This is a genomic window from Noviherbaspirillum phoenicis (genome assembly GCF_047237965.1).
GTDB lineage: Bacteria > Pseudomonadota > Gammaproteobacteria > Burkholderiales > Burkholderiaceae_D > Noviherbaspirillum_A.
Map to the genome: position 1 here is coordinate 451,696 of NZ_JBDFLX010000002.1, position 114,505 is coordinate 566,200.

Genomic DNA, 114,505 nt, shown 5'->3' on the forward strand with positions numbered 1-114,505 from the left:
GGGATGGCAGGCCGAGCGCCTGCGTCACCTGTTCCAGCAGGCCGTACTGCGGCGTGTAGAAGAACAGCCATATGTTGGCGACCGCGATCATCGGCAGTACGGTCGGGGTGAAATAGGCCATGCGCAGCAGGCCGCGGCCAGGGACGCGGTCGTTGATCCAGAGCGCCATCATGATGGCCAGCGCGATCGACGCCGGTATGGTGCCGAGCGCGAACCAGAGGTTGTTCTTCAGCGCGCGCCAGAAAACCGGATCGTCGACGGCCAGCGCGTAATTCTCCAGGCCCACGAACACCGCCGGGTTGGAGGCCTTGGCGGTGGAAAAGAAGCTGTGCCAGATCGTCGCCACCGCGGGGTAGTGGGTGAAGCCGACCAGGAGCACCATGGCCGGCATCAGCAGTAGCCACGGCGTGAGGGAGGAATGGGTTTTGTGCATGGTGGCCTTGTTGGCAATACGGTTGCAGGCCGCCGGCGCCGCATGCGCAGCGCCGGCGGCAATGCCCATCAGCGGCGCCAGGCGCGCAGGATGCGGTCCGATTCGCGCTGCGCATCCTTGAGCGCCGCCTCCGGCTGCTTGGTGCCCGACAGCGCCGCCTGCAGGTTGTCGTTCAGGGACTTGGTCACGCGCTGGTTGTCATGGGTGGACAGTTCGGCGACGCTGTACTGCAGCTGGTCGCGCGCCACGCCGGCGGCGGGCACTTCCTGCAGATACTTCTTCATGTCTGCGGTTTCCCAGGCATCCGGACGGGTGGCGACATAGCCGGTGGCGATGCTCCATTGCGCCGCGCGCTGCGGTTCGCTGGCCCAGCGGATGAATTTCATCGCGGCCTTTTGCTGCTCCGGCGAGGTCTTGCTGAAGACGTAGAAGTTGCCGCCGCCGGTCGGGCTGCCGCGGCGCTTGGACGCCGGCAGCATCGCCACGCCGAACGGGAAGCTGGCATTGGTGCGCAGGTTGGTCAGGTTGCCGGTCGTGGTCCAGATCATGGCCGCTTTCTGTTCCAGGAAGTCCTTGGGCGTGGTGCCCCACTCGATCACGCCCGATGGCATCGCCTTGTGCTTGGCCGACAGGTCGACCCAGTAGCGCAGCGCCTCGACCGCGCCGGGCTTGTCGAAATAGGTCTGGGTGCCGGCATTGTTCATCAGCTCGGTGTCGTTGGGCGTGGTCATGCCCTGGAAGATCCAGTAGGTAAAGCCGGTCGAGGGAATCTTGATGCCCCATTGCGATACGTTGCCGCTGGCGTCGGCCTTGGTCAGCTTCTTGGCATAGTCCGCGGTTTCGGCCCAGGTGGCGGGCGCCTTTTCCGGGTCCAGACCGGCTTCCTTGAACAGCTTCTTGTTCCAGAACATGACGATGGTGGAACGCTGGAAGGGAATGCCCCAGGTCTTGCCGCCGGTCTGGCTGTTCTGCATGAAGGCCGGGTAGAAGCCGCTGATCCATTTCTGGTCTTCCGCTCCCGAGGCCAGGCTGTCGATGGGCACGATCGCGTTTTCGTCTATCAGCGTAAACAGGTCGGTCGACAGCAGCACCGCCAGCGTCGGCGGTGTGCCGCCCTTGTGCGCCGTCAGCGCCTTGACCAGGCTTTCCTGATAGGTGCCGGCATAGATCGCCTTGACCTTCACGTCCGGATTCTGCTTCTCGAAATCGGCCGCCATCGCATCGATAGTCTTGGTCACCGGTCCGCCCACCGCGACCGGGTAATACAGGGTGATCTCGACCGGATCGGCTGCCAGCGCGCAACTGCTGCCCAGGCCGGCCGCGGCCAGCAGCGCCACAGTGCTTGCATACTTCAGTATGGTTCTCCGCATGATGCTCTCCTTGGTTGACGACATGTGAGGCAGGCCGTGGCGCTCAGGCCGGGTGGCACCGCAATCCGCTTTCGCGATCGAAAAAATACTGGTGACGGGTTTCCCAGTCGAGCGCGATGCGGTCGCCGGCGGCAAGCGAGAGCTGCCCCGGCACCCGCACCAGCAGCGGGGCTGCGCCGATCCGCGCGCCGACGATGGTGTCGGCGCCGAAGTATTCGATGGACTCGACGATGGCCGGAATGCCGCGTTCCACCAGCGCGATATGTTCCGGCCGCACGCCCAGCTGCAGCGGCCGGCCGCCGTGCGGCAGGATGGCGCGGCCTTCGCTGCCCTCGATGACCATGCCGGCCGCGCTCTCGGCCAGCGGCAGGATGTTCATCGGCGGCGTGCCGATGAAGCGCGCCGCGAACACCGACGCCGGTTCGGCATACAGTTCGGCCGGCGCCGCGTTCTGCTCTATGCTGCCGTTGCGCAGCAGGATGACCTGGTCCGCCATGCTCATGGCTTCGGTCTGGTCGTGCGTCACGTAGATCATCGTGATACCCAGCTGCTGCTGCAGGGCGCGGATCTCGCGCCGCATTTCCTGGCGCAGCTGCGCATCGAGATTGGACAGCGGCTCGTCCATCAGGCAGACCGGGGTTTCGGCAATCAAGGCGCGTCCGAGCGCGACCCGCTGCTGCTGGCCGCCCGACAGCTGGCCGGGACGGCGCGTCAGCAGCGCATCGAGGCCCAGGATGCCCGAGACCCGCTTCAGCCTGGCTTCGAAATCCCGGGCAGGCTCCTTGCGGACCTTGACGCCAAACAGGATGTTCTCCCGAACGCTCAGATGCGGAAACAGCGCATAGGACTGGAACACCATCGATATCTTGCGCTGCGCCGGCGGCAGCCGGGTGACGTCGCGTCCGCCTATCTCGATCTTGCCGGCGCTGGCGCTGTCGAGTCCGGCGATCAGCCTCAGCGTGGTCGACTTGCCGCAGCCGGACGGGCCCAGCAGCACGGTGAAGTCGCCCGACTTCACCTCGAAATTGATATCGCGGACGGCGTGTACCTCGCCCCATTGTTTTGTGATGCCTTGCAGCGAAATTGCGGCCATGTCATGGTCCCTGTTCTTGCAAGGCGCCGCCGGCCCGGTAGGGCTGTGCCGATGGACCGCGATGCCTGCCGCAGTCGCGCTGTCTCCACACCTTGTTTTTCTTTTGCACAAATGCTCACTCGCCGTGAACGTTTGCACAATATCGGAAATGGTTCGTGAAGACAAGTCCGCGGCGAACCGCCGCACTGTCGCGCTGCAATGGCTTGCCCGGGTCTGCCAGGCTTGTCGGGGGATGGCAGCACGCTTCGATCCGCTTCACCCGGTTTCCCATTTCCCCTTGTCACCGTTGATTGAAAACAGGGTTGCCAGAGTTAATTCTTTTATGCTGGAAAGGCGCAAGCCCTTGCTTGCGCAATGACATTCAATAAAAACCAAGGAGACAAAATGAGATTGCGAATTTCCAGCATGGCTGTCGCAAGCACCGTGATGACGCTTGCCGCATGCGGCGGCAGCGATAACGATAATTCGGTCCCGACGGCGGCAGCTAGGGTCGAGGCCGACCGGTGCGCGGTCCTGACACAGTCGGCGTTGCCCGAATCGTCCACGGTCATCTCGGCGACTTACAACGCACAGCCGGTCAGCGTGGGCAGCACGAACGTCACGGTGCCGTTCTGCCGCATCGTCGCTGCTTCCAGGCCCACGGCCGACTCCAACATCGGCTTCGAAGTGTGGATGCCGCCGGCCAGCGCGTGGAACGGCAAGTTCCAGGGCGTGGGCTCCGGGTCGTCGGCCGGCTCGATCGGCACAGCGGCGATGCTGGTGGCGCTGCGCGACGGGTATGCCGTGATGGCGACCGACAATGGGCATGTGACCAATGCCAGCCGACCCAACGGCGCGGCCGAGCAGACCTGGGCGCTCGGCCATCCGGAAAAAATGATCGACTTCGCGTATCGCGCCCAGCACGTGAGCACGGTGGCGGCCAAGGCGGTCACACAGCGCTACTACGACCAGGCGCCCAGCCAGTCCTACTTCGTCGGCTGCTCGCAGGGCGGGCACCACGCGCTGATGGAAGCGTCTCGCTTCCCGGACGACTACGATGGCATCGTCGCCGGCGCCCCCGCCTGGCAGTGGGCCAACCTGATGGTAGCCGAGCTCTGGAACAGCTTCCCCAACCTGCAGACGCCGGGCGCCATCACCGCGGCCAAGATGACCTTGCTCAACAATGCGGTGCTGCAGTCATGCGATGCGCTCGACGGCGTGACGGACGGCGTCATCGACGATCCGCGCAAGTGCAACTTCGACCCGGCGGTGCTGCAATGCACCGGCGCCGACGCTGCCAATTGCCTCACGCCGGCGCAGGTTGGCGCGGCCAACCGCATCTACGGCGGCGCGCGCAAGTCCAACGGACAGCAAATCTTCCCGGCCTATACCCGCGGCAGCGAACTGGGCTGGACCTCGCTGTACACGGGCGCCACGCCTGGCGGAAGCGGCTGGGACTTTTTCCCTTACTCGGTATTCCAGGACCCTACCTTTAACAACGCGACCTTTAATTTCGACACCGACACCGATCGCGCCTTCAATACCCTGGTATCCGGCCAGACCATCGCTTCGGTCTATAACGCCACGCCCAACCTGAGCGCCTTCCGTGCGCGCGGCGGCAAGCTGATCATGTACCACGGCTGGGCCGATCAGCAGATCACGCCGCTGAGCAGTCTCGACTATTACCAGCAGGTCCAGGCCGCGCAAGGCGAAGCGGGCACGAACGGCTTTCTCAAGCTGTACATGCTGCCTGGCATAGGGCATTGCTCCGGCGGCCCGGGCGTCGCCAATATCGGCGGCAGCACCGGCGCCGCGTCCTTGCCGGATGCCGAGCACGACGTGGTGCGGGCGCTGGACCGCTGGGTGGTGCAGGGCGCCGCGCCAGCCACCCTGATAGGCACGCGTCTGGCCAACGGCACCGCCAACCGCACCCGTCCGCTGTGCCCGTATCCCCAAGTGGCGAAATATAAAGGCAGCGGCAGCCTGGACGAAGCGGCCAGCTTCGCCTGCGCCAATCCCTGAGTCAGGCTGAAGCAGGGCGCATGAAGCAAGGGCCAGGAAAACCTGGCCCTTGCCGCTGTCTGCGGTCGTGGACAGACACCTGATCATCGTCGTGTGACGACCCGTGCCGGCGTTACGGGACAAATTGTCGCCGCACTGTCGCAATGGGCGAAACCTGGAGCGCCCATGCTTGCAAGCCGACGCCTGCAGCCTTTGCCCCGTCGCCGGGCACTGGCGGCGTCATCACCTGCCAATCCCATCCATTCCCCGAAGCCATTTCCGTTCGAACCCTGCGCCTCATGCCGCCGGACTGCCTTTGCATCAGTCTATCTCTGGTTTATGCACACGACCAAAAACAGGCAATGCAATTTCCGGTGGAATGACGCTTTGTAAGCGCTCACCTTACAGAAGGATGAGGCCGGACGAACGCCTTCGCAGAAAAGGGGAAGCAGGCGATTGTGCGCATATCGAGAACAGGCGTCTCGCATAAACCGACTGTTTTATATCCTGCACGCAGGACGTCTTTCTTTTCGGCCGCCAATCCGGCGCTTATGATGCATTAATGCCAGGCAGTCATTAACAGCCGGAAATTCATGCATTCCCTTCAAGAACCCTATTTCACCAATATTTAGAAATTGCGCTAAACTTGCATTTAGTCAAAATTGGTCAGAGCAAACTGACGGATCGTTTCAGGTGTGTTGTAAAAAATGAAACAAGTCGAGGTCTTCGTGCTTTCGTTCCAGAGTAACTGAATCATGCTGACTTCTGGTTTTTTTAATAAGCCGACCTGTCGTAGTCCGTCTTTTATTTTCTATTTTGCAGCGCCACGGAATGATGAATCATTTGGATAGTCGGAAAGCAAATCGAGACAACAACTTCAATTTTCTAAGGCTGGTCCTGGCGCTGCTGGTGATACTGTCGCATTCTCCGCAATTAATCGACGGCGATGAAAGCCGAGAGCCTTTGACCATGCTGGTCGGGTTTACCTCCCTGGGTAAATTGGCAGTAGAGTGTTTCTTTCTGCTCAGTGGCTATCTCATCGTTCAAAGCTGGGTACAGTCGCCGCATATCTGGAGTTTCCTGAAAAAGCGCATTCTCCGGATCTATCCCGGATTTATCGTTGCATCGTTTATTTGCGCATTCGTGGTCGGCCCCCTAGGTGCTCAACCGGAACAATATTTCAAGGCCTTCTGGTATGGGGGCTTCGTAAAATCGGTAGTTTTTCTCAATATTCCCGAGGTGCCTGCTGTTTTTGAAGGTCAGCCGTATCCGAGCGTCAATGGTTCAATGTGGTCGATTTCTCTGGAATTTACTTGTTACCTTTTTGTGCTTGTCCTGGGCAGCCTCGGAATCTTTCGCAGGAAGAGGCTTTGGCTTTTCCTGGCCACAGGACTGTATGCGGTGGTTTTATACTCAACGTTGGGATTGTCATCGCCCTATTTTTCATTGGAAGATCCGTTATTCAGGCTCGGAACATTCTTCTTGACGGGAGGGTGTTTTTTTCTTTACCGGGACTCCGTTAACTATAAGCATTCGTGGGCGCTCGTTTGCGCTTTGATCATCTTTCTATGTGTCCTCGTGGCGAAAATCCATTATCTGATTTTTGCGGCGGCAGGAGCTTATTTGTTATTCTACTTAGCCTTCACGCCGATCAGTTTCCTGAAGCGATTCAAGAAGGTGCCAGACGTTTCCTACGGTGTGTACTTGTATGGATGGCCGATTCAAAAGCTGATTCTGTGGTATTTTCCGGCAACCACGCCTACGGTGTTGTTCATTGTGTCGGCACTGATGAGCTTGTTGCTGGGTGCAGCAAGCTGGTACGCAGTGGAAAAACCCTTCATCAAACTTAAGTCTTTTCAGCTTGCAAGGCAAATCTTCTCTTCTGGCGTCCAGACTAAATTGTGACCCGACACCGGCGAGGTATATGCATCGCGGTGAATTAAACTGGACTAAATGCCGATATTTGACGACGCCGAATTTGATAATGTAATTTTCCCGAAGTAAATCGCGTCGGACAGAGTCTGAATTCTCAACTCTGAATCGATCTACCGCCTTCCATCACCAGTTTGAATAGCCCGGAAAGGGCCACAGCAACACATCCTGGGTATTCGGGAAAAGCCGTAAAGCGGCAGTAAAAAACAGAAAGCCCGCGTCAAGCGGGCTTTTTCCATGGCATGGAGGTTTAAGCGTTCTTGCTCTTTGCCTTGCGACGCGCGATGGCGAAACCGAACAGCCCCAGGCCGAGCAGGGCGACGGTAGCCGGCTCCGGCACTTCGCCGCCGGTGCCAGGACCGGAGCCGTCCACGGGCTTGGTGGTGGTGCCGGAGAAGAAGGAGCTGGGGCTCGCCATGCCCTGAACGTGGACTGCAGCATTGAAGATGTCCGAATCCACGAAGGTAAAGCTGCCTGCAGACAAATTCGTACCGAACAGCTTGTATTCCGAAGAAGCACCGGCCGCCAGCTGGCCTGGATTACTGGTTTGGAAATTGAACACAAGGTCAAAATTGCCACCGTTGGCGCCGCCGAAGTTCTTGTAACCGTCGATGTCGACAGTACCCGCCTTCGCGCCGCTCACCCAGGCGGTGCTGGAAATCGTTGGCTTTGTAGAGGTGCCGCTGCCAATGTTGAAGGCCCAGTCATTCACGTATGCGCCTGCATCTACCTTCAGGCCGGGCATTACGCTCATTACCAGGTCGACATAGCTGGTCGTCTTGCCGTTAACGGTCTGGCTAGCGTCGGTGAAGGTCGCCGTGCCAAAGACGCTCGTATCTTTCAGCGGCGTACCGTTGTAAATCCCGGTGTTGGAAAAGTAGTAAGTGATCACCGCGGCGTTCGCGGCGGCAGGAGCAACGGATGCGATTGCAAGGGCGAGCGCTGCTGCGATTTTGGACTTGTTCATTTGGATATTCCTGAGAAAATTGATTTCAGTTTATCCATAGCAATATTTATACCAAGAAACAAATTCCTTTGATAAACAACGGGTTACAAAAATGGGGTTACAAAATGCCAACAGCAGTGTAAAAATTTCCGACAAGTAACTTTGCATGTGGCGTACTGCGGCCCTGCGAGATGGCAATTGAACTTCTCGCCGCCTGACAGCATGTTTCCTTGAAATGCGCCAGCCATGGTGCGGTCACCAGTTCCACGCAGATCGCGTAGATCGCGCGACGGTGGCAAGAGCGTTCCGCAGAGTGCCGGTTGGACGAAATCAGCCGACTCGGATGCGTTGCCGCCTGCCGCCAGCAATCGCCGCGTTTCCGGCATCGTATTCATCGGGCGGACGCTGCCCGGAGCACGGGCAGCGTCCGGGCTTATCGCCTTACTTTCGTTGCGCGTCGAACGATTTTTTCAACTGCGCTGCCGCGAACTTCTCGGCATCCATCGCTTTCGGCACGACCGCTCCCATGCCAAAGAATTCATGCGTCACCCCTTTGTATTCCTTATAGGTGACCTTCACGCCATCCTTTTTCAGGCGGTCTGCATACGCCTTGCCTTCGGACAGGAGCGGGTCGATTTCGGCCGCTATGACGGTCGCGGAAGGCAGGCCTTTCAGCGTTGCCGCCTTCATCGGCAAGGCGTAAGGATTGCTGGCGTCTTCCGGCTTCGCCGAATAGTGCTTGAAGAACCATTCCATCATGGGCTTGTTCAGCGGTTTGGCCGCCTCATTGCGCTTGTACGATGCATTGGTCATGTCGTTATTGACGACCGGGTAGACGAGCAACTGATGCACGGGGATGGTCTCTTTCTTGTCCCGTGCCATCATCGAAACGACGGTCGCCAGGTTGCCGCCTGCGCTTTCGCCGCCGACAGCTACCTTGCCAGGGTCGCCATTGATTTCCTTGGCATTCTTCAGCGCCCAGGTATAGGCCGCGTAGGCATCGTTTGCGGCAGCAGGAAACTTGTGTTCCGGCGCCTGGTGGTAATCCACCGCCACCATGATCGCATTTGCCATCTTGGCCAGTGCGCGCGGCGAGGCATCGTAGGTCTTCGTGTCGGCGATGACAAAACCGCCGCCATGGTAGTAGACCATGACAGGGAAGGGGCCCTTACCCTCAGGCGTATAGACATGAATCGGGATATCGCCAATCGGCCCGGGTACGGTCATGTCCTTGACTGTCACGCCAGGTTCGGGGTCGGTGCTTCTTCCCATCTCCTGCAAAACCTTTTTCACAGCGTCCGCCGGCGTGGGCTGCTTGCGTGCTTCTTCCGGCGTCAGGGTTTCAATCGGCTTGCCACCCAGAGATGCCAGCGCGTCGAGGACCTTTTGCATGCTTGCGTCGGCCTTCGGTGGTTTCTGCGCTTCGCGTGCCTGGGCAAAACCAGCGGCGACCGCAAATGAAATGGCGGCAAGGATAAGAGTGTTTTTTTTCATATTGTTTTTCCAGTTGATGAACCGTTGTGCGAAATATGTCTGATACCTGACATATCTGTTAGAAGTCCCCGGCAGGTGGAGTTCGCAAACTCACGGCCAATGAAACCTTTTCGTCAACTTTTATTGACTACAGACAAGCGACAGGATTTGGCGCAAAGGCAATGAATCGCTGTGCAAACGGACGCAAGGTTGACCCGGCGGATAGGGGTCATTGATCGACAAGGCATCGCCACCACAACGCGGAATGCTGGGTGAATTAATCGACCATTCAAAAATGACCTCGTCGGTACTAAAAGCTCATAATTCACCTTATGTAAAATGAAAACACCGGTCCATATGCCCTGTCGTGCGGCCTGATCGTATATCTGTTTTGTTGTCCCGCCCTGCGCGTACCCATGCTGTTTAAAAACTTGCCAGTCAGGCGAGCACGTCTGGCTCAATAAACAGGTCATGCATTAACGATGAGTTTAACGGGCAATGAAAGTATTTAACAGCCATGACTGATCTACTTTAAGCACGTTGGTTTCATCTCCGGCTCAACAACTTCCTGCACTGCATCACAGCCCCTATAAATTTCCGAATCGCAATGCGCTATTCCGGTTGAATTTAAGAAATATTTCCAACGTGAAATATTGAAAAATCTTCGTGACGCAATGTTTATAAAAAAATATTGATTTGTTGCCATATTTTCTCTATGCATGTTGCCTCAAGTGAAATATTATGTGTTCCGACGGCAATCTTGCCGGTGTGCCACAACTGCTGCCAAACTAGGAACGAGGCCAATAATGACTCCAGCCAACCCACAGCCAGCAACAACTTCTGAGAAGCGGAATTTTAAATTTGACATGCTCCCCATGAAGTCGGAGTCATTGCCTTTCACGATCCGCGTGGTCAGTAATGCGGGCGATCTTGAGAAAGCTGTGCGGATCCGGCATGCGGCTTACATGCGGCATGTGCCGGCCTTCGCACAGGCACTGAAAATGCCGGAACGGTCGGACTCCGAGCAGGGAGTGGTAGTCCTGCTTGCCGAGTCGAAGTTCGATGGATCGCCGATCGGCACGATGCGCATCCAGACCAATGAATTCAATCCGTTAACCATGGAGCAGTCCGTCACCCTGCCCCGCTCCCTGGCCAGCCAGCGTCTTGCGGAAGCCACCCGCCTCGGCGTGACGCAGGAGCGTGTTGGCCGCATGGTAACCACCGCGCTCTTCAAGGCATTCTTCCTGTATTGCCAGAAACAGCGGGTCGACTGGATGGTCATCACTGCGCGCTCGCCGGTGGACCGCCATTATGACCGCCTGATGTTCAAGGATGTGGACCCGGAGATCGGATACATCCCTTTCAAGCACGTCGGAAACATGCCCCACCGCGTGATGTCCTTCGAAGTGGGCGCCGCGCACGACCTCTGGCTGGCTGCGCAGCACCCCTTGTTCAATTTTGTTTTCCGGACCTACCATGCCGACATTGATGTCAGTGCGGCTACCGTTTATGAATCGAGAATCCCGCAAACTGCAGTAACCGCAGATGCGGCGATGATGATTGCCTAAAATTCATTCCAGCCATTTACTTCGATAGTCAATTAAGTTACCCTGTGGAAATCTTTGATACGACCGAATAGTCGTGCGACGTTTCTGTGCCACCGGGAACAATAAAAAATGACTATTTCCGCGATAACACAGCAGGCAGGCAAGGCATTCGCGCGCCTGCGACTCGATTTCCTGCTGTACTCTCTTTCAGCCTATGCACTGCCCGCCACGATAGCCATGCTGTCGCTGGTCGCAGTGCTTTTCTGGGAATCGCACTATTCCACAACGGTTGCCCACCAGCTGCCCTTCCATATCGTCGAGCAGACCACGGACGACTTGGCGCTGGAGCAGGCCGCGCAGCTGGCGAGCCAGCAGCCAACCCGTCATTATCACGATACCCGGCTGTCGGAGCAGCCTTTCTGGCTGAGTTTCGAAGTCCGGCCCAACTTCGACGGCACGGACGTCGCCATTGAATTTCCGTCCCGGCACAGCACCAGCATCAGCTGTTGGGACGCGCAGTCGTGGTCGCAGCTGGGAAGCGCCAGCCGTAGCGAGGTAAGCGGTGAAATGGCGGCGGTAAGAGCGGGCTTCATGCTGACCCTGGGGCAGATCACCGCCCCGAAGAAAGTGCTTTGCAAGCAGGAATTCACCGGGCCTGCCAGGCTCGACGTCGCTCAATGGTCCGCGCCAGAACTGCGCCAGGCGGCGCGCGCCTTCGAACGTTATTCCGGTCTCCTGGACGGTGGCTTGCTCGTTCTGGCGATGTTCGTCGTCGTCACTGCGATCATCAATCGCGAAAGCACCTATCTGCTTTTCGCTGCATGGCTGCTGATGAATCTGCGCATGGCGGCATTGTCTTCGGGCTGGGACGTCCAATGGCTGGGGCATACTATTCCGCTGGAATGGATGACGCGCGGCCGCTCGCTCAGCCTGGCCTTCTATTACGTGCTGACGTTTACGCTGTTCCGCACATTGTTCAGGGATGAACTGAACAAGCTGGGACACTCCCGCCTTCTCAAGATCACCGAACTGATGTGCGTGCCGCTGTTGATGGGCGGCGCACTCCTGCCCTACAAGACCTTTCTGCCCATGCTGTGGACCTTCACCGCATTCGGCACCGTGGTACTGGTATTTTTCCTGTCCCGTATCCTCGTGTTCCGCATCACGCCGGTTGCGATCTGGTACACCGCCTCCCTGTCGATCACGCTCATCTCCAGCCTCTATGAAGTAATCTCGGCAGCGGCCGGGCTCAAGGGCCTGATAGGGACCGTCAATTTCGTAACTGCCTCCTTGTCCTCCAGCCTCCTGGCCGCGCTGGCAATTGCGGCGCAGTTGCGCATGAAACACCAGCAATGGGTAGAAGCGCAGACGGAACTCCGGGAGACGTATGAGGCGATGCCGATCGGCCTGTTCACCCTGGACCTGACCGGAAAATTCATCGCTGCCAACCCGGCTTTTCGCAACATGCTGGGCGTGCAGGAAATCAGGCTGGAACAGGACAGCTGGGGTACCTACTTCGACAAGGGGGCATGGCCCAGCCTTCATCGCATGGTTACCAACAACCATAATGGCGATCTTGAATTCGGCTGCAATGGCGCAGCCTCCGGGGAGCGCAAGCGTTTTCTCGTGAAGGCGACTTTGACACGGGGCAAGATCGACGGCTCGCTTCAGGACATTACCGCCCGAGCCAAGGCAACCGAAGAATTGCAGTTCATGGCCAACAACGATCCCCTGACCAAGGTGCTGAACCGGCGCGGCATCGACGCGCTGATCGAGACCGCCTTGCAGGAAACCACGACTGCAGCGCCGACCATGCTGGCCTATCTCGATCTTGACCGGTTCAAGCTCATTAACGACCTGTATGGCCACGCCGCGGGCGACGAAGTCCTCAAGCAGGTATGCGACCGCATCAAGGCCATGCTGACCGGCGAGCAGAAGGTAGGCCGCGTCGGCGGCGACGAATTTGTCATCGTGTTCCCGAACACGCCGGTCGCCGTGGCCGTCTGGGTTTGCCGCGGACTGGTCGACAGTCTGGGTACGGGACCGTATCACCTGGGCGACAAGGCGTTTCAGGTCCGCGGGTCCATCGGGCTGATCGAGGTCGACCCGGGAACCAAGATCAAGGATGCCATCTCGACCGCCGATCGCGCCTGCCGCGAAGCAAAGGCCGGTGGCAACGGCCTGGTCGTGTACGAAAAGAACGCGAAGGCATTCCGCGAACGCGAAGCCGAACTGAACCTGGTGGAAAAGATTTCAAGTGCGGGTGCGCCGGAAGGGCTGTTCCTCGAAATGCAGCCGGTGATGTCACTCAAGAGTCCGCACGAGTCGCTCAATTTCGAAGTGCTGCTTCGGATGCGGGACCAGGACGGCAGCGTCATACCCGCTGGCCGCATCATTCCCGCTGCTGAAAGCAGTGGACGCATCGGCATGATAGACAGGTGGGTGCTTGCCACCACCCTGGAATGGGTCGGACTTCACCACAAGGAACTGACGCGCACCCAGTTCGTCTGCATGAATCTGAGCGGCGCTTCGCTTAATGACGAGCGTTTCGTGCTGGATGCCTTCGACATGCTGGAAAGGAACCGCCACGCGGCCAGCCTTCTTTGCCTGGAGATCACGGAAAGCGTCGCCCTGCACGACCTGGAAAATACCCGGCGCTTCATCGACCGTGTACGCAGCTACGGTGTGAAAATCGCCCTCGATGACTTCGGCGCAGGCTACACATCATTCTCGTACCTGAAGGATCTCCCGGCTGATGTGCTGAAAATCGATGGCAGCTTCATCGTTAACATGAATGCGCATCCGGCGAACATCGCCATCGTGGAAGCCATCGTTAACCTCGCCGGCAACCTGGGCATGAAGACCATCGCCGAGTGGGCGGAGGACAACGCCACCGTGCAGACGCTGGTTGAAATCGGCGTCGATTACGTACAGGGTTACGCAGTGGCCCGGCCGCAGCCGGCGGCCAGCATCCTCGCGGCGGAGTCTTCGGCAAGCTTCATCGAGGATAGCGAACTGAAGAGTTATGCAAGAACGCTGAGCATGCTGACCGATACGCCGATGCCCTTGCCGACGGGGATCACGCTGATCTCTTCGGACGGCATGCTGATTTCGAAGTAGACCGCAGCGCAGCGCAGCTGCGGCTCGGGTATCCCCCCGCTTTTCCGGCGCTCCCTGGTTTGGCCGTGTGCCTGTCTGGCGCGCAGGTATATGGTTTCCTCCCTGCGCCGGCATAAAACAAGCCATTAAATATCATGGTCGTTCACGACCCTTCATTCCCGCCGGCTCAAACAGATGCCGAACGCGGAATACGCTGGGCGTAGGGGTTTCTGTATACAGGATGAGTCTTAACAAATACCATGTAGCTTCCTCTGTCGACAAAAGGCGCTTGCGGCCTTCCTGGTTTTCCATGACAAACCGATCTTATTTGCTCCGTGACGCCATCGAGGACCTGATCGCAACCGGCCAGTTTCGTCCGGGAGATCCTTTGGATGAAACCGAGCTGGCAAAACGATTCAATGTGTCGCGCACGCCAATCCGGGAGGCGCTGATCCAGTTGGCGTCGATGGGCCTCGTGACGATCAGGCCGCGACGCGGAGCGATCGTCGCCACCGCGGCGCCGGAGCAGCTGGTGGAAATGTTCGACGTGATGGCGGAACTGGAAGCCATGTGCGGCAGACTTGCCGCGCGCCGCATGTCCGCTGCGGACCACGGCGCCCTGAAGTCAGCCCATGAAGCTTGCCGGGAAGCGTGCCTGGCAGGAGACGCAGACGCCTACTATTACAAGAACGAAGCGTTTCACGATGCGATCTACGCGGGAAGCCATAACAACTTTCTCGCGGAACAGGCGCGCGCTCTGCACCGGCGGCTGCGGCCATATCGTCGCCTGCAACTGCGGGTGCGCAATCGCCTTCCCACTTCATTCGAGGAGCATGAGCAGGTAGTCAATGCGATCCTGGCCGGCGACGGTGAACGGACTGCCAGGCTGCTGCGCCAGCATGTGCTGGTTCAGGGCCAGCGCTTCGCCGACCTCATCGCCTCCCTGTCGCAGCTCGGAACACGCGCCGCCTGAAATTGCCACGCCTTGAAAAAGGCCCGCCTTACCGTCCCCGACGCGGCACGCCTGCTTGCGGCCCGCCGCGCCCGATGCGTTTTTGCACCTGCTTCCACAGGAAGCTGGCTACAGCCAGCATGATCATTTTTCGCATGACAGTGCTCCGTTGACTTGAATAGGAAGCGTTTATTCTTGCACCGTCGAGATGGCCGCTGGCCGGCTGCGTTGCATGGATGACGTTTCGCGCAAACAAGGGCTGGCCAGCTGCGGAAAATGCCTGGCCAGTTTGCTCAGACCACATCCTGGTAGCTCAGCACGATGCGCCGGTACCGCGTCATGCTGTTAATGTCCAGCAATCCCAGCCAGCGCGCGACTTCTTCCTCGCTCTTTCCCTTGCGCAGCTGACGCAAGGCAAAGGTATGACGAAGCTTGAACAGGCCGCCGGCATCCTTGCCGATCTTTGCCGATTCAAGCACATCTCGGCTGGCCTCGAAGCAACGGGTGTGCGACCACTGCGTGCCATTCATGGTCGACGGAAAAACGTAATTGCCGGGTATCGCCTGCTGGGCACGAATGCGCAACCAGAATGCAAGCTGACGCCCGGCCCAGTCTGCCACAGGCGTTTCCCGTGCCGGCGAATTGCCATTGCCTTCAACCGACAGCTTCCACGGCACGCCTGCCCGGCGGCCGCCGGTTGTGATCACGCCGTCCAGTTTCAGGCTGCGTATATCGCCCGGCGCCAGGCCTGCGCCAAGCATCAACGCCACCGCGGTCCGGTCGCGCACCGTCTTCCACGTCATTTTTTCCTTGGATTCGGGCTGGGGAGCCCGCGTCAAATAAGCGATCAGGACGCGGGCCTGCATTTCGTCGAGATAGTCTGGCGGCGGATCCTTGTCTGCGGCCTCGGCATATTTGTACTCGGGCCTTTCCCTGAGCAGGGCTGCCGCATGGTTGACCTGAACGCCGTCGACCCGTGCCTGATGCTGGCTCACGCGCTGGATCAGCATCAGGTAGCGATTCGCATAACGCGCGGAAAGATAGCCGCCGCGGGTGGTTTGGCGTGGCTGCTCGGGATCCGGCCCCGTACCGCGGATAGCCAGAAAGGTCTCTAGATCCGTTACCGTCAGGTCAGCCAGCAGCATTTGCCTCTCGGCGCAAAACTTTGCGAAAGCCTGCCACATCTCGCGATAAACATTGATCGACTCCTCCGATAAGGCGCGCTCGCTCTTGGCGCGCGATCGGGATGTCTGTCGATCGGCGAGCCAGGACTCGAAACTCTGGTTTAACGCCTCTTCAGTCTGGCCAGAATCGATATCGAAAAGCGTCAGGTTCTTTGTCATTCGGGATCCTCCTTAAAAATGGCCTTAACCAGGCAGCCCTCGTGAACCAACATAATAACCGAATTAACGCCAAACGCAGTTGGATCCTCGCGGATGGGAAGATGGATGTTGGAACATTACCCGTTTGAGGAACAGAACGGACCAACCTTATTTGTTCAAAACAATTCCTCTTAGAAACGAACGCAAAAGCACAGCTATCAGAACCAGCCTTTAGAACTCGCGAAGGATAGGATTGTTGGAACGGTTTGGCGTTAGTACGGAATTTCCCGTTGTGGGTGTTAGCCTGCGGCGGTGCGTTCGTGGGAAGGCTAGGCACCTGCCTGCGGCCTGCCTGGATTTTCAAAGGAATTTTTATGACGAGCATTTTTCAAATCTCGTCTCGAAGGGAACGAGCCAATCCGCTCTCCTCTTGATTGGAAAACGCTGCTGCCTGTTTGCTGCGGCTAATTCGGTTACCTTCAGACCGCGTTCGGCCTTGGCTGCCGGTGTGTGGCGTTAATGATCGCCGTCGGCATGACGCGTCGTTCGTGTTTGGCTTGTTCAGGGACCGGGGATCCTTCATTCCTTTAACGCCACACCAAAGGACTTCTAAGCGCGCGTTAAGCGCTCGGCCTGAAATATTCCCCGAGGAATACCGTCGAACTCCTGTCTCGTTTCATTTCCTTTCGCTTTCAATCAACAGCGGTCAGCGACCAGTCCCGATGCATGTAGTCAGGCTGTCATCTTCCGTCAAAGACATCCTTTGACCCGGGTTGCCGCGTTTCATGGTTTGTCCGAACGAGCAAGCCGAAGGCGGCTGCTGCCCCGCCCGGTCTCTCGTTAATTTCCCCTGTCGGCGCAGCAACGCCGCTTAGCTGTCCCGCGAGGCACTTCCGGGTAATAATGTCGGTCTTTTCCTCTTCAGAAATATCCATGCCTGCCACCGTGCATGCATCGCAGCTATGCAAATCGAAACAATTCGCCAACGCCTGAGGACACTGGGCGCCCTGCCCTTGCACGAGCAGCGGGTGCTGCGTGACTGGCTGCAGGTCAGGCCGCATGATCAGGGGCGTCGGCGTCCTGCCGATTTCCTTCCCAAAACCCTGCGTGATGCCTTGCCCGATATCGATGCCGATCTGCATGCTCTCGTCCGCCTGGTCTCCAGCCATGCTGCCGAGGGTGACGCGGCACGGCTGCTGGTTGGGCTGGGCGATGGCCAGATGGTGGAAAGCGTGTTGCTGCCGCGTGGCGGCGTATGCGTGTCCAGCCAGGTTGGCTGCGCAGTGGGCTGCCAGTTCTGCATGACGGGGCGCGGCGGGCTGGTACGCCAGGTGACCAGCGGCGAGATCGTCGCGCAAGTCGTGCTGGCGCGTTCCATCAGGCCAGTGAAGAAGGTCGTGTTCATGGGGATGGGAGAGCCGGCGCATAACCTGGACAACGTGCTGGAGGCGATCGACCTCCTGGGCACCGAAGGTGACATCGGCCACAAGAACCTGGTGTTTTCCACGGTGGGCGATATCCGTGCCTTCGAGCGCCTGGCCGCGAGCACGGTCAAGCCGGCGCTGGCGCTTTCGCTGCACACCACCCGGCCCGACCTGCGTGCAACCTTGCTGCCGAAGGCGCCGCGCATCGACCCGGTCGATCTGGTTGCCCTTGGCGAGGACTATGCGCGGCAGACGCATTATCCGGTGCAGTACCAATGGACGCTGATGGAAGGCGTGAACGACGGACAGGATGAACTTGACGGCATCGTTGCGCTGCTGAAGGGCAAATACGCTGTCCTCAACATGATTCCCTACAACACGGTGCCGGGCCTGCCGTTTGTACGGCCGAACTGGGAACGTTCAAGAGAGATCGCGCGCATGCTTCATCAACGCGGCATCCTGACCAAACTGCGTGACTCCGCCGGCCAGGACGTGGACGGCGGATGCGGCCAGCTGCGGGCACGTGCCGCCGCGCCGTCCAGGAAAACCATTCCGCTGCGGCAGGAAGGCCAAGTGCCGGCGTGCGGCAACGCCGCACGCTGAACCCGGTCACGCCTCTGCGGCAACTTCAGGCCGGATCGACAGGCGCCGGCGCGACGCCGCCCTGCTCGATTGCTTCGCCGGCAAGCAGGCAGATGTCCTCGCGATAACGCGCCGCCACCAGCTGTACGCCAAGCGGCGAGCTGCCATGCATGCCGGTGCAGACGCTCAATGCAGGCAGCCCGAGGAAGGGCAAGCCGATCTGGGTCATCTGCGCCGCCCATACCCGTGCATAGGCGGCGTCGCCTTGCAGGTCGAGCTGATCCGGAAAAGGCAGCTCCGCCGAAACCGGCAGCAGTAGCAGCGGGTATTCCACCAGGAACTGCTGCCACTGGCGCAGCAGAGTAGCCCGGCGGGTCAGCGTCCGGGAGAAACCTGCCAGGTCGAGCTCGAGGGCGCGGGCCTTGTGTCCGGCCAGCGCTGCCAGCGCGCCGGGATCGTTTTCCCGGATGGCAGCAGCCTCCATGGCCGCATAGCCGTCGCCCAGCCACAGCGTGATCTGCAGGTCCGCCGCCTCCTTCAGCGGCGGCAACTGGTCGATCTCGTCCACGCGCCAGCCGCGTTCGCGCAGCCGCCGGGCAGCGTCCTGCAGGGCGGACTCGACTTCCGGCGCCACCTGCAGCCCGTCCGGCCGCACGCAGAGCGCCGCCACCTTCGGCAATGCCGGGCCTTCCAGCGGCACTGGCACCCACCACGGATCGCGTGGATCGGGCGCGGACATCGCGGCAAGGCCCAGCCGCAGATCCTGGATGGTGCGTCCTATCGGTCCGGACACCGCCGTAAGCTGCGCGCCGATCGCCCGTTCGGGTGACGATGCGTTGTATGCAGGCACGCGGCCCAGGGTCGGGCGCAGGCCATGCACGCCGCAGGCATAGGCCGGGTAGCGGATCGAGCCGGCGATGTCGGTGCCATGGGCCAGATGCCCTATGCCGCTGGCCACGGCCGATGCCGCGCCGCCGGAAGAGCCGCCGGGCGTCAGAAGCGGGTTGCGCGGATTGCGGGTGGTGCCGTGCAGCTGGTTGCTGGTGAACCAGCGGTAGCTGAATGCGGGCGTGTTGGTCCGTCCCAGGATCACGGCGCCCGCCTTGCGCAGATTGTCGACGACCGGGCTGTTGCTTGCCGCGATCAGGTCGCGCTGCAGGGTCACGCCGTTGGTGGTGGCATGGCCGGCCTGGTCGATGTTGACCTTGACCGTCATGGGAACGCCGGCCAGGATGCCCGGGTCTTCGCCGCGCGCAAGCGCCGCATCGACGGCATCGGCCTGGGCCAATACCTCTTCCGGGCGGCAGTCGACGACGGCATTGATCGTCGGGTTCACCGCGGTCAGCCGGTCCAGCGCCGACTGCGCCGCTTCCCGCGCCGAGAGTTGCCCTGCCTTGATGCGGTCAGCCAGTTCCGCCGCCGACAGGCGCCATGTTTCCGTCATGTCTCCTCCTTGTTATTGGCGGGCGGCCTGCCTGATGGCTGCCGCCCGCGTGTTGGGGTGTGGAGAATTATGCCTGCATTCGACCGGCGGCCGGGTGATCTGCGTCACACGCCTCAGGTCGTCAGGCTGTTCTCCGGCCTGCGCCCGTCAAGCGCGTCGGCCAGGCTGGCCAGCACCATCTCGCCCATGGCAGTGCGGCTCTCGATGGTGGCGCTGGCGCGGTGGGCCTGCAGCACGACCTGCTCCATGCCGCGCAGCGCGGCCGGCACATGTGGCTCATCGACGAAGACGTCCAGCCCGGCGCCGGCGATCACGCCGGACTGCAGCGCCTGCACCAGATCGGGTTCATTCACCAGCCTGCCACGTGCGACGTTGACGAGATAGCCGCCGCTGCCGAGGGCCTGCAGTATCTGCGCGTCGACGATGCCCTCGGCCTTGTCCGCGGCCGCGCACAGCACCAGCATGTCGCTGCCTTCGGCCAGCTGCTTCAGTTCGCCGACGAATTGCCATGGCAGGCCGTCGATAGCCGCCAGGTCGGTATAGGCGATCGCGCAGCCGAACGCGGCGGCGCGGGTTGCCACGGCGCGGCCGACGCGGCCCATGCCGACGATGCCGACCCGCATGCCGCTCAGGCGCCGCGCCAGCGGGATCGCACCCGGCTGTGGATGCTGCACCCACAGGCCGTCGCGCACGAAGCGGTCGACCGTGCAGAGGTTTCGGCATACCGCCAGCATCAGGCCCAGCGCCATGTCGGCCACGTCCTCGGTCAGCGCGCCGAAGGTGCCGGTGACCGGGATGCCGCGTTCCCGCGCATGGGCCAGATCGACCGCATCGGTGCCGACGCCATTGACCGCCACGACCTCCAGCGCCGGCAGCTGCGCCATCAGCGCCCTGCCGATGCCGGTATGGCCGCCGGTGATCACGCCGCGGATGCGCGGGCCGATTTCACGGATGTAGGCGTCCTTGTCGTCCTGCTCGTAGTAGCGGCGCATGGTGTAGAGGGCGTCGAGCCTGTCGTTGATCGACGGGACCAGGATAGGGTTGAGCTGCAGGATTTCGGGTTTCATTGTTGTCCTTGCTTGTTGCTTGTGTAGTCAGTATTAAGGGCAGCGCCGGCCTTGCCGGGCCTGACTTTCATTCGGCCTCGATGCCCGCCGTCCGGATGATCCTGCCCCAGCGTTCCAGTTCGGCGGCCTGGAACTGCTTCAGCTCTTCCGGCGACGAGGTGAACACCTCCATGCCGTTCTGGAAAACGAAGCGCTTCACCGCGTCCGACTGCATCGCCTTCTGCATCAACTCGTTCAGGGTTTTCACCACCGGCTCGGGCGTGTTGGCCGGCGCATACAGCGCATTCCAGTAGCTGATCTGGTAATTCGGCAGGCCGGTTTCATTCAGGGTCGGCAGGTCGGGCACCAGCGGCGAACGCTGCAGGCTGGTCACGCCAAGCGCATTGAGGCGGCCGGAGCGCACCTGCGGCAGGCTGGTGGTCAGGTCCACGATCATCATGTCGATCTGGCCGCCGACCAGGTCAAGCACCGCATTCGGATTGGCCTTGTAGGGCACGTGGGTCATGCGCACGCCCGTCATCTGCTGGAACAGTTCGCCGGCGACCCGGGCGGAAGAACTGCCCGAGCCGAAAGTCAGCTTGCCCGGCTCTTTCTTCGCCAGCGCGATGAAGTCGGATACGGTTTTCGCCTTCACGCTCGGATGGGTGACCATCAGCAGGTAACCCTTGACCAGCGCGCCGACCGGGGTGAAGTCCCGCACCGGGTCGTAGGTCAGCTTCCGGAACAGGAACGGGTTGGCGGCCTGGGTGGTGTTGGTGGTCATGAATACCGTGTGGCCGTCCGGCGCCGCGCGCGCCACTGCCTGCGCCGCGATGCCGCCGCTGCCGCCGGGCTTGTTTTCCACGATCACGGGCTGCTTCGTCGCCGCCGTGACTTCCTGCGCGACCGCCCTTGCCAGGCCGTCGGTGGTGCTGCCCGGACTGGAGCCCACGACGATGGTGATGGCCCGTGACGGGAAACCCTGCGCCCAGGCCGCGCCTGACGCGCCGGGACCAACACAGGCAAGCGCAATCAACGACGCACCGGCGGCATTCCAGTTCTTCATGCTTGATCCTTCAGGATGATTGGTCGTGACTGGCCAAGCTGGCCAGCAGGAGACATGGCGCGCTGTGCGCCATCCGCTTGCGCTGGCCGTGACGCCGGGCGCAGCGGGATGGAGGGCATTGTAGAAAGGGGATTACGTTTAGTCTAAGCTAGATGCTGTATCGATTAATCCAGAAACTGTATAAATGTTCGAACTCTTCCAGTTGCGCTGCTTCGTTGCCCTTGCCGAGGAACTGCATTTCGGCCGCGCCGCCGCGCGCCTGTTCATGACGCAGCCGCCGTTGAGCCGCCAGATCCAGCTGCTGGAGCATGTCGTTGGCGTGCGCCTGCTGGAGCGGTCGACACGCTCGGTTGCGCTGACCACCGCCGGGCAGAGCTTTTACCTGAATGCGCGCCAGTTGCTGCGGCAGGCCGACCAGGCCGCCATCGAGGCGCGCCGCATCGACCGCGGCCAGGCGGGCCGGGTGATCTTCGGCTTCACCGCGGTGGCCGGGTATGAATTGATTCCCGACCTGGTTGCCGCAGCGCGCATGGCGCTGCCGGAAATCGACATCGTGCTGAAGGAGATGGTGTCGCTGGAGCAGGCCGCGGCGCTGTCCTCCAACCTGATCGACCTGGGTTTTACGCGCCCCCTGAGCGCCCAATCGCCTTTCTCAAAGGCGCTGCTGCTGTCGGAGCCGCTGCTGCTGGCGGTGCATGGCGCGCATCCGCTGGCGGGCAAGACCGGCATCGAGCCGGCAGACCTGCGCAGCGAGCCGCTGATCATGCATTCGCCGGACGAGGGGAAATACTTCTACAACCTGATCACGGCCCTGCTCACCGCCGCCGGCATCGATCCGCCGCATGCGCAATACCTGGAACAGAACCACACCATCCTGTCGATGGTGCGCAAGAGCCTGGGCGTGGCCATCGTGCCGGCCTCGGCCGGTCACCTGCAGTTTCCCGACGTCGTGTTGAAGCCGCTCTGGGACAGCCCGATCCGGGCCGAGATCTACCTGGCATGGCGGGCCGACAGCCATAACCCGGCGCTAGAAACGGTGCGCCACTTCGCGCTGGCGCACTGCGGCCAGCGCGCGTGACGCGGGCGCCGGGGCCGTTCAGGTAAAACGCCTGGCGCGCAGGCGCCGCAATACCAGCACCACCAGCACTGCGCTGGCCGAGCCGGCCAACAGCGGCGACGCGCCGATGACCTGGCAAAGCCCGTCCAGCGCCTCGACGCTGGCCTGCTCCAGGTAGCCGACCAGGTCGGCGACATGGGCGGCCGAGATGGCCTGGGCATCGTCCGGGCTCACCCGCAGCTCGCTGGCGCCGTTGCGCAGCCAGATGCGGGCGAACGCGCCATCGGCCAGCGCGAACAATGACAGCAGGCCGAGCGGCCGCAGCAGCGGTTCCAGCAGCCGGCTTTTCTCGGCCGGCGGCGCATCCGCATACAGGCGCGCCACCAGTTCAGGCACCGGCTGCGCCGCCAGGTCCCGTGGCGCATCGCCGATTGGTGTGTGGGATGACATCGATTGCTTCGTCATGCTCGCATCCTCCTGTTGTTATCGGCCGCCGGACGACGGCGGCCCTTCTGCCTGCCAGGACACCATTCTCCCCGCCGATTGTCACGCCAATGTGTCGGGAATGTATCCGGCATGCCTGCAGGGATTTCCTTTGTATGCTAATATTTCGCATACAAACTAATTTTTCTTGCGGATTTTAAAATGGAAAGTTTCGACCAGGAACTGATGCGCCTCACGATGGCCCTGACCGCGGTGTCGCGCAGCTACAAGGCAGTGGCCGACCAGGTTGCCTCCGGCTTCGGGCTGTCGCAGGCAACCGCCTGGCCCGTGGTGATGATCGCCAGGCTGGGCGACGGCGTGCGTCCCGGCGCGCTGGCCGAGGCGCTGGGCCTGGAGCCGTCGTCGCTGGTGCGGGTGATCGACCAGCTGATCGCATCCGGCCTGGTCGAACGGCGCGAGGATGAGAGCGACCGCCGCGCCCGCACCCTGCACCTGACCGAACGCGGCCGCGATTGCGCGGCCCGGCTGGAACAGGCGCTGGTGCCGTTCCGGCGCACGCTGTTCGACGGCATACCGCGCGAGGACATCGCCGTCTGCGCCAGCGTGCTGAGTCGCCTGGATGCGGCGATCGCCGACTATGAAGACGCCGCCGGGAGACGGCGGGCATCGTGAAGTGGCCCAGCCGTACCGAGCTGCTGTTCTCGGTCAAGTCCTTCACCGCCGCGATGCTGGCGCTTTATCTCGCGATGTCGATCGGCCTGCCGCGTCCGTTCTGGGCGATGCTGACCGCCTACGTGGTGTCGAATCCGCTGTCGGGCGCGGTGCGCTCGAAGGCGGCGTACCGGGTCGGCGGCACCTTGCTCGGCTCGATGGCGACGGTGCTGCTGGTGCCGCGCCTGTCGAACGCGCCGGAACTGCTGGCGCTGGCCCTGGCGCTCTGGGTTGGCGGCTGCCTGTATATCTCGCTGCACGACCGCACGCCGCGTTCCTATGTCTTCATGCTGGCCGGCTATACCGCTGCCCTGATCGGTTTTCCCGCGGTGGGCGCACCGGACACCGTGTTCGACGTGGCGCTGGCGCGGGTCGAGGAAATCACGCTGGGCATCGTCTGCGCCACCGTGATCCATAGCGTGGTGCTGCCGCAGAGCATGGCGCCGGCGCTGCTGGCGCGGCTGGACCGGGCGCTGGGAGATGCCCGGCGCTGGCTGCGCGATGCGCTCGGCGCCGGCAGCAATGCGCGCGAGCGGCGCAGCCTGGCGGGCGACATCACCGAACTGCGGCTGATGGCGACCCACCTGCCGTTCGACACCTCGAACCTGCGCTGGACCGGCAACACCATCCATGCGCTGCAGGACAGGCTGGCGCTGATGATGCCGCTGCTGGCCGGCATCGAGGACAGGCTGCATGCGCTGCGCGGTGCCGATGCCGAAGCGGCGTCGCGCTGGCAGGACCTGCTCTCGCGCATCGTCGCCTGGAACGAGGCCGGCGCCGGCGCAAGCGAGGGCGAGGGCGCACCCGGGCGGCTGCATGCCGACATCGACGCGCTGCGTCCGGCGCTGACCGCAAGCTCCGGCTGGACCGACCTGCTGCAGGTCAACCTGGCCGGCCGCCTGCATGCGCTGCTGCGGCTGTGCACGGAATGCGCGAACCTGCGCGTGGCGCTCGACGACAGCCTGCACGGCAGGCAGCCGGCGATGCCGCGGGTGGCGGGATCTCGGCCGCGGGTGCTGCACCGCGATTCCGGCATGGCGCTGCTGTCGGCGGCGGCCGCGGTGATCGCCATCCTGGCGTGCTGCGCCTTCTGGATCCTGACCGCCTGGCCGGCCGGCGCAGCGGCGGCCATGATGGCGGCCGTGTTCTGCTGCTTCTTCGCCACGCAGGACGACCCGGTGCCGGGCATACGGCTGTTCTTCAACTACACGCTGGCGTCGATTCCGGTGTCGGCGGTGTACCTGCTGCTGGTGATGCCGGCGGTGCACAGCTTCGAGATGCTGATGCTGGCGGTGGCGCCCTGCTTCCTGCTGCTGGGCATCTACGTGGCGCGGCCCGCCACTACCGGCGCGGCGATGGCGATGCTGTTCGGCGTGGCCGGCATGCTCAGCATGCAGGACACCGGCGCCATGGACCTGGTGTCCTTCATCAACAGCATGCTGGCGCAGCTGGCCGGCATTGGCGCCGCCGCGGTGTTTACGCGGCTGCTGCGCTCGGTCAGCGCCGACTGGACCGCGCGCCGGCTTCTGCGCGCCGGCTGGCGCGAACTGGCCAGCCTGGCGGGCGAGCGCCGCGTGCCGTCGGTGGAAGCGGTATCGGCGCGGATGGTGGACCGGATCGGCATGCTCACGCCACGGCTGGCGATGGCGGCGTCGCGCGGCCAGCACGACCCCGCCAGCCTGGACGCGCTGCATGCGTTCGGCGACCTGCGCATTGGCCTCAATATCGCGCAGTTGCGGCGCCTGGCGCCGCAACTGCGGCAACAGCAGGCGGCGCTGGCGCGGCTGCTGCAGGACCTGGCCAGCCATTTCCGCGCCGGCCCGCAGCAAGGCGCCGGGTCCGCGCTGCTGCGGCAACTGGATGCAACCCTGGCCGCTGTCTGCGCCGCTGCCGGCAGCGCGGACGCCGCCCGGCAGGACGCGGCGGCTGCGCTGGTGGGCATACGGCGCGGCCTGTTTCCCGACGCCGCCGGCTACCTGGCCGGCGCGGCGGAACCACGCAACCGGATCACGGAGAAGGAACAATGACAGGCGAAGTCAGCCTTTACGGCATTTACATTCCATCGCTGCTCTTGATGGCGCTGCTGGCGCTGGTGGTGTCGCGCAGCCTGTCGTGGCTGCTCGCGCGCGCCGGCTTTTACCGGCTGGTATGGCATCCGGCGCTGTTCGACCTGGCGATGTTCATCGTCGTGCTGGGTGCGCTGTGCCGTTTTTTAACGCTTTGAAGTCGAGGTCGATATGCAATTTTCTCTTTCAGGCATGAGCCGCGTGCTGGTGACCCTGGTCGCGGTGGGCGCGGCGGTGGCGGCCGGCGCCGGCTTGTGGCAACGCTACGAAGTCCAGCCCTGGACCCGCGATGGCCGCATCAAGGCCAACGTGATCCAGGTCGCGCCCGACGTCACCGGGCAGGTCACGCGCATGCTGGTGCATGACAACCAGCAGGTCGCCAGGGGCGAAACCCTGTTCGAGATCGATCGCGCCCGCTTCGAACTGGCGCTGCGCCAGGCCGAAGCCTCGCTGCAGGCGCAGCGCACCGCGCTGGACCAGGCCGAGAACGAGGCGCGCCGCAACCGCCAGCTCGGCAACCTGGTGTCCCAGGAAAACCGCGAACAGGGCCAGGCGAGGGTCAACCAGCTGCGCGCAGCGGTCGACCAGGCGCTGGTGGCGCGCGACGTGGCCCGGCTCAACCTCGACCGCACCCGGGTGGCGGCCAGCAGCGACGGCATCGTCACCAATCTCGACCTGCAGGCCGGCGCCTATGTCAGCGCCGGACATCCGGTGCTGGCGCTGGTGGACCGCAATTCCTTCTACGCGGAAGGCTATTTCGAGGAGACCAAGCTGCCCGGCATCAGCCTGGGCGACGCGGTCAGCGTGTCGCTGATGGGCACGAAGCAGCAGCTCGCCGGCCACGTCGACAGCTTCGCCCAGGGCATCGCCGACCGCGACCGCAACACCGCCGGCAACCTGCTGCCGAACGTGAACCCGACCTTCAACTGGGTGCGGCTGGCGCAGCGCATCCCGGTGCGCATCGCGCTCGACCGCGTGCCCGACGGCGTGCGGCTGGTGTCGGGGCAGACCGTGACGGTGGAAGTGCATCATCGCCAGGACACCCGGGTGGCTGCGCGATGAAGACCGCATTGCCGGGCCGCCTGGCCGCCGCCTCCATGCTCGTCCTGCTCGCCGCCTGCGGCACGGTCGGACCCGACTACCGGGTGCCGGAGCAGGCCGCAGTCAACAAGCCGTCCGCCGCCGCGTCCTTTGCCGGCGCCGCCGAGCCGGCCTACAGCGTCGCGCCGCTGCCGCCGCGCTGGTGGCGGCTGTATCGCGACCCGGCGCTGGACCGTCTGGTCGAACAGGCGCTGGCCGCCAACACCGACTTGCGGGTGGCCTCTGCCAACCTGCGGCGCGCCCGGGCGCTGGAACAGGAAGTGGGCGCCGCCGGCCGGCCCGCGCTTGGCGTCAGCGCCGCGCCGGCCTATGGCCGGCCGTCGGCCGCGGCGCGCGGCCTGCCGGAAGCGCTGCCGGATGCCGCTTCCTATGACGCCGGCGTCTCGGTGTCCTACCAGGTCGACCTGTTCGGCAAGATCGCCCGCGCCATCGAGGCGGCCGACGCCGACAGCGGCGCGGCAGCCGCCGCCTACGACCTGGCGCGCATCAACGTCGCCGCCGGCACGGTGCGCGCCTATGCCGATGCCTGCGCCTCCGCCGCCCAGCTCCAGGTGGCAAGGCGCTCGCTCGGGCTGCAGCAGGACTTCCTCGACCTGACCGCGCAGCGCATTGCCGCCGGCCGCGGCACCGCGCTCGACGCCAGCCGCGCCCAGGCCCAGGCCGAGCAGTTGCGCGCGGCATTGCCGCCGCTGCAGGCGGCGCAGCGCGGCGCGCTGCTGCGCCTGGCCGCGCTGCTGGGCGGCACGCCGGACAAGTTGCCCGACAGCGCCGAGCGCTGCACCGCCCCGCCACGCCTGGCCTTCCCGGTGCCGGTGGGCGACGGCGCGGCGCTGCTGCGGCGTCGGCCCGACATCCGACAGGCCGAACGCGGCCTGGCCTCCGCCAGCGCGCGCATCGGCGTCGCCACCGCCGACCTGTATCCCAGCATCACGCTGGGCCTGTCGGCCGGCAGCACCGGCGCGCTGGCCGGCTTCGGCGCCGGCAATGCCCTGCGCTGGAGCCTGGGGCCGCTGATTTCCTGGTCGCTGCCGGTCAACGGCGCGGCGCGCAGCCGCATCGCCCAGGCCGAGGCGTCCAACGAGGCGGCGCTGGCGCGCTTCGATGGCACGGTGCTCAATGCGCTGCGCGAGGTTGAAACGTCACTGACAGTCTATGCACGCGAGCTGGACCGCAATGCGGCGCTGAAAGCGGCGCGCGAGCAGAGCGCGCTGGCGGCCAGCCAGGCCAGCGAACTCTATCGTTACGGCCGCACCGATTTCCTGACCACGCTGGACACCCAGCGCTCGCTGGCCTCGGCCGAAAGCGCGCTCACGGCCAGCGACGCCCAGCTGGCAAGCGACCAGGTGGCATTGTTCCTGGCGCTGGGCGGCGGTTGGGAAAGCGCCGAGCCCCGGGCCGCGGCGGATTCAATCAATTTCACTGAAACAAGGAAGTAGCATCATGCAAAGTCATCCAGCCGGCAGCGCGCTGCCGGGCAATCCCCCTCCCGCCAATTCCCGTGGCACGGTGCTGTTTGCCAGCCTGATCGGCACCACCATCGAATTCTTCGACTTCTACATCTACGCCACCGCCGCGGTGCTGGTGTTTCCGAAGCTGTTCTTTCCGCCCGGCGACGCCACGGCCGCCACGCTGCAGTCGCTGGCCACGTTTGCCATCGCCTTCTTCGCCCGCCCGGTGGGCTCGGCCGTATTCGGCCACTACGGCGACCGCATTGGCCGCAAGGCCACGCTGGTGGCGGCGCTGCTGACGATGGGCGTCTCCACGGTGGTGATCGGCCTGCTACCCACGTATGCCAGCATCGGCGCGACCGCGCCGATGCTGCTGGCCTTGTGCCGCTTCGGCCAGGGCCTGGGGCTGGGCGGGGAATGGGGCGGCGCGGTGCTGCTGGCGACCGAGAACGCGCCGCCGGGCAAGCGCGCCTGGTATGGCATGTTCCCGCAACTGGGCGCGCCGATCGGCTTCTTCCTGTCGGGCGGCATTTTCCTGCTGCTGTCGGAAGTGCTGAGCGACGCCCAGTTCTTCCAGTACGGCTGGCGCATCCCTTTCCTGGCCAGCGCGCTGCTGGTGGGCGTGGGCCTGTTCGTGCGGCTCAAGATCACCGAGACGCCGGCCTTCCAGAAGGTGCTTGAGAAGAACGAGCGGGTCAAGGTGCCGGTGGTGACGGTGTTTCGCGAGCATGGCCTGACGCTGGTGCTGGGCACGGTGATGGCGCTGGCGACCTTCGTGCTGTTCTACCTGATGACGGTGTTCGCGCTGAGCTGGGGCACCAGCGCGCTCGGCTACAGCCGCCCGCAGTTCCTGCAGCTGCAGCTGTTCTCGGTGCTGTTCTTCGCGCTGACCATCCCGGCGTCGGCGGTGCTGGCCGACCGCTACGGCCGGCGCGCCGCGATGATCCTGGTATCGGCCGCCATCATCGTGTTCGGGCTGGTACTGGCGCCGCTGTTCGGCTCGGGCAGCATGGTCCAGGTCACGCTGTTCATGTCGCTGGGCATGGCGCTGATGGGCATGACCTACGGCCCGCTTGGCACGCTGCTCTCCGAGCTGTTCCCGGCCGAAGTGCGCTACACCGGCTCGTCGCTGACCTTCAATTTCGCCGGCATCCTCGGCGCCTCGCTCGCGCCCTACATCGCGACCTGGCTGGCCAGCCATTACGGCCTGTCCTATGTCGGCTACTACCTCGCGGCGGCGGCGCTGCTGACGCTGCTGGCGCTGCTGGCGACCGGCCGGGCGCGCGCCACCCGGTTCGCGTGACGCGCGTGGCGGCCCATCGGGGCCGGCGCCTCGGTTAAGATGCATGTCCAACCTACAAGGAGGAGACGACATGCAGACGACCCAAGGCGCCGACGAACGCTATCCGCTGGCCGAGCTGGACAACCTGCCGGAGGACATCCGGGCACAGATCCTGGAAGTGCAGCAGAAGTCCGGCTTCGTGCCTAACGTGTTCCTGAAGCTGGCGCGCCGTCCGGACGAATACCGCGCCTTCTTCGCCTACCACGACGCGCTGATGCTGCGCGAAGGCGGCCTCAGCAAGGGCGAGAAGGAAATGATCGTGGTGGCCACCAGTGCCCAGAGCCAGTGCCTCTACTGCGTGGTGGCGCATGGCGCGCTGCTGCGCATCTTCGAGAAGAGCCCGCTGCTGGCCGACCATCTGGCAACCAACTACCGCAAGGCGCCGATCACGCCGCGCCAGCGGGCGATGCTGGATTTCGCGCTGAAGGTGTCGAATGCTTCCCATGCCATCGAGGATGCCGACTTCGCCGCGCTGCATGACCACGGGTTCACTGATGAGGACATCTGGGACATTGGCGCGATCGCCGCGTTCTTTGCCTTGTCGAACCGGATGGCGAACCTGTCGGGCATGATGCCCAATTCGGAGTTTCATCTGCTGGGTCGTATTCCGCGCGAGAAGAAGCCTGGGTAGGGAGGGTTCTGGCGGGGTGGGATTTGGTGGGTAGAGTCCGGCATCTCGCGGTTGCCGTTGATTTTGACGTGCGCGCAGCGACAGTTGCGGTTGCTTTTGAAGTGGCCGTTGCGGTTGCGGTTGCTCTTGAAGTGGCCGTTGCGGTTGCGGTTGCGGTTGCGGTTGCGGTTGCCTTTAAGTCCCGTTGAGCGCGCCGTGCCGTCGGTGCGTGGAGCGGGAAAAGGTGCGGCGTCTGTCTGAGCCAAGCGCAGCTTGGCGAGTTTAGCCGCGCCCCGCTCCATGCATCGACGGCACGGGGACCCTCGCGCAGCGAGGGCGCGATCACCGGGTCGCCTTTTCTTGCCTACTTCTTTTGGCGAAGCAAAAGAAGTAGGTCGCCCGCCGGGGCGAACTCCCGGCCTGGTCATGACGACAGTGCAGTCGGCTTGTTTCACCTGGCGTAAAAACGTCACTGCGAAGCAGCAGTTGCTTTTGAAGTTTGAAGTTTGAAGTTTCAATACGAACGTCAACATCAACTACGACAGTGCTGCCCGTGCGTTGCCGGGTGACGCAATACGATTGCACTGCCGTGGAGACAAGCCGGGAGTCCGTCCCGGCGGCCGGGTTACTTTTTTGCTTCGCCAAAAAAGTAACCAAAAAAGGCGACCCGGTAATCGCGCCCCCGCTGCGCGGGGGTTCCCGTGTCAGCGGTGCCCGGAGCGGGGCGCGGCTAAACTCGCTCCGCTTCGCGGCGCTCAGACAGACGCCGCACCTTTTCCCGCTCCGGGCACCGCTGACACGGCGCGCTCAACGGGATTTCACTGCCACTTCAAAAGCAACGGCAAAGGCCACTTCAAAACCAACGGCAACGTCAAAAGCTATGGCAACGGCAACGGCAACGGCAACGGCAACAGCAACAGCAACGGCAACGGCAACGGCAACGGCAACGGCAACGGCATCCGTTCTATCTGAGATTCCCCTATCCATAAAATTCCCCCATCCCTACTCCCGCCCCACCCAAACCGATCCGGCATTTTTTGACCTGGGTCAACCGCCCTACCCCTTCCTTTCCTAACATGGCCGCACACCCCACCGGCCGCACGCCGCGACCGGCCCGAACCTCCAAGGAGAGTCAAGCGATGCGCACCATGAAAGCAGCGGTATTCAAGGGCCCTGGAAAAATCGTCCTGGACGAGAAGCCGGTCCCCACGCCAGGCGCGGGTGAGGCGCTGGTCAGGATTACCACCACCACCATCTGCGGCACCGACGTGCATATCCTCAAGGGCGAATATCCGGTGGCGCAGGGCCTGACGATAGGCCACGAACCGGTCGGCGTGATCGAGGCGCTCGGTCCGGGGGTGACGGGTTATGCGGTCGGGCAGCGCGTGGTGGCCGGCGCCATCACGCCATGCGGCCAATGCCATACCTGCCTCGATGGCCACCCGTCGCAGTGCGGCGGCAAGGCCATGGGTGGCTGGCGCTTCGGCAATACCATCGACGGCGCACAGGCCGAATACCTGCTGGTGCCGAATGCGATGGCCAACCTGGAAGTGATACCCGATGGCCTGACCGATGAAGAAGTGCTGATGTGCCCGGACATCATGAGCACCGGCTTCGGCGGCGCCGAAAGCGGAGGCATACGGATAGGCGACACGGTGGTGGTGTTTGCCCAGGGGCCGATCGGCCTGTGCGCCACCGCCGGCGCGAAGTTGAAGGGCGCCAGCCGCATCATCGTGGTCGATGGCGTGCCGGCGCGGCTGGCGATGGCCAGGCGCCTCGGCGCCGATATCGTGGTGGACTACACCCGGGTCAATCCGGTCGACGAGATCATGCGCATTACCCATGGGCAGGGCGCCGACGTGGCGATCGAGGCGCTGGGCACGCAGCAGACGTTCGAAAGCTGCCTGCGGGTGCTGAAGCCGGGCGGCACGCTGTCCAGCCTCGGCGTGTACTCCGGCAAGCTGTCGCTGCCGCTGGACGCCTTTGCCGCCGGCCTGGGCGACCACAAGATCATCACCACGCTCTGCCCTGGCGGCAAGGAACGCATGCGCCGGCTGATGAACGTGGTCGCCTCCGGCCGCATTGACCTCAAGTCCATGGTCACGCACCGCTTCAGGCTGGACCAGATCGAGCAGGCCTACGACCTGTTTGCCAATCAGCGCGACGGCGTGCTGAAGGTGGCGATCACGCCCTGATGGGAAGGCAGGGACGCTGCATCTACTTCGCCGCCGTCACCGGCAGGCCGGCCAGGTAGTCGGCCAGCACGTCGATGTCGTCCGGCGTCAGCGCCTGGGCGGCGGAGGTCATCACGCCGTCCATCTCGCCGCGGGTCGATGCCTTGAAGCTGGCGAGCTGGGCACGCAGGTAATCCTTGTGCTGCCCGGCCAGGCGCGGGATGTGCTGCTGGCCCATCAGGTTGGCTGCATGGCAGGCCACGCAATTGTTCTGCACCGACAGCTGCCTGCCTTTCTCGACATTGGCCGGCGCGGTCTTGTGCTGCGTGGCCGGCGCCGGCTGCGCCGAGTAATAGGCGGCGAGGTCGTTCATGTCGGCATTGCTGAGCTTGGCCGCCATCGGCGACATGATCTCGTTCTGCCGCTTGCCTTCGCGGAACTGGTACAGCGCCGAGACGATGAATTGCTTGGGCTGGCCCGACAGCGACGGGAAGGCGGGGTTGGTCGAATTGCCGTTCTCGCCATGGCAGGCGACGCAGGCCTGGGCCTTGGCGCGGCCTTCCTCGGCGCCGGCCACGGCCTGGCCGGCATGGGCTGACAGCAGGAGCGCGGCGGCCCAGGCCGCCGCGCCCGCCCGCCTGGACAACAGGGAGCGGGACATCGTCATTTCTTGTAGCTCACGCGGTAGATGATGCCGTTATAGTCGTCCGACACCAGCAGCGAGCCGTCGGCCATCTGCAGCACGTCGGCTGGCCGGCCCCACATCGGCGGGTCGGCCTTCTCGTCGGTCATGAAGCCTTCCAGGAAGGGCTCGGACTTGGCATTGCCCTTGCCGTCCATGGTCACGCGCACCACGTTGTAGCCTTGCTTGGTCGTGCGGTTCCAGGAGCCGTGCTGGGCAATGAAGATGTTGTTGGTATAGCTGGCCGGGAACATCTTGCCGGTGTAGAAGCGCATGCCCAGCGGCGCCACGTGCGCGCCGAGGTTGAGCTTGGGCTTGGTGAAGTCGGCGCAGGAGCGGTTCTTGCCATATTGCGGATCAAGGAAATCGCCCTGGAAGCAATACGGGAAGCCGAAATGCTCGCCCTGCTTGGTTGCCACGTTGAGCTCGTCGGACGGCATGTCGTCGCTGATCCAGTCGCGCGCATGCTCGGTGAACCACAGCTGCTTGGTCTTGGGATGGAAGGCCATGCCGACGCTGTTGCGCACGCCCTGCGCATAGTTTTCCAGCACGCCGGTCTTGGGATCGACCCGCATGATGACCGCTTCCATATAGGTCGGCATCGTGATGTTCTGTGGCGAGCCGATGTTGAAGTAGAGCTTGCCGTCCGGGCCCATCGCCAGGTACTTCCAGAAGTGGCCCGGCTGCTTGTGCGGGTCGAGGTTGTCCACCACCACCACCGCCTGCGGCGGGCTGTCGAGCTGGCTCTCGATGTTGTCGTAGCGGGTGATGCGGTGACGCTCGGCGACATACAGGGTGCCCTTGTCGAACACCACGCCGTTCGGGCTGTTCAGGCCCTTGAACAGGGTCTTGACCTCGCGCTTGCCGTCCTTGTCGACGATAGCATAGACATTCGACAGGTTGCGGTTGCTGACGAACACGGTGCCCTTGTCGCCCAGCGCCAGAGAGCGCGCCTCGGGCACGCCTTCGGCCCAGACCTCGACCTTGAAGCCGGCCGGCACCTTGAGCTTGTCGATCGGCAGTTCGCTGGCGGCGCGGCCAGTCATGTGCGGCGCAAACGGATGCAGCGGCGAGCTGGCCTGTCCCTCCGCCATGCCCTGCTTCCATGCCGGCGCCGGAGCGGCAGCAGGTGCAGCGGCTGGGGCAGCGGCGGGTGCAGCAGCTGGAGTGGCGGCGGGTGCGGCCGCGGGCGCGGCTGCCTGCTGCGCCATCGCGGCGGGTCCGAACACAATGGCGGCGCAGAGCGCGCTCAGCTTCCATGCATGATTCATGCGGGTTCTCCTTTTTTTCTGGTTGTGCGCCCGATACCGGGCTGGTGGTTGGACAGGTTGAATACGTAGTGCATGCGCCGCCATGCCGGCATGGCAGCCGGGCACCGTCTGCGGTGCGGCGCAGCCTGCAAGGGCGTTGCGGGAAAGGGGGTAATAGCGATGTCTCCGTGCCTGTACTTTTAATTGTGCGGTCGATTATACGGAGAAGTACAACGCCTTGCCCATCCCACCGCCGTGCCCTATGTCCAGACGCAAGGCATGCTTCGGGACGGGACGTGATTGCTGGTGTCGCCGAGGCGGCGGAGAAAGGCCAGGTAGGCCGTGGCCGTGGCCGTGGCCGTGGCCGTGGCCGTGGCCGTGGCCGTGGCCGTGGCCGTGGCCGTGGCCGTGGCCGTGGCCGTTGTTTTTGAAGTGGCCGTTGCAGTTGCAGTTGCAGTTGCAGTTGCAGTTGCAGTTGCAGTTGCAGTTGCAGTTGCAGTTGCAGTTGCAGTGAAGTCCCGTTGAGCGCGCCGTGTCAGCGGTGCCCGGAGCGGGAAAAGGTGCGGCGTCTGTCTGAGCCAAGCGCAGCTTGGCGAGTTTAGCCGCGCCCCGCTCCGGGTACCGCTGGCACGGGCACCCCGCGCAGCGGGGCGCGATCACCGGGTCGCCTTTTTTTGGTTACTTTTTTTGGCGAAGTGTATAGACCGGGGACATGGGTAACAACTGTGCCGGGACATGGGTAACACTTTGGCGTATTCCATATCAAGCCAAAGGATTCTCTAACCATGCCCTGGAAAGACGTTGACATGATGACCCTTCGACAAGAATTTACGGCGCTAGCGCAGCAGGATGGCGTGAACTTCAGTGCCCTATGCACGCGTTTTGGAATCAGTCGCAAGACAGGATACAAATGGCGTGAACGCAGCATGACGCAGGGCCCTGCTGGCCTGCAGGACTGCTCGCGCAGACCCTGCAATACGCCACTGCGTACCAGCCAGGCAAACGAAGAGCTGGTAGTGAAGGTGCGTCTGAAACATCCCACCTGGGGCGGCCGCAAGATTCATCGCAGCCTGCTCAATCAGGGTCACATCCAGGTGCCAACCCCCAGCACCATTACCCGGATTCTGCATCGACATGGCTTGATCTCAGAAAAGGCAAGCGCAAACAGCACCGCCTGGCAGCGCTTCGAGCATGCCCAGCCCAATGATCTCTGGCAGATCGACTTCAAGGGCCATTTCCAGACCGGCCAGGCCACGTGTCATCCACTGACCGTGCTGGATGATCATTCACGCTACAACATCGTCCTGCAGGCTTGCCTGAACCCGGACACTGCCACTGTGCAGGCAGCTCTGGAAACTGCCTTTCGCCATCACGGCATGCCAGTACGGATCAACGCTGACAACGGTTCTCCATGGGGCAGTCCGTCGCAGCACGAACACGGCATCACCAAGCTCACCATCTGGTTGATTCAGTTGGGCATTCGCATCAGTCACAGTCGTCCGGCTCATCCACAGACCAATGGCAAGGACGAACGTTTCCATCGCACGCTCAAGGCAGATGTGCTGCACGGGCGTCACTTCGTTGACCTTGAGGAGGTCCAGAACGCATTCGACCGCTGGCGAATGATCTACAACAACGAGCGGCCGCATGAAGCCATCGGCATGGCCACGCCGGTAACCCGGTTCCGGCAAAGCCGTCTGGCCTATCCCGAGCGATTGCCAGAGATTGTTTATCCGCAGGAAGACCTGGTGGAGACCGTCGGGTGGAACGGGCATGTGAAGTTCCACAAGCGCAGCTTTCGCGTCTCCAGCGCCTTGCACAGGCATCGTATTGCGGCCCGCGCCCTGTCAGGCCAGGACGGCATCTATGACCTGTACTTTGCGCATCAGCGATTTGGCCAAATCGACTTGCGCGATGCCGAAAAGCACGATTAAATCTGTTACCCATGTCCCGGCACATGTGTAACCTATGTCCCCGGTCTATACAGCGAAGCAAAAAAAGTGACCCGGCCGCCGGGACGGATTCCCGGCTTGTCTCCACGGCAGTGCAGCCGCATTGCGTCACCCGGCAAGGCGCGGGCAGCACTGTCGGTGTTGTCTTTGACGTGTTCGTTGAACATGGCTTAACGTCAAAAGCAACTACTGCTTCGCATTGACGTCTTTACGCCTGGTGACCCAATGCGCATGTCCTCGCATCATGACCAGGCCGGGTGTTCGCCCCGGCGGGCGAGTCACTTTTTTGCTTCGCCAAAAAAGTAACCAAAAAAGGCGACCCCGACTGTGCCGCCCCGCTGCGCGGGGTTCCCGTGCCGTCGATACCCGGAGCGGGGCGCGGCTAAACTCGCTCCGCTGCGCGGCGCTCAGACAGACGCCGCACCTTTTCCCGCTCCGGGCATCGCCGTCACGGCGGTACACAGACGGGGACCCTAACTGCAACGGCAACGGCAACGGCAACTGCAACGGCAACGGCAACCGCAACGGCAACGGCAACCGCAACGGCAACGGCAACCGCAACGGCAACGGCAACCGCAATTACCTCCTGACCAGCGTCAGCGCTCCCTTAATCCACCTTGATATTTCCCGTTTTCACCACCTCCCGCCACATCGCCAGCTCCGTCCCCAGCATGGTCCCGAACTCCGCCGGCGTGGCGCTGTAGGCTTCCGCGCCTTCGCTCACCAGCCGTCCCTTCAACGGCTCCTTGGCCGACGCCTCGTTGACCAGCGCATTGAGCCTGGTGACGATCGGCGCCGGCAGGCCGGCGGGTGCGACGATGCCCCACCAGGTGGTGATGTTGAAATTCGGGATGCCGGCTTCCGCTACCGTCGGCACATTGGGAAACAGGGACGAGCGCTGCGCGCCGGTGGTGGCGATCATGTCGACCGCGCCTGACTTCACGTATTGCAGCATGGTCGGGAAGGTGGCGAAGAAGGCGTGGGTGCGGCCGGCGAGGAAGTCGACCGTGGCCGGACCGCTGCCCTTGTAGGGCACATGCGTGAGCTTGGCGCCGGTCTTCTGCACGAACAGTTCGCCCGCCAGGTGGGTGACGCTGCCGGCGCCGGAAGAACAGAAGTCCAGCCCTTCGGGCTTGCTCTTGCTGGCCGCCACCAGGTCTTTCACGCTCTTGAAACCCATGCCCTTGCTGGTGACGACCATCAGCGGGCCGCGGCCTATCATCGCGATCGGGGTGAAGTCCTTCTTCACGTCATACGATGCCTTCTTCTCGGTGGCCGCATGGGTGACGAAGGTGGAGGTCACGAACAGCAGCGTGTAGCCGTCGGGGTCGGCGCGGGCCACCGACTTCGCGGCGATCGCGCCGCCGCCGCCGCCGCGGTTGTCCACCACCACCGGCTGGCCCAGGCGGTCGGACAGGAACTTGCCCAGCTCGCGGGCAATGCTGTCGGTGCCGCCGCCGGCGGCAAACGGCACCACCAGGGTGATCGGGCGCTTGGGATAGTCCTGCGCCGCGGCCATCAGCGGCATGGCGGTCAGTGCGAGTGCGATGGCCTTGAGCGCGAAACGGCGGCCGGGTGGGAAAGTCATGGAAATCTCCTTGTTGATTCTGGTGCATGCGCCCACCCCATCGCCCCTGGCGAACCACGGTCGATGGGTCGGGCGCTTCGGAAGAAGGTGCTCAGTCCGAGCCGAGCTGCAGCTTGTTGGCCTGTCGCTTTTCGATGGCCGACTTCAAGAGCGCTGCGCTGCGATAGATGCCGTGCGCGAATTTCCCGTACGGCAGGGTGGCGAACAGCGCCATCACCACGCCCAGATGCACCGCCAGCAGGAGGCCCATCGCGCCGCTGTCGCGCCAGGCCAGCAGGGCCAGGCCGGTGGCGCTGGTCAGCAGCAGCAACGCGATGAAGCCGCGGTCCATCGGCCGCTGCTTCACGTCGCCCTGCGCCGGATCGCGCCTGAGATTCAGCCATAGCAGGCCGGCCGGTCCGATCAGGAGGCCAATGCCGCCGGCGGTGCCGAGCAGCACCGGCAGGCTGGTCAGCGCATACGGCGCATGCAGGTCCAGCAGATAGTGGTACAGCGTGGCCACCGAGGTGGCGGCGAAGCACAGCATGAAGCCGTAGAAGGTGAAATGGTGGAAGCGCCGCCGCGCCAGCGTGAAGCGGTCGTCTTCCTCGTTGCAGCCGTCGCCATGGCCGCCGTCCAGGTATTTCAGCGTCAGCGCATTCTTCGCCGCTTCGGCCACTGCCGGGGCGGTGGCTTGTCCGGGCGACACGTCGCGCCAGAAGCGGCGCACGCCGATGCCCAGCGCCAGCACGGCGAAGCCGAATACGGCGCCGAACATCGCCGCCATCAGGTTGTGCGGGAAGATCGCATAGAAATTGCCGGCCAGCGGCGCATGCAGCAGCGTGCCGTTGCGCGCCACCGCCAGCACCAGGAACAGCGCCAGGCCGGCCGCCAGCGCCAGCGCCACCGTCAGGCCGTTGCGCTTGTAGAGCGCGCCCAATGCGGGCGGCCATGCATACTCCGCATAGGTCTGGCCGCGCACCGTCGCCATCGCATGCGGCACGTTGACCGCGAACTCGTGCGGCGGCGCGTACTGGCAGGCGTGATAGCAGGCGCCGCAGTTGTGGCACAGGTTGGCCAGGTAGTTGACGTCGGCCTTGCCGAATTCCAGCCGGCGCGTCATGGCCGGGAACACCGCGCAGAAGCCTTCGCAATAGCGGCAGGCATTGCAGATCTGCATCTGGCGCGCCACTTCGGCTTCGGGCCCGGTCAGGGCCAGCACCTGGAATTCCGGCTGCGGGCCGCCGGCATTGCGCAGCACGCGGTCTTCGGAGGGAGATACCTGGTCGCGCGCATCGCGCACCAGCGCTTCAAGCTGCTGCATGGTGTTTTCCTTGTTTCGCTTCGAGCGCCGCGGCGGCGGCGCGGGTGCCGGCAATGCGGCCAAAGGCGGTGCCGATCGACATGCCGACGCCGGCGGTATAGCCCTTGCCCAGCACGTTGCCGGCCATCATTTCACCGGCGACGAACAGGTTGTCGCTGGGCCGGCCGCCGAAATGCACCGCGGCATGCTCGTCGACCTTCAGGCCGAGATAGGTGAAGGTGATGCCCGGCCGCAGCGGATAGCCATAGAACGGCGCCGTATCGATCGGCCGCGCCCAGTGAGTCTTGGCCGGGGCCAGGCCCTCAGTATGGCAGTCGTCGAGCGCGGTGTGGTCGAAGGTGCCGACGCGGCAGGCGGCGTTGTAGTCCGACAGGGTGCGCATGAACTGCTCGCGCGGCAGGCCTAGCTTGTCCGCCAGCTCGGGCAGGCTGCCCGCCACCGTGCCGGGAAACACCGGCGGCATGAAGCGCCCCACGGCCTTGGCGTCGATGATGGAGTAGCCGATCTGCCCGGGCTGGCCGGCCACCAGCCGGCCCCAGATCGCATAGCGCTTGGGCCAGAAGTCCTCGCCCTCGTCGTAGAAGCGCTCGGCCTGGCGGTTCACCACCACGCCCAGCGAGACGCAGTCGATGCGGGTGCAGATGCCGCCGTCATACAGCGGCGCGCGGGCGTCGATCGCCACGCAGTGCGACTGCGACGGATCGCCGATCACGTCGGCGCCGGCATCGATCATGTATTTCAGCAACACGCCCTGGTTGAAGCGGGTGCCGCGGATCAGGAAATTATCGGCCGGCCATTCGCCGGCGTCGTTCTGGCCCCAGGCTTCGCGCAGCCATTCGCGGTTGGACTCGAAGCCGCCGGCCGCCAGCACGCAGGCGCGGGCCTCGAAGCGCCTTGCGCCGCTGCGGGCGGCGACGAAGCGGCCTTCATCGAGTTCGATTGCGTCGACCGGCGTCTCGTAGAGCACCTTGACGCCCATTGCCTCGGCGCTGCGGTAGTAGGCATTCACCAGGGCCTTGCCGCCGCCCATGAAGAAGGCGTTGGTGCGGGCCACGTGCAGCGCGCCCGACAGCGGCGGCTGGAAGCGCACGCCATGCTTCTGCATCCACGGCCGGCAGTTCGACGAGGCGCGTATGGCCAGCCGCGCCAGCTTTTCATCGGTCAGGCCGCCGGTCACCTTCAGCAGGTCCTGCCAGTACTCTTCCTCGGGATAGGCGTCCACCAGCACGTCCTGCGGCGCATCGTGCATGCAGCGCAGGTTGCGGGTGTGCTGGGAATTGCCGCCGCGCCATTCGCGCGGGGCCGATTCCAGCATCAGCACCGAGGCGCCCGCCTCGCGCGCCATCAGGGCGGCACACAGGGCGGCGTTTCCGCCGCCGATCACCAATACGTCGACCATCGTCACTCTCCAGGCTCAATGGCGGGGACTGTAACCGACCGGCGCCATGACCGACAGAGCGCCGGCGGCAACGGGCCTTCAGGATTCGTGAAGGGTGGCGCCCGGCCAGCGTCCCTGCAGCACCAGGTCGCGCATCACGCTCTGCAGCACCACCCGCGCCGCCAGCCCGGCCGGCGACAGTTCATCGTCCGACAGGCTGGTCAGCAGATTGGGACGGCGCACCGCGCTGTCGGCGATCTCCAGCGTGACCAGCGGCTCGCCGCCCAGCCGCGCCAGCGCCGCGCCCGGCTGTATGGTGGCGCCATAGCCGGCCCGCACCGCATCCATCAGCACCGCCAGGCCATCGATCTCGGCCACCACGTTCAATGCATAGCGGCCGCGGCTGGACGCCGCATTGAGCAGGGCGCGCAGGCCATGCTGGTTGCTGGGCAGGATCAGCGGCAGGTCGGCCAGCTCGCCGACCTCGACCCGTTCACGATCCGGCAAGCCTGCCAGGCCAGGGCGCGCGATCAGGAACAGGCGCTCGTCCAGCACCGGCAGCACGCTCCAGCGCTGCCCGCGGTCGGCCTGGAACAGCACCGCCAGGTCGAGCTGGCGGGCGCGCAGCATCGAAGTCAGGTTGCCCGACAGGCTTTCCACCAGGTGCAGCCGCACCTCCGGATAGCGTTCGCGCATTGCCGCCATGAAGGGCAGGCCCAGCACCGCGCTGGTGCTGGGCGGCAGGCCGACGCTGACATGGCCCGACAGCCGCGCCAGCTGGGCCGCGCGCACCGCGTCGTCGGCATGGCGCAGCGCGAGCTGGGCCTGGCGCCAGAAGGCCAGGCCGGCATCGGTCGGCACCACGCCGGTGGAGGTGCGCTGCAAAAGGCGGGTGGAGAGTTCGCCCTCCAGCCGGCTGATCTGCTGGCTCAGCGCCGACGTCACCACGCCGAGGTCGAGCGCGGCGCGGCCCATGCTGCCCAGTTCGACCACGCGCACGAAATAGCGCAGCTGGCGCAGTTCCATCATGTCCTCCGCATGGCGCCGAGCCAGGTGCCGCACACCACGCAGCCGAAGCCGAACAGCAGCCACCATGAAAACGGCTCGCCGAGGAAGGCCACCGCGAAGGCGATGGCAAACAGCGGCACCCAGTTCAGGAACAGCGCGGTGCGGCTGATGCCGAGGATGCCGATCGAGCGGTTCCAGATCAGGTTGCCGACAGCCGACGCCAATACCCCGGAAAACAGGATCAGCGACCAGGACTGCCAGCCGGAGGACAGGATGCGCTGGTCGAAGCCGGCCAGCGCCGCATGCAGCATCAGCAGCGCGGTGCCGACCAGGTAGATGCTGAGGCTGATGGACAGCACGTCGAGCTGGCGCGCCAGGCGCTGCACCAGCACGCCGCCCAGCGCAAAGCTCAGCACCGAGGCGCCGACCAGCAGGTCGCCCAGGCCGGCCGCGCCGACGCCGGCGCCGGGACGATGCAGGATCACGCCGGCCACGCCGGCCAGGCCGAGCGCGATGCCGGCCAGGCGCGGCAGCGCCAGGCGCTCGCGGAAGGCGATGGCGGCCAGCAGCGAGGACACCAGCGGCCCGAGCGCCACGATCAGCGCGCTGTTGGTGGCGCTGGTGCGCGCCATGCCGCTGGTGAAGAACACCTGGTTGCCATAGACCATCAGCATGCTGCAGGCCAGCAGCAGCGGCCAGTGGCGCCGCGGCATGCGCGGCAGGCGGCCGCCGGCGCGCAGCGCCAGCGCCGCGAACACGCAGCAGGTGAAGAACATGCGCACCGCCGCCAGCGTGGTGAAGTCGAAGCGGCCGGCCAGCACCCGCACCGCCGGAATGTTCAGGCCCCACAGGGCCATGGCCGCGGTCAGCACCAGCTGGGCGCGCAGGTTGTGGGCGGGGGATACCGGCGATGGGGTATCGGCCGAAACCGGAGCCGGCGCTGCGCCGGCGGGGGCCTGGGTCTTCATCGGACAGGAGTGGTTCTGGTGGTCATGGTGTTGCGGCGCTGTCCAGGGTAAGGATGAAAGGAAGGCGGACGGGATGGGCGACGCCGGCGGCAGTACGGCCGCCAGCTGCCGCGGCGTCAGCGGCCGACGAAGCGTGGCGCTCGCTTCTCGCCGAAGGCGCGCACGCCTTCCCGGTAGTCCTCGCTCAGGTTGGCGGCATCGATCGCGGCCTGCACCTCGGGCCGCTGCACCTCGCCCAGCCGGTCCAGGTAGGCATTCATCGTCAGCTTGACCGCCTTCGCGGTCAGCGGCGCATTCTCGGCGATGGCGCTGGTGAATTCGGCCACCGCCGCGTCCAGCCCGTCGGCCCCGGTCACGCGGCCCACAAAGCCCATGCGCTGCGCCTCGTGGGCATCGAAGATGCGCGCGGTGAAGAAGATGTCGTAGGTGTTCTGCACGCCGATCAGCGCGGCGAAGCGATGCACGCCGGCCTGGTTGTAGCCCAGCGACAGCCGTGCTGCGGGCATGCGGAAGCGGGCGTCGTCGGCGCAGATGCGGATGTCGCAGCCTGCCGCCAGGCCCAGGCCGCCGCCCATGCAGATGCCGCGTATCTTCGCGATGGTGGGCTTGCCGGCCTTCAGCGGCGCGCTGAAGGCGTCGTCCAGCGCCGCATTGTAGGCAGCCAGCGCTTGTGGGTCGGTGCGCTCGTCGCCGAACTGGGAAATGTCGGCGCCCGACACGAAGGCGCGGTCGCCGTCGCCGGTGAGCACGATCACCCGCACTTCCGGGTCGGCGTCCAGCTCGGCCACCCGGATGGGCAGCAAGCGCCACATCTCGGCCGTCATCGCATTGAATTTCGCCGGGTTGGATATCACCACGGTGCCGACGGCGCCCTCGCGGCGCACGATGATCTGTCCCATCAAGCTGTCTCCTGAATTGTTGTCATGAACTGCTGTTGGCGATGGCGCGGGGCGCACGTCTTGCAGGATCTTAAGTCAGCGCCGCAGGATTAACCAAGTTTAAGTGGTGGGGGTTCATGGGGACCGTGTCCGGTACATGGGTTGTGGAGGATGTGGACAGGTGTAGGGGTGAGTGCAGGGAAAGCTGTGACTTTGCAAGCGCGGTTGCAGATGCAGTGGCCGTGGCCGTGGCCGTTGCCGTTGCCGTTGCCGTTGCTTTTGACGTTGCAGTGAAATCCCGTTGAGCGCGCCGTGTCAGCGGTGCCCGGAGCGGGAAAAGGTGCGGCGTCTGTCTGAGTCAAGCGCAGCTTGGCGAGTTTAGCCGCGCCCCGCTCCGGGTACCGCTGACACGGGAACCCCGCGCCAGCGGGGCGCGATCACCGGGTCGCCTTTTTTTGGTTACTTTTTTTGGCGAAGCAAAAAAAGTAACCCGGCCGCCGGGACGGACTCCCGGCTTGTCTCCACGGCAGTGCAGCCGCCTTGCGTCACCTGGCAACGCCAGGCAGCTCCGTAGCTTTTAAGCTTTAAAAGGGTTTTGCGCCTTAAAAACCTTTTAACGTCAAAAGCTAACTGCTGCTTCGCAGTGACGTCTTTACGGGGGGTGAAGCAACGCGACTGCACTGTCGTCATGACCAGGCCGGGTGTTCGCCCCGGCGGGCGAGTCACTTTTTTTGCTTCGCCAAAAACTGGACTTTGTCCATTTTTCCACAGCGGGTAAGCCCGAAGAGTTCTACCATGAAGCACCGACTCCGCAACGAGAGGTGCATCATGCCATCGTTCCCCGAGCTTACCGATTGCAGTTTAGTATTCCGTCCCCTGTTTTCCAAGCGGGTATGGCACTCCGTTCAGATCCTGATCAAGGGGGCCATCCTTGCTGTGGGTTCGCGCACCGTGACGGCCATCCTGCGCGTCATGGGCCTGTCTGAAGACCAACAGTTCCAACGCTTCCATCGGGTGCTCAATCGCAACACATGGTCGACCCTGCAGGCAAGCCGGCGTTTGCTCATGGCACTCATCGACGCCTTCGCTCCCTTGGGCCCTCTGGTCATGGCGCTGGACGATACCATCGAGCGCCGGCGCGGCGCCAGGATTGCCGCTCGTGGCATCTACCGCGACCCGGTCTGGTCCAGCCACAGCAATGTCGTCAAGACCAGCGGCCTGCGATGGCTTTGCCTGATGCTGGTGGTGCCCATTCCCTGGGCACAGCGTCATTGGGCCTTGCCCTTCTGTTGCGCTCTGACGCCCTCGGCGCGCTACTACGCCAACCGCCGTCGCCAGCCGGTCACGCTGACGGACCGAGCCCGTCAGATGCTGCGCCAGGTGCATCGCTGGCTGCCCGATCGGCGCATCGTGGTTGTGGCCGACAACAGCTTCTCGGTGCTTCATCTGCTTGCCGCGGTGCGGCGCGACGTGACCATGGTCACGCGCCTGCGACTCGATGCAGCCTTGTACGAACCGGCGCCTGCGCGGGTGCCCGGCACGCGCGGGCGGCCACGGCTCGTCGGCCATGCACTGCCGAAGTTGCAGCAGGTGCTGGATGCCGCAGATACGCAATGGAAAGCCATCACGCTGGCTTATTGGTACGGGCACACGCACAAGCGGCTTGACGTGGCCACCGGCACCGCCCTGTGGTACCACGGTGGCGCGCCGGCAGTGCCCCTGCGCTGGGTGCTGGTACGCGACCCTATGAAGCAACTCAAGACCCAGGCCTTTCTCTGCACCGACCAGAAGGCCAGTGCGCCGCAGATCCTGAACTGGTTCGTCAAGCGCTGGCAGATCGAAGTGACCTTCGAAGAAGCACGTGCCCATCTGGGCGTGCAAACCCAGCGGCAATGGTCTGACCGCGCCATTGCCCGGGCTACGCCCGCCATCCTGGGCCTGTACTCGGTGGTGACGTTGCTGGCAAGTCAACTGCTGACATCACAAGTCATCACGGTTCGTCAGGCAGCCTGGTATCGCAAGGAGTGCGCCACCTTCTCCGACACCATTGCCATGGTACGGCGATGGCTGTGGCAAGCCGATCATTTAGCGATCTCTGAAAAACCACCAGACATGATAAAAATCCCGACGGATTTGTTTCTGCGCCTGACTGATACGCTCAGTTACGCCGCTTGAATGGACAAAGTCCAGCAAAAAAAGTAACCAAAAAAAGGCGACCCCGACTGTGCCGCCCCGCTGCGCGGGGTTCCCGTGCCGTCGGCGCCCGGAGCGGGGCGCGGCTAAACTCGCCAAGCAAAGCTTGGCTCAGACAGACGCCGCACCTTTTCCCGCTCCGGACACCGCCGACACGGCGGTACACAGACGGGGACCCCAAAGTCAAAACCAACCGCAACCGCAACCGCAACTGCAACTGCAACCGCAACTGCAACTGCAACTGCGCCGCTTTCGCCGCGCCTGCCAAGGTAAATATCCACATCCCCCGCTACCACCGTGCCGCACACGATGTGCTTCAGTCCAGCCTGCCGCTGCCCCCGCCGCACAGATGCCCCAGCAAATTTGCCGCATGGCTGTCGCCGGCCTCGGGCTCGCGCATGCAGGCATAGAACTGGCGCCGCGCCCAGGCATCGGCGATCTGCACCAGCGCCAGCCCGAGCCCGCCGGTGTAGCGCAGGGCAATGTCTTCCGGCACCATCGCGATGCCCACGCCGTGCCGGACCATGTGGCAGCGCGCCTCGAAGTTCGACACCGACAGCACCACGGTGGGCGGACGCGACAGGGAATTGCCGGCCAGTTCGAGGAAGCGGTCCAGGGTGTGGCGCGGGAAGGCGCCCACCAGCGGGAAGTCCAGCGCTTCCTCGAACAGCACCTGGCGGCGCGTTGCCAGCGGATGGCCGGCCGGCACCACCAGCCCTACCCGGTCCTGCCGGTACGGCCAGGACAGCACGCCGGCCGCCGGATGCTGCGCATGATAGATGCCGACATCGGCATGGCCTTCATGCACCGCGGCCGGGATGTCGGCGCTGTGGCCCTCGGTCAGTTCGATGGAGGTGTTGGCATGGCTGGCCAGGAAGCGGGCGATCTCGGCCGGCAGGCTCTGGACGATGCTGGTCTGGTTGGCCAGCAGCCGTATCTTGTGCACGCCGCTGCTGTCGAATTCGGCCAGCGCCTGGTCGGCCGCGCGCAGGCTCTTCAGGATGCGCTTGGCATGCAGGTAGAGCAGCTCGCCGGCGGCGGTCGGCGCGATGCCGCGGCCATGGCGCTTCAGCAGGGCCTTGCCGACATGGCGCTCCAGCTCGTCCATGCGCTTGCTGATGGCCGACACCACCAGGTGCATGTCGACGCCAGCCTGGGTCAGGCTCTTCCTCTCCACCACGGCAACGAAGATTTCCAGCAGATGGGTGTCGAGCTTCTTGGTCATGCGATCGATGTGATTGTCCCGTTCGGGAGGTTGCCGGCGACGGCCGGGACGCGGTGCATGGATGGCGCCGCGGCAGACGCGATTATCGCCGATCCAGGCGGCGACGGAGAACGCAGCTTTTCCGTTTCGTCAACCCGGACCGTCCGGCGCTCTGTACAATCGTCCCGACTCATCCGCAGCACAGACTCCTCCGCAACAGCAACCCGACATAAAGCAACATGACTCTGAATGGCCAGGACCGGCAGGCGCCGGTCATCCTGCTGTCGGACCAGGCGGCACGTTACCTGGGTCCGCGCATCGCGCAACTCTTCAATCAGCTGCCCTACCGCCTGATCACCCCGGAACAGGCCCTGCAGGACGGCGTTGGCAAGGAAATCGACGTCGCCTTCATCAGCCGTGACGTGACCGGCAAGTCGACCAAGCACGAACTGACCGAATCGCTGCAGCAGTTCTACCGGGTGCTGCGGGCCGCGCCGCGTCTGGCCTGGGTGCATGCCCATTCGGCCGGCGCCGACCGCCCGATCTATCCCGAGCTGCGCGGGCGCGGCGTGACGGTCACCACGTCGTCCGGCGCCAATGCGGAAGCCGTGGCGCAGATGGTGCTGGCCGGCATGCTGGCGCTGAACCGGCGCCTGCCCGAACTGATGGATGCGCAGCGCCGCCGCGCCTGGGAGCCGCTGCTGGGCGACCGCGCCCCGCGCGACCTCGCCGGCCAGACCGCGGTGATCGTGGGCCTGGGGCCGATCGGGCTGGAAACGGCCCGGCTGTTCAAGGCGCTGCGGATGCGGGTGATCGGCGTGCGCCGCAGCGATGCCGCGGCGCCGCCCTGCGACCAGGTGATGCCGCTGGCGCGGCTGGACGACGCCCTGCCGCAGGCCGACTGGCTGGTGCTGACCTGCCCGCTCACCGACGACACCCGCGACCTGATCGACGCGCGCCGGCTGGCCCTGCTGCCGCCGGGCGCGCACCTGGTCAACGTGGCGCGCGGCGAGGTCGTGGTCGAGCCCGACCTGGTCGCCGCCCTGCGCGAGCGCCGCCCGGCCGGCGCCTTCCTGGACGTGTATGCGCACGAGCCGCTGCCGGCCGCGTCGCCGCTGTGGGAGCTGGGCAATGTGCTGCTGTCGCCGCATACCGCCGGCCATACCAGCGGCCACTATGCGGCGGTGGCCGAGATCTTCCTGGACAACCTGGCGCGCTGGCGCGACGGCCGGGCCATGAACAACCTGGCGCCCTGACGGCGAACCACCACACCACTCAACACAACACTGGAGGAGACGACATGGTGCAAGACGGAATGCTGCAGATTCCATCGATGAAGGGGCAGTGCTCGCCCGAGGAATGGGAAGCGCGGGTCAACCTGGCAGCCTGCTATCGCTTGGTCGAGATGTATGGCATGTCCGACATGATGGCCAACCATATCTCGGCCCGCGTGCCGGGCGAGGAAGGCACTTACCTGATCAACCCCTACGGCATGATGTACGAGGAGATCACAGCCTCCTGCCTGCTGAAGGTCGATCATGATGGCAAGATCCTGTCCGGGCCGGACTTCGGCGACCTGAAGTACGGCGTCAACAAGGCCGGCGCGGTGATCCATACCGCCGTGCATGCGGCCCGGCCCGATGTCGGCTGCGTGATCCATACCCACAGTTGGGCCTCGATGGCGGTGTCGTCGCTGGAATGCGGCCTGCTGCCGCTGACCCAGACCGCGATGCGCTTCCTGAAGATCGGCTATCACGACTACCAGGGCGTGGTGCTCAATGAATCGGAACAGGAATCGCTGATCGCCGACCTCGGCACCGGCGAGGCGCTGATCCTGCGCAACCATGGCGTGCTGACGGTGGGCCGCTCGGTCGGCGAGGCCTTCAACTGGATGCACCGGCTGGAACTGGCCTGCCGCTCGCAGCTCGCGGCGATGGCGGCCAACAGCCCCTATGCCAAGGTGCCGCAGCAGGTGCTGGAGGAAACCTGGAACAACTACCAGCCGGGCACCCGCCGGCCGTACGGCCTGATGGAATGGCCGGCGCTGCTGAGAAAACTCGACCGCACCGACCCCGGCTACAAGTCCTGACCATGGCCATGCCGGAGACCCCCGCGTCCGAAGCGCCCGCAGCGTCCAGCCACCCGGTGCGGCCGCAGTCGGCGCTGGCGCCGCTGGGCCAGCCGGTGTTTCGCATGCTGTGGTGCGTCTGGCTGGCGGCCAACATCTGCATGTGGATGAACGACGTGGCTTCGGCCTGGATGATGACCTCGCTGTCGTCCGCGCCGATCTGGGTGGCGCTGGTGCAGACCGCCTCCACCCTGCCGGTGTTCCTGCTCGGCCTGCCCAGCGGCGCGCTGGCCGACATCCTGGACCGCCGGCGCTATTTCATCCTGACCCAGTTCTGGGTGGCGGCCGTGGCGCTGGTGCTGTGCGTCACCGTCCTCTCGGGCGCAATGAGCGCGCCGCTGCTCCTGGCCCTGACCTTTGCCAACGGCATCGGCCTGGCGATGCGCTGGCCGGTGTTCGCGGCCAGCGTGCCGGAGCTGGTGCCGCGTCCCCAGCTGCCGGCCGCGCTGGCTTTGAACGGCGTGGCGATGAATGCCTCGCGCATCGTCGGCCCTCTGGTGGCCGGCGCCGTGATCGCCAGCGTGGGCAGCGCCTATGTGTTCGTGCTCAATGCTGTCCTGTCGGTGGCGTCGGCCTTCGTGATCATGCGCTGGCGGCGCGAGCACAAGCCCAGCCCGCTGGGCCGCGAGCGGCTGTTTTCCGCGATGCGGGTCGGCGTGCAGTTCGTGCTGCAGTCCGGCCGTCTGAAGTCGGTGCTCTTGCGCATTTCGCTGTTCTTCCTGCATTCCACCGCGCTGCTGGCGCTGCTGCCGCTGGTGGCGCGCGGCCTCGGCGGCGGCAATGCCGCGGCCTACACCGTGCTGCTGGCCTCCATGGGCAGCGGCGCCATCGTGGCGGCGATGTTCCTGCCGCGGCTGCGCCAGATCATGGCGCGCGACACGCTGGTGATGCGCGGCGCGGCGCTGCAGTCGCTGGCCACCGCCGCGGTGGCGCTGGCGCCCAACATCTACCTTGCGGCCACCGCGATGTTCGTCGCCGGCATGGCCTGGATCACCACCGCCAACTCGCTCAGCGTATCGGCCCAGCTGGCGCTGCCGGACTGGGTCAGGGCGCGCGGCATGTCGATCTACCAGATGTCCATCATGGGCGGCAGCGCGCTCGGCGCGGCGCTGTGGGGCCAGGTGGCGACCGTCACCTCGGTCCAGACCAGCCTGCTGATCGCCTCGGTGACCGGCGTGACCGCGATGCTGGGCGCGCACCTGCTGGTGACCGACCTCGGCATCGAGGAAGACCTGACGCCGTCCCGGGAATTCAAGGTGCCGGTGGCGAGCGACCCGCCGCGCGCCGGCCATGTGCAGGTGACGATCCACTACCAGATCGATCCGGCCCGCGCGGCCGAGTTCATGACGCTGATGCAGGAAAGCCGGCGCAGCCGCCTGCGCCAGGGCGCGCTGTCCTGGGACCTGCTGCGCGACCTCGGCGAGCCGGGCCGCTATGTGGAGCAGATCGTCGACGAATCCTGGACCGAGCACCTGCGGCGCTTCGACCGCGTGACGGCCGCGGATGTGGCGCTGCGCGAGCGCAAGCTGGCCTTCCATGTCGGCGACGCGCCGCCGCTGGTGACGCGCTGCCTGGTCGAAAGCAGCGTGCGGCGCTGACGCGCAGGCGGGTTCAGAGCGGCAGCGCCTGGCTCCAGGCCGACAGCGTATCGCCGAAGCCGCCGCGCGCCTTGCTGGCGATGCGGGCGCTGGTCACCACCCGCGGCGCCGCGCTCCAGGCGATGCGGGCGCCATCCGCCTCCAGCGCCCTGACCAGCGCCACGTCCTCGCTGCAGCCCAGCGCCGGGAAGCCGCCCGCGCGCAGATAGGCGCGCGCGCAGACGCCGAGATTGGCGCCATGGATATGCGCATGGCCGTCGGCATCGGTATAGGCCGCATGGAAGCGCTGCAGCAGCTGCTGCAGCCGCGCCAGGTGCGGCGTCCAGTCGGCCACGCTTACCGTGCCGCAGACGGCGTCGGCCCCGTCCTCGTGGTGCAGCTGCAGCTGGCGCTGCAGCCAGTCTTCCGCCACCACCGTGTCGGCGTCGGTGCAGGCCAGCCAGCGCGCGCCGGCATCGAGCAGGCAGGCCGCCGCGGCGGCGCGGGCGGCGCCGACATTGCGCGCCTCCAGGCGTAGCGTCGTCACCGGATAGGCGCCGGCAATCTGGGCCGAGCGGTCGGTGCAGGCGTCCAGCGCCACCGCGATCATCACCGGCTCGCCGGCCAGGTCGCCATGGGCGGCCGCGCGCAGCACCGATTCCAGGCACAACGCAAGGCCGTCCTCCTCGTCATGGACCGGGATCAGCACGCCGATCATGCGAAGCCTTCCCGCTGCGCCACCGACTGCGGCTGCCGGCCCCACACGTCGAGCAGGAAGTCCGCCTCCTCGTGATGCGCCAGCCGGGTCAGGCCGGGCGCCTGGTCGAACCAGGCATGGATGATCTCGCTGTCCTGGGTGCGTTCCGCGAAGGGCCGGCGCCAGTGGCAGGCCAGCAGCACGCCGTCGTCGGCCAGCGCATCGAGGCTGCGCTGCTGCAGCAGCGCCAGGTCGGCATCGTCGAGATAGAACGCGAATTCGCTCAGGATCACCAGGTCGAAGCGGCCTTCCGGCCACTGTTGCGGCGTGTGCAGGCGGTCGATCTCCACCTGCGGCGCGCCCTGCAGGCGTAGCCGCGCCAGCCGCACCGCATCGGCTGAAAAGTCGGTGGCCAGCAGCTGCGCGCAGCGCGGCGCCAGCGCCTCGGTCAGGTGGCCGGCGCCGCATCCGGGCTCGAACACCCGCCCGAAACGCGGGCGCGGCAGGGCGGCCAGCAGCAACTCGCGCTTGCGCCGCTCGTACCAGCGCCGGTCCATGGACCAGGGATCGGCGCTGTGGGCATACAGCCCGTCGAAATAGGAAAGGCCGGTGGCGTTCATCGGAAATACACCTCCTCGCGCCGCATCAGGTGCGCCAGCGCGCCGGGCGCGACGACCGGTCCGCTCCCGGTGGTCGGATCGGGCGAAAGCTGGCTGCGGTAGGCTTCCACCGCCGCGCATTTCGCGGCATGGCTGTCGTCGTCCAGCCCCAGGCGGCAGGCGCGCTCCCATGGCACCCGCGTGTCACCAGCCGCGGCCCAGTGCCACATCCAGACCGGCATTTCCAGCAGCGCCGCGCCGTGGCGCGCCGCCGCCTGCGCCGCCGCCCTGCCGCTTGCCTCATGGTCGGGATGGCCGTCCAGCCGCCAGGTGGACACCAGCACGTCGGCGCCAAGCACGATGCGGTCGAGCGCCGCATCCAGCCGCTGCGCCTGCTCGCCGATGCGGCCGTCGTCCAGGCCGAGGCGCTCCACCCTGACGCTGCCCGCGCCCAGGCGGCGCAATGCGCGCAGGCTTTCGCGCGGCCGCTCCCGCGCCAGGCGCGCGGCGGGCCACAGCGTCGAATGCGGATGGCTGGCCGCGCCGTCGGTCACGGCCAGCACGATGACCTCGCGCCGCAGCGCCACCAGCTGCCGTATCAGCCCGCCGCAACCCAGCAGTTCGTCGTCGGGATGCGGCGCCAGCACCAGCGCCCGCGACCCGGCCGGCACCAGTTCGCCGGCGCTTGCCTGCGGCAGGCGGCGCAGGCCGTCCCAGGACTGCCAGCGCAGTTCGTCGGTGCCCGAGCCCCGGATCTCGCGGCCGGTCGCGGCCGTCACAGCGCGAGTTCCCATGCGGCCTCGCGGGCGATCTGCCCGAGCGCGGCCTGGTCGCGGCGCGCATGCCCTTGGCGCAGGAACACCGGCAGGTCGGCCATCAGGCGGGCGAAGCGCCGGTCGCGGCAGAACGGCGCGGCGCCCAGCGCCTGGCCGACCTGGGTCATCACTTCCACGGTGCAGGCATCGACCGCCAGCCGCAGGCGCATCGCCAGCGCCGCCGCATCGTCGCCGGGCCGGGCGTCGATCGCCTGCGCGCCGGCATGCAGCAGCGCCCGCGCCGCGCTCAGGCAGGCGTCGGCCGCGCCCATGTGGGCCAGCCGGTGCGCATCGGGCGTGCCGGCGGCGGCATGCAGCGTGCGCGCCAGTTCGGCGGCGGCGCCATACCAGCAGGCCGCAATGCCGGCGCCGCCGTGCCAGAAGCCGGGCCGGCGCAGGTAGGCGCCGCTGTCGCCGACGCAATGCGCTTCCGCGCCCGAAAAGGTGAGCAAGGCGGTGCCGGTGCGCGCCATGCCGACCGCTTCCCAGCCGCTGTCGTCGATCCGGATGCCGTCCTGGCGCAGGTCCAGCGCCACCAGCCACGGCCGGCCATCGGCGTCCCAGGCGCTCAGCAGCGCATGGCTCAGGTCGGCCGCGCCGGAACACCAGGCCTTGGCGCCGTCCAGACGGACCGGCGCGCCAGCGGCGGCATGGCCGCTGACGATGGCGCGGGCGGAGGGCGCCTCGGCGCACCAGACGCCCCACAGGCTGCCGGCCGGCGCCCGGCCGCCCAGCTCGGCCAGGATGGCCAGCGCATCGGTATGGCCCTCGTACAGCTTGGCCAGCGACAGGTCCCACCCCGACACCGCCGCCAGCATGCGCCAGCGCAGCAGCGTGGCGCCGCTGCCCGGCAGGGGCAGCCGGTCCAGCCGGGCGTCGGCCAGGCGGCGCAGCATCGCGCCGGGCGTGCTGCCTTCATCCAGTTCGCGCAGGCACTGCGCCGCCATGGAGGGCGTCAGGGAGTTGTGTTGTTCCACGTTGATCGGCACCGGTTATCTGATTTCTGCCGTGGAACATAGCCCTTACTGTCGAGCCGCACGGTGCGTCGGCGAACACAAAGCGGCGATTTCCGCGCCGATCTGCAACGACCATGACGAAGTCGGCGCAGCCCGGTGCCTGTGCCGCGCCCGGCGGATTTGTGCAACTTGATCTTTCACAAACGCTTCGCCGTTCGGTGATCGACAATTAATTCCACACTAAAGTTGATTGTCGGTTTCTTTTCTGCATCTTCCACCTGCCGGCATCAACGCTTCCACATGACCAGACAGGCCGCCGGCATGGCGGCGTGCCGGGTTGCGTCCGCAGAGTCCCGACTCTGCACCCATCGTGTCAACACCTGGATCAGGAGACCAACATGAAGCCAAGAACACCGAACGCCCTGCTTGCCATCGCAATGGCAGGCATCAGCACCCTTGCCCTGGCCGACGACGGCAACGGACAGGGCAACAAGCCCTGCGGCATCCCCGATGCGACCGTGGCGCGGGTGCAGCAGCAGCTCGCCGCCGTGGCCACGCAAAACAACGGCGGCCTGTTCTCGCCCAGCCGCATGTGGTCGGCGGTGGTGGACCGCCAGGGCGTGCTGTGCTCGGTGATTCGCTTGGGAGACGCCTGGCCGGGCAGCCGCGCCATCTCCATTGCCAAGGCCAACACGGCCAACGCCTTCAGCAACGATGCGCTGGCCCTCTCCACGGCCAACCTGTATACGCCCACCCAGCCCGGCGGCTCGCTCTACGGCCTCAACAATTCCAACCCCTTCAACCCGGATTACCTGGCGCAGGGCAGCGGCATAGGACGGGTGCCGGGCGGCATCATCACCTTCGGCGGCGGCGTGCCGCTCTACCTGGATGGCAAGGTGATCGGCGGCCTGGGCCTGTCCGGCGACACCGCCTGCGCCGACCATGTGATTGCCTACCGCATGCGGCGCCTGGCCGGCCTGGACAAGGATCTGAAAGGCGTCGCCACTGACGGTACCGACAACATCATCTTCGCCAACGGCACGCCGGCCGGCTTCCAGCATCCGCACTGCGGCGATTCGGACATCGTGCCGTAAGCGATCCGCAGACCGGCGCCGGCACGACCGCGGCTGCCGGATAGCGCAAGCATCCCGCTCAGCCCGGCCCGTCAGAAGCAGGGGCTGGGCCGCAGCGCGGTCACGGCGACGGCCTCCCGGTCGAAGGCATCGGTGGCGATGTCGACGAACTGGGCGGTGCTTTCTTCCACCAGGGCGGCGATGCAGGTGCCCGCCGCCGAGGTGACATTGACGATGCGCATCGCAAGCACGCCGTACCGCACCCGGTCGCCTCCGGCATTGAGGCAAAAACCCGGGTTCTCGCGCCCGGTCTGGAAGTTGTAGAGGCAACCGGTGTCGCTGAAGAAGGCAAAGGCGTCGTTCTTGACGTCGACCACGCGCTCGCCGCTGCTGCTGCCGCTCCAGAAAATGAAGGTGCGCCTGGAAGGTTCGGGTTCGTTGTCGACCGATACCGAGCCGCCGCCGCAGCCGGCGAGCGTGGCCAGGACGAGCGATGCGAATCCAATTTTCGGTGCCATGCTGTCTCCCCTTATTGACGTGTGATAGGTGCTCGATCCTAAGCCCGCAGCGCAGCCGCCACGGCTTTATCTGAACGCGGCAAGACCTGCGTCATGCAGCGGGCCTTGGCGTGCTGCAGGGCCAGCAGGTTGAGTTACCTGAAACCGCATATCGCTGCGCGGAAAGCGGATGCGGCAGCCGCACCGGTGGCGGCGACTCGCCATGCGCCGCTGCGGGCAACTGCCGCGCAGGCATTGCGCAGCCTCGCACGGCGGCCGGCGCGCCTGGGCTAAGCTTGCCTGTCACCACCACACCCGGGAGAGCTTGCAATGCGCAGATCGATCGCCTGCCTGGCGCTATGCCTGCTGTGTGCGGCGCAGCCCGGCGCCGCCCGCGAGGTCGCCTACGGCAGCGTTCCGCCCAGCCGTGACGGCACCGGCAAGACCTATATGGGCCGCGAGATCGCCCAGGTGATGGGCTATCCCGGCGCCGACTGGCTGGAGCGCGGCAGCCGCGAGCGCGAGGAGCGGCCCGAACTGCTGCTGGCCGCGCTCGGACTTGCGCCCGGCATGGCGGTGGCCGATGTCGGCGCCGGCACCGGCTATTACGCCGGCCGCATCGCCGAGCGCATCGGCGGGAACGGCCAGGTGTATGCGGTGGATGTGCAGCCGCAGATGCTGGCCCTGCTGGAAGACAGCATGCGCCGGCGCGGCGTGCGCAATGTGCAGCCGGTGCTGGGCACGGCAACCGACGCCGGCCTGCCGCCGGGCGCCATCGACCTGGCCCTGATGGTGGACGTCTACCATGAACTGAGCCATCCCCGGGAAGTCCTGGACAGCGTGACGCGGGCGCTGAAGCCGGGCGGCAGGCTGGTCCTAGTCGAGTACCGGGCCGAGGACCAGCGGGTGCCGATCAAGCCGCTGCACAAGATGAGCGAAGCCGGCATACGGCGCGAGATCGAAGCCGGCGGACTGGTCTGGCAGCAGACCGTCACCACCCTGCCCTGGCAGCATGTAGTCATCTTCCGCAAGCCCTGAACGACCCATGCCCGGCATGCCGCCCGGCGAAAAAAATGCTTGCACGGTTTTAAAGTGCTTATTATTATGCATTTATGCCTAACGACATTTCCGTGTTCCAGAAAAGCCGCGTGCCGCTGTATTTGCAGGTGGCCAGGCTGATGCGCCACAAGATCGAAAACGGCGACTGGCCCTATGGCGAGCAGATACCCACGCTCGACGAGCTGGAGCGGGAATACAAGGTGTCGCGCATCACGCTGCGCGGCGCGCTGGACCAGCTGGAAGCGGTGGGCATCGTCAAGCGCACCCGCGGCCTGGGCACCTTCGTCGCCAAGGACCTGTCGGAGCAGCGCTGGTTCAAGCTGGCCAGCAGCATGGATGAGCTGGTCAGGACGGTGGCCGACCTGAAGATACGGCTGCTGCCGCTGCAGGGCGACGCCAGCCAGCCGCTGGCGCCGGCTTTCAATTTCGGCCTGGCCGGCCCGGCCTACGAGCGGCTGCGCCGGGTGCATTACCACAATGAAGAACCGTATTGCTTAATCGAGATTCATCTCGACAAGAAGATATTCGACAGCGACCCGCAAGGGTTCAGCAGCGCGCCGGTGGTGCCGCAACTGGCGGCGCGCAAGGACGTGAAGATAGCGCATGCGAAGCAGGTAATGCGCATCACGGTGTCGGACGAGGATACCGCCGCGCATCTCGACATCGGCGTGGGCGACCCGATCGCCGATGTCTGCCGCGTCTTTCTCGACGAGCGCATGCAGATCATCTATTACGCCCACATCCAGTATCCGGCGCAGATGATACAGATCGAGACCGACCTGCTGCGCTGCTAGATCGCGCCGGTTCGCATCCGTCGGCAAAGTCAGCAAAGTCAGCAAAAAAGCAGAGGCGCAACAAACGAATAAGCGCCCGCCCATGATCACAATCTGGAGACAGCAATGGCAAAAAGCAGTCAACGCAGGAGCCTGTTCAGCGACTTTGGCTGGGCGCTACTGCCTTTCATCTTCCTGATCAGCTTCTGGGTGGTGCTGCGCGCATCCGGCCTGATCAACCCCACCCTGCTGCCGTCGCCGGCGGCGGTGCTGGAGGTGTTCTGGACCAACCTGACGCAGGGCGAGCTGCTGGCCAACATCCGCATGTCGGTGCAGCGCGTGGTGCTGGGCCTCTTGCTGGGCATGCTGGTGGCGGTGCCGGTCGGCTTCCTGGTGGGCTGGTACAAGCCGGTGCGCCGCTTCGTCGATCCGCTGATCAACTTCTTCCGCGCGCTGCCGCCGATCGCATTGATCCCGCTGGTGATCGTCTATCTCGGCATCGGCGAGGTGGCCAAGATCGCCATCCTGTTCTATGCCTCCTTCTTCGCCGCGGTGATCGTGATGTACGAGGGCATGACGCAGATCAGCCCGGTCTACATCCGCGTGGCGCGCACGCTGGGCGCGACCGACCTGGAAATCTTCACCAAGGTGATGCTGCCGATGACGGTGCCGCACATGCTGACCGCGCTGCGGGTGGCGCTGGGCGTGGCCTGGGCCACGCTGGTGGCGTCCGAGCTGGTGGCGGCGCAGCAGGGCCTGGGCGCGATGATCCAGAACGCCTCGGCCTTCTTCGACCTCGGCACCATTTACCTTGGCATCATCTGCATCGGTTCGCTGGCGCTGGGCATGGACCTGGCGCTGCGGAAAATTTCAAAGCGCCTGGTGGCGTGGCAAGACAAGGTGGAGGGCTGAACCATGCAGGAACCACAGGAGCGCATGCGCTTTCAGAATGTATCGATGCAGTTCCCCACCGACGGCGGCATGCTCGACGTGGTCAGCGACATGAGCTTTTCGATCAACCAGGGCGACTTCGTCGCGCTGGTGGGCCCGTCCGGCTGCGGCAAGACCACGCTGATGAACATGGCCGCCGGCTTCGTCAAGCCGACCTCGGGACGCGTCACGCTGGACGGCAGTGAGATCAGCGGCCCCGGCCCGGACCGCGGCGTGATGTTCCAGGAATACGGCGTCTTCCCCTGGCTGACGGTGGAGCAGAACATCGCCTTCGGCCTGGAACTGAAGGCCAACAGCGGCAAGGTCAGCGCGGCCGAGCGGCGCGACATCGTCGAGCGCTACCTGAAGCTGATGGGCCTCTCAGACTTCAGGAAGGCCTATCCGAAAACCCTGTCCGGCGGCATGCGCCAGCGCCTGGCGCTGGCCCGGGCCTATGCGGTGCATCCCGAATTCGTGCTGATGGACGAGCCCTTCGGCGCGCTCGACGCCCAGACCCGCAGCGCGATGCACGACCTGCTGCTCGACGTGCTGCACGCCGAAGGCAAGACCGTGATGCTGATCACCCATTCGGTGGAGGAAGCGGTCTACCTGGCCAGCCGGGTGCTGGTGATCTCGGCCCGGCCGTCGCGCATCCGCGAGGTGATCGACATACCCTTTCCCTATCCGCGCCGGCGGGCCTTGCAGGAAACGCCGGAATTCAATGCGCTGCGCGCCCGCATCCACGACTCGGTGATGCTCGAATACGCCGCGCAGGAAGCCCAGTCGCGCAGCCGCGCCGCCGGCTGATGCGCCGCCCATCGCCTTGCACCGCCTTACCCACAACAACATCAGGAGACACGCCATGAAACGCCGCACCTTCCTGCATCTGGCCGCCGGTTCCGCCCTTGCCGCCGCCCAGCCGCTTTCCTTCGCCCAGTCGACCAAGGTCAAGGTCGGCTATCTGCATACCCTGGCGGTGGACGGCCAGATGTGGCTGGCCGACTCGATGGGCCTGTGGAAGAAGGAAGGGCTGGACATGGAGTTCATCAAGTTCCAGACCGGGCTGGAGCTGTTCCAGGCCATGAGCGGCGGCAGCATCGACGTGCTCTCCACGGGCGCGGTGCTGTCGAACTTCCCGGCGCGTGGCCAGGGCAAGGTGTTCCTGATCAACGACGTGGAATTCGCCACCGCGCAGCTGTGGGTGCATCCCGACATGGGCGTGGAAAAGATCAGCGACCTGAAGGGCAAGAAGATTTCCACCACCACCGGCACCACCGCCCATGTGTTCCTCGACAATGCGCTGCGCGCCAATGGCGTCGACCCCAAGGAAGTGCAGCTGGTGAACCAGCGCATGCCCGACGCGGTGACGGCCTTCATTTCCAAGGCGGTGCCGGCGGTGGCGCTGTGGGTGCCCTTCAACCTCTCGGTGCGCAGCCGGGTGCCGACCGCCAAGATGCTGGTGGATGCGTCGGCCTACTATCCGAAAGCCGCCATCGTCGGCGGCTGGGCGGCGCGCAACGACTTTTATGACAAGAACCGGGAAACCCTGGCGCGCATCGTCAAGGTCTGGGCGCAGGCCAATGACGCGATGATGCGCCAGCCCGAGCAGTCGCTCGATACGCTGCAGAAGAACTACTACAAGGATGTGCCGCTGTCGGACCTGAAGGAACAGTACGGCGCGCAGAAGATGTTCACCTCGGCGGAATGGGCCAAGATGTATGCCGACGGCACCGTCTCCAAGTGGCTGCAGCAGGTCACCGACTTCTTCAGCGGCTTTGCCAGCATCCCCAACGCGCTGCCGGCCACCCAGTACTTCGACCCGAAAATCTACCTGGACACGGTGAAGGCATGAACACGGCCAGCGGCGCGCCGGCGCGCGCCTACGACTACATCATCGTCGGCGCCGGTTCGGCCGGCTGCGTGCTGGCCAACCGGCTCTCGGCCGACCCCTCGGTGCAGGTGCTGCTGCTGGAAGCGGGCAAGCCCAACCGCAACTTCTGGCTGCACCTGCCGGTCGGCTATTTCAAGACCATCTACGACCCGCGCTTCTCGCGCCTGTTCGACACCGAGCCCTGCGAAGGCAGCGGCAACCGCGCCATCGTCTGGCCGCGCGGCCGCGTGCTGGGCGGCTCCAGCTCCATCAACGGCCTGCTCTACATCCGCGGCCAGCATGCTGACTACGACGGCTGGGCGGCCATGGGCGCGGAAGGCTGGGACTACCGCTCGGTGCTGCCCTATTTCCGGCGCTCGGAATGCTACAGCGGCGGCGCCGGCGAATACCATGGCGGCGACGGCGAACTGGGCGTATCCGACCTGCGCAACGACCATCCCTATTGCCGCGCCTGGCTGGAAGCGGGCCAGCAGTTCGGCCTGCCCTACAACCCCGACTTCAACGGCGCCACCGAATACGGCGTCGGCGCCTACCAGCTCACGCTGAAGAACGGCTGGCGCTCCAGCGCCGCAGCCGCTTTCCTGCGGCCGGCCCAGCAGCGTCCCAATCTCACCGTCGTCACCGAGGCCCATGCCGGCCGCGTGCTGTTCGAGGGCCAGGTCGCGGTGGGGCTGGAATGGACCCATCGCGGCGCGGCGCATCGCACCCGGGCCGAACGCGAGGTGATCCTGGCAGCCGGCGCGATCCAGTCGCCGCAGCTCTTGCAGCTCTCCGGCATCGGCCCGGCCGGGCTGCTGGGCCGGCACGGCATCGCCACCGTGGTGGACGCGCCCGAGGTCGGCGAGAACCTGAAGGACCATTACCAGGCTCGCACCATCGTGCGCCTGAAGAAGAAGCTGTCCCTGAACAACGATGTGCGCAATCCGCTGCGGCTGGCGTCGATGGGCCTGGAATGGCTGTTCCGCCGCTCCGGCCCGCTGACGGTGGGCGCGGGCCAGGTTGGCGGCTTCGCCTGCACCGAGCTTGCCCGCAATGGACGGACCGACATGCAGTTCAACGTGATGCCGCTGTCGGTCGACAAGCCGGGCACGCCGCTGCACGACTACCCCGGCTTCACCGCCTCGGCCTGCCAGTGCCGGCCGGTGTCGCGCGGCCGGCTGCAGATACGCTCCACCGACCCGCTGGCCGCGCCGCGCATCGAGACCAACTACCTGTCCGAGCAGCTCGACCGCGACACCCTGGCCGCGGGCGTGCAGATGCTGCGCGAGATCTATGCGCAGCCGGCCTTCCGCGACCTGGTCGACGCCGAAGTGCTGCCGGGCGCGGCGGCCGCGTCGCGCGCCGACCTGGTGCGCTTCGCCCAGCAGGCCGGCGGCACGGTGTTCCATCCGGTCGGCACCTGCCGCATGGGCAGCGACAGCCAGGCCGTGGTCGACCCGAACCTGCGGGTGCGCGGCGTGGAGCGGCTGCGGGTGATCGATGCCTCGGTCATGCCCGAGATGGTGTCGGCCAACACCAATGCGGCGGCAATCATGATCGGCGAAAAGGGCGCGGCGCTGGTGCTGGCCGACGCCGGATCGGCTACGGAAAGCCGCCAGGCCCTGGCGCAGGCTCATTGAAACGGGAATCGACGATGACGGACAATCGCAAGGCAGACGCGCCGGCAGGCGCGCACGGCCTGCCGCTGCTGCGGCTGGCCAAGGTGGAAGCGCTGGTGTTCCGCGCTCCGGTGGAGGTGCCGGTGCAGACCTCCTTCGGCATCATGTACGACCGGCCGGCGGTGCTGGTGCGGGTGGAAGACCGCGACGGCATGGTGGGCTGGGGCGAGATCTGGTGCAACTTTCCCGGCGTCGGCGCCGAGCACCGGGCGCGGGTGCTGGAATCCTGCGTCGCGCCCATCCTGCTGGAGAAGGACTGGGAACATCCGGGCGAAGCCTTCGACACCCTCTGCCGCCGGCTGCATGTGCTGGGCATACAGAGCGGCGAGCCCGGCACCATGGCGCAGGCCGTGGCCGGCGCCGACCTCGCGCTGTGGGACCTGGCCGCCCGGCTGGCCGGCAAGCCGCTGTGGCGCTTGCTCGGAAGGAGCGACGCCAGCCCGCGGGTGCAGGCCTATGCGTCGGGCCTGAGCCCGACCCGGCCCGAGGAACTGGCCGCGCAGAAGCGCGAGCAAGGCTATCGCGCCTTCAAGCTCAAGGTGGGCTTCGGCGCAGAGCGCGACCTTGGCAACCTGCGCGCCTTGCGTGAACTGCTCGGGCCGCAGACCACGCTGATGGTGGACGCCAACCAGGCCTGGGCGCCGGCCGAGGCCATCGCCATGAGCCGGCGCATCGCCGACTTCGGTCCGGCCTGGCTGGAAGAGCCGATCGCGGCCGACTCCGCGCTGGCCGACTGGAAAGCCATTGCCAGCGCCACCACCATTCCGCTGGCCGCCGGCGAGAACCTGCGCGGCCAGGCCGCATTCGACGAGGCCATTGCCAGCGGCGCCTTCGCCGTGATCCAGCCCGACGCCGGCAAATGGGGCGGCTTCTCGGGCTGCCTGCCGGTGGCGCGCCAGGCAATCGCCCACGGCCGGCTGTTCTGCCCGCACTGGCTGGGCGGCGGCATCGGCCTGGTCGCGTCGATGCACCTGAAGGCAGCCGCCGGCGGTCCCGGCTATGTCGAGGTCGACGCCAACCCCAACCCCCTGCGCGACCTGATGGCCACGCCAATGCCGCCACTCGACGACGGCGCAGTGACCCTGTCGGAGCGGCCCGGCCTGGGGGTGACGCCGGACATGGAGGTGTTGCGGGGCTTCCTGCGCGGCCATCGCTGACGGGCCAACAGATCTCCCGGAGCGAAGAATGCCACGCACCCGGCGCCGGCAGCCCGGTTTCCAGCTTGCCGTTCCCCCAGGCTGGCCATGCCAGCCGGACGGTTCTCTGCATGGGTTTGCACAGCCTGATTCCGTAAACGCCAATTCGGCGGACGCCGCGCCCTCACCTGCGGCCGTCGCTTTGTCTCCCTTCCCCGAAAAGCACTTCCCCGCTCCTTGTCGTCCCCGCCAAAGCCGCCCTCATCGGGCACGCTGCGCGCCCAGCAAGCCGGGCGCATCCCTCCACACCGCCTCCCTTTAACAGTCCCGCAGGCGATCTTTATTGTTACCGCTCTTTCATCGCACGAAATAATCTTCAATTTTCCCGGAGGCTGGAAACCATTACTCGCCGCAACCCACTCAGGCGGCTTCCCGTTTTACCGTTTCACGAACGCCATGCCCCGGCTTTTAACGGCCAGGCATTTCATGGGAATTATTCCTGTCCTTCGCAACGCAATCCTTATCAGACCTCTCTCAAATGGCCACTTCTTCCCCCGCTTCCAGAATTGTCGACCAACGCGTTCTCATTCCCGCTGCCAGCACGACAAACACTCCGCCCAACATCCCCAGCGCTCCGGTGTTAGCCACCGTGCCGGACCCCAATCCGTCGTCGCTGCAGCAGGCGGCCGATCATTTGGGCCAACAAAACCCACCGCCCGTGACCAGCCAGCCCAGCTGGGTTGGCGCAGACGACCGGACACCGGCATTCTCCACAAACGTCAATGCAACGCGCAACTCTTTCCCGCCAGGGTCCGGCAGCAAAAGCGCCTCTGCAGGCAACAAACGTGTACTCAACCACCGGCTCCTTGAACCAGTGGGCCGTCCCATCGATATACGTGTCCCGCCCGATGCCGATGAAGCCGGCATTCAACGCGCCTACGAACTGGGGCTGGAGCATGCCGACGATCCTGAAGGAGCCATTGAGTACTATTTCGAGGTGCTTGTCGCCAACCAAAAGGCGCTCGGCATCGGGCATCCCGATACCGCCAGGTCGCATGCCGACCTCGCATCTGTGTACGAGGGTATAGGCAATCGTGAGCAAGCGCTGAAGCACTATCTCAAGGCGTTAGTGATCAGCGAAAGTGTCCTCGGCAGCGACCACGCCGGCATCGCCGAGTTGTGCGAAAGCGTTAGAAAGCTGCTGCGAGCACCAGAAGAGCATGAGAATGCAGAGGAATACCTGCAAAACGCGCTCGACATCACGGAACGGACCCTCGGCTGCGAGCACACCCTGGCCGCCGAGGCACAACACAACATGGGATCCATGCTGACGAAGAACGGTAAGCATAAGAAAGCCATGAACTGCTATTTGAAGGCACGGTGCATCGAAGAGACAATTTATGGCGCTGACCACCCCTCCATCGCCGCGACGAACAGGAATATTGCCGCGCTGTTGAAAGCGCAAGGCAAGGGCGATCAAGCGATGGCATACATGGCCGCAGCGTCCGCCAGTCTGTCTGCCGGCAAGCGTGCGGATGCCGCGACCTAGCAGGGTCATCATGCTTGACTGACCGAAACAGCCCCTGAGAGATCAGTGGCGCCTTGCCGCCGTCGACAGAAGCGGTGGCAGACCAGCGTGCCGGCCGGCGATGGTGCCATGCGGTGCGCTGTCTGCCCCACCTGCCCGCCCCCGGGCTCACAGCCTGCATTGTTACGGCCAATGCCGGCAACGCCCCGCCAACAGTGCAGCCGGCGTCCGCGAATGACGCAGCCGGGCTTGACGCCTCATTCGCGGGCCTGATCCGGTATGCCGGCCTGCACCACTTGGACAGAGCGGAGGCAGCGTCGCATGGGTACGTTTAACTGTTCTTACACCGACCCATTTAGTTTCATTCCCTTCAAATTCTCGGATAGCGGCTGTCACCTTCGTCACCAAGCGCGCTGCCTGGCAGTCACGACCGGCGGCGCAGCTGCCGCGCGCATCAGGCGTTTCCAGACAACCTTCGCCCATTCCTCCACCGTACTTTTTCGTAAAGGAGCTTCCCCCATGGATATCCCTTATGGCACCTTGCGTCTCTCGCCCAGGCAACAGCCCACCGTCTCCGCCTCCGACGCCAGAGCGGGCAGCGCGGCCGAACGTGGCGCGACACCGACGCTGGACACGCAGCCTTCCGATAAGCCGCAGATGCTGCGGCAGGCGCTGCCGGCCAGCGAGGCGCACCAGGCCGCGCTCTCGGCCGGCCAGCCTGCCTGGCTAGCCAAGGGCGCCACTTCGCTGCAACAGTCCGCACTGCACAAGGCAAGCGAAGTCAATGCCGAGCGTCTCGACGCCGCCGTGACGTTACATATCGCCGCGCGGGCGCAGCAGGACGAGGGCAGGCCCGAGGAGGCGCACAAGGGCTATCTCGAGGCGCTCAGCCTGTATCAGTCCGTGTTGGGCGACGAACATGCCTACATCGCCATTGGCCACATTGACATCGGCTGGCTGCTATCGGCACAAGGCAAGCACAAGGCAGCGCTGGAGTCCTTCCGCAAGGCACTGGTCATCGAGGAAAAGGCGTCCGAGCCTGACCAACGCAATATCGCGCTCGTGCGCAACGCCATAAGCGATCTGCTCCGGACCCTGGGCGAGGGAAGCGGCAGCGTGAACAACGCTGTGCCGATACAAGAAAAGAGCAAGCAGGAGGAAGCACTGGATAACCTCCGGACAGTGCTCATTGTCAAGGAACGCGAGTTCGGGCCAGGCCATGTCTCTACCGTCACGACCTATCTCGATATCGCGTCGCTGCTGCAGGAGCAGGGAAAGCATGAGGAAGCGGTCGGTTATTATCTCAAGGCGCTCGCCGCGAAGGAACAGATCCTCGCCGTGGAAACAGACGCAACGGCCCTCGCCGCCGGCCACCTGGATGCCGCAAAGCTGTCTTGCAAAGTCGGATTGCTTCTACGTGAGCAAGGCAAACCGGAGCAGGCTGTGGAATATCTGCGCAAGGCGCTGGCCGGTGCCACCGCTGCTGGCAGCGGCCCGGACGCCTTGACGTACCAGGGGCATATCGATGCATTGAACCGGAACGACCCGCGCTCCTGAGCATTGCGGCTACGCCGGCGGCAGCCCGTCACAACGCGCGGAAGCCTGCCGCGATCGGCCGCACGAACACAGTGCCGGCCTGTTCGCGGTTAACGCAGGCCGAAGCGACGACATCAGACCATCTGTCAGCGTGAGGCCAAGCAGGACACGGGCGATGCATCCAGCGCCGCCCGCCTTGATGCGGCATGTCACTGCGCTCGAACTGCATGAGAGGGCGGGGAGTTTCAGGAAACGAAGCTGGCTATCCTGAAGCGATTGGCATGCACCAGGCGGAGTGCGGCGTTGCGGCATCGCCCGGCGCGCACGCTTTTCTGTGCTGTCGATACACGGGCGGTGCGCCGGTTCCCAAGCCGCCTCAGCATGACGCCATATCCCGCGGCGGCGATGCTTCCTGCCAGCGCTCGCACCGCCTCGCGGTCGGTCGCAAACAGATGCCGCTCCCCGATCATCGCAATCAGCGCCACCGGTTTCATCCCTTCCACAATCTGTTAATTCACGGTCGCCAGGTTCAGCTCCACGTTCAGCGCCTGCATATCCAGCGCGGGCATCCCCAGCAGAGGAACGTCGCTGGAGCCGATATCCTTGATGCCCGAGGCTCACGAGACCACGCAGCGCATGAGCGGATCGGCGCTCTGCCGTTGGACGATGAAGCGCTCCAGCGCGGCGGCGGTGAGGTGGGTCAGCGCCAAGTCCATGCGCGCCACCAGCAGGTCGGGCGCCTGCACCTGCCAGCCTTGCCGATGGACGGATGCCCACGACACAGAGGTGGCAGATAGATCCATATAGGAACGCTTGCCCTGCCACCGTACGAAAAATTTTCAATTCCCCCAGCACCTTGTTCACAGTTCCTCGCTACTAGCCACACACGCCGCTTCATCCTCACCCGCTCCATCACCGCCGCGCCCCACCTGCTGGAGTCCAGCACAACGGGGCTTGTCTTACCCCTTTAATGTTCCGTCCTGACAGGAGATTGCAACTCATGGCTACTTCTTTACCGGCTGCCGGCATCACCGACAAGCGCATCTTCATTTCCGCAACCGGCGCCTCTGACACGACAAGCACCACACCCGCCCCCACCGGCGCTCCGGTGCTTGCCGTGGTGGAGAACCGCACCGCGGGCGCATTGCAGCAGGCGTTGCCCGCCGGCGATGCGGGCCAGCGCAAGCCGGCGCTGACAAGCAGCCAGCCGCAGCTTGCTTCCGCAGGCGCCGGCATGCTGGCGCCATTCAATTCCGCCAAGTCCGGGCACCCCGACCTGCCTCCGACCAAAAGCAGGGAAAGCGACAGTGAGGACAGCGGCGATGCGGACAGCGAGCAGGAACAGGCCGCCCATTCCGGCCTGCAGGCAAGGACCGGCGACACGAAAGAGGGTGGCGAGCCTGATAGCGATGGCGAACAGCTGGTAGGTGAGCCAGACAGCGATACCGACCTTGCGCCAGGCGATGCCAACGGCCTGGTGGGCGAGCCCGACAGTGACACCGAACGCCTGGTCGGCGACCCCGACAGCGATACCGAACGCCTGGTCGGCGACCCCGACAGCGATACCGAACGCCTGGTCGGCGACCCCGACAGCGATACCGAACGCCTGGTCGGCGATCCCGACAGCGATACCGAACGCCTGGTCGGCGATCCCGACAGCGATACCGAACGCCTGGTGGGCGATCCCGACAGCGACAACGACGTCCCGCCGGACAACACCACCCCCCAGCCCGCCATCCTCGCCTCCGCCGTCCTGGCCGGCGCCAACCAGATTCCCGCCAGCCAGATCACCATCGGCAAGTTTCTCGCCAGCGGCGCCTTCGGCCAGGTCTTCCGCGGCATCTGGGACGGCACCGATGTCGCCCTCAAGAAGATCGACTTCGCCCATGCCAGCGAAGGGCTGGGCCTGAACCCCGAGGAAGTCACCGAAGCCCTCGAATGGGAAGTCGCCCGCCTGGCCACCACCCAGCATCCCAACCTGGTCCAGTTTCACGGCATCTGCCACAAGGACGGCGCGCCCTACCTGGTGCTGGAGTTCTGCCACCAGGGCAGCATGCGCGGCGTGCTGGAGCGTAGCGCCGCGGATGGCAAGCCCATCCCTGCATCCCGGCTATGGCAATGGATGCTGGAGATCAGCCAGGCCCTGGCCTATCTGCACGAGCAGGGCATGCTGCACCGCGACCTGAAGGCCGAGAACATCCTGATCGACCGCCACGGCCGGGCACGCCTGGCTGACCTCGGCGTGGCGCAGGTCGATGCGCTGCTGGCCGACAGCGAGGCCAGCGCCGTCGATCAGGGCCTGCAGGACAAGAGCTTCATCGCGCCGGAGAACCTGGGCAAAGGAAAAGACCGCTTGAGCAGCAAGGCCACCGACATCTATGCGCTGGGCCTGGTGTTCTGGCAGATGGTCAGCGGTGGCGAGCAGCCGCTGTCATGGGAACAGATGCATGATCAGGACCCGAACCTGAGCGCCGTCAGGGCGGGCGAACGCATGCCGATTCCCGCCGATTGCCCGCCGCAGTTCAAAAAGCTCATCCTCGCATGCTGGAGCCTCTACGCCGCCCAGCGCGCCAGCATCGCCGACGTGCTGCAGCAGCTGCGCGACATGGCCCCGGCCATGCATGCCGACCATGCGCTCATGGCCCTGGCCATGCAACTTGAGCAGGCGCTGCACCCACGGCGCGCCGAGGCACGCCATTACGTGCCCTGCCAGGTCACGCTGCAGCCTATCGAAGGCCCGATGGAGAGGTACTGGGAACGCTTTGAGAACCATGCCGGCCCGGCCACCGTGCCCAATGCGCCACAGCCGCTGCAACAGGTGTTCGAGGACTTCCTCGCCAGCGCCAACGCCGGCACCCTGCTGCTGCTGGGGGAAGGTGGGCTGGGCAAGAGCCTGAGCATGTGCATGCTGGCCGACCGCATCCAGCAGCAGTGGTGGCAACACTTCGCCGAACCGGCCAGCCATCCCAAGCCGCGCTACCTGCCGGTGTTCCTCCGCAACCATGTAGCCAGCTGGACCCATGCCGCGCTGAAGAACGCCTGCGCCGACGCCCTGCAGCGCCACGGCCTGCAGCCGGGCCAGGCCACGCCGCTGGTGTTCATCGACGGCTACGATGAAGTCGGCATCGACGAAGAGAACCCCGGCAACCTGGCTAGGCATCTTGGCCTGCCGGCTGACGCCCGTCTCATCGTCACCTGCCGCCCCGGCACCGTGCCAGAGGACCAGCAGCAACAACGCTTCGCCCTGGCCGGCAAGCTGCAAGGCTGCCACTACCTTTCGTTCGGCACCAGCCAACTGTTGTCCTACTTGAAGCAGCACCTGGCTTGGGATAATGCCACCTATCAAGGCTATGCAACCAAGCTGCAAGCCTCTGTCGAGCTGCGCGCGGTGCTGCGCAATCCCTTCGTGCTCTACCTCTTGTGGCAGAGCTGGGACACGGTGAGCAAAAAGCCACTGGAGAAGCTGACCCGTTCGGACATTTACGAGGGCTTCATCGAGCACATGGTCAATAGCGGCAAGGGCATGGTGGAAGATGCCGTGCTGCAGCAGCTGCAGGCCAGCCATGGCACGCTGTCTGCCAGCTTCACGATGTTTGCCCGTGATACCGCCTTGTTGGCTGCCAAGGGCAGCGGCATCGTGCTGCCCTTGGCTAATGCCGGGCAGCCCGGCTCACCTTGGGCCGGGCTGGAAGCGCTGGTTCAGCAACAGGCACAGCAGCGCTACCAGGCGCGCCAGACCAAGGTGAGCGAATTGAGCGAAGCGGAGCGCAAGGAGCAGTCGCGCCGCATGGTGCTAACGGAAGATGACTTCGTGCGGCTGCAGCGGCAGAAGGCCAGCCAATTCGCCACGAGCCTGCCGCTTAGGCCACGCGGCGCGGTGATCGAGTTCATCCACAAGTCAGTGTTTGAGCATTGCCTGGCGCAGCGGCTGCTGGAGCTTTTGCATAAAGACGATATAAGCCTCAACGCAGATGCGGTGCAAAAAATTCTGAGCTGGACAGAAACTTCATCGCCCGAAGCACTCCTGATGGCGCGTGCTCAGCTGGAAGCCAGCGAAGCGCCTCAGCGCACCGGGAAGGCCAGCCCAAAACAGGAGTCTATCGAAACGAGATTGTATGAAGCGATTTCAAAGGCGCTCGATGACCGGCAGCTATATGCGGATGCCTTGGAATACATGTTCAAGGCGCTGGCCATCAAGGAAAGGCTAGTCGGCAAGGAGGATATTAATGCCGCCATTTCGTATAACAACATCGGGACGATGTTGACGACACTAGGCAAGCATACGCAAGCGTTTGAATATCTTCACAAGGCGCTCGCCATCAAGGAAAGCAAGCTCGGCATCAACCACGCCGACACCGCAATCTCTTACGGCAATATTGGGCGGCTTCTCGTGGCGCAAGACAAGCCTGATGAGGCGCTTGCGTATTTTCATAAAGCGCTCTTCATCCAGGAAAACGTCCTTGGCAACAACCATCTCGACACCGCCAGGTCGTATAGCCACATCGGAACGCTGCTCCAGGAGCAGAGAAAGCATGAACAGGCGCAAGCATACATACACAAGGCGCAGGCTATTTACGAGAAGCTCCGTGGAGCCGACCATACCGACACTGCCGAGTCATATAACCGCATGGGATCGCAGCTTCAGGCACAAGGAGACTATGGACAGGCGCTAGCGTACTACTACAAAGCGCTTGCTATTCAGGAGAAGGTCCTTGGCACCGACCATACAGGTACCGCCGTCTCGCATTTCCATATTGGAACGCTGCTGGAGGCCCTGGGAAAATATGAGCAGGCACTTGAATACCTTCACAAAGCGCTTGCCATCAATCAGAAGGTCCACGGCACCGATCATGCTGATATCGCCAGGATATATGACAGCATCGCGTTAGTACTGCGGGCCCAGGGAAATCAAGAGGAAGCACTTGAATACTGTCTCAAGGCAATCGGCATCCAGAAAAAGATACTCGGCACCGATCATACCGATCTCGCAAAATCGTATAACAACGCCGCATTGCTGCTGGAGGAACTAGGCAGGCTTGAGCAAGCGCTGGACTACCACTACAAGGCGCTTGCCGTTAATGAAAACGTTCCCAGCATCGAACATGCGGCAAACGTCCCATCGTTGAACAGCATCGGGGCGCTGCTATGCGCTTTAGGGAAGCCTGAGCAGGCTCTTGATTGCTATCGCAAGGCGCTTGACATCAGCAGGAAGGTTTCCGGTACTGATCATGTCGATACCATTGGTGCCTACAACGCCATCGGCATGACACTACAGACGCTTGGCAGATACGAGCAGGCGCTGGAATACTTTGTGGCGGCACTAAACATCTATAGGAAAGCCAACGGCAACAATGCCAATACCGCTGGCTTCTGCAACAATGTCGGCAACATGCATCATGCCTTGGGCCAATACGAGGAAGCGCTCGCGCATTATCAGCAAGCACTGAGCATGGCTGTCGTGCTTGACGATCTGGATCTCGCAACGCGGTGCAGACGCAATATTGCATCGCTATCAAAGTCGAATGCTCATGCCGAAGCTCAGGTCGTTGAACATCGGGTTGTCGAACATGATGCTGTGGACCACAAGGTTTCCGGCCACACAAGCTCGGACCATGAGAAGGTGCTCGACCCTTACCGTACCAGTATCGACAACGCCCGCTCGTATAACGACATCGGATCACAACAGCAGGCGCAAGGCCATTATGAACAAGCGCTTGAGTCTCATCGCAAGGCGCTCGCCATCCAGGCAGACGTTCTCGGCATCGACCATATCGAGACCAGCCTGTCTTATGCGGCCATCGCAGGGGTGCTGCATGAACTAGGGCGGCCTGAGCAGGCATTGGAACACTGTCAGAAGGCGCTTGCCATCCAGGAGAAGGCCTTCGGCGCCGAACATATCGAGACCGCCCGGACGTATGGCAACCTCGGACTGCTGCTATCTGCACAGGGAAAGCAGGCACTAGCGCTTCAATACCAACAAAAGGCCCTGATCATTTACGAGAAAGAGCTAGGCACCGAACATATCGATACTGCCGGGTTGTACGACGGAGTGGGATGGCTGCTACAGGCACTCGGTGAAGATGACCAGGCGCTGGAACACTATCTCAAGGCATTGGCTGCCCGCAGGAAGGCACTCGGCGACCATGCCGATACCGCCAACTCCTGCAACATTGTCGGTGAAATGCATCAGGCACTGGGTCATCGCGAGGAAGCACTCACGTATTACCAGCACTCCCTGACCATTGCCATGAAGCTTGGCGTCGCGGACGTGGAAGCACAGAGCCGACGCAATATCGCATCGCTGTCAGAGGCACAGGCGGAAGCCGATCACGAGGAGCCCAAGCGCAGCAAGTCCAACAGGAAAAAGTCCAGCGCCAAAAAGCCCCTACGCAAAAAGTTGGCCCCTGAGGACGACGCCAGTCGCGGGAGTCCGGGTCGCAAGGAAAAAGGCAACAAGAATTCCGATAAATGCCTGGTGTCATGAGCCAGCAGAGCACCACCTCATGGGTACCGCGCCCCGAAGCGGTTGCCATTCCAGGGGACGTCGGCTTTTCAGGAGCCGACCTCGTCCCAAAGCGCAAATCCTGAGCAACACGCTCTTCCCCGCCGGCCGCCGATCACGGCCGGCAGCTGCCTGCAGGTAGTGCTAATCCCCATGCGCCCAAGCCGCCTGCCCGCGTCGTCAACGCATGCATTTCATGTTTACATGGAACGACGAGCAGGCCCGCACACCCTGCCCCATCCCTTTACCGCATCCCTACCCGCTCCGCCGCCAACATCTCCACCGCCTCCCTGTCCGTACTAAACAACCGCCCCTCCCCGATCATCGCAATCAACCCCGCCCGCTCCATCACTTCCCACACCTGCTTCTTCACCGCCGCCAGATTCAGCTCCACGTTCTGCGCCTGCAGGTTCACCGCCAGCGCCTCCAGCAGGTCCACCCCGCTGGCATCGATATCGTTGATGCCCGAAGCCGACAGCAGCACCCGGCGCACGCGCGGGTCGGCGCTCTGGCGTTCGACGATGAAGCGCTCCAGCGCGGCGGCGGTGAGGAAGTTCAGGGCGGAGTCCATGCGCACCGCCAGCAGGTCGGGCGCCAGCGGCGGCAGGTCGAAGCGGGCGCGGTCGCGCAGGGTGCCGTCGGGGTGCAGCGCGACTTCGATGATGCGAGGGTGGGCGCGGCGGTACAGGAAGGTCACCATGGTCAGGCCCAGGCCGGCGAAGACGCCAAAGTGCAGGCGCGGCGAGAACGACAGGGTGACGATGAAGGTCACGGCGGCCACCGCCGCATCGTCGCGCGAGATGTGGAACAGGCGGCGGAAGGCGCCGAAGTCGAGCAGGTTGAAGACCGGCACCATGATCATCGCCGCCAGCACCGAGTACGGCAGGTCGTGGATGAAGCCGGTCAGGAACAGCAGCGAGAACAGCACGCACAGCGCCGCCACCAGCGAAGACCAGGCGCTGGTGGCGCCGGCATACAAGTTCAGCGCCGAGCGCGAGATCGAGCCGCTGACCGGGAAGGCGCCGCACAGGCCGCTGGTCATCTTGGCCAGGCCCTGGCCGATCAGCTCCTGGTTTTCATCCCAGCGCTCACGCTGCTTGCGGGCGATCACGCGGCAGCTCGACATCGCCTCGGTGAAGCTGACGATGGCCAGGATCAGCGCGCCCAGCCACAACTCGCGGTGGCTGTCGAAGGAGATCGCCGGCGGCAGCGCCAGCGTGGGCATATTCGATGGCAGCTTGCCGACGATGGCGCCGCCGTGGCCGGCGTAGTCCAGCAGCCGGCTGGCGAGGATGCCCAGCACGGTCACCAGCAGCACGCCAGGCAGGCGTGGCGCGTATCGCCGCAGCAGCACCAGCAGCAGGATAGCGCTGACGCCAAAGGCGGCGGTGATGGGCGTGCCGCGCGAGAAGGCGATGAACTCGGCGGGCGCGGACCACTGGCGCGGATGAAAGGCAATGCCCAGCAACTGCGGCAGCTGCGACAGCATGATGATGACCGCGGCGGCATTGATGAAGCCGGTGACCACCGGCTGCGACACCAGGTTGGCGATGCTGCCCATGCGGAACACGCCCAGCAGCAGCTGGAACAGGCCCGAGTAGAGCGCCAGCCAGATCGCCAGCGCGGTCCAGGCCCCCGTTTCCGGCGCGGCCAGCGATGACAGCGAGCCGAATACAAGGATGGAAGTCAGCGCCACCGGCCCCACCGCCAGCAGCGGCGACGAGCCCCACAGCATGCCGATGATGCTGGGCAGCAGCGCGGCATACAGGCCCGTGTGCGGCGGCATGCCGGCCAGCGTGGCATAGGCCAGCGCCTGCGGCACCAGCACCAGGCCGACGGTGATGCCGGCCCAGACATCGCGTTTCAGGGATTGCCGCGTCGGACGCGGCCAGGACAGGAAGGGGAAATAACGCCGCAGGCGGTGGGAAGGCTGCATCTCGGGCTGTTGTGGTTGGTGTGGGCTGCCCTGGTGGCGCTGGTGGCGCCGGCCTGGTTCGCGCCGGGGCTCTCCGCGCGGGCCTGTCCCTTGGGCTGGATGCCTTGCCGGACGTCATGCAGTATAAAGTACCCGTCCGCAATAAACAGTAGCTGTGTGCCGTCCTTGCTGGAAGATGGGCGCATTGCCCGCCACAGCTGCCACATCCGGTCGGCGTGGCCGTCTTCCCGCCATGTCGTCCGGACGGGCGGCTCGGCCTGGCGCGCGCAGGCAAGAAAAAACCACGGCCGGAAAGCGCCGTGGTTTCGGATTGCAGCCTGTCCCGCCGCTGCCCGTGCAGGCGGCGGCGGGCAGTATCAGGCTTGCTTGCGACGACGGGCCAGGCCCAGGCCCAGCAGGCCCAGACCGACCATGGCGACGGTTGCCGGCTCCGGCACTTCCGAAGAGCCGCCGAAGATCACGTCGAGCGAACCGTTGATGACCTGGGTACCGGTCGGGTTGAAGTTGTTGAGCTGGCCCGACTGGAACGAAATGTTATAGAACGGGTTGGGCGCAACAAAGTACTCGCTGCCGGCAGCGGTCAGGTTGAACGACGACGAGGCGCCGAAGCTGCCGCAGTTGATGCCGTTGGTGATGCCGCAGGTGCTCAGGCTCGGGTCGAGGCGGCCTTCGCCGGAAGTCGGGGTGCCGGTGGCGATCAGCACGTCATCCGCGTTGTTGGTGGTGGAGAAACCCAGCGCGCCGTTGGCCGGCTGGCCGAACAGGGTGTTGGATTGTGCGTCGGCGAACAGGTTCAGGGAGCCGCCTGGCGTGAAGCTGAACACGGTGCCGGATGCGGTGGTGTTGAAGGTGCCGGTGCCCTGGTACAGCGCGTACAGGCCATACTGGCTGGCCGAGCCGCCGAGCTGGCTAGCCACCGGGGTGGAGCCGTTGTTGGCGACGAACTGGCCTGCATTCCACTTCAGGGACACATTGAATGTGCCGCTGGTCTCGGAGCCGGAAAAGGTGATGACTTCCACGTAGTTGCCGGTGATCTTGTCGGCGGTGAAGGTCTGGCCGAGAGCGCCGGCGATCGCGCCTTCGTTCACGGTGAAGTCCGGGAAGCTCTGTGCCATGGCGCCGGAGCTGGCTGCGAACGAGGCGGTCACTGCGCATGCGATCAGGGTCTTGCGAATTGCGTTTTTCATTTTTCCGATTCCAGTTTAATTAATTATGGCGAGATTGCTCTCATGGCCTAATCAGCAGGAACCGTGCCACCCAATCAACATTTTTTAAAATCAACGACTTAACAAGTTACTGAATGTAACTAGTTTCAATATTGTAAATTTATCCGACACAACAATTTGACAATATGCATGGATAGCGCGAAATGTATGTGCGTTTGCGCACGTAAAAGCAAGTTAATGGGGAAATTCGCGACATTCACTTCGTCCAATGCCCTGTCCAGGCAATCTTGTATGCCTTTCACGCGCTGCAAACCGTGATTGTGAAGCAGTCGTACGATCAATTTTTTACCAGATTACTCGATGCAAGCGTAATTACTGCAGGAAACATATTCGGATATTTATCAAACCTTCTCCAAATTCCATTATTTAATTTATTCAGTGCAATTATTTTCTTCATGCAATTCGCCATGCATCCATAATTGCGCCGCCCATGCACTTTGCATCGGTGTTTTCAATCAAAACCCGTCGCTTTCTTTTCCGGCAGACTGTCCCGTTAATCGACAGGTGAAAGACCATGAATCGACGTTGGGAACTGGATCTGCTAAGGGGCTTCATGCTGGTGATGATGTTTACCACGCACCTGCCGACCCGGTTTTCCGACAAGCTCGGCCAGCCCTTCGGCTATGTGTCGGCCGCCGAGGGTTTCGTGATGCTGTCGGCCTTCATGGCCGGGCTGATCTATACCGGGCGGGCGCAGAAGGCCGGCATACCGGCCATGAAAAAAGCCTTTTTCCGGCGCGTCACCACGGTGTACGCCTGCCACGCCACCCTGCTGCTGTTCCTGTTCTCGGCCATTGCCATGCTCGGCCTCAAGCTCGACCAGCCGGCGCTGACCAACCTGATCGGCTTCTACCTGTCCGATCCCTGGGCCGCGCTGCCGGGTGCGCTGCTCCTGATCTACAACCCGCCGCTGCTTGATATCCTGCCGCTCTACATCCTGCTGCTGTTCGCCAGCCCCTTCGTGCTCGCCTTTGCGATGCAGCGCGGCTGGACCGGCATATTCGTTATCAGCGTGGCCCTGTGGGCATGCGGCCAGTTTCCGCTGTCGCAGGGCCTGTACGAGATGCTGGCCCAGCATACCGGGCTGCGGGTGCCGTTCAGCGAAACCGGCTCGTTCGAGACCCTGTCATGGCAATTCCTCTGGCTGTTCGGCCTATGGATGGGCGCCGCCACCGCACAGGGCAGGCTGGACCACCGCAAGCCCTTCCCCCGGGCCCTGGTGGTGGGCGCTTTCCTGGTGGTGCTGATTGGCCTGGTGTGGCGCCATACGGCCGGCCAGATTCCGGTGCCGGGTGATGCCGAATCCCTAATCAACCACCTGTTCGACAAATGGCGACTGGGGCCGCTGCGCATGCTGAACCTGTTCGCGCTGCTGGTGGTGATCATGCATATCGGGCCGCGCCTGAGCGAGCGGCTGCCGCGCATCGGCTTTCTGGAAAAGCTGGGGTCGGCATCGCTGCCAGTGTTCTGCATGCACCTGGTGGTGGTGCTTGCCGCGCTGTCGATTGCCGGGGAATACCGGCCCGGCCGCCCGCTGCTGCTGGATGTGCTGATGATGGCGGCCGGCCTGGCGGCGCTGTATGCGACTGCGCTGGTCACGCTGTACCTCGACCGCGAGGAGCAGCAGCGCATGCTGGCGGCGCGCAAGGAGCAGGAACTGAAACGCGCGGGGCGTCGCCAGGCCACGGCCGCCGGTGCGGCCAAATCCGATCTGCCTACCTGAGCGACGGCGAGATCAGGTCATGCCATAGCGCGTAGCCGGCCTGGTTCATGTGCAGCCTGTCCTCGCGGAACAATTCGGCGCGCGGCGCGCCCCGGCTGTCGAGCATGGGCGTGAAGACATCGATATAGCGGGCATTGTCCAGGTGCGACACGTACTCGCCGATCAGGGCATTGGTGGCACGGATGTCGGCCAGCAGGCCAACGCGGGCGATGCTGGGCTTGATCGACACATAGGCGATGCGGGTGGCGGGCAAGGCGGCGCGCACGCCTTCGACGAAGCGGGTAAAACTCTTTAACACCTGTTCCGGCCGGCGGCCTTCGGCCAGGTCGTTCTCGCCGGCATACACCACCACCGTGCGCGGCTTGTAGGGAATCACCAGGCGGCTCAGGTAGGCGGCGCAGTCCTCCATGCGGGAACCGCCGAAGCCGCGCTTGACCACGATGGGCGCGGTGTTGAATTGCTGTTCCAGGTTGTCCCAGAGGCGGATCGATGAGCTGCCCACGAACAGCACGCCGCCCGGCGCCGGCATTTTTTGCTTGTCGGCATTGGCGAAGGCATCGAAGCTGGAGGTCCAGCGCGGATCGATAGCGGCCTGGAGCCCGGCCGCGCTGCTCTGGGCCAGGACCGGCTGCGCCAGTCCGGCGGCAAACAAAAGAGAGACCACTGCCCGAGAAATGGCAATCATTGCAAACCTTTAATCTGATTCGACCGGATGTTGCCGCATTTTGGGACGGCCCGCCAATATTAAAGGCAAGTCATTGAAACAGATGAAAAAATTGTGATTTTTGCCATGCAAAAACGTTGCTGCAAGGTGCTTGCGGGCCAATCCGGCCGTTGCGGTGCGGCCGCCGGCATCGATAAAAGCATGCCTGGCGGCCACGGCGCATTAAAGGTGGGAAGGCAGACAGCTCCCATGCCTTCTCCGTGATGCCTGCACTCAGGCGGCATCCTTCAGGTAACCGACCTTGGCCGGGTCGCGCATTTTGAGGCACACCGCGAAGGCAATCGCGCACATCGCCGTCACGTACCAGTAGAAGCTGGCTTCGTGGCCGACCGACTTGAGCCACAGCGCGACATACTCGGCCGAACCGCCGAAGATGGCATTGCCCAGCGCATAGGAAAAACCGACGCCGAGCGCCCTGATCTCCGGCGGGAACATCTCCGACTTGATCAGGCCGCTGATGGAGGTATAGAAGCTGACGATGGCCAGGGCGCCGACCACCAGCGCGAATGCGGCATAGGGGCTGCGCACCCCGGCCAGCGCATACAGGATGGGCACGGTGCACAGCGTGGCAAGGCCGCCGAACCAGAGCATCGAGGTGCGGCGCCCGATGCGGTCGGACAGAGCGCCGAAGAGCGGCTGCATCAGCATGTAGACAAACAGCGCGCAGGTCATCACCAGGCTGGCGGTCTTGGCATGCATGCCCGCGGTGTTGACCAGGTACTTCTGCATGTAGGTGGTGAAGGTGTAGAAGATCAGCGAGCCGCCGGCGGTGAAGGCGATCACGGTGAAGAAGGCGCCCTTGTGCTGCATCAGGCCGGCGAAGCTGCCGGCTTCCTTGGCGCCGCGGCTTTCGGCGGTGGAGGTCTCGGACAGGGTGCGGCGCAGGTAGAGCGCCACCAGCGCGGCCAGCGCGCCCAGCACGAAGGGAATGCGCCAGCCCCAGTCGCGCAGCTGTTCCGTGGTAAGCAGCTGCTGCAGCACGACCAGCACCAGCACCGCCAGCAGCTGGCCGCCGATCAGGGTCACGTACTGGAAGGAGGCGAAGAAGCCGCGCCGGCCCTTCAGCGCCACTTCGCTCATGTAGGTCGCGCTGGTGCCGTACTCGCCGCCGACCGACAGGCCCTGCAGCAGCCGCGCCAGCAGCAGCAGCGCCGGCGCGAGGGTGCCTATCGTGGCATAGGTCGGCAGGCAGGCAATGAGCAGCGAGCCGCCGCACATCATGAACACCGAGATCAGCATGGCGGTCTTGCGGCCGCGCTTGTCGGCGATCCGGCCGAACATCCAGCCGCCGATGGGCCGCATCAGGAAGCCGGCGGCGAACACGCCGGCCGTGTTGAGCAGCTGGGTGGTCGGATTGCCGGACGGGAAAAACGCATGCGCAAAATACAGCGACGTGAAGGAGTAGATATAGAAGTCGAACCATTCGACCAGGTTGCCCGAGGAGGCGGCGACGATGGCGAAGATGCGGCTGCGGTCATCCATCGGGTGCGTAGCGGTCGTGGGGCTTGCGGTGTCCATTTCGGCGTGTTCCTGTAGTGATCAAGACATGGGTTTACCAGATTGGCCGGTGGGGCTCGTTGACGCAGTCGCGCCAGAGGCATCTTTCAGGCAGGAACAGGCTTCGTCACCCGCAATCGGAGAAGTTTCCACGGGAGTGGATTGCCTGTACATGTCCGACTGCGCGCCTTCCGCCGGCAGGGCAGCCCGGTGGGCCGTGCCCTACAGGTCGAAGGCGATGCCCTGGGCCAGCGGCAGCTGGTCCGAGTAATTGACGGTGTTGGTGGCGCGCCGCATATAGCCTTTCCATGCGTCCGAGCCGGATTCGCGGCCGCCGCCGGTCTCCTTGTTGCCGCCGAAGGCGCCGCCGATCTCGGCGCCGGACGGACCGACATTCACATTGACGATGCCGCAGTCGCTGCCGGCAGCGGCCATGAAGCGCTCGGCTTCCCGCATGTCCATCGTGAAGATCGAGGAAGACAGGCCCTGCGGCACCGCATTGTTCAGGGCGATGGCGTCGTCCAGGCTGCGGTAGCGCATCACGTACAGGATGGGCGCAAAGGTTTCCTCGCAGACGATGCCGCTCTGGGACGGCATCTCCACCAGCGCCGGCCGCCCGTAATGGCCGCGCTCGCAGCCCGGCACCATCACCCGCTCGCCGCCATGCACCGTGCCGCCCTCCCGCGCCGCGCTCGCCAGTGCGCGCTGCATCGCGTCGAAGGCGGCGCCGTCGATCAGCGGGCCGACCAGCGTTTCCGGCAGCAGCGGATTGCCGATGCGCAGCGCCTGCATCGCCTGCTTCAACGGCGGCAGCAGGCGCTCGTGCACGTCGGCGTGGACGAACAGCCGGCGCAGGCTGGTGCAGCGCTGGCCGGCGGTGCCGGCGGCGGCGAAGAGGATGGCGCGCAGGGCCAGCGCCAGGTCGGCGCTGGGCGCCACCACGGCCGCATTGTTACCGCCCAGCTCGAGAATGGCGCGACCGAAGCGTGCCGCCACCCGCGGCGCCACTTCGCGGCCCATGCGGGTCGAGCCGGTCGCCGAGAGCAGCGGCACGCGGCCATCGTCCACCAGCCGGGCCGCCAGCGCAGGCCCGCCCTGCAGCACTTCGAGCAGGCCGGCGGGCGCGGCGCCGAAGCGCGCGCAAGCCTTTTCGAACAGGGCGGCGCAGGCCAGCGCCGTGAGCGGCGTTCTTTCGGAGGGCTTCCATACCACGCTGTCGCCGCAGACCCAGGCCAGCGCGGCATTCCAGGCCCATACCGCCGCCGGGAAATTGAAGGCCGACAGCACGCCGCATACGCCCAGCGGATGCCAGGTCTCCATCAGCCGGTGGCCCGGCCGCTCCGACGCCATCGTCAGCCCGTACAGCTGGCGCGACAGGCCCAATGCGAAGTCGCAGATGTCGATCATCTCCTGCACCTCGCCCAGGCCTTCCTGCAGGATCTTGCCGGTCTCCAGCGTGATCAGCCGGCCCAGCGCCGCCTTGTTCTCGCGCAGCACATCGCCGAACAGCCGCACCAGCTCGCCGCGCCGCGGCGCCGGCATCTCGCGCCAGGCGAGGAAGGCCTGGTGGGCGCGGCCGATGGCGGCATCGGCCTGCGCCGCCGAACCGGCCGCCACGCCGGCCAGGGGCTTGCCGTCGATCGGCGAGACCGACTGCAGGCCGGCCGGATCCAGGCTGGCGGGCTGCACGCCCAGCTGCGATAAAAGCGCGTTCACGTCCATGGCGGGCTCCTGTGGAATCGACGGCGACAGGCCAAGTCTGTCGCAGCCGGGGGCGGCGCACAAGTGCATTGCGGGGGTTTGCATGCAGCGCGTCGGAAAACTCAACTACACTACGAGCCTGCTTCCTGTGCCTGACAACGCAGCCGGACGTCGATCCGGCGCAAGGAGACCAGCATGCGGCATCAGCAACGCGAACATATCGACACCGTCCTGCGCGTGGCCGACCACGGCGGCGCGGCCGCGCCTGACGCGGCGCCGCATGATGACGTGATACGCAGCTCATGGCTGCGCTGCGTCAACGACCACCGGCTCGACCCAACCTGCATGCGCGAGGCCGTGATACTGCCGGCGCCGCTGCTGCGCGAGCACCAGGACCAGATGGAAGACTTCCTGCGCATCGCCCGCCATGGCCTGGAATCGCTGTACCAGCAGGTGGCCGGCCTGGGCTACGTGGTGCTGCTCACCGATGCGCGCGGCGTGACGGTCGACTTCATGGGCGACCTGCAGCTGGACCGCAGCCTGCGCAAGGCCGGCCTCTACCTCGGCGCCGACTGGAGCGAGCGCCATGCCGGCACCTGCGGCGTGGGTACCTGCATCAGCACCGGCGAAGCGCTGACGGTGCACCAGGGCGACCACTTCGACGCCACCCACATCCCGCTCACCTGCAGCACCGCGCCGGTCTATGGCAGCGATGGCGGCCTGAATGCGGTGCTGGATATCTCCGCCCTCACCTCGCCCCAGCCCAAGGCCAGCCAGCACCTGGCGCTGCAACTGGTGAAGATGGCGGCGCAGCGGGTGGAGGATGCCGGCTTCCTGCGCCGCTTCGCACAGGAATGGGTACTGCGGCTTTCCGCGGCGCCGCAGTTCCTGGAAGTGAGCCCGGAATACCTGCTGGCGCTCGATGCGGCCGGCCATGTCGCCGGCTACAACCGCCGCGCCCAGCTGCTGCTGGAAGCGCCGGGCGCGCCGCCGCTCCTGGGCCGGCATATCGGCCAGCTGCTGCAGCTCGACATCAACCAACTCGGCCGCTACCTGAAGAGCGAGCCGGCCGACCGGCGCGCGGTGGTGGTCAATGGCAGCAGGCGCATCCTGTTCCTGCTGGCGTCGCCGCCGCCGGCACGGCGGGTGCAGGCAGTGCCTGCACGCCAGATCCCGGCGCCGCTGGCTGCGCTCTCCGGCGGCGACGCGCTGCTGGACCGGCAGATCGAGCGCGCCGCCAGGCTGGTCAACACGCCGGTCAGCCTGTTGCTGACGGGCGAAACCGGCACCGGCAAGGAATACTTTGCCAAGGCCCTGCATGAAAGCAGCGAGCGCCGGCGCGGCCCCTTCATCGCCGTCAATTGCGCGGCCATCCCCGAGACGCTGATCGAAAGCGAGCTGTTCGGCTATCTGCCCGGCAGCTTTTCCGGCGCGGCGCAGAAAGGCAAGCGCGGCCTGATCGCCGAGGCGCACGGCGGCACCCTGTTCCTGGACGAGATCGGCGACATGCCGCGCCACCTGCAGGCCAGGCTGCTGCGGGTGCTGGCGGAAAAGGAAGTGCTGCCGATCGGCGCGTCGCGGCCGGTGCAGGTCGACATCCGGGTGATCGCCGCCACCCACTGCGCGCTGGAAGCGCTGGTGCGGGAAGGCCGCTTCCGCGACGACCTGTACTACCGCCTCAACGGCGCGCGCCTCGTGCTTCCGCCGCTGCGGCTGCGGCAGGACCTGGGCTGGATGATGGACCGCATGCTGCGCGCCCATGCCAGGCGCAACGGCCTGCAGGAGGCGCCCGAGCTTGCCGCCGACACCGCGCAGCTGCTGCGCAGCCATCACTGGCCGGGGAACCTGCGCGAGCTGCGCAATGTGCTGGAGTATGCGGCCGCGGTCTGCAGCGGCAACCGCATCGAGCCGGCCGACCTGCCGGACGGCCTGGCCGCGCAGGGCGCGCTCGAAGCGCCCGGCAGCGCCGACGCGGCCGACACGCCGGCGCGGCAGCTCGAAGCGCTGCTGCGCGAATGCCGCTGGAACGTGACGCTGGCCGCGTCGCGTCTGGGCGTGGCGCGCATGACGCTGTACCGGCGCATGAAACGGCTGGGCATCGTCAGCCCCAACCATACGCAAGCCTGAGCACGCTCCGGGCTTACGGCTTCCTGCGAGTGTCACAGCTGTGACACCTGTCACAGGCCGGGTGACGGCACAGGTGCCGCACCGCCGGGCTGGCGTGCCTGCCTGCCTCTCATGCGCGGCAGCCTGCCTCACTGACAAATCCTTTTGATTCATAGGTTTGCATGCCTGCCCGCAGAACGTGCCAAGCGCAGGCGGCGCTGGCACGCGGCTTGCGAAAGAGGATGACCGGCACGAGCCGGGCTATTCATATCATGGAGGCAGACAGATGACGATTACCCCCACCCAAGCGGCGGCAGGCTGGCTGGAAGAATTCGGCGCGGCCCTGAAGAGCAACGACCCGGATGCCGTGGCCGCGCTGTTCCAGGAGGACTGCTACTGGCGCGACCTGGTCAGCTTCACCTGGAACATCAAGACCATGGAAGGCCGCCAGCAGGTGCGCGACATGCTGGCGGCGCGGCTGGCCGACACCGCGCCGTCGAACTGGCGCCTGGAAGGCGAACCTACCGAAGCCGACGGCGTGGTCGATGCCTGGCTGACCTTCGAGACCGGCGTGGCGCGCGGCCGCGGCCACCTGCGGCTGAAGGACGGCCGCGCATGGACGCTGCTGACCACGATGACGGAACTGAAGGGCCACGAGGAAAAGACCGGCGAGCGGCGCGCCAAGGGCGCCGAGCATGGCGTGCAGAAGGGCCGGCTTTCCTGGCTGGAGAAGCGCCAGCAGGAAGAACGCGAGCTGGGCTACAGCGCCCAGCCGTACTGCGTGATCATCGGCGGCGGCCAGGGCGGCATTGCGCTCGGCGCACGCCTGAAGCGCCTGGGTGTGCCGACCATCATCGTCGAGCGCAACCCGCGCGCCGGCGACTCCTGGCGCAACCGCTACAAGTCGCTCTGCCTGCATGACCCGGTCTGGTACGACCACCTGCCCTACCTGCCCTTCCCGGACGACTGGCCCGTGTTCGCGCCCAAGGACAAGGTCGGCGACTGGCTGGAGATGTATACCAAGGTGATGGAACTGAACTACTGGAGCAGCACCGAGGCCGTCAGCGCCCGCTTCGACGAAGAGAAGAAGGAATGGGAAGTGCTGGTCAGGCGCAATGGCGAGGACGTGACGCTGCGGCCGAAGCAGCTGGTATTCGCGCTGGGCGTGTCGGGCTTTCCGAACGTGCCGAAAATCGAGGGCGCGGAAGACTTCCAGGGCGTGCAGCATCACTCCAGCAAGCACCCCGGCGGCGAGGCCTTCGCCGGCAAGAAGGCGGTGGTGCTGGGCGCGAACAACTCGGCCCACGACATCTGCGCCGACCTGTGGGAGAACGGCGCGGACGTCACCATGATCCAGCGCAGCTCGACCCATATCGCGCCGTCCGAATCGCTGATGGAGCTGGCGCTGGGCGGGCTGTACTCGGAGCAGGCGGTGGCCAACGGCATTACCACCGACAAGGCCGACCTGACCTTCGCCTCGGTGCCATACAAGATCATGCACACCTTCCATATCCCGGTGTACGAGGAAATGAAAAAGCGCGACGCCGACCTGTACGAGCGGCTGGAAAAGGCCGGCTTCATGCTCGACTTCGGCGACGACGGCTCGGGCCTCTTCATGAAATACCTGCGACGCGGCTCGGGCTACTACATCGATGTCGGCGCCTCCGAACTGGTGGCCAACGGCAGCATCAAATTGAAGAGCCGGGTCGACATCCGGCGCATCAAGGCCAATTCGGTGGAGCTGAGCGACGGCACCGAGCTGCCGGCCGACCTGCTGGTGTACGCCACCGGCTACGGCTCGATGAATGGCTGGGTGGCGCGGCTGGTGTCGCCGGAAGTGGCGGACAAGGTCGGCAAGTGCTGGGGCCTGGGCTCGGCCACCACCAAGGACCCCGGCCCGTGGGAAGGCGAACTGCGCAACATGTGGAAGCCCACCGCGCAGGAAAATATGTGGTTCCATGGCGGCAACCTGCACCAGTCGCGGCACTATTCCCGCTACCTGTCGCTGCAGCTGAAGGCGCGCATGGAAGGCATACCGACCCCGGTCTACGGCCAGGCGGAGGTGCATCACCTGCGCTGATGTTGGCCTGGATCAAGGAATAATTAGTTTCTACACAGAAACTAATGCGTACCATGGCATGCTCTTTTGTAAAGGAGAAATGCCATGGCACAACCGCTCTGTTTCTACCGTGACCTGACCGACATCGCGGAAAAACGCATCAGTGAATTGATCCTGCAGGCCGGCACGGCGGAGCGGCGCGACGACGCGCTGTTTCCCGAGGCCGGCGGCTATTACCGGGCCTGCGCGCTGACGGTGTTCCTGGCATGGAACGACGTCACCGAGGGCTGGCAGACCCGGCAGGACCGCGACCGCCTGGCCGCGCTGGCCGGTGCCGAGGGCCTGTCGCCGGCGCGCCCGGCGCAGGCGCCGTCAACTGGCATGAGCCGTGGACGAGCGCGGCTGGACGCCTGACCTGACCTTGCGCAATCCGGCGCGGCGCTATGCCCGGCCGGCCAGGAAACCCGGCAGTAATGCATGCATGCTTGACAGGGTCGTACGCCCGCCGTCCAGGCGCCGGGCAGAATGCAGCCAGAACCTTGCGGGCCAGCCGCCGTGCCACCGGATAGCCGGGCGGCGGTCCCGCCGACCGAGGCGCCATGGCTGATCCCAATTCCAATCCTGATACCAATCCCGATACCCGCCTCCGCACGCCTTCCCGCACAGAACGCCATCGCACCGCCGCTTCCGGCCAGGGTTTCCTGCGCCAGGTTGTCGTCGTCTATGCCGTCGGCGCCCTGTTCCTGGCGCTGGCCGCCGTGGTCTGGCTGGGCGGCGAAGTGCTGTTGCTGCTGTTTGCCTGCATCCTGCTGGCCCTTCTGCTCTACATGGCAAGCACGAAGGTGCAGCGCTGGATGCCGGTCTCGCGCGGCGTTGCCCTTACCATCGTGGTGGTGGCAAGCTGCGTGGTGATCGGGCTGGGCGGCTGGCTGATGGCGCCGCAGATCGGCGAGCAGAGCGGCACCCTGGCCGACGCGCTGCCCAAGGCGCTCGACAAGGTGCGCGCCATGCTGGAGGACATGCCGCTGCTGCGCAGCCTGGGCGCGAGCCTGCCGTCCAATGAAGACCTGATGCGCCAGATGGGCTCGGTGCTGCCGCGCACCGGCCTGTTCTTTTCCGGCTTGCTGGGCGTGATCGGCAATATCGCCATCATCCTGTTCGTCGGCATCTACTTCGCCGCGCAGCCGCGCCTCTATATCGAGGGCATCATTACTCTTGCGCCTTTCGGCAAGCGCGAACGCGTCCGCGAGGTGCTGGAGGAAATCGCCACGACCCTGTCGCAATGGCTGGCAGGCAAGCTGCTGTCCATGCTGGTGGTGGCGGTGGCCAGCACCGCCGGCCTGCTGCTGCTGGACGTGCCCCTGGCCCTGGTGCTGGGCATCCTGGCAGGCTTGCTCGACTTCGTGCCGTATGTCGGCCCGATCATGGCCGGCGTGCCGGCGGTGCTGGTGGCCTTCTCCGAAAGCCCTGCCACCGCGCTGTACGTGGTGCTGCTGTTCGTCTTCATCCAGACTGCCGAAGGCTACCTGCTGCTGCCGCTGGTGGAACGGCGCACGGTGTCGCTGCCGCCGGCGCTGACCATCATGATGCAGGCGCTGCTGGGCGCGATGTGGGGCTTCGCCGGCGTGGCCCTGGCAACCCCGATTGCCGCCGTGGCCGCGGTGCTGGTGTCGATGCTGTATGTGCAGGACATGCTGGGCGACCCGGTAAGGACGCCGAGCGAGAGCGGGGACGCCGGCTAGACGGCCGTGCGCCCACCAGGGCAGGGCTCCGGAAGCCCTAGCCCGGGTTACGCTGCGCGCAACCCGGGCTACGCGTTCTGTCCCGGCTCCGCCCGCTGCGTCGCAGCCTCCTCCAGCATCGCCGCGTTCACCACATGCACCGGCGCGCCCGCCACATAAGCCAGAATCTGCTCGAACACCTTCTCGAACCCGAACTCATAGGCATCGCGTTCTACGTAGCCAAGGTGCGGCGTGCATACCGCGTTCGGCAGCGCAAGAAGGGGATGGTTCGCTGCCACCGGCTCATGCTCGTACACGTCCACCGCGGCGCGGCCCGGCCGACCTGCCCGTAGCGCCGCTTCCAGCGCACCGTCGGCGATCAGTCCGGCGCGGCTGGTGTTGACGATCAGCGCGTCGGGCTTCATCAGGGCCAGGTGCTCCGCGGTGACGATGCAGCGGGTGGCGTCGGTCAGGCGGATATGCAGGCTCAGCACGTCGGCCTGTTCGAACAGCTCGCGCTGGCTGGCAGCGGTGAGATGGCCGTCGGCGCGCGCCTTGTCCAGCGTGGTATCGCGGCCCCAGACCATCACCCGCATGCCGAACGCCCTGCCATAGCCGGCCACCAGCGCGCCGATGCGGCCGTAGCCGAAGATGCCCAGGGTGCGGCCGTGCAGCACGTCGCCCATGGTCGACTGCCAGTGCCCGGCCTTGAGCCGCGCCACTTCCTGCGGTATGTGGCGCAGCGCGCCGAGGATCAGGCCCCAGGTGAATTCCGCCGTCGCATACGAGGGCCGGCCATACTGCCCGGCCGACACCAGCACGCCATGCCGGCTGCAGGCGGCCAGGTCGATATGGGGCGTCACGCCGTGCTGGCTGATCAGCTTGAGAAGCGGCAGCCGCTCCAGCAGCGCCGCGCCGATGCTGGAGCGCTCGCGGATCAGCACCAGCACCTCGGTATCGGCCAGGCGGGCGGCCAGCAGGTCGATGTCTTCCACATGGTCGTTCCAGACCGTGACGTCGTGGTCCTTCAGCAGCTCGAAGCAGGCCAGCGAGCGCACGGCATTCTGGTAGTCGTCGAGGATGGTGATCTTCATGACTGTGCCCGGCTGAAGAAGCGCAGCGCCAGCGCATTGAATTGTGCCGCCTGTTCGTACTGCAGCCAGTGGCCGGCATCGGGAATCACGCTGACCGATGCCGGCCCGAGGTGCTGTGCCAGCCAGTCGCGGCGTTCAGTGAGTTCATGCCGCTGGTGCGGGTCGTCCAGCCCCAGCACCACATGCACCGGCACCTGCAGCGACTGCAGCATCGGCCGCAGATGCACCGAGCGCGACAGCTGGCGCGACACGAAGCGGTTCTGCCGCACGCATTGTTCCAGCAGGTCGAGCGCCTCGGGGGTGGCCAGCGCGGGATTCTTCACCATCAGCTCGTTGAGCGTGATCGCAAGACCCGCGCGCAGGCCCTGGTTGCGTGCCGCCTCGGCCGCACGGGCCTGCAGTGCCTTGACCTCCTCCGACACCTGGCCCAGGCCGGGCGGATTGACCAGCAGCAGCGCCGCCACCGACTCGGGAAACAGCAGCGCGACCCGCACCGCCACCGCGGTGCCGAAGGAAAAGGCGGCAATGCCCGGCGGCGTGTCGCGCAGCGGCGGCGCGAGCGTGGCGCGCAGGCCGGCGATGGCTTCGCCGACCGGGCGCGCCAGGCCGTCGATGTCGCTTTCCGGCGCGGCGTCGCATGACAGGCCGAAGCCCGGCAGGTCGATCGCAAACACGGTATGGTGCTGCGCCAGCGCGGCGATGTTGTCGCGCCAGTGCAGCCAGCTGCCAAAGCCGCCATGGATCAGCACCAGCGGCGCGCCGTTGCCGGCGCTGACGTAGTGCAGCTTGCCGAGGCTGGTGTCGACCATGCCTGTGTGCAGGCCTTCGTTCAATGCAATCGATGTTGCCATATGGGTTTTTCCTGTGGTCTGCCGGTCCGTCGCATCGGCTCAGAGCGTTTCCAGGCCCGGCAGTTCATCCAGGCGGAGGAGTTTTTCCAGCAGCGCGCCGGCCGCCTCGCTGCCCAGCACGGGGTCGGCGAGTTCGCGGTATTTCTGCTCCAGTTCCCGGTCCGACAGCGGCGCTTCCGGATCGCCCTTGCGGAAGGGCTGCAGGAAGGACAGCACCCGGCCGTCGCGCAGCCGGATCTCGACGCGGGCGGCGCGCTGTCCGGGAAAGGCGGCGTCCAGTTCCGGATCGACCGTCAATGTGATCTTCTTCATCAGCGCGCGGGTCGCCGCATCGTTCATGCGCGCCGGCGCGAACGCGGCCAGGCGCACGCTGCCATGCGTCAGCGCGCTGGCCACCGTGTACTTGACCGAGAAGCGTGCCTCGGCCGGCGTGGCCGGATTCTCGTAGCCGGCCACGTCCAGCGCGGCGCGGTAGGTGTTGATGCTGACCTGCTCGATGTCGTCGGCGCGCAGGCCGTGCTGCGCCTGCAGCGCCAGCGCGCCGTCGATCGGCGCGAAGGTATGGCCGCAGCAGGCGTGGTTCTTGAACGTGATGCGGGTGATATGGAAGTCGCGGCCCAGGGTCGCCACTGCTTTTCCCCAGTCGGGGCCGTCGCTCATTGCGCGGCCCAGGCCGGCTTCGCCTTCGAAGATGTCGAGCGAGCCGGTCACGCCTTCGGCCGCCGCCAGCGCCGCCATGACGCCGGCTTCGGCGGCGCGGCCGGCATGCAGCGGCTTGGACATCGAATCCATGCGGAAGGCCTGCTGCAGCCCGGCGGCGAAGGTGGCCACGGTGGCCAGCGCATGCGCGAAGCGGGCCTGGTCCAGCCTGAGGATCTCGGCCGCCGCCGCCGCCGCGCCGAAGCAGCCTATGGTGCCGGTGTTATGCCAGTGCCGGTAATGCGCCCGGCCCATCGCGGCGCCGATGCGGGTCGAGATTTCGTAGCCCACCACCACGGCGCGCAGGAATGCCTCGCCCGACACCTTGCGCGACTGGCCCAGCGCCAGCGCCGCCGCGATGGTGGGCGCGCCCGGATGGTAGATCGCTTCGCGGAAGATGTCGTCCACCTCCACGATATGCGACGCGGTGCCGTTGACCAGCGCCGCCAGCCGTACCGTGGCCGGCTGGCCCAGCATCAGGCGGGCGCTGCCATGCCCGAGTTCTTCCGACAGGGCCCGTTCCAGCGACGTGGCCGGCGGCAGCACCGCGCCCGGCAGCGCCGCCGCGTGCCAGTCGATCACGGCGCGCCTGGCATGATGGACGACGTCCGGGCTCATGGCCGCGGCGCGGTAGTCAACGGCAAACTGCGCAAACTGTTCCACAACGTACATGCGATGCTCCTTTGTTCTTACTCTGCGGTGGCGCCGGAAATCTTCACCACGCGGGCCCACTTCACCGTTTCATCCTTCATGTACTTGCCGAATTCCTGCGGCGTCGAGCCGACCGGCTCGGCGCCCTGCTCGATGAACTTGGCATGGATCTCCGGCATGGCCAGCACGCGGGCAATGTCGGATGAAATCTTGTCCGTCACTGCCTTGGGCATGTTGGCCGGGCCCACCAGGCCGAACCAGGAGCTCGCATCGAAATTAGGGTAGCCCGATTCGGCGACGGTCGGAATGTCGGGCAGGCCGGTCGAGCGCTTCTTGCTCGACAGCGCCAGCGCCTTGAGCCGGCCGTTGCGCACATGCTGCACCGCCGACGGGATCGTGGCGAACATGAAGTGCACCGCATCGCCGCCCAGCAGGTCATTCAGCGCGACCGCGCCCTTGTACGGCACATGGGTCGCTTCCACGTTGGCCTGCGACTTCAGCAGTTCCATGGCCAGGTGGGATGCAGTGCCGCTGCCGGTGGAGGCATAGAAGTACTTGCCGGGATTGGCCTTGAGCAGCGCCATGAATTCCTTGAAGTTATTGACCTGCATGGTCTTCGGATTGACTACCAGCATGTTGGGCACGTCGGCTACCAGCGAAATCGGCGTGAAGTCCTTCAGATGGTCGAAGGGCATGCGCTTGTACAGGCTGGTGTTGACCGACAGCGGTCCGGTCGAACCCATGAACAGGGTATAGCCGTCGGGCGCGGCCTTGGCCACCGCGGCGCCGGCGATGTTGCCGCCCGCACCGGGACGGTTTTCAACGATCACCGACTGGTTCCACATCTTCGACAGTTCGATGCCCAGCATGCGGGCGATGATGTCGGTGGTGCCGCCGGCGGAGAAGCCGACGACCATGGTCACCGGCTTGGTAGGCCAGGCCTGGTCCTGGGCCGGCGCGTTCTGCGCAAACAGCGCGAGGGCGGCGCCGAGCGCCGGCAGGGCGAACTTGCGCAGGGTGGCATTGAATTTCATGAAGGTCTCCTTGATCGTTTTATTTATGAATGGATGAAAGGCGTTCAGGCTGCTTTGGCGGCGCGCTGCGGGAAGGACCGGCCGAACACGCCTTCGGCAATCCGGTTCTTCAGCATCTCGATCGAGCCGCCGGCGATCATCCAGCCGCGGGTGCGGCGCACGCAGTACTCGATCAGCATTTCCTGGCTGTAGCCCATCGCGCCCATGACCTGCAGCGCTTCATTGGCCACGTCCCAGCCGGCCTGGTTGCAGGCGAGCTTGGCCATCGCGGTGCTCTGCGCCGACGGCAGGCCATGCTCGCCTTCCAGCGCGGCCCGGTACAGCAGCAGCTGCGCGGCTTCCAGCTTCATCGTCATTTCCGCGAACTTCCACTGGATGCCCTGGAACTCGCACAGCGCGCGGCCGAACTGCTTGCGGGTGGCCGCATGTTCGCGCGCCGCATTGAAGGCATAGCGGCCCAGCGCCAGCGAGCGCGAGGAATTGCCCAGCCGCTCGACATTGAAGCCCGAGATCTGCTTCTTGAAGCCGCCCATGCCGAGCAGCACGTTGGCCCGCGGTATGCGGCAGTTCTCGAAATAGAGCTGGCTCCACTGCTCGCCGCTCATGAAGGACGAAGGCTCGCCCACCGTGAAGCCGGGCGTGCCGCGTTCCACCAGCACCGAGCCGATGCCATCGACGCCGGGGCCGAAGCGCACATAGATCAGGAACAGGTCGGCTTCCGGGCTGTGGGTGGAAAACACCTTGCTGCCATTGATCAGGTAGCCGTCGCCGTCTTCGGTGGCGCTGGTCTTGAGCTCGGTCACGGCCGAGCCGGCGTCGGGTTCGCTCATGCCCAGCGCAATGAGCTTTTTCCCTGCCAGCAGATCGGGCAGGAAGCGCTGCTTCTGATCGGCGCTGGCATATTCGACGAAGGTGCGGATCGGGCCGAAGTTGCCGGCCTGGACGATGTCGGCGCTCTTCGGGCAGGCCAGCGCCACTTCCTGGATTGCCAGCACCGCGTGCATCAGGGTGCCGCCCTGGCCACCGTCGGCTTCATCGAAGGCGATGCCCAGCAAGCCCTGCTCGGCCAGCATGGCGGCCACATCCCAGGGGTAGTGGGTGGCATGGGCGCGTGCCAGCGCGCCTGGCGCCAGCTTGTCCTGCGCAAAGCGGCGTACGGAGTCGGCAAAGGCGCGGTGCTCTTCACTCAGTTCGAAATTCATTGGGTCCTCGTTGATGATCTGCGATGGTTCATGCTGCTGGGGCGCTGGAGTCCTGGCCGCCGCGGCGAGGCCGGTGCCAGCGCTCCGAATGCGCTGCAGTGTGCGCCGGGACCGGTGCTTTGACAATTTCCGGTTATGCAAGCCGGCATGAGAAAAACTCATAGCAGGATGGTCCTGGCTTTACAAAAAGGCATAGCTACATACCAAATCGGAAATGGCCGCCCGATAGCGCCGGTGCAATAATCGCAGCGGCCAGGCAACCGGCCCTGCCCCGTACATCGGTCCGAAGCCCACTCCGCTCATTGTTGATTCGAAGGACAAGCACAGCATGCCCGCCACACCCGACACCAGCCTTGGACAGGCCCTCTTCTCTCCGCGCAGTATCGCCATCATTGGCGCATCCGACGACCCGGCCAAGACCTCCGGCCGGCCGGTGCTGTTCCTGCGCCGCGCCGGCTTCCAGGGCGCGATCTATCCGGTCAATCCGCGCCGCGACACGGTGCTCGGCGAACGCGCCTGGCCGTCCGTGGCGGCGCTGCCGGAAGTCCCCGACCATGCCTATATCGTCACCCCGACCGAGCTGGTGCTGCCGGCGCTGGAAGAATGCGCGGCGGCCGGCATCAGGGTCGCCAGCATCCTGGCCAACGGCTTTTCCGAGGCCGGACCGGAAGGCCTGGCGCGCGAGGAGCAGCTGCGCGCCATCTGCGAGCGCACCGGCATCCGGGTGGTGGGTCCGAACAGCCTGGGCGTGGTGAACGTCCACCGGCGCTGCATGATCACCGCCAACGCCGCCTTCGCCGAACCGGAACTGCCGCCCGGCGGCATCTTCGTGGCCTCGCACAGCGGCAGCATGATCGGCGCACTGGTCTCGCGCGGCAAGGAGCGCGGCATCGGCTTTGCCGGTCTGGTCTCGGTGGGCAATGAAGCGGACCTCGGCATCGGCGAGATCTGCCTTGCCACGCTGGACGACCCCGACATCACAGGTTATCTGCTGTTCCTGGAAACCATACGCAAGGGCGACCGGCTGCGCGAGTTCGCGCTGGCCGCCGCCGCGCGCGGCAAGCCGGTGGCGGCCTACAAGCTCGGCCGCTCGGCGGCCGCGGCGGAGCTGGCGGTGTCCCATACCGGCGCGCTGGCCGGCGAGGACGACGTGGCCGACACCTTCCTGAAGGACTGCGGCATCGCCCGCGTCGAGACCCTGGAAGCCTTCATCGAATGCCTGCCGCTGATGGCGCGCATGCCGCTGGCGCAGCGCAAGTCGCAGCGGGTGGGCGTGATCACCACCACGGGCGGCGGCGCGGCGATGGTGGTGGACCAGCTCGGCATGCGCGGCGTGCAGGTGGAAACCCCGTCTCATGACACCTTCGCCCGGCTGGCCGCGGCCGGCGTGAAGGTGGGCCATGGCGCCATCGTCGACCTGACGCTGGCCGGCACCCGCTATGAAGTGATGAAGGCGGCGATCGACGTGATGTCGGCCGCGCCGGAGTTCGACCTGATCGTGGCCGTGGCCGGCTCCTCGGCCCGCTATCATCCCGACCTGGCGGTGCGGCCCATCGTCGACAGCAGGGACGGCCCCAAGCCGCTGGTGGCCTTCCTGGTGCCGGAAGCGCCGCAGGCGCTGGCCTTGCTGTCGGCCGCCGGCGTGCCCAACTTCCGCACGCCCGAAGCCTGCGCCGACGCCATTGCCGCCGCCTTCGCCCGCCGCGCGCCGCGAGCCCAGGCCGCGCCCGCGCAAGCGAGCGGCACGCCGCGCATGCTGGATGAGCTGGAGGCCTATGGCCTCTTGCAGCGCATCGGCGTGGCACATGCGCCGGTGGTGGCGATCGATGCGGCCGACACCGCTCCCGCCCATGAATTGGCCTATCCGCTGGCGGCCAAGGTGCTGCATGCCGACATCGCCCACAAGACCGACGTCGGCGGCGTGGTGCTGGGCATACAGGACCACGCCGGCCTGCTGCAGGCGATGAAGACCATTTCCACCGACGTTGCGGCGCGCCGGCCCGGCACAACGGTCGAGCGCATCCTGGCGCAGAGCATAGTGCGCGGCGTCGGCGAGGTGTTGATAGGCTACCGGCTCGATGCCCAGGTCGGTCCGCTGGTGATGCTGGCCGCCGGCGGCGTGCTGACCGAGATCTATCGCGACCGCAGCATGCGGCTGGCGCCGGTGGACCTGGACACCGCGCGGGAAATGATCGGCGAGGTCAAGGCGCTGCAGGCCCTTGCCGGCTACCGCGGCAAGCCGGCCGGCGACCTCGACGCGCTGGCGCAGGCCATCGTCGCGCTGTCCGGGCTGGCGCTGCTGCCCGACCTGAAGGTGGCGGAAGCGGAAATCAATCCCCTGATCGTGCGCGCCGCCGGCGAGGGCGTGGTAGCGGTGGATGCGCTGGTGCGGCTGGCGTAAGCGGCTGCCGCATCCGGGCCGGCGTCCAAGGTCGGGGCGATGTGGCGGTGTTTGTCGGCATGGCGCCTGCCGTAGTCGTCGGGCGCCACAAACCGCGAGGGTATTCCGCCGATCGTCGATCAGGGAAAGTGCGGCAAGCCATGGCCATTCCGGCCCGGCAATTGTCCGTGCTTTCCAGAGCCTTGTCGACCATGCCAGAGTGGGGATGCGCTCGACGGATCAGGCGCCGTCGTCTTGCATGCCAGGGTGAAAGACGCCATTCCGAAACACCAGTTGCAGTCTTGGCTGAACCGGCTCCATGGCCAGGGCAAGGACGTCTTCCGGAGCGAGGCAATGCGCTTGCAGTGTCGTCATCATCGTCCGTTGGCCTGTCTCTTCGCGATATTCCATCCCACGTTCCGTGCTCCGCGCGCCTGACGCAGGAACGATGCCACTGGAGCAGTGCCGCGCACCTTTCCTGATCGGCCATCGACGTACATACCCTGCCCGCCTGCACCCGGGCATGTGCCCATGATCCCGCCCGGCAACCTGCCCGCACCCGGAAACAGCTCTCCCCGCCAGCAGCGGTCCATGCCGGCGAGCGCATCGTGACATTTTTTGGTCTGCTGTTACGAAGCCGCCCCATCCACCCGGCCGGGCCTGCGGTCCACCCCCGCCACTCGATCAGGAGTCCAGCAGCCATGCAGCAGACTACCCCCACATCCGCCAAGTCCGCCCACACACATGCCGCCGGTGTGCGACAAGCCTCATTACTTGCCAGCACCCGGGCCGGCCTGCCCGTGCTGCGCAGCGGCCAGCCGCAACATTCCCTGCTGCAGGCCGTGCTGGACGACGATCCCACCGCGATCAAGCGGCTCATGGCCGCCGGCGGCGTCGACATCGGCGCACTCGACTCGGACACCCAGCTCACCCCGCTGATGCTGGCAATCCGCCAGGGCCATGATGATGTGGTGTTCACGCTGACCAAGAACATGTCGGTGCAGGACGTGAACCGGCAGAACACCCACGGCGAATGCGCTCTCTCGATGGCAGCCTCCGCCGGCAAGGATGAAGTGGTGGCGCTGCTGCTGAACCGTAAAGGCAATCTCGAGCAATGCAGCCACCATGGGCGCACAGCCCTGGCCGAAGCGGCCGCTCGCGGGCATCTGACAACGGCCGGGCTGCTCATCACCAGGGGTGCGCAGGTCGACGGCGGCAAGGAGGCGGTCAGGCCGCCGCTGTCCCTGGCGGCGCGGCGCGGCGACCTGGCGATGGTCGAGCTGCTGCTGGAATACAAGGCCAGCGCACAGATGCCGGATCAGCAGGGCTGGACGGCATTGCACCATGCGGCGAGAAAGGGGCACGAGTCGGTGGTGGCGCTATTGCGCACGCAAGGCGTGGATACGGTGGCGAGCGTTGCCCAGGGAGTTGCCAGCCCGGGGACGGTGACGGCTGGGGATGGAAGCACGACCACGGCGAACATCGACATGGCTGCTACGACTACTACGACAACGACAACGACGACGACAACGACAACGACAACGACCATAACCACGGCTACTCGTCCGGCGTATGCCGCACGCCCACCGGCTGAAGCGCTGGCGCTGACGTCGGAGGTAAAAAAAGTTATCGGGCTGGTGGAGCAGGGAAAGCTGAAACTGTTCGGAGAGCCGGAAAAGAGCACCATGGAAGCGCTTGCTGTGTTGCTGACAAAGTCGGATTGCGAGGTTGTTTCGCTTGAGCTCATTTCCTTTCTTTGTGACGCCGTTTACACGGGATTATTGTCAGAGGCGCTGAGGGTGAATGCTTCGCTTATCAAGCTTTTTTTATATGGCTACCGGCTCGGCGACAAGGAAGCACCTTCGCTCTCAGAGGCGTTGAAGGTCAATACCACCCTCACCTGGCTTGATCTACAGGGGAGCCAGATCGGCGCTGCCGGTGGAGGATTTCTGTCGGAGGCGCTGCAGGTCAATAGCTCGCTCAACAGGCTTGGGCTTTTTGAAAACCGAATCGCCGATGCGGGAGCAGCTTCGCTGTCAGAGGCGTTGAAGATGAATGCCACGCTTACCGAGCTTGATCTTCGCCGGAACGAGATTGGTGTTGCCGGAGCAGCGTCGGTGTCGATGGCGCTAAAGGTCAATACCACGCTTACCGAGCTTCATCTCGATGAAAACGAAATCGGCCACGCAGGAGCAGCTTCGTTGTCGGATGCGCTGATGGTGAATGCTTCACTCACCGAGCTTAACCTCAATAGCAATCAGATCAGGTGCGCCGGTGCAGGCCTGCTATCGAAGGCGCTGAAGAGTAACACCACACTTACAGCGCTTTATCTTGACCATAACCAGATTGGCGAAACCGGAACAACGTCGCTGTCGGAGACGCTAAAGGTCAATACCACGCTCGCCAAGCTTCATCTTGCCAATAACCAGATCGGCGCTGCCCCAACAGAATCGTTGTCGGAGGCGCTGATGATCAATACCACGCTTACTACGCTTAATCTTTTCTGCAGCAAGATTGGCGCTGCCCAAGCAGGATATTTGGCGGATGCGTTAAAGGTGAATACCGCGCTCAGCTCGCTTCATCTTAGCTACAACCCAATTGGCGCTGCCGGAGCAGGATTGCTGGCAGAGGCACTGCAGGTCAATGCCACGCTCACAGAGCTTCATATTTCCAACAGTCAGATCGGCACTGCCGGAACAGCTCGGCTGTCGGAAGCGCTGAAGGTCAACGCCACACTCATCACGCTGCATCTAAATGACAACAAGATCGGCGTCGCCGGAACAGCTTCGCTGGCAGAGGCGTTGCAGGCCAATACCAGGCTGGCCGAGCTTCATCTTGAAGATAACCAGATTGGCGCTGCCGGAGCAGCCTTGTTGTCGGAAGCGTTGATGGTCAATACCGCGCTTACCTCGCTTTACCTTATCAGTAACAAGATTGGCACCATTGGAGCAACAGCGCTGTCGGAGGCACTGAAGGTCAATACAACGCTTACTACCCTCGACGGTGCCGACAGTGTGGAAATCCGCGCAAGCCTGCAAAGAAATCAGGAGTACAAACCGAAGAGCTAATTCATCCTTGCGCAATTGCCATATCCCGGCAATTCCGGTCAACGCCCGGAATCGTCGCTGTCATTATCCGATCGACTCATTCGACAATGCCGTTGGGACTGCCGTGTGCTATGTCCTTTGGGTATCGCATCGCATGAAAGGCGCAGCAGTACGTGGCGTATCTTGCGTGGCCACTGCATCGATGGCAAACCATGAGAGAAGCAGTTGAATCCGGAATACGCGTAGTGAGAGCCTTCGCTTCGCTGCGTTGCCCTCGCCGTTGTCGTTAATTCCTGTTGAGCACTGCTTGACTGGACTGCTCGACAGGATTTGCACTGCAACGGCAAGAACTCCTTCCCTCCTTCCCGGCGCAAGCCGCATCCAAAAACAAAAGCCCGTTGTACCTTCCGGCGCAACGGGCTTTTTTAACCACCAAATGCGGCTTGCTCAGTCAGCGCATCAGGCCTGCTCCACCACCACGCCAGCCGGCGTGGTGCCAGCAGCCGGCTTCCTGAGCTTGCGGAAGGCCAGGGGCACGATTACCATCGCAGCCGCGCAGATCCACAGGCCGATCGAGATCGGGCTTTCCCACAGGATGCCCAGCTCGCCGTTGGTAATGGACAGCGCGCGGCGCAGGTTCTGCTCCATCATCTCGCCCAGCACGAAGCCGAGGATCAGCGGCGCCATCGGCATTTCGCACTTGCGCAGCGCATAGCCCACCACGCCGAGGATGGACATCAGCACCAGGTCGAAGGTGGTCGAGTGCACCGCGTAGACGCCGACCGCGGAGACGGCCAGGATGCCCGGCACCAGCGCCCAGTTCGGCACCTTCAGCATGCGGGTGAACAAGCCCACCATCGGGATATTCATCACCAGCAGGATCACGTTGCCGATGAACATCGAGGCGATCAGGCCCCACACCAGCGTCGGCTGCTGCTGGAACAGCGCCGGGCCCGGCGTGATGTTGTACAGCGTCAGCGCGCCCATCATCACCGCGGTGGTGCCGGAGCCGGGCACGCCCAGCGTCAGCATCGGGATGAACGAGGCATTGGCCGAGGCGTTGTTGGCCGCTTCCGGCGCGGCCACGCCGCGGATGTCGCCTTCGCCGAAGGTGCCGCTGGCGCCGGCGATGCGCTTTTCCATCGAGTAGGTAATCGCGCTGGCCACCGTGGCGCCTGCGCCCGGCAGGATGCCGACCACGAAGCCCACCAGCGACGAGCGTACCGTGCCCCACCAGGTTTCCGCCACTTCGCGGCGGTTGAACAGCGTGCGGCCGGTTTCCGGGATCACCGCCTTGCCATGCACCGCTTCCTCCAGCATCAGCAGCAGTTCGCTGATGGAGAACAGGCCGATGACGACCACGATGAACTGGATGCCGTCCGACAGGTGGATGGAATCGAAGGTGAAGCGGTAGACGCCGGAATTGGAATCCACGCCCACGGTAGCCAGCGATAGGCCGATCAGGGTTGCCAGCAGCGCCTTGACGGGCTGGTCGCCCAGCAGGCCGGTCAGGCAGGCGAAGGCGAACACCATCAGCGCGAAGTACTCGGCCGGGCCGAAGGCCAGCGCCCACTTCGACAGCAGCGGCGTCATCATCACGATGCCGACGGTGGCAATCATCGAGCCGACGAAGGAACTCCAGGCCGAGATCGACAACGCCACGCCGCCCATGCCCTTCCTGGCCATTGGATAGCCATCCATCGCCGTCATGATCGCCGCGGCGTCGCCCGGCACGTTGAGCAGGATTGACGAAATGCGCCCGCCGTATTCACAGCCGATGTACACCGCCGCCAGCAGGATCAGCGCGGTCTCCGGCGGCAGCTTCAGCGCGAATGCCAGCGGCATCAGGATCGCCACGCCATTGATCGGGCCCAGGCCGGGCAACAGGCCGACCACGGTGCCGATGAAGGCGCCGATGGCCGCCATCAGCAGGTTCATCGGCTGCAGCGCGACCGCGAAACCCGAGGCGAGAAAGGAATAGGTATCCATGATCAGAGTCCAATCGCGGTAAAGAGCGGCTTCGCGATGCCGGCCGGCAGCACCACGTCGAGCAGGGTGTCAAACAGCACGAACAGCACCAGGCCCATGCCGACGCCGGTCAGCACCGACTGCTTCCAGGTGCCGCCAAAGATGCGGCCGACGGGAATCGACATCAGCGCGGTGGCGACCACGAAGCCCAGCACCTGGAACAGCACCGCATACAGCACGACGAACAGGGCGCACAGCGCAACGCTGCGCATCTGCAGCGTGCTGCCGAAGTGGGCGCGGTGCGACGGCTTGAAGACGAGCCACAGGCCGCACAGCGCGATCAGCCCCGCCAGCAGCAGCGGGAAGGCGCGCGGGCCGACCGGCTCGTATTCGACCTGGGCCACGTAGCCCCAGGACATCGCGGCCATGCCGGCGCCCATCAGAACGGCAAGAATGCCGAGGACGCGGTCGCTGGTCATTTCGGTTGTCCCATCAGGCCGAAGTCGCCGGCCAGCTTGCGGTACTTCTCGGTGGCGTTCTTGATGTAGCTATTGAGTTCCGGGCCGGTCAGGGTCATCGGATACAGGCCGCGCTCGTCCAGCAGCTTGGCAAATTCCTTGGTCTTGGTGACCTTGGCGAAGGCTTCCGACCAGGTGTTGAAGTCGGCGTCGCTGACCTTGGGTCCCATGTAGAAGCCGCGCACGATGGCCCAGTCGATGTCATAGCCCTGCTCCTTGGCGGTCGGCACGTCGGCCAGCGCGCCCGGCAGGCGCTTGTCCGACATCACCGCCAGCACGCGGATGTTGGCGCCGGCCTTGATCTGCGACGAGGCTTCGCCGGCATCGCCGAAGTAGGCGCTGATATGGCCGCCCTGCAGCGCGGCGATCGCTTCGCCGCCGCCTTCGAATGCGACGAAGCGCATGGTCTTGTGGTTCACGCCGGCGGCCTTGGCGGTCAGCGCGGCCTTCATCCAGTCCTGGCTGCCCACGGTGCCGCCGGCGCCCAGCACCACCTTGGTGGCGTCGGTTTTCAGCGCGTTGGCGAGGTCGGCCATGGTCTTGTAAGGCGAGTCCTTGCGCACCACCACCGCGCCATAGTCGGCGCCGATGACGGCCAGCCAGCGCACGTCGTTTTCGCTGTAGCGACCGAACTTGCCCTGCGCGATGTTGAGCAGCGAGCCGCCGGAGAAGGCGACGATGGTGTTGGGTTCGGCGGGACGCTGCGCGACGATGGCGTTATAGGCCACGGCGCCGATGCCGCCCGGCATGTAGGTCACCCGCATCGGGTCCTTGATCACATGGCCGTCGTACAGCGCGGTCTGGGCCAGCTTGCAGGTCAGGTCGAAACCGCCGCCCGGCTTGGCGGCCGCGATGCATTCGGTCTTGTCCAGCGGGCCGGCGAAGGCGCCGGTCGTGGCGGCGGCGAGCGTAAAGACGCAGAGGATCTTTTTCATGATTGTCTCCAGTGACGGTTGTGATGGCGGCTGACTGGGCGCCAGCCCGCTTTTTAAATGAGCGGTATGCACCGCATTGAGGCGAACTCTAACAACCGAAGCTGTCAGTCGGCTGTCAGTTTGTTGAGATTTCGAAAGGGAGCGCCAGGCTGGCGCAGAAACCGGCGCCGTCGATCAGGTTGGACAGCACCAGTTCGCCGCCGTGGCGCTCGGCGACGGCGCGCGCGATCGCCAGCCCCAGGCCGGAACCGCCCAAGGCGCTGTTGCTGGCCCGGAAAAACCGGCCGCCAAGCTGCGACAACTGCGCGGGCGGCACGCCGGGTCCGTCGTCCATCACCGTGAACACGGCGCGGTCATCGCGGCAGGCCAGGCTCAGCGACACATGGCCACGCTCGGGCGCATACCGGATCGCGTTGTGCAGCAGGTTCAGCAGCGCCTCGCGCAGCAGGCCGGCATGACCGCGCAGCAGGATGGCCCGTTCCGGTTCGCTGTAGGCCAGGTCGATGCGTTTCTCGCGCGCGGCCAGCACCACGTCGCGCGCGGCCTGCTCGGCCAGCTGCGCCAGGTCCACCTGCCCCATCTCCAGCTCGGCCGCGTCGGCCTTGGCCAGCGCCAGCATCTGGTTGGTGCGGTGCGTGGCGTCGTCCAGCTGGCGCGAGACGGCGTCGAGCGCATCGCTGACATTGCGCGGATCGGATTCGCGCAGCGCATAGTCGAGCTGGGTGCGCAGCGTCGCCAGCGGCGTGCGCAACTGGTGCGATGCATCGTCGACGAAGCGGCGCTGTCTTTCCATGAACTCGCGGTTGCGCGCCATGTGCAGGTTGATCGCGGCCACCAGCGGCCGCACGTCGGCCGGCACCGAACGGGTATCGATGGGCGTCATGTCATGGTCGGAGCGGGCGCTGACGGCATTGCGCAGCACGGTCAGGGGCCGCAGCGTCATGAACAGCACCAGGGCCAGCATCGCGGCAGCCACCAGCAGCAGCAGCAGGTCGCGCTGCAGGGCGGCCACCAGCAGCAGCCGGATGAACTCCTGGCGCGAGCCCAGTGTCTCGGCGACCTGGATCACCACCCGGTGACGGGGCGTTCCGTTTGCATCCGCCGGCTGCTTCAGTTCGCGCGCATAGGCGCCGACCCGCACCTTCAGCCCGAAATACACGGCGTCATAGAACTGCGGCTTGCCGGTCTGCAGCGGCCGCGGCGGCGGCGGCAGGTCGGCGCTGCCGATCTCCACCAGGCCGTCTTCGCTGGCGACGCGGAAGAACACCTGGCCGGAAGCGGTCAGCTCGAAGAACTCGAACAGGGTATAGGGCGTTTCCACCGCCAGGCCGCCGCCCGGCGTGGAGATATTGGCGTCGAGCGCCTTGATCGCGCCCAGCAGCGATCGGTCATAGGCGGAATTGGCGGCGTCGGTGGCGGTGCGGTTGGCCGTCACCAGCTCCAGCACGGTGATCAGGGTCAGGGTCGGCAGCAGCAGCGTGAGCACCGTGCGCTTGATGCTCCAGCGGAAAATCGGTGTTTTCCACATCAGGCGAGTTCGAGCAGGTAGCCCAGGCCGCGCAGGGTGACGATGTGCAGCGGGCTGCCTTCGAGCTTCTTGCGCACCCGGTAGACCAGCACTTCCACCGCCTCGGGCATGGCGTCGACCTCGTCCTCGAACACCTTGTCGTAGATGTCCTTCTTCGGCAGCGGCTGGCCGCTGCAGCGCAGGAGCGCATGCAGCAGCGCATGCTCGCGCTTGGACAGCGACAGCGGCTTGTCGTCCAGCGTGAACTGGCGGGTGACCGCGTCGTAGGCCAGCGGCCCGCAGCTCAGGCGCGGATGCTCGCTGCCGCGGGCGCGCCGGATCAGCGCGGTGAGCCTGGCTTCGAGCTCATCGATGGCGAACGGCTTGGCCATGAAATCGTCGGCGCCCTTCTTCAGCGTGCTGACCCGTTCCAGCAGCGAGTCGCGGGCCGTCAGGATCAGGACCGGCAGCCGCGCATCGATCTCGCGCAGCCGGGCCAGCACCCGGTGGCCGTCCATGCCGGGCAGGCCGAGGTCCAGGATCAGCGCGTCATAGCTGACGCGGCCGACGCTGCTCTCCACCAGGCGGCCATCGTCGACCCAGTCGACGATATAGCCGTTCTGCTTCAGCGCGCGGCACAACCAGTTCGCCAGTTCCGGCTCGTCTTCCGCCAGCAGCAGCCTCATCTTCCCAGTCTCTCCATGATCGTGATTCGCGCCCGGCCGGTTCAACCGGGACGTCAGAGCGCTCCAGCCTTGCATTGTGCGCGGCCAAGCTGTCAGCAGCCTGTCACCGGCGCCGGTCGACGCCCGTGCCGGGTTTGGCCTATTCTATTGCAGCCCACGCCAGATGCCCGAGGAGAACGCATGAACGGTCACGATCAGAAAGCAGCACCGGACGCCACCAGCACGCTCGCCGCGCTATGGCGGCTGTCCGGCGAGGACGAACGCGCGCTGGAGCGGGTCCGCCTGTGGAGACGGGAACCGGCGCTGCCGTCATCGTTCGCCGTCGGCACCGCGGCCCAGGCCAGCATCGCGGCGTCGGCGCTGGCGGCAGCCGAGCTGCACCGGCAGCGCAGCGGCATCGCGCAGCAGATCGATGTGGACATGCGCAATGCGGCGATTGAATTCCGCGCCGAGCAATACTTGCGCGTCGACGGCGCGCCGGCGCCGGAATTCCGCGACAGGCTCACCCGCACCTTCCAGTGCGGCGACGGCCGCTGGGTGCGCATCCATGCCAATTTCCCCCATCACCGCGACGGCGTGCTGCGCCTGCTCGGGTGCAGCCATGACGCCGAAGCAGTCGCTCGCGCGCTGCAGTCATGGGATGCCTTCCGCTTCGAGGACGCGGCCGCCGCGGCCGGCATGGTGGTGACGGCGATGCGCTCCTTCGACGAATGGGATGCCCATCCGCAGGGACAGGCAGTGGCCGGCCTGCCGCTGCTGTCGATCGAGCGCATCGGCGATGCGCCGCCGCAGCCGCTGCCGCCGGCGGCGCGGCCGCTGTCGGGCGTGCGGGTGCTGGACCTGACCCGGGTGATCGCCGGCCCGGTCTGTGGCCGCACTTTGGCCGGACACGGCGCCGATGTGCTGCTGGTCGGCGCGCCGCACCTGCCTTCGATCGAGCCGCTCGTCATGGAAACTGGCCTGGGCAAGCGCGCCTGCTGGCTCGACCTGCGCGACGCGCCGGGCCGGCAGGCATTCGAGGCGCTGCTGCGCGACGCCGACGTGCTGGTGCAGGGTTACCGCCCGGGCGGCCTGGATGCGCTGGGCGTGGATGTGGAAACGGCGGCCCGAACGCGGCCGGGCCTGATCTACGTCAGCCTCTGCGCCTATGGCCAGGCCGGGCCCTGGGCTGCGCGGCGGGGCTTCGATTCGCTGGTGCAGACCGCCAGCGGCTTCAACCATGCCGAAGCGCAGGCTGGCGGCAGCACCGCGCCCGCCCCCTTGCCAGCGCAGGCGCTGGACCGCGCCACCGGCTATCTGATGGCGTATGCGGTGATGGCCGCGCTGATGCGCCGCAGCCGGGAAGGCGGAAGCTGGCATGTGCGCCTGTCGCTGGCGCAGACCGGCCACTGGCTGCGCCACCTGGGACGCGTCGAGGGCGGCCTGCAGATGGCCATGCCCGGCTTCGGCGACATCGCCGACCTGACCGAGCAGCATGATTCCGGCTTCGGCATGCTGACCACCATCCGCCATGCGGCCCGGATGTCGGCCACGCCGGTACGCTGGGACTTGCCGGCCATGCCGCTAGGCAGCCATGCGCCGGCCTGGCTGGCCCGCGCGGCCGGCTGAGCGGGTGAGCGGCTACAGCGCGTTGTGGACCCGCTCGCTGTTCATGCTGCTGCGGCTGCCTTTCAGATGCATCTCGACATCGCTTGCCAGGTCGCCTACCGCTGCAACCGCTTCCTTCAGCTCGTCCGGCGTGGCATCGAGCTTCTTCGACCATTCCCGCAGCGCGGATTCATCCTGCACATCGATGCGGATCTGATCCGGTTCCTGCGCCTTGCCCGCTGAACTGCCCTCGTTGTAGTCCGACATGCTGTGCTCCTTCTATTGACTGTCTATGGTGGGACACGATCCTCACATGTCTTTCCCTGCAAGGTCAAAGAACTGCGGCATGGCCTTAAGCGTGATCAATGGATGACCAAGGAAAGCGGGCGCAGGCCCTGTCGCGGCCGCATGCCCTTCCTGCCTCCGCCGCATCACGGTTTATGCAAGAATGCCTTTCCTGGCCCGCATCCACTACCCGCCACCCACACTTTCGAGAAGGACGGCATGCATCATGGAAATGAAAAAGATCAACGCCGGCAAACTGCGCGCCATCGGCTACGACCCGCGCGAGCGCCTGCTGCGGGTGGAATTCGACGACGGCAGCGCAATCGATTATTCGGGCGTCGGCGCCGAGGTCTGGCGCAAGCTCTCGACCTCCGGTTCTGCATGGAGCTACTACCGCGACAATATCGAGGAAGAGTTCACCGGCCGGCGCGGCACGGTGCGGCCGAAGGCCACTAACCAGGCGCTGGAAGACCTGTTCAGGGCGCCAGGCAAGGATGCGGACAATTAGCTGGCGCCCCCGCCTACGCTGCCCGGCCATCCTGACCAGGAGTAGCCTGCGCCGCCGCCCTCAGGTCCACGACTCGTGCGACCTCGCCAGCCACTCTTCCAGGAACTGCACGCACACCCGCACGTTGGCCGACAGGTTCAGGCGCGTCGGATAGATCGCCCATACATTGGCTTCCTGGCTGTATTGCGGCAGCACCCGCACCAGGCGGCCGTCGGCAATGCTTTGCCCCACGTCCCACATCGAACGCAGGATGATGCCGTGGCCGTCGATGGCCCATTGATGCACCAGTTCGCCGTTGTTGGTCGACAGCGGGCCGCCCACCTTCACGGTCTCGGGGCCATCCGGCCCGTCCAGCTTCCAGCGCCCGAAGTCCTGGTCGCGCTCGCGGATCGCAATGCACTTGTGGCCGGCTAGCTCCTCCAGCCGCTGCGGCATCCCATGGCTTTCCAGGTAGGCCGGCGAGGCGCAGAGCACGCGCGCATTGGCGGCGATGCTCCTTGCGATCAGGTGGGTTTCCTGCACCTGGCCGATGCGGATGTCCAGGTGGAATCCCTCGGCGATCAGGTCCACCGGCCGGTCCAGCAGTTCCAGCTGGATCACCAGTTCCGGATACTGCCGGGCCAGCAGTGACATGGCCGGCGCGATCCAGTTGCGCCCGAACCCCGAGCTGGTGCACAGCCGCAGCACGCCGTGCGGCGCGCTGCCCTTGGCCGACACCGCTTCCTCCAGCTGGCTCACGTCTTCCAGGATGCGCTGCGCCCACTGGTGCACCACGCCGCCATGCTCGGTCAACGACACCCGGCGCGTGGTCCGGTGCAGCAGCCGCACCTGCAGCGTCGCCTCCAGGATCGCAATGCGCTTGCTCACCAGCGCATTGGACACCCCCAGCTCAAGCGCCGCCGCGGCGAAGCCCTGGCGCCTGACCACGGCGCAGAACAGGTTGAGATCGTCCAGCAGCGGTTTGCCCGGTTTCAAGTCGACCTGCATTGTTCACGCTCCGTGTTCTTTCAGATTACAAATCGCACCATTATAAAACGCAGCGTATTGAGTATGATCGCCCTCCATCGCCATCCCCACTTAGAGGTTCAGACATGAAGACGCACAAGATCGCAGTGATCGCCGGTGACGGCATCGGCAATGAAGTGATGCCGGAAGGCTTGCGGGTACTGCAGGCCGCCGCCGCCAAGTTCAACATCGGCCTTGAGCTGACGACGATGGAATGGGCCAACTGCGACTATTACCTGCAGCATGGAAAGATGATGCCGGACGACTGGCGCGAGCAGCTCGAAGGCTTCGACGCCATCTATTTCGGCGCGGCCGGCATGCCCAGCAAGGTGCCGGACCATATCTCGCTGTGGGGTTCGCTGATCAAGTTCCGCCGCGACTTCGACCAGTATGTGAACCTGCGCCCGGTGCGGCTGATGCCCGGCGTGCCTTGCCCGCTGGCCAACCGCAAGCCGGGCGACATCGACTTCTACGTGGTGCGCGAAAACACCGAAGGCGAGTATTCCTCGGTGGGCGGGCGGATGTTCGAAGGCACCGACCGTGAATTCGTGGTGCAGGAGTCGGTCTTCTCGCGCAAGGGCACCGACCGCATCCTGAAGTATGCGTTCGAGCTGGCGCAGAAGCGCCCGAAGAAGCACCTGACCGCGGCCACCAAGTCCAATGGCATCTCGATCAGCATGCCGTACTGGGATGAGCGGGTCGACGCTATGGGCGCGCAGTTCCCCGACGTGCGCCATGACCGTTACCACATCGATATCCTGTGCGCCCGCTTCGTGCTGTCGCCGGAGCGCTTCGACGTGGTGGTGGCGTCCAACCTGTTCGGCGACATCCTGTCCGACCTCGGACCGGCATGCACCGGCACCATCGGCATCGCGCCCTCGGCCAACCTGAACCCGGAACGCAGCTTCCCGTCGCTGTTCGAGCCGGTGCATGGCTCCGCCCCGGACATCTTCGGCCAGAACATCGCCAACCCGATCGGCATGATCTGGTCCGGCGCGATGATGCTGGAGTTCCTGGGCAACGGCGACGCCAGCCATACGGCCGCGCATGATGCGATCGTGCGCGCCATCGAGACCGTGCTGGTGCAGGGCCCGACCACGCCGGACCTGGGCGGCAGCAGCAATACGACCGAGGTCGGCAAGGCGATCGCGGCCGCGCTTTGATGCGGTGGGCTTGTTTGGCAAGCTGAACAAAACAGCAGGTAGCGTGGTTACAGCCACCTGCTGTTTTCTCGGGAGTCGAATGCGCAGCGCCGTGTAGCGCGGTTGGGGTCGGCAAAATAAGCTTTCGCCCACCCGCCTTTTTCAAACAAGCTGCCTTACAAGAAGAAAGGTTGCGCCAGAGACAACCAAATCCTGGCACTCGGGAAGTCAGTCCTCTGCTCCAACCAACGCTCCCACACTGAAAATATTGCAGGCCAGAGCCGCTTTTTACACAGGCAGCAAGTCCTCAGCCGGCACTTCCAGCACCCGGAAGGCCGGCTGGCCCGGGTAAGAACGGTGCAGCAGCGGCCGGGCGACGTTGAACACCGGAATGTTATTGACGGTGCGCCCCTCGGGCGTGCCGCGGTGCGCATGGCCGTGCACCACGTAGTCGACCGGGTAATGGATCAGCGGATCTTCCAGACGGCTGGTGCCGAGGAAGGGGAAGATCTCCGGCGGCTCGCCCTGCACCGTGCCGACGATGGGCGAGTAATGCAGCATCGCAATGCGGTGCCGGGTGCGCAGCTTGGCCAGTGCCGTTTCCAGTTTCATCACTTCCTGCAGGGCCTCGTTGACGAAGGCCTTGATCGACGCCTCGCCCCACGGCCCGAGCGCGCTGCGGCCGAAGCCGCCGGCGAATCCCTTCGCGCCGGCAATGCCCACGCCATGGATCTCGCAAGCTTCGCCGTCGAGCATGCGCACGCCGGCTTCGGTGAGGATGCGCCTGACCTGGTCCGGGTCGCCCGATTCATAGTCATGGTTGCCCAGCACGGCGATCACCGGGATGCGGGTATGGGCAAGCTCCTCGGCCAGCACATGAGCTTCCTCCGCCAGGCCGTAATCGGTCAGGTCGCCGCACAGCAGCAGCGCGTCGGCTGCTTCGCCGGCCTGGGAAAAGAAGTCGCGCAGGCTGCCCGCCGAGTCCTTGGTGCAATGCAGGTCGCCCACTGCTGCGAAACGGATCTTGTCCTTTGAAACCACGGCATCCTCCTTGCTGATTATTGAATGGTTAACGTTGTCCATGCAGGACTGACCGCATTGCGTGGCATAAGTTTTGCTGACTTTCAATGCCAGACCCTAATGCCAAGGCCGCCATGAACCTTACCGACCCGATCCCGGCACACGTTGCGACGGAAGAACCGGATGCTGCCGTTGCCGCGTTCTACCGCGATGTCCTGCTCCGGCTCAATGCAGCATCCGTGCCATACCTGGTGGGAGGCACCTATGCCTTCAACCGCTACACCGGCATCAACCGGCCGACCAAGGACCTCGACCTGTTCATCCGGCGCGGCGACTTCGAGCGCGTCAGCGAGGTGTTCCATGCGGCGGGCTACCGGTGCGAACTGACCTTCCCGCACTGGCTGGGCAAGATCCATCTCGACGAGAACTACATCGACCTGATCTTCAGTTCCGGCAACGCGGTGGCCCATGTCGACGACGCCTGGTTCGAATTCGCCGCCGATGCCCAGGTGCTGGGCCTGCCGGCGCGGATTTCGCCGATCGAGGAAATGATCTGGTCCAAGGCCTTCATCATGGAGAAGGAGCGCTTCGACGGCGCCGACATCGCCCACCTGATCCAGGCCTGCAGCGAGCGCATCGACTGGCCGCGCCTGGTGCGGCGCTTCGGCGAACACTGGCGGGTGCTGCTGTCGCACCTGGTCCTGTTCGGCTTCGCCTATCCCGCCCAGCGCGACCTGGTGCCGGTGGGCGTGATGGACGAGCTGATCCGCCGCCTGAACTACGAAACCCATGCGCCGCCGCCCGCCACCGACCTGTGCCTGGGCACCCTCCTGTCGCGCGAACAATATCTGAACGACATCCACCTGCAGGGCCTGCAGGACGCCCGGGTGCAGCCGGTGGGCAACATGACGCCGGAGGACACGGCGAGCTGGACGCGCGCCATCGCCGACGACCACGAGCCGGAAGCCTGAGGATGCCGCGCACGGCGGCGGCTGGATTTCCCCGGCAAGCCGCCCTCCACGCGGCGGCCCAACGGGCGCAAAAAGCAAAACCCTGTGGACGACCTGTGCATGGGCCGCAGGGACTTGCTGTGGATTGTGCGCTGGAAAGATCTGTGGACGGCTGCGCAGCAGGTTTTTGAGCAGGACAAGATTTCCCCATCAAATCAGCGGCTTGGGAATTTGACCCTATAGATATCCACAGGCTTGTTCACGGTTTTTGTGCGTAACTTTTGCTGATTTTTCGAGCAGCGGTGCGAATTTCTTCAGTGAGTCCGGCGAGGATTGGCGGGCATGCCTATAATCTGCGTTCCCGGCTTTATAAAAAATCTACAGAACCTACAGCGAACCAAGAGGAAAGAGACACCATGACTTATCCCAATACCCAGCTCATGATCGGTGGCCAATGGCAGGATGCGGCGGACGGCCGCACGCTCGCCGTCGTCAATCCGGCCACCGGCAGCGAGATCGGCCGCGTTGCCCATGCCGGCATCGCCGACCTGGACCGCGCGCTGGAAGCGGCGCAGAAAGGTTTTGAAGCCTGGCGCGACGTGTCGGCCGCCGAGCGCTCCAAGACGATGCGCCGCGCCGCCGCGCTGATGCGCGAACGCGCCGGCGAGATCGCAAAAATCCTGACCCAGGAACAGGGCAAGCCGCTGGCAGAAGCCAAGGTCGAGGCAATGGCCTCGGCCGACATCATCGAATGGGCGGCCGAGGAAGGCCTGCGCGTCTATGGCCGCATCGTGCAGTCGCGCAACCTGGCAGTGCGCCAGATGGTGCTGAAGGACCCTGTCGGCCCGGTCGCGGCCTTCACGCCGTGGAACTTCCCGATCAACCAGGCGGTGCGCAAGATCGCCGCGGCCCTTGCTACCGGTTGCTCGATCATCGTGAAAGCGCCGGAAGAGACCCCGGCGTCGCCGGCCGCGCTGGTGCAGGCCTTCATCGACGCCGGCCTGCCGCCGGGCGTGGTGGGCCTGGTGTTCGGCAATCCGGCTGAAATCTCGGAATACCTGATCGCTCATCCCATCATCCGCAAGATCACCTTCACCGGCTCGACCCCGGTCGGCAAGCAGCTGGCCGCGCTGGCGGGCAAGCACATGAAGCGGGTGACGATGGAACTGGGCGGCCATGCGCCGGTGATCGTGGCCGAGGACGCCGACGTGAACCTTGCGGTGAAGGCTGCCGGCGGCGCCAAGTTCCGCAACGCCGGCCAGGTCTGCATCTCGCCGACCCGCTTCCTGGTGCATGAAAGCCTGCGCAATGATTTCGCCGGCGCGCTGGCCAAGTATGCGCAGGGCCTGAAGGTGGGCGAAGGCAGCGGCGAGGGCGTGCAGATGGGCCCGCTGGCCAACAGCCGCCGCCTGACCGCGATGGCCGACTTTGCCCGCGACGCCGTCGAGCGCGGCGCCTCCATCGTGGCTGGCGGCGAGCGCATCGGCGAGGTCGGCAACTTCTATTCGCCGACCATCCTGAACGACGTGCCGCTGGACGCCAAGGTGTTCAACGAGGAGCCGTTCGGACCGATGGCCGCGATCCGTCCCTTCAACACGCTGGAAGAGGCGATCGCCGAAGCCAACCGCCTGCCCTTCGGCCTGGCCGGCTATGCCTTCACCAGCTCGCTGAAGAATGCGCACCTGCTGTCGCAGCGCCTGGAAGTCGGCATGCTGTGGATCAACCAGCCGGCCGCGCCCTGGCCTGAAATGCCGTTCGGCGGCATCAAGGATTCGGGCTACGGCTCCGAAGGCGGACCAGAAGCGCTGGAAGCGTATCTCAACACCCGTTCCATCTCCATCATGAACGTGTAAGGACGCCTGCCTGCCGGTCCGCCCATGCGGGCCGGCAGCGGCGCCGGCCATGAAACTGATACAACTCTTCCTGCCGGTCTACGACCAGCACGGCCAGCCCTTTCCCAAGCCATTCTTCGACCAGGCACGCAGCGAACTGACCGAACGCTTCGGCGGCGTCACCGCCTTCCTGCGCTCTCCCGCGGTGGGTGCGTGGCAGGAACCCGGCGGCGACGTGTGCCGCGACGATGTCTACCTGTATGAAGTCATGTCCGATACGCTGGACCGCGACTGGTGGCAAGCCTATCGCGCCCGCCTGGAACGGCAGTTCAGCCAGGATGTGATCCTGGTGCGGGCGACCGACACCGAAGTGCTTTAAACCCCGCGCTTGCGCAGCCGGCGCAGCACGGCGCCGACATCGTCGAGCAGCGGCACCAGCGCCAGCCCGGTAAGGATCAGCGCCAGCGGCACGGTAGAGAGATAACCGGCATGCTTGAAGCCGAGCGCGCCGCTGATGCCGCCAACGAAGAAGGCCAGCAGCAGCAGGCTCAGCAGCTTGAGCCGGCTGCGGTCGGCCAGCACCCTGGGCCGGTCGGGCCGTTCATGCATGTTCCAGTAAAACAGCTTGCCGAGCTCGACACCGATGTCGGTGATGGTGCCGGTCAGGTGGGTGGTGCGTATCTCGGCCTTGGAAATCTTGGTGATCAGCGCATTCTGCAAGCCCATGATGAAGCACAGCAGCATCACCGTGGCCGGAATGAACAGCCCTTCTATCGTCGATAGCTGCGCGCCCAGCAAACCGAAACCCAGCAGCAGCAGCGCCTCGATCAGCAGCGGCAATGCGTACTCGCTGTACAGGCCGCGCCGGCGCGCATAGTTCACCAGGATCGCGGTGAACGCGGCGCCAAACAGGAAGGACAGCAGCGCGCCGGCGCCGGCCAGCACCGGGCCATAGCTGCCCAGCACCAGGTTGTCGGCCATGGCCGACACGATGCCTGTCATGTGCGAGGTGTACTGGTGCACCGCGAGGAAGCCGCCGGCATTGGTGGCGCCGGCGACAAACGCCAAAGCAATGCCCAGGTGCCAGTTTGCCTGCCTGGTGCGGTGGGGTGCGGTCAGCCGTCTTGCGTAATGGATTGGCACTGGTTTGCCCGGTCAGTGAGAGTCGCGGTGATACTGCGGTTATATTACTTGACGCAACCCTTTTACCGACGGGCATGCATGTCTACCCAGATCAAGGGCAGTGACCCGATGAACCCGAACGTCGCTTACGCATCCCCTCTTCCACGATGAATTATCTTCTGCTGAAACACCTGCACATGAGCTGCGCCGCGCTGAGCGGCGCGCTGTTCCTGCTGCGCGGCATGTGGATGCTGCGTGACTCGCCCCGGCTCGGCCAGCGCTGGGTGCGCACCTTGCCGCACCTGGTCGATACTGTGCTGCTGGCCAGCGCGGTGACGCTGGCGGTCTGGAGCGCGCAGTATCCGCTGGCCCGGCCATGGCTCACCGCCAAGGTCTGCGCATTGCTGCTGTATATCGTGCTGGGTTCGGTGGCCTTGAAGCGCGGACGCAGCAAGGGCATCCGGGCCGCCGCGTTCCTGGCGGCGCTGGCCACCTTTGCCTACATCGTGGCGGTGGCGCTGAGCAAGAATCCCTTTCCGCTGACCTGATCAGCCGGCGGCGCCGGTTTCGGCCGATTCCAGCAGCGACAGCACCTCGCCGGCCCATTGCAGCCAGCTGCGCTCGGCCACGATGCCGGCGCGCAGCACCGCATGGCGCAGCTCCTGCGCCCTGGAAGCGGCCGGCGCGCCGAAGTCGCGCTGCTCGATGCCGAGATAGGTGTCGAGCTTGGCCTCGTGCTCGGCGATCATGCGCCGCAGCTCCCGGTCCAGGCCATGCGGGCCAATCACGGCCTCGGCCCGCATCTTGATCAGCAGGGCGCGGTCGGTATTGCTGTCGGTTTCCGGCTGCGCCACCCAGCGCGCCAGTTCCGCCCTGCCCGCTTCCAAAACCTGATACAGCCGCCGGCGACGCTTGCCGGCATCGTTGTCGTCGGTCGCCACGATCCAGCCGGCATCGGCCATGCGGCCCAGCTCGCGGTAGATCTGCTGGTGGCTGGCATGCCAGAAATAACCCATGGACTTGTCGAAGCGGCGCGCCAGGTCGTAGCCGGTGGACGGCTTTTCAAGCAGCGAGGTCAGCAGGGCATGTTGGATCGACATGGCCGGTATTTTAACGGCTGGCTCGGGCCAGCTGCGAAACTTTATGCAACCAGTTGCATAGCCGATTTGGCTTTGCTATGCTTTATGCAACCAGTTGCGTATTGATGCAGCGGCATTCCGCGACGACGGCGGACAAGACCAAGGAGACCGAAATGAAAGCGAATCAACTGTCCGACGCCGCGCAGCGCACGCTGGCCGCCTGGCACCAGATACTGGAACGCAATGCAATGGAAGAACTCGACCCGCTGCTGTCGGAGCGCATCGTGTT

96 protein-coding genes (2 of these 96 running past the window's edge) are annotated in these 114,505 nt (G+C 65.0%); 48 read left to right on the forward strand and 48 right to left on the reverse strand.

The annotated features are described in order from the left end of the window. The 3 genes from ABC383_RS21665 to ABC383_RS21675 all read right to left on the reverse strand — a co-directional run. On the reverse strand, window positions 1–433 hold the start of the coding sequence (locus ABC383_RS21665) for a carbohydrate ABC transporter permease (RefSeq protein ID WP_413017400.1). The gene continues 443 nt to the left of window position 1, outside the view; the window shows 433 of its 876 coding nt (coding positions 1–433); it begins with the start codon at window positions 431–433; its stop codon lies beyond the left edge, outside the window. A gap of 68 nt (window positions 434–501) precedes the next feature. Next, window positions 502–1,803, reverse strand: a complete 1,302-nt coding sequence (locus tag ABC383_RS21670; protein ID WP_413017122.1) for an ABC transporter substrate-binding protein — start codon at window positions 1,801–1,803, stop codon at window positions 502–504. Window positions 1,804–1,846: 43 nt separating this feature from the next. After that, window positions 1,847–2,896, reverse strand: a complete 1,050-nt coding sequence (locus tag ABC383_RS21675; protein WP_413017124.1) for an ABC transporter ATP-binding protein — start codon at window positions 2,894–2,896, stop codon at window positions 1,847–1,849. Here ABC383_RS21675 and ABC383_RS21680 point away from each other — a divergent pair. From ABC383_RS21680 to ABC383_RS21695, 4 genes are all read left to right on the forward strand, one after another. Further along, window positions 2,895–3,254, forward strand: a complete 360-nt coding sequence (locus ABC383_RS21680; RefSeq protein ID WP_413017126.1) for a hypothetical protein — start codon at window positions 2,895–2,897, stop codon at window positions 3,252–3,254. The two genes, ABC383_RS21675 and ABC383_RS21680, sit on opposite strands and share 2 nt — an antisense overlap. A gap of 26 nt (window positions 3,255–3,280) precedes the next feature. Then, window positions 3,281–4,897, forward strand: coding sequence for a tannase/feruloyl esterase family alpha/beta hydrolase (locus ABC383_RS21685; RefSeq protein WP_413017128.1), 1,617 nt, complete (start codon window positions 3,281–3,283; stop codon window positions 4,895–4,897). A gap of 143 nt (window positions 4,898–5,040) precedes the next feature. Further along, entirely contained in the window at window positions 5,041–5,259 is a 219-nt protein-coding gene (locus ABC383_RS21690) for a hypothetical protein (RefSeq protein WP_413017130.1), read from the forward strand. A 448-nt stretch (window positions 5,260–5,707) separates the two neighbouring features. Beyond that, a complete protein-coding gene (locus ABC383_RS21695) occupies window positions 5,708–6,781 on the forward strand; it encodes an acyltransferase family protein (RefSeq protein WP_413017132.1) in 1,074 nt (357 codons plus the stop codon). Between the two features lie 277 nt (window positions 6,782–7,058). On the opposite strand, the gene ABC383_RS21700 is transcribed toward ABC383_RS21695, so the two are convergent. Beyond that, window positions 7,059–7,775 (reverse strand): PEP-CTERM sorting domain-containing protein, encoded by a 717-nt coding sequence (locus tag ABC383_RS21700; protein WP_413017134.1) that lies wholly within the window; start codon window positions 7,773–7,775, stop codon window positions 7,059–7,061. Window positions 7,776–8,195: 420 nt separating this feature from the next. After that, window positions 8,196–9,248: an alpha/beta hydrolase fold domain-containing protein gene (locus ABC383_RS21705; protein ID WP_413017136.1), complete on the reverse strand. Its 1,053-nt coding sequence runs from the start codon at window positions 9,246–9,248 to the stop codon at window positions 8,196–8,198. A gap of 785 nt (window positions 9,249–10,033) precedes the next feature. Here ABC383_RS21705 and ABC383_RS21710 point away from each other — a divergent pair. The 3 genes from ABC383_RS21710 (at window position 10,034) to ABC383_RS21720 (ending at window position 14,846) form a co-directional block, all read left to right on the forward strand. Next, complete coding sequence (locus ABC383_RS21710) at window positions 10,034–10,795, forward strand: N-acyl amino acid synthase FeeM domain-containing protein (RefSeq protein WP_413017138.1); 762 nt, start codon at window positions 10,034–10,036, stop codon at window positions 10,793–10,795. A 108-nt stretch (window positions 10,796–10,903) separates the two neighbouring features. After that, on the forward strand, window positions 10,904–13,894 hold the full coding sequence (locus ABC383_RS21715; RefSeq protein WP_413017140.1) for an EAL domain-containing protein: 2,991 nt from the start codon (window positions 10,904–10,906) through the stop codon (window positions 13,892–13,894). 289 nt (window positions 13,895–14,183) lie between these two features. Further along, window positions 14,184–14,846 carry a GntR family transcriptional regulator gene (locus ABC383_RS21720; protein WP_413017142.1) on the forward strand — a complete coding sequence of 221 codons (663 nt, stop codon included), beginning with the start codon at window positions 14,184–14,186 and terminating at the stop codon, window positions 14,844–14,846. 272 nt (window positions 14,847–15,118) lie between these two features. On the opposite strand, the gene ABC383_RS21725 is transcribed toward ABC383_RS21720, so the two are convergent. Next, a complete protein-coding gene (locus tag ABC383_RS21725; RefSeq protein ID WP_413017144.1) occupies window positions 15,119–16,168 on the reverse strand; it encodes a tyrosine-type recombinase/integrase in 1,050 nt (349 codons plus the stop codon). Window positions 16,169–17,109: 941 nt separating this feature from the next. On the opposite strand from ABC383_RS21725, the gene ABC383_RS21730 reads away from it, so the two are divergent. Beyond that, window positions 17,110–18,174: an RNA methyltransferase gene (locus ABC383_RS21730; RefSeq protein WP_413017146.1), complete on the forward strand. Its 1,065-nt coding sequence runs from the start codon at window positions 17,110–17,112 to the stop codon at window positions 18,172–18,174. 25 nt (window positions 18,175–18,199) lie between these two features. Here ABC383_RS21730 and ABC383_RS21735 read toward each other — a convergent pair whose 3' ends face one another. From ABC383_RS21735 to ABC383_RS21745, 3 genes are all read right to left on the reverse strand, one after another. Continuing rightward, window positions 18,200–19,597: an amidase family protein gene (locus ABC383_RS21735; protein WP_413017148.1), complete on the reverse strand. Its 1,398-nt coding sequence runs from the start codon at window positions 19,595–19,597 to the stop codon at window positions 18,200–18,202. Between the two features lie 113 nt (window positions 19,598–19,710). Beyond that, a complete protein-coding gene (locus ABC383_RS21740) occupies window positions 19,711–20,664 on the reverse strand; it encodes a 2-hydroxyacid dehydrogenase (protein WP_413017150.1) in 954 nt (317 codons plus the stop codon). 67 nt (window positions 20,665–20,731) lie between these two features. Beyond that, the gene (locus ABC383_RS21745; RefSeq protein ID WP_413017151.1) at window positions 20,732–21,709 is read right to left on the reverse strand and encodes a Bug family tripartite tricarboxylate transporter substrate binding protein; all 978 of its coding nucleotides are present in this window, start codon (window positions 21,707–21,709) and stop codon (window positions 20,732–20,734) included. Between the two features lie 184 nt (window positions 21,710–21,893). Between ABC383_RS21745 and ABC383_RS21750 the strand changes: the two genes are divergently transcribed. Continuing rightward, window positions 21,894–22,787 (forward strand): LysR family transcriptional regulator, encoded by an 894-nt coding sequence (locus tag ABC383_RS21750; RefSeq protein WP_413017153.1) that lies wholly within the window; start codon window positions 21,894–21,896, stop codon window positions 22,785–22,787. Window positions 22,788–22,805: 18 nt separating this feature from the next. Here ABC383_RS21750 and ABC383_RS21755 read toward each other — a convergent pair whose 3' ends face one another. Further along, the gene (locus ABC383_RS21755) at window positions 22,806–23,231 is read right to left on the reverse strand and encodes a hypothetical protein (RefSeq protein ID WP_413017155.1); all 426 of its coding nucleotides are present in this window, start codon (window positions 23,229–23,231) and stop codon (window positions 22,806–22,808) included. A 180-nt stretch (window positions 23,232–23,411) separates the two neighbouring features. Between ABC383_RS21755 and ABC383_RS21760 the strand changes: the two genes are divergently transcribed. The 7 genes from ABC383_RS21760 (at window position 23,412) to ABC383_RS21790 (ending at window position 30,509) form a co-directional block, all read left to right on the forward strand. Beyond that, window positions 23,412–23,882 carry a MarR family winged helix-turn-helix transcriptional regulator gene (locus ABC383_RS21760; protein ID WP_413017157.1) on the forward strand — a complete coding sequence of 157 codons (471 nt, stop codon included), beginning with the start codon at window positions 23,412–23,414 and terminating at the stop codon, window positions 23,880–23,882. Further along, window positions 23,879–25,948: an FUSC family protein gene (locus ABC383_RS21765; RefSeq protein ID WP_413017159.1), complete on the forward strand. Its 2,070-nt coding sequence runs from the start codon at window positions 23,879–23,881 to the stop codon at window positions 25,946–25,948. The genes ABC383_RS21760 and ABC383_RS21765 overlap by 4 nt, the downstream gene beginning before the upstream one ends. Continuing rightward, window positions 25,945–26,145: a DUF1656 domain-containing protein gene (locus ABC383_RS21770; protein WP_413017161.1), complete on the forward strand. Its 201-nt coding sequence runs from the start codon at window positions 25,945–25,947 to the stop codon at window positions 26,143–26,145. The genes ABC383_RS21765 and ABC383_RS21770 overlap by 4 nt, the downstream gene beginning before the upstream one ends. Before the next feature lie 13 nt (window positions 26,146–26,158). Beyond that, a complete protein-coding gene (locus ABC383_RS21775; RefSeq protein WP_413017162.1) occupies window positions 26,159–27,049 on the forward strand; it encodes an efflux RND transporter periplasmic adaptor subunit in 891 nt (296 codons plus the stop codon). Further along, window positions 27,046–28,524, forward strand: coding sequence for an efflux transporter outer membrane subunit (locus tag ABC383_RS21780; RefSeq protein WP_413017164.1), 1,479 nt, complete (start codon window positions 27,046–27,048; stop codon window positions 28,522–28,524). Before ABC383_RS21775 ends, ABC383_RS21780 begins: the two co-directional genes overlap by 4 nt. Window positions 28,525–28,528: 4 nt before the next feature. Then, on the forward strand, window positions 28,529–29,839 hold the full coding sequence (locus ABC383_RS21785) for an MFS transporter (RefSeq protein ID WP_413017166.1): 1,311 nt from the start codon (window positions 28,529–28,531) through the stop codon (window positions 29,837–29,839). 70 nt (window positions 29,840–29,909) lie between these two features. Continuing rightward, window positions 29,910–30,509 (forward strand): peroxidase-related enzyme, encoded by a 600-nt coding sequence (locus ABC383_RS21790; protein WP_413017168.1) that lies wholly within the window; start codon window positions 29,910–29,912, stop codon window positions 30,507–30,509. A 786-nt stretch (window positions 30,510–31,295) separates the two neighbouring features. Here the strand turns inward: ABC383_RS21790 and ABC383_RS21795 are convergent. Further along, a complete protein-coding gene (locus ABC383_RS21795; protein ID WP_413017170.1) occupies window positions 31,296–31,475 on the reverse strand; it encodes a hypothetical protein in 180 nt (59 codons plus the stop codon). A gap of 152 nt (window positions 31,476–31,627) precedes the next feature. Between ABC383_RS21795 and ABC383_RS21800 the strand changes: the two genes are divergently transcribed. Further along, entirely contained in the window at window positions 31,628–32,683 is a 1,056-nt protein-coding gene (locus ABC383_RS21800) for an NAD(P)-dependent alcohol dehydrogenase (protein WP_413017172.1), read from the forward strand. Between the two features lie 22 nt (window positions 32,684–32,705). On the opposite strand, the gene ABC383_RS21805 is transcribed toward ABC383_RS21800, so the two are convergent. Together ABC383_RS21805 and ABC383_RS21810 are read right to left on the reverse strand one after the other, a co-directional pair. Further along, window positions 32,706–33,323 carry a c-type cytochrome gene (locus ABC383_RS21805; RefSeq protein ID WP_413017174.1) on the reverse strand — a complete coding sequence of 206 codons (618 nt, stop codon included), beginning with the start codon at window positions 33,321–33,323 and terminating at the stop codon, window positions 32,706–32,708. A 2-nt stretch (window positions 33,324–33,325) separates the two neighbouring features. Then, the gene (locus tag ABC383_RS21810) at window positions 33,326–34,615 is read right to left on the reverse strand and encodes a PQQ-dependent sugar dehydrogenase (RefSeq protein WP_413017176.1); all 1,290 of its coding nucleotides are present in this window, start codon (window positions 34,613–34,615) and stop codon (window positions 33,326–33,328) included. 764 nt (window positions 34,616–35,379) lie between these two features. Between ABC383_RS21810 and ABC383_RS21815 the strand changes: the two genes are divergently transcribed. Next, a complete protein-coding gene (locus ABC383_RS21815) occupies window positions 35,380–36,528 on the forward strand; it encodes an IS481 family transposase (RefSeq protein ID WP_413011093.1) in 1,149 nt (382 codons plus the stop codon). A gap of 625 nt (window positions 36,529–37,153) precedes the next feature. Here the strand turns inward: ABC383_RS21815 and ABC383_RS21820 are convergent. From ABC383_RS21820 to ABC383_RS21845, 6 genes are all read right to left on the reverse strand, one after another. Then, on the reverse strand, window positions 37,154–38,134 hold the full coding sequence (locus ABC383_RS21820) for a Bug family tripartite tricarboxylate transporter substrate binding protein (RefSeq protein WP_413017178.1): 981 nt from the start codon (window positions 38,132–38,134) through the stop codon (window positions 37,154–37,156). A gap of 91 nt (window positions 38,135–38,225) precedes the next feature. Continuing rightward, on the reverse strand, window positions 38,226–39,437 hold the full coding sequence (tcuB, locus tag ABC383_RS21825) for a tricarballylate utilization 4Fe-4S protein TcuB (protein ID WP_413017180.1): 1,212 nt from the start codon (window positions 39,435–39,437) through the stop codon (window positions 38,226–38,228). Continuing rightward, on the reverse strand, window positions 39,424–40,836 hold the full coding sequence (gene tcuA, locus ABC383_RS21830; RefSeq protein WP_413017182.1) for an FAD-dependent tricarballylate dehydrogenase TcuA: 1,413 nt from the start codon (window positions 40,834–40,836) through the stop codon (window positions 39,424–39,426). The genes tcuB and tcuA overlap by 14 nt, the downstream gene beginning before the upstream one ends. Before the next feature lie 78 nt (window positions 40,837–40,914). After that, a complete protein-coding gene (locus ABC383_RS21835; protein ID WP_194712582.1) occupies window positions 40,915–41,841 on the reverse strand; it encodes a LysR family transcriptional regulator in 927 nt (308 codons plus the stop codon). Then, a complete protein-coding gene (locus tag ABC383_RS21840; RefSeq protein WP_413017184.1) occupies window positions 41,841–42,791 on the reverse strand; it encodes a DMT family transporter in 951 nt (316 codons plus the stop codon). Before ABC383_RS21840 ends, ABC383_RS21835 begins: the two co-directional genes overlap by 1 nt. A 116-nt stretch (window positions 42,792–42,907) precedes the next feature. Further along, window positions 42,908–43,690 (reverse strand): enoyl-CoA hydratase, encoded by a 783-nt coding sequence (locus ABC383_RS21845; RefSeq protein WP_413017186.1) that lies wholly within the window; start codon window positions 43,688–43,690, stop codon window positions 42,908–42,910. 774 nt (window positions 43,691–44,464) lie between these two features. Between ABC383_RS21845 and ABC383_RS21850 the strand changes: the two genes are divergently transcribed. Next, window positions 44,465–45,844, forward strand: coding sequence for an IS701 family transposase (locus tag ABC383_RS21850; protein ID WP_413012379.1), 1,380 nt, complete (start codon window positions 44,465–44,467; stop codon window positions 45,842–45,844). 334 nt (window positions 45,845–46,178) lie between these two features. Here ABC383_RS21850 and ABC383_RS21855 read toward each other — a convergent pair whose 3' ends face one another. Further along, on the reverse strand, window positions 46,179–47,087 hold the full coding sequence (locus ABC383_RS21855) for a LysR family transcriptional regulator (RefSeq protein WP_413017187.1): 909 nt from the start codon (window positions 47,085–47,087) through the stop codon (window positions 46,179–46,181). A gap of 218 nt (window positions 47,088–47,305) precedes the next feature. On the opposite strand from ABC383_RS21855, the gene ABC383_RS21860 reads away from it, so the two are divergent. The 3 genes from ABC383_RS21860 to ABC383_RS21870 are packed head-to-tail and all read left to right on the forward strand — an operon-like array spanning window position 47,306 to window position 50,792. Next, on the forward strand, window positions 47,306–48,322 hold the full coding sequence (locus tag ABC383_RS21860; protein ID WP_413017189.1) for a D-2-hydroxyacid dehydrogenase: 1,017 nt from the start codon (window positions 47,306–47,308) through the stop codon (window positions 48,320–48,322). Between the two features lie 44 nt (window positions 48,323–48,366). Then, a complete protein-coding gene (locus tag ABC383_RS21865; protein ID WP_413017190.1) occupies window positions 48,367–49,155 on the forward strand; it encodes a class II aldolase/adducin family protein in 789 nt (262 codons plus the stop codon). Between the two features lie 8 nt (window positions 49,156–49,163). After that, window positions 49,164–50,792: an MFS transporter gene (locus tag ABC383_RS21870; protein ID WP_413017192.1), complete on the forward strand. Its 1,629-nt coding sequence runs from the start codon at window positions 49,164–49,166 to the stop codon at window positions 50,790–50,792. 13 nt (window positions 50,793–50,805) lie between these two features. On the opposite strand, the gene ABC383_RS21875 is transcribed toward ABC383_RS21870, so the two are convergent. From ABC383_RS21875 to ABC383_RS21890, 4 genes are read right to left on the reverse strand one after another with little or no spacing between them, the layout of a single operon-like run. Continuing rightward, complete coding sequence (locus ABC383_RS21875) at window positions 50,806–51,489, reverse strand: glycosyltransferase family 2 protein (RefSeq protein WP_413017194.1); 684 nt, start codon at window positions 51,487–51,489, stop codon at window positions 50,806–50,808. After that, the gene (locus tag ABC383_RS21880) at window positions 51,486–52,088 is read right to left on the reverse strand and encodes a class I SAM-dependent methyltransferase (RefSeq protein WP_413017196.1); all 603 of its coding nucleotides are present in this window, start codon (window positions 52,086–52,088) and stop codon (window positions 51,486–51,488) included. The genes ABC383_RS21875 and ABC383_RS21880 overlap by 4 nt, the downstream gene beginning before the upstream one ends. Continuing rightward, complete coding sequence (locus ABC383_RS21885; RefSeq protein ID WP_413017198.1) at window positions 52,085–52,861, reverse strand: PIG-L deacetylase family protein; 777 nt, start codon at window positions 52,859–52,861, stop codon at window positions 52,085–52,087. Before ABC383_RS21885 ends, ABC383_RS21880 begins: the two co-directional genes overlap by 4 nt. Further along, complete coding sequence (locus ABC383_RS21890; RefSeq protein ID WP_413017200.1) at window positions 52,843–53,859, reverse strand: acyl-CoA dehydrogenase; 1,017 nt, start codon at window positions 53,857–53,859, stop codon at window positions 52,843–52,845. Before ABC383_RS21890 ends, ABC383_RS21885 begins: the two co-directional genes overlap by 19 nt. A gap of 377 nt (window positions 53,860–54,236) precedes the next feature. Here ABC383_RS21890 and ABC383_RS21895 point away from each other — a divergent pair, with 377 nt between their 5' ends. Beyond that, window positions 54,237–54,932 carry a GlcG/HbpS family heme-binding protein gene (locus tag ABC383_RS21895; RefSeq protein ID WP_413017202.1) on the forward strand — a complete coding sequence of 232 codons (696 nt, stop codon included), beginning with the start codon at window positions 54,237–54,239 and terminating at the stop codon, window positions 54,930–54,932. A 71-nt stretch (window positions 54,933–55,003) separates the two neighbouring features. Here the strand turns inward: ABC383_RS21895 and ABC383_RS21900 are convergent, their stop codons facing one another. Next, window positions 55,004–55,429 (reverse strand): hypothetical protein, encoded by a 426-nt coding sequence (locus ABC383_RS21900; protein ID WP_413017204.1) that lies wholly within the window; start codon window positions 55,427–55,429, stop codon window positions 55,004–55,006. Between the two features lie 309 nt (window positions 55,430–55,738). Between ABC383_RS21900 and ABC383_RS21905 the strand changes: the two genes are divergently transcribed. From ABC383_RS21905 to ABC383_RS21945, 9 genes are all read left to right on the forward strand, one after another. Then, window positions 55,739–56,446 carry a class I SAM-dependent methyltransferase gene (locus ABC383_RS21905; protein WP_413017206.1) on the forward strand — a complete coding sequence of 236 codons (708 nt, stop codon included), beginning with the start codon at window positions 55,739–55,741 and terminating at the stop codon, window positions 56,444–56,446. A 92-nt stretch (window positions 56,447–56,538) separates the two neighbouring features. Then, a complete protein-coding gene (locus tag ABC383_RS21910) occupies window positions 56,539–57,261 on the forward strand; it encodes a GntR family transcriptional regulator (protein WP_413017208.1) in 723 nt (240 codons plus the stop codon). A 105-nt stretch (window positions 57,262–57,366) separates the two neighbouring features. After that, complete coding sequence (locus tag ABC383_RS21915; RefSeq protein WP_413017210.1) at window positions 57,367–58,152, forward strand: ABC transporter permease; 786 nt, start codon at window positions 57,367–57,369, stop codon at window positions 58,150–58,152. 3 nt (window positions 58,153–58,155) lie between these two features. Then, window positions 58,156–58,977, forward strand: a complete 822-nt coding sequence (locus ABC383_RS21920; RefSeq protein ID WP_413017212.1) for an ABC transporter ATP-binding protein — start codon at window positions 58,156–58,158, stop codon at window positions 58,975–58,977. Between the two features lie 55 nt (window positions 58,978–59,032). Then, the gene (locus ABC383_RS21925) at window positions 59,033–60,022 is read left to right on the forward strand and encodes an ABC transporter substrate-binding protein (RefSeq protein WP_413017214.1); all 990 of its coding nucleotides are present in this window, start codon (window positions 59,033–59,035) and stop codon (window positions 60,020–60,022) included. Next, window positions 60,019–61,680 carry a GMC family oxidoreductase gene (locus tag ABC383_RS21930; protein WP_413017215.1) on the forward strand — a complete coding sequence of 554 codons (1,662 nt, stop codon included), beginning with the start codon at window positions 60,019–60,021 and terminating at the stop codon, window positions 61,678–61,680. The genes ABC383_RS21925 and ABC383_RS21930 overlap by 4 nt, the downstream gene beginning before the upstream one ends. 14 nt (window positions 61,681–61,694) lie before the next feature. Next, on the forward strand, window positions 61,695–62,876 hold the full coding sequence (locus ABC383_RS21935) for a mandelate racemase/muconate lactonizing enzyme family protein (RefSeq protein WP_413017217.1): 1,182 nt from the start codon (window positions 61,695–61,697) through the stop codon (window positions 62,874–62,876). 517 nt (window positions 62,877–63,393) lie between these two features. Continuing rightward, window positions 63,394–64,404 carry a tetratricopeptide repeat protein gene (locus tag ABC383_RS21940; protein ID WP_413017219.1) on the forward strand — a complete coding sequence of 337 codons (1,011 nt, stop codon included), beginning with the start codon at window positions 63,394–63,396 and terminating at the stop codon, window positions 64,402–64,404. Between the two features lie 498 nt (window positions 64,405–64,902). After that, the gene (locus ABC383_RS21945; protein WP_413017221.1) at window positions 64,903–65,940 is read left to right on the forward strand and encodes a tetratricopeptide repeat protein; all 1,038 of its coding nucleotides are present in this window, start codon (window positions 64,903–64,905) and stop codon (window positions 65,938–65,940) included. A 224-nt stretch (window positions 65,941–66,164) separates the two neighbouring features. Here the strand turns inward: ABC383_RS21945 and ABC383_RS21950 are convergent, their stop codons facing one another. Together ABC383_RS21950 and ABC383_RS21955 are read right to left on the reverse strand one after the other, a co-directional pair. Continuing rightward, on the reverse strand, window positions 66,165–66,413 hold the full coding sequence (locus ABC383_RS21950) for a hypothetical protein (RefSeq protein ID WP_413017223.1): 249 nt from the start codon (window positions 66,411–66,413) through the stop codon (window positions 66,165–66,167). A gap of 123 nt (window positions 66,414–66,536) precedes the next feature. Continuing rightward, on the reverse strand, window positions 66,537–66,722 hold the full coding sequence (locus ABC383_RS21955) for a hypothetical protein (protein ID WP_413017225.1): 186 nt from the start codon (window positions 66,720–66,722) through the stop codon (window positions 66,537–66,539). A 197-nt stretch (window positions 66,723–66,919) separates the two neighbouring features. On the opposite strand from ABC383_RS21955, the gene ABC383_RS21960 reads away from it, so the two are divergent. After that, window positions 66,920–72,403: a tetratricopeptide repeat protein gene (locus ABC383_RS21960; protein WP_413017403.1), complete on the forward strand. Its 5,484-nt coding sequence runs from the start codon at window positions 66,920–66,922 to the stop codon at window positions 72,401–72,403. 262 nt (window positions 72,404–72,665) lie between these two features. Here ABC383_RS21960 and ABC383_RS21965 read toward each other — a convergent pair whose 3' ends face one another. Then, on the reverse strand, window positions 72,666–74,357 hold the full coding sequence (locus ABC383_RS21965; RefSeq protein ID WP_413017226.1) for a SulP family inorganic anion transporter: 1,692 nt from the start codon (window positions 74,355–74,357) through the stop codon (window positions 72,666–72,668). A 356-nt stretch (window positions 74,358–74,713) separates the two neighbouring features. Continuing rightward, window positions 74,714–75,544: a flocculation-associated PEP-CTERM protein PepA gene (gene pepA, locus ABC383_RS21970; RefSeq protein WP_413017228.1), complete on the reverse strand. Its 831-nt coding sequence runs from the start codon at window positions 75,542–75,544 to the stop codon at window positions 74,714–74,716. A gap of 553 nt (window positions 75,545–76,097) precedes the next feature. Between pepA and opgC the strand changes: the two genes are divergently transcribed. Then, window positions 76,098–77,306 carry an OpgC domain-containing protein gene (gene opgC / locus ABC383_RS21975; RefSeq protein WP_413017230.1) on the forward strand — a complete coding sequence of 403 codons (1,209 nt, stop codon included), beginning with the start codon at window positions 76,098–76,100 and terminating at the stop codon, window positions 77,304–77,306. Here the strand turns inward: opgC and ABC383_RS21980 are convergent. From ABC383_RS21980 to amaB, 3 genes are all read right to left on the reverse strand, one after another. Further along, window positions 77,299–77,991, reverse strand: a complete 693-nt coding sequence (locus ABC383_RS21980) for an SGNH/GDSL hydrolase family protein (protein WP_413017232.1) — start codon at window positions 77,989–77,991, stop codon at window positions 77,299–77,301. The two genes, opgC and ABC383_RS21980, sit on opposite strands and share 8 nt — an antisense overlap. A 252-nt stretch (window positions 77,992–78,243) precedes the next feature. Then, window positions 78,244–79,548: an MFS family transporter gene (locus ABC383_RS21985; protein ID WP_413017234.1), complete on the reverse strand. Its 1,305-nt coding sequence runs from the start codon at window positions 79,546–79,548 to the stop codon at window positions 78,244–78,246. 201 nt (window positions 79,549–79,749) lie between these two features. Further along, complete coding sequence (amaB, locus tag ABC383_RS21990) at window positions 79,750–81,249, reverse strand: L-piperidine-6-carboxylate dehydrogenase (protein ID WP_413017236.1); 1,500 nt, start codon at window positions 81,247–81,249, stop codon at window positions 79,750–79,752. 174 nt (window positions 81,250–81,423) lie between these two features. Here amaB and ABC383_RS21995 point away from each other — a divergent pair, with 174 nt between their 5' ends. The 4 genes from ABC383_RS21995 (at window position 81,424) to ABC383_RS22010 (ending at window position 87,135) form a co-directional block, all read left to right on the forward strand. Continuing rightward, window positions 81,424–83,355, forward strand: coding sequence for a sigma-54-dependent Fis family transcriptional regulator (locus ABC383_RS21995; RefSeq protein WP_413017238.1), 1,932 nt, complete (start codon window positions 81,424–81,426; stop codon window positions 83,353–83,355). 265 nt (window positions 83,356–83,620) lie between these two features. Next, a complete protein-coding gene (locus tag ABC383_RS22000) occupies window positions 83,621–85,414 on the forward strand; it encodes an NAD(P)/FAD-dependent oxidoreductase (protein ID WP_413017240.1) in 1,794 nt (597 codons plus the stop codon). Window positions 85,415–85,498: 84 nt separating this feature from the next. After that, window positions 85,499–85,807 (forward strand): hypothetical protein, encoded by a 309-nt coding sequence (locus ABC383_RS22005; RefSeq protein ID WP_413017242.1) that lies wholly within the window; start codon window positions 85,499–85,501, stop codon window positions 85,805–85,807. 185 nt (window positions 85,808–85,992) lie between these two features. After that, window positions 85,993–87,135, forward strand: coding sequence for an AI-2E family transporter (locus ABC383_RS22010; protein ID WP_413017244.1), 1,143 nt, complete (start codon window positions 85,993–85,995; stop codon window positions 87,133–87,135). 68 nt (window positions 87,136–87,203) lie between these two features. Here the strand turns inward: ABC383_RS22010 and ABC383_RS22015 are convergent, their stop codons facing one another. The 5 genes from ABC383_RS22015 to ABC383_RS22035 are packed head-to-tail and all read right to left on the reverse strand — an operon-like array spanning window position 87,204 to window position 92,645. Then, the gene (locus tag ABC383_RS22015) at window positions 87,204–88,208 is read right to left on the reverse strand and encodes a D-2-hydroxyacid dehydrogenase family protein (RefSeq protein ID WP_413017246.1); all 1,005 of its coding nucleotides are present in this window, start codon (window positions 88,206–88,208) and stop codon (window positions 87,204–87,206) included. Then, window positions 88,205–89,059 carry an alpha/beta fold hydrolase gene (locus ABC383_RS22020; RefSeq protein WP_413017248.1) on the reverse strand — a complete coding sequence of 285 codons (855 nt, stop codon included), beginning with the start codon at window positions 89,057–89,059 and terminating at the stop codon, window positions 88,205–88,207. Before ABC383_RS22020 ends, ABC383_RS22015 begins: the two co-directional genes overlap by 4 nt. A 39-nt stretch (window positions 89,060–89,098) precedes the next feature. Continuing rightward, window positions 89,099–90,430, reverse strand: a complete 1,332-nt coding sequence (locus ABC383_RS22025; protein WP_413017249.1) for an MmgE/PrpD family protein — start codon at window positions 90,428–90,430, stop codon at window positions 89,099–89,101. A 17-nt stretch (window positions 90,431–90,447) separates the two neighbouring features. Next, entirely contained in the window at window positions 90,448–91,443 is a 996-nt protein-coding gene (locus tag ABC383_RS22030) for a Bug family tripartite tricarboxylate transporter substrate binding protein (protein ID WP_413017251.1), read from the reverse strand. 44 nt (window positions 91,444–91,487) lie between these two features. Next, the gene (locus tag ABC383_RS22035; RefSeq protein ID WP_413017253.1) at window positions 91,488–92,645 is read right to left on the reverse strand and encodes an acyl-CoA dehydrogenase family protein; all 1,158 of its coding nucleotides are present in this window, start codon (window positions 92,643–92,645) and stop codon (window positions 91,488–91,490) included. 328 nt (window positions 92,646–92,973) lie between these two features. Here ABC383_RS22035 and ABC383_RS22040 point away from each other — a divergent pair, with 328 nt between their 5' ends. Continuing rightward, complete coding sequence (locus ABC383_RS22040) at window positions 92,974–95,046, forward strand: acetate--CoA ligase family protein (protein ID WP_413017255.1); 2,073 nt, start codon at window positions 92,974–92,976, stop codon at window positions 95,044–95,046. A 219-nt stretch (window positions 95,047–95,265) separates the two neighbouring features. Here the strand turns inward: ABC383_RS22040 and ABC383_RS22045 are convergent, their stop codons facing one another. Next, window positions 95,266–95,436 carry a hypothetical protein gene (locus ABC383_RS22045; RefSeq protein WP_413017257.1) on the reverse strand — a complete coding sequence of 57 codons (171 nt, stop codon included), beginning with the start codon at window positions 95,434–95,436 and terminating at the stop codon, window positions 95,266–95,268. A gap of 290 nt (window positions 95,437–95,726) precedes the next feature. Between ABC383_RS22045 and ABC383_RS22050 the strand changes: the two genes are divergently transcribed. Continuing rightward, a complete protein-coding gene (locus tag ABC383_RS22050; protein ID WP_413017259.1) occupies window positions 95,727–98,093 on the forward strand; it encodes an ankyrin repeat domain-containing protein in 2,367 nt (788 codons plus the stop codon). A 438-nt stretch (window positions 98,094–98,531) separates the two neighbouring features. Here ABC383_RS22050 and ABC383_RS22055 read toward each other — a convergent pair whose 3' ends face one another. From ABC383_RS22055 to ABC383_RS22075, 5 genes are all read right to left on the reverse strand, one after another. Further along, the gene (locus tag ABC383_RS22055; RefSeq protein WP_413017260.1) at window positions 98,532–100,061 is read right to left on the reverse strand and encodes a tripartite tricarboxylate transporter permease; all 1,530 of its coding nucleotides are present in this window, start codon (window positions 100,059–100,061) and stop codon (window positions 98,532–98,534) included. A gap of 2 nt (window positions 100,062–100,063) precedes the next feature. After that, complete coding sequence (locus tag ABC383_RS22060; protein WP_413017262.1) at window positions 100,064–100,519, reverse strand: tripartite tricarboxylate transporter TctB family protein; 456 nt, start codon at window positions 100,517–100,519, stop codon at window positions 100,064–100,066. After that, the gene (locus tag ABC383_RS22065) at window positions 100,516–101,493 is read right to left on the reverse strand and encodes a Bug family tripartite tricarboxylate transporter substrate binding protein (RefSeq protein WP_413017264.1); all 978 of its coding nucleotides are present in this window, start codon (window positions 101,491–101,493) and stop codon (window positions 100,516–100,518) included. The genes ABC383_RS22060 and ABC383_RS22065 overlap by 4 nt, the downstream gene beginning before the upstream one ends. 115 nt (window positions 101,494–101,608) lie before the next feature. Further along, a complete protein-coding gene (locus ABC383_RS22070; protein WP_413017266.1) occupies window positions 101,609–103,021 on the reverse strand; it encodes a sensor histidine kinase in 1,413 nt (470 codons plus the stop codon). Then, window positions 103,021–103,686: a response regulator gene (locus tag ABC383_RS22075; protein ID WP_413017268.1), complete on the reverse strand. Its 666-nt coding sequence runs from the start codon at window positions 103,684–103,686 to the stop codon at window positions 103,021–103,023. The genes ABC383_RS22070 and ABC383_RS22075 overlap by 1 nt, the downstream gene beginning before the upstream one ends. Window positions 103,687–103,866: 180 nt before the next feature. On the opposite strand from ABC383_RS22075, the gene ABC383_RS22080 reads away from it, so the two are divergent. Then, the gene (locus tag ABC383_RS22080) at window positions 103,867–105,294 is read left to right on the forward strand and encodes a CoA transferase (protein ID WP_413017270.1); all 1,428 of its coding nucleotides are present in this window, start codon (window positions 103,867–103,869) and stop codon (window positions 105,292–105,294) included. 12 nt (window positions 105,295–105,306) lie between these two features. Here ABC383_RS22080 and ABC383_RS22085 read toward each other — a convergent pair whose 3' ends face one another. Further along, entirely contained in the window at window positions 105,307–105,540 is a 234-nt protein-coding gene (locus tag ABC383_RS22085) for a DUF3606 domain-containing protein (protein ID WP_413017272.1), read from the reverse strand. Between the two features lie 244 nt (window positions 105,541–105,784). Between ABC383_RS22085 and ABC383_RS22090 the strand changes: the two genes are divergently transcribed. Then, the gene (locus ABC383_RS22090; protein ID WP_413017274.1) at window positions 105,785–106,066 is read left to right on the forward strand and encodes a KTSC domain-containing protein; all 282 of its coding nucleotides are present in this window, start codon (window positions 105,785–105,787) and stop codon (window positions 106,064–106,066) included. Between the two features lie 60 nt (window positions 106,067–106,126). On the opposite strand, the gene ABC383_RS22095 is transcribed toward ABC383_RS22090, so the two are convergent. Next, window positions 106,127–107,041: a LysR family transcriptional regulator gene (locus tag ABC383_RS22095; RefSeq protein ID WP_413017276.1), complete on the reverse strand. Its 915-nt coding sequence runs from the start codon at window positions 107,039–107,041 to the stop codon at window positions 106,127–106,129. A gap of 116 nt (window positions 107,042–107,157) precedes the next feature. Here ABC383_RS22095 and ABC383_RS22100 point away from each other — a divergent pair, with 116 nt between their 5' ends. After that, on the forward strand, window positions 107,158–108,234 hold the full coding sequence (locus ABC383_RS22100; protein ID WP_413017278.1) for a tartrate dehydrogenase: 1,077 nt from the start codon (window positions 107,158–107,160) through the stop codon (window positions 108,232–108,234). Window positions 108,235–108,501: 267 nt separating this feature from the next. Here ABC383_RS22100 and ABC383_RS22105 read toward each other — a convergent pair whose 3' ends face one another. Further along, window positions 108,502–109,254, reverse strand: a complete 753-nt coding sequence (locus ABC383_RS22105; protein ID WP_413017280.1) for a metallophosphoesterase family protein — start codon at window positions 109,252–109,254, stop codon at window positions 108,502–108,504. Window positions 109,255–109,340: 86 nt separating this feature from the next. Between ABC383_RS22105 and ABC383_RS22110 the strand changes: the two genes are divergently transcribed. From ABC383_RS22110 to ABC383_RS22120, 3 genes are all read left to right on the forward strand, one after another. After that, entirely contained in the window at window positions 109,341–110,204 is an 864-nt protein-coding gene (locus ABC383_RS22110; protein WP_413017282.1) for a nucleotidyltransferase domain-containing protein, read from the forward strand. Window positions 110,205–110,599: 395 nt separating this feature from the next. Beyond that, on the forward strand, window positions 110,600–112,036 hold the full coding sequence (locus tag ABC383_RS22115; RefSeq protein ID WP_413017284.1) for an NAD-dependent succinate-semialdehyde dehydrogenase: 1,437 nt from the start codon (window positions 110,600–110,602) through the stop codon (window positions 112,034–112,036). Window positions 112,037–112,085: 49 nt separating this feature from the next. Continuing rightward, the gene (locus tag ABC383_RS22120; RefSeq protein ID WP_413017286.1) at window positions 112,086–112,394 is read left to right on the forward strand and encodes a hypothetical protein; all 309 of its coding nucleotides are present in this window, start codon (window positions 112,086–112,088) and stop codon (window positions 112,392–112,394) included. On the opposite strand, the gene ABC383_RS22125 is transcribed toward ABC383_RS22120, so the two are convergent. Continuing rightward, window positions 112,391–113,158: a YoaK family protein gene (locus ABC383_RS22125; protein WP_413017288.1), complete on the reverse strand. Its 768-nt coding sequence runs from the start codon at window positions 113,156–113,158 to the stop codon at window positions 112,391–112,393. The genes ABC383_RS22120 and ABC383_RS22125 overlap by 4 nt on opposite strands. Before the next feature lie 146 nt (window positions 113,159–113,304). Here ABC383_RS22125 and ABC383_RS22130 point away from each other — a divergent pair, with 146 nt between their 5' ends. Then, window positions 113,305–113,685 (forward strand): SirB2 family protein, encoded by a 381-nt coding sequence (locus tag ABC383_RS22130; protein WP_413017290.1) that lies wholly within the window; start codon window positions 113,305–113,307, stop codon window positions 113,683–113,685. Here the strand turns inward: ABC383_RS22130 and ABC383_RS22135 are convergent, their stop codons facing one another. After that, window positions 113,686–114,237 (reverse strand): PadR family transcriptional regulator, encoded by a 552-nt coding sequence (locus tag ABC383_RS22135; RefSeq protein WP_413017292.1) that lies wholly within the window; start codon window positions 114,235–114,237, stop codon window positions 113,686–113,688. A gap of 152 nt (window positions 114,238–114,389) precedes the next feature. Here ABC383_RS22135 and ABC383_RS22140 point away from each other — a divergent pair, with 152 nt between their 5' ends. After that, window positions 114,390–114,505, forward strand: partial view of a nuclear transport factor 2 family protein gene (locus ABC383_RS22140; protein ID WP_413017294.1) — the beginning only. 328 nt of this gene lie beyond the right edge of the window; only the first 116 of its 444 coding nucleotides appear in the window; the start codon lies at window positions 114,390–114,392; its stop codon lies beyond the right edge, outside the window.

Excerpts from the sequence above, each read along its gene's own strand:
- ABC383_RS22040 (WP_413017255.1), top strand. The coding sequence starts at position 92,974 with ATGCCCGCCACACCCGACACCAGCCTTGGACAGGCCCTCTTCTCTCCG.
- ABC383_RS21905 (WP_413017206.1), top strand. The coding sequence starts at position 55,739 with ATGCGCAGATCGATCGCCTGCCTGGCGCTATGCCTGCTGTGTGCGGCG.
- ABC383_RS21760 (WP_413017157.1), top strand. The coding sequence starts at position 23,412 with ATGGAAAGTTTCGACCAGGAACTGATGCGCCTCACGATGGCCCTGACC.
- ABC383_RS22025 (WP_413017249.1), bottom strand. The coding sequence starts at position 90,430 with ATGTACGTTGTGGAACAGTTTGCGCAGTTTGCCGTTGACTACCGCGCC.
- ABC383_RS21870 (WP_413017192.1), top strand. The coding sequence starts at position 49,164 with ATGCCGGAGACCCCCGCGTCCGAAGCGCCCGCAGCGTCCAGCCACCCG.
- ABC383_RS21895 (WP_413017202.1), top strand. The coding sequence starts at position 54,237 with ATGAAGCCAAGAACACCGAACGCCCTGCTTGCCATCGCAATGGCAGGC.
- ABC383_RS21865 (WP_413017190.1), top strand. The coding sequence starts at position 48,367 with ATGGTGCAAGACGGAATGCTGCAGATTCCATCGATGAAGGGGCAGTGC.
- ABC383_RS22120 (WP_413017286.1), top strand. The coding sequence starts at position 112,086 with ATGAAACTGATACAACTCTTCCTGCCGGTCTACGACCAGCACGGCCAG.
- ABC383_RS22015 (WP_413017246.1), bottom strand. The coding sequence starts at position 88,208 with ATGAAGATCACCATCCTCGACGACTACCAGAATGCCGTGCGCTCGCTG.
- ABC383_RS21980 (WP_413017232.1), bottom strand. The coding sequence starts at position 77,991 with ATGATTGCCATTTCTCGGGCAGTGGTCTCTCTTTTGTTTGCCGCCGGA.
- ABC383_RS21820 (WP_413017178.1), bottom strand. The coding sequence starts at position 38,134 with ATGACTTTCCCACCCGGCCGCCGTTTCGCGCTCAAGGCCATCGCACTC.
- ABC383_RS22055 (WP_413017260.1), bottom strand. The coding sequence starts at position 100,061 with ATGGATACCTATTCCTTTCTCGCCTCGGGTTTCGCGGTCGCGCTGCAG.
- ABC383_RS21950 (WP_413017223.1), bottom strand. The coding sequence starts at position 66,413 with ATGAAACCGGTGGCGCTGATTGCGATGATCGGGGAGCGGCATCTGTTT.
- ABC383_RS21685 (WP_413017128.1), top strand. The coding sequence starts at position 3,281 with ATGAGATTGCGAATTTCCAGCATGGCTGTCGCAAGCACCGTGATGACG.
- ABC383_RS21945 (WP_413017221.1), top strand. The coding sequence starts at position 64,903 with ATGGATATCCCTTATGGCACCTTGCGTCTCTCGCCCAGGCAACAGCCC.
- ABC383_RS21885 (WP_413017198.1), bottom strand. The coding sequence starts at position 52,861 with ATGGGAACTCGCGCTGTGACGGCCGCGACCGGCCGCGAGATCCGGGGC.
- ABC383_RS22005 (WP_413017242.1), top strand. The coding sequence starts at position 85,499 with ATGGCACAACCGCTCTGTTTCTACCGTGACCTGACCGACATCGCGGAA.
- ABC383_RS21795 (WP_413017170.1), bottom strand. The coding sequence starts at position 31,475 with ATGGATAGGGGAATCTCAGATAGAACGGATGCCGTTGCCGTTGCCGTT.
- ABC383_RS21740 (WP_413017150.1), bottom strand. The coding sequence starts at position 20,664 with ATGAAACCCGAAATCCTGCAGCTCAACCCTATCCTGGTCCCGTCGATC.
- ABC383_RS22090 (WP_413017274.1), top strand. The coding sequence starts at position 105,785 with ATGGAAATGAAAAAGATCAACGCCGGCAAACTGCGCGCCATCGGCTAC.
- ABC383_RS22065 (WP_413017264.1), bottom strand. The coding sequence starts at position 101,493 with ATGAAAAAGATCCTCTGCGTCTTTACGCTCGCCGCCGCCACGACCGGC.
- ABC383_RS22030 (WP_413017251.1), bottom strand. The coding sequence starts at position 91,443 with ATGAAATTCAATGCCACCCTGCGCAAGTTCGCCCTGCCGGCGCTCGGC.
- ABC383_RS22130 (WP_413017290.1), top strand. The coding sequence starts at position 113,305 with ATGAATTATCTTCTGCTGAAACACCTGCACATGAGCTGCGCCGCGCTG.
- opgC (WP_413017230.1), top strand. The coding sequence starts at position 76,098 with ATGAATCGACGTTGGGAACTGGATCTGCTAAGGGGCTTCATGCTGGTG.
- ABC383_RS21940 (WP_413017219.1), top strand. The coding sequence starts at position 63,394 with ATGGCCACTTCTTCCCCCGCTTCCAGAATTGTCGACCAACGCGTTCTC.
- ABC383_RS21730 (WP_413017146.1), top strand. The coding sequence starts at position 17,110 with ATGCAAATCGAAACAATTCGCCAACGCCTGAGGACACTGGGCGCCCTG.
- ABC383_RS21715 (WP_413017140.1), top strand. The coding sequence starts at position 10,904 with ATGACTATTTCCGCGATAACACAGCAGGCAGGCAAGGCATTCGCGCGC.
- ABC383_RS21675 (WP_413017124.1), bottom strand. The coding sequence starts at position 2,896 with ATGGCCGCAATTTCGCTGCAAGGCATCACAAAACAATGGGGCGAGGTA.
- ABC383_RS21965 (WP_413017226.1), bottom strand. The coding sequence starts at position 74,357 with ATGCAGCCTTCCCACCGCCTGCGGCGTTATTTCCCCTTCCTGTCCTGG.
- ABC383_RS21845 (WP_413017186.1), bottom strand. The coding sequence starts at position 43,690 with ATGGGACAGATCATCGTGCGCCGCGAGGGCGCCGTCGGCACCGTGGTG.
- ABC383_RS21815 (WP_413011093.1), top strand. The coding sequence starts at position 35,380 with ATGCCCTGGAAAGACGTTGACATGATGACCCTTCGACAAGAATTTACG.
- ABC383_RS21775 (WP_413017162.1), top strand. The coding sequence starts at position 26,159 with ATGCAATTTTCTCTTTCAGGCATGAGCCGCGTGCTGGTGACCCTGGTC.
- ABC383_RS21805 (WP_413017174.1), bottom strand. The coding sequence starts at position 33,323 with ATGTCCCGCTCCCTGTTGTCCAGGCGGGCGGGCGCGGCGGCCTGGGCC.
- ABC383_RS22135 (WP_413017292.1), bottom strand. The coding sequence starts at position 114,237 with ATGTCGATCCAACATGCCCTGCTGACCTCGCTGCTTGAAAAGCCGTCC.
- ABC383_RS21930 (WP_413017215.1), top strand. The coding sequence starts at position 60,019 with ATGAACACGGCCAGCGGCGCGCCGGCGCGCGCCTACGACTACATCATC.
- ABC383_RS21840 (WP_413017184.1), bottom strand. The coding sequence starts at position 42,791 with ATGAAGACCCAGGCCCCCGCCGGCGCAGCGCCGGCTCCGGTTTCGGCC.
- ABC383_RS21955 (WP_413017225.1), bottom strand. The coding sequence starts at position 66,722 with ATGGATCTATCTGCCACCTCTGTGTCGTGGGCATCCGTCCATCGGCAA.
- ABC383_RS22045 (WP_413017257.1), bottom strand. The coding sequence starts at position 95,436 with ATGGAATATCGCGAAGAGACAGGCCAACGGACGATGATGACGACACTG.
- ABC383_RS21720 (WP_413017142.1), top strand. The coding sequence starts at position 14,184 with ATGACAAACCGATCTTATTTGCTCCGTGACGCCATCGAGGACCTGATC.
- pepA (WP_413017228.1), bottom strand. The coding sequence starts at position 75,544 with ATGAAAAACGCAATTCGCAAGACCCTGATCGCATGCGCAGTGACCGCC.
- ABC383_RS21800 (WP_413017172.1), top strand. The coding sequence starts at position 31,628 with ATGCGCACCATGAAAGCAGCGGTATTCAAGGGCCCTGGAAAAATCGTC.
- ABC383_RS21780 (WP_413017164.1), top strand. The coding sequence starts at position 27,046 with ATGAAGACCGCATTGCCGGGCCGCCTGGCCGCCGCCTCCATGCTCGTC.
- ABC383_RS22075 (WP_413017268.1), bottom strand. The coding sequence starts at position 103,686 with ATGAGGCTGCTGCTGGCGGAAGACGAGCCGGAACTGGCGAACTGGTTG.
- ABC383_RS21755 (WP_413017155.1), bottom strand. The coding sequence starts at position 23,231 with ATGACGAAGCAATCGATGTCATCCCACACACCAATCGGCGATGCGCCA.
- ABC383_RS21900 (WP_413017204.1), bottom strand. The coding sequence starts at position 55,429 with ATGGCACCGAAAATTGGATTCGCATCGCTCGTCCTGGCCACGCTCGCC.
- ABC383_RS22080 (WP_413017270.1), top strand. The coding sequence starts at position 103,867 with ATGAACGGTCACGATCAGAAAGCAGCACCGGACGCCACCAGCACGCTC.
- ABC383_RS22010 (WP_413017244.1), top strand. The coding sequence starts at position 85,993 with ATGGCTGATCCCAATTCCAATCCTGATACCAATCCCGATACCCGCCTC.
- ABC383_RS21935 (WP_413017217.1), top strand. The coding sequence starts at position 61,695 with ATGACGGACAATCGCAAGGCAGACGCGCCGGCAGGCGCGCACGGCCTG.
- amaB (WP_413017236.1), bottom strand. The coding sequence starts at position 81,249 with ATGGACGTGAACGCGCTTTTATCGCAGCTGGGCGTGCAGCCCGCCAGC.
- ABC383_RS21710 (WP_413017138.1), top strand. The coding sequence starts at position 10,034 with ATGACTCCAGCCAACCCACAGCCAGCAACAACTTCTGAGAAGCGGAAT.
- ABC383_RS21745 (WP_413017151.1), bottom strand. The coding sequence starts at position 21,709 with ATGAAGAACTGGAATGCCGCCGGTGCGTCGTTGATTGCGCTTGCCTGT.
- ABC383_RS22115 (WP_413017284.1), top strand. The coding sequence starts at position 110,600 with ATGACTTATCCCAATACCCAGCTCATGATCGGTGGCCAATGGCAGGAT.
- ABC383_RS21735 (WP_413017148.1), bottom strand. The coding sequence starts at position 19,597 with ATGACGGAAACATGGCGCCTGTCGGCGGCGGAACTGGCTGACCGCATC.
- ABC383_RS22050 (WP_413017259.1), top strand. The coding sequence starts at position 95,727 with ATGCAGCAGACTACCCCCACATCCGCCAAGTCCGCCCACACACATGCC.
- tcuA (WP_413017182.1), bottom strand. The coding sequence starts at position 40,836 with ATGGTCGACGTATTGGTGATCGGCGGCGGAAACGCCGCCCTGTGTGCC.
- ABC383_RS21860 (WP_413017189.1), top strand. The coding sequence starts at position 47,306 with ATGACTCTGAATGGCCAGGACCGGCAGGCGCCGGTCATCCTGCTGTCG.
- ABC383_RS21705 (WP_413017136.1), bottom strand. The coding sequence starts at position 9,248 with ATGAAAAAAAACACTCTTATCCTTGCCGCCATTTCATTTGCGGTCGCC.
- ABC383_RS21690 (WP_413017130.1), top strand. The coding sequence starts at position 5,041 with ATGGGCGAAACCTGGAGCGCCCATGCTTGCAAGCCGACGCCTGCAGCC.
- ABC383_RS21875 (WP_413017194.1), bottom strand. The coding sequence starts at position 51,489 with ATGATCGGCGTGCTGATCCCGGTCCATGACGAGGAGGACGGCCTTGCG.
- ABC383_RS21695 (WP_413017132.1), top strand. The coding sequence starts at position 5,708 with ATGATGAATCATTTGGATAGTCGGAAAGCAAATCGAGACAACAACTTC.
- ABC383_RS22070 (WP_413017266.1), bottom strand. The coding sequence starts at position 103,021 with ATGTGGAAAACACCGATTTTCCGCTGGAGCATCAAGCGCACGGTGCTC.
- ABC383_RS22110 (WP_413017282.1), top strand. The coding sequence starts at position 109,341 with ATGCCAGACCCTAATGCCAAGGCCGCCATGAACCTTACCGACCCGATC.
- ABC383_RS21770 (WP_413017161.1), top strand. The coding sequence starts at position 25,945 with ATGACAGGCGAAGTCAGCCTTTACGGCATTTACATTCCATCGCTGCTC.
- ABC383_RS22100 (WP_413017278.1), top strand. The coding sequence starts at position 107,158 with ATGAAGACGCACAAGATCGCAGTGATCGCCGGTGACGGCATCGGCAAT.
- tcuB (WP_413017180.1), bottom strand. The coding sequence starts at position 39,437 with ATGCAGCAGCTTGAAGCGCTGGTGCGCGATGCGCGCGACCAGGTATCT.
- ABC383_RS21670 (WP_413017122.1), bottom strand. The coding sequence starts at position 1,803 with ATGCGGAGAACCATACTGAAGTATGCAAGCACTGTGGCGCTGCTGGCC.
- ABC383_RS21925 (WP_413017214.1), top strand. The coding sequence starts at position 59,033 with ATGAAACGCCGCACCTTCCTGCATCTGGCCGCCGGTTCCGCCCTTGCC.
- ABC383_RS22060 (WP_413017262.1), bottom strand. The coding sequence starts at position 100,519 with ATGACCAGCGACCGCGTCCTCGGCATTCTTGCCGTTCTGATGGGCGCC.
- ABC383_RS21920 (WP_413017212.1), top strand. The coding sequence starts at position 58,156 with ATGCAGGAACCACAGGAGCGCATGCGCTTTCAGAATGTATCGATGCAG.
- ABC383_RS21725 (WP_413017144.1), bottom strand. The coding sequence starts at position 16,168 with ATGACAAAGAACCTGACGCTTTTCGATATCGATTCTGGCCAGACTGAA.
- ABC383_RS21850 (WP_413012379.1), top strand. The coding sequence starts at position 44,465 with ATGAAGCACCGACTCCGCAACGAGAGGTGCATCATGCCATCGTTCCCC.
- ABC383_RS21985 (WP_413017234.1), bottom strand. The coding sequence starts at position 79,548 with ATGGACACCGCAAGCCCCACGACCGCTACGCACCCGATGGATGACCGC.
- ABC383_RS21995 (WP_413017238.1), top strand. The coding sequence starts at position 81,424 with ATGCGGCATCAGCAACGCGAACATATCGACACCGTCCTGCGCGTGGCC.
- ABC383_RS21855 (WP_413017187.1), bottom strand. The coding sequence starts at position 47,087 with ATGACCAAGAAGCTCGACACCCATCTGCTGGAAATCTTCGTTGCCGTG.
- ABC383_RS21680 (WP_413017126.1), top strand. The coding sequence starts at position 2,895 with ATGTCATGGTCCCTGTTCTTGCAAGGCGCCGCCGGCCCGGTAGGGCTG.
- ABC383_RS22035 (WP_413017253.1), bottom strand. The coding sequence starts at position 92,645 with ATGAATTTCGAACTGAGTGAAGAGCACCGCGCCTTTGCCGACTCCGTA.
- ABC383_RS21915 (WP_413017210.1), top strand. The coding sequence starts at position 57,367 with ATGGCAAAAAGCAGTCAACGCAGGAGCCTGTTCAGCGACTTTGGCTGG.
- ABC383_RS21750 (WP_413017153.1), top strand. The coding sequence starts at position 21,894 with ATGTTCGAACTCTTCCAGTTGCGCTGCTTCGTTGCCCTTGCCGAGGAA.
- ABC383_RS21810 (WP_413017176.1), bottom strand. The coding sequence starts at position 34,615 with ATGAATCATGCATGGAAGCTGAGCGCGCTCTGCGCCGCCATTGTGTTC.
- ABC383_RS21785 (WP_413017166.1), top strand. The coding sequence starts at position 28,529 with ATGCAAAGTCATCCAGCCGGCAGCGCGCTGCCGGGCAATCCCCCTCCC.
- ABC383_RS21880 (WP_413017196.1), bottom strand. The coding sequence starts at position 52,088 with ATGAACGCCACCGGCCTTTCCTATTTCGACGGGCTGTATGCCCACAGC.
- ABC383_RS21960 (WP_413017403.1), top strand. The coding sequence starts at position 66,920 with ATGGCTACTTCTTTACCGGCTGCCGGCATCACCGACAAGCGCATCTTC.
- ABC383_RS22000 (WP_413017240.1), top strand. The coding sequence starts at position 83,621 with ATGACGATTACCCCCACCCAAGCGGCGGCAGGCTGGCTGGAAGAATTC.
- ABC383_RS22085 (WP_413017272.1), bottom strand. The coding sequence starts at position 105,540 with ATGTCGGACTACAACGAGGGCAGTTCAGCGGGCAAGGCGCAGGAACCG.
- ABC383_RS21835 (WP_194712582.1), bottom strand. The coding sequence starts at position 41,841 with ATGGAACTGCGCCAGCTGCGCTATTTCGTGCGCGTGGTCGAACTGGGC.
- ABC383_RS21790 (WP_413017168.1), top strand. The coding sequence starts at position 29,910 with ATGCAGACGACCCAAGGCGCCGACGAACGCTATCCGCTGGCCGAGCTG.
- ABC383_RS22020 (WP_413017248.1), bottom strand. The coding sequence starts at position 89,059 with ATGGCAACATCGATTGCATTGAACGAAGGCCTGCACACAGGCATGGTC.
- ABC383_RS21700 (WP_413017134.1), bottom strand. The coding sequence starts at position 7,775 with ATGAACAAGTCCAAAATCGCAGCAGCGCTCGCCCTTGCAATCGCATCC.